General features: G+C 61.8%; 94 protein-coding genes and 2 pseudogenes (2 of these 96 cut by a window edge). 35 read left to right on the top strand and 61 right to left on the bottom strand.

The genetic code is table 11. From position 1 onward, the window contains the following. The 4 genes and pseudogenes from AD662_RS12680 to AD662_RS12695 form a co-directional block, all read right to left on the bottom strand. On the bottom strand, positions 1–196 hold the beginning of the coding sequence (locus AD662_RS12680; RefSeq protein WP_053187639.1) for a lysylphosphatidylglycerol synthase domain-containing protein. 806 nt of this gene lie to the left of the window's left edge; the window shows 196 of its 1,002 coding nt (coding positions 1–196); its start codon is at positions 194–196; its stop codon lies beyond the left edge, outside the window. Next, entirely contained in the window at positions 183–1,481 is a 1,299-nt protein-coding gene (clsB, locus tag AD662_RS12685; protein ID WP_053187643.1) for a cardiolipin synthase ClsB, read from the bottom strand. Before clsB ends, AD662_RS12680 begins: the two co-directional genes overlap by 14 nt. Continuing rightward, positions 1,478–2,287, bottom strand: a complete 810-nt coding sequence (locus AD662_RS12690; RefSeq protein WP_053187646.1) for an endonuclease/exonuclease/phosphatase family protein — start codon at positions 2,285–2,287, stop codon at positions 1,478–1,480. Before AD662_RS12690 ends, clsB begins: the two co-directional genes overlap by 4 nt. 26 nt (positions 2,288–2,313) lie before the next feature. Continuing rightward, positions 2,314–2,511, bottom strand: a pseudogene (locus AD662_RS12695) (DUF72 domain-containing protein); the annotation flags it as partial. 300 nt (positions 2,512–2,811) lie between these two features. Here AD662_RS12695 and AD662_RS12700 point away from each other — a divergent pair. Next, the gene (locus tag AD662_RS12700; RefSeq protein WP_053187652.1) at positions 2,812–4,899 is read left to right on the top strand and encodes a mechanosensitive ion channel family protein; all 2,088 of its coding nucleotides are present in this window, start codon (positions 2,812–2,814) and stop codon (positions 4,897–4,899) included. Positions 4,900–5,021: 122 nt separating this feature from the next. Here AD662_RS12700 and AD662_RS12705 read toward each other — a convergent pair whose 3' ends face one another. Then, positions 5,022–9,335 (bottom strand): DEAD/DEAH box helicase, encoded by a 4,314-nt coding sequence (locus tag AD662_RS12705; protein ID WP_053187655.1) that lies wholly within the window; start codon positions 9,333–9,335, stop codon positions 5,022–5,024. Positions 9,336–9,620: 285 nt separating this feature from the next. Between AD662_RS12705 and AD662_RS12710 the strand changes: the two genes are divergently transcribed. Next, the gene (locus tag AD662_RS12710) at positions 9,621–10,505 is read left to right on the top strand and encodes a sugar nucleotide-binding protein (RefSeq protein ID WP_053187658.1); all 885 of its coding nucleotides are present in this window, start codon (positions 9,621–9,623) and stop codon (positions 10,503–10,505) included. Beyond that, a complete protein-coding gene (locus AD662_RS12715; RefSeq protein ID WP_053182441.1) occupies positions 10,498–11,427 on the top strand; it encodes an NAD-dependent epimerase/dehydratase family protein in 930 nt (309 codons plus the stop codon). Before AD662_RS12710 ends, AD662_RS12715 begins: the two co-directional genes overlap by 8 nt. A gap of 138 nt (positions 11,428–11,565) precedes the next feature. Here the strand turns inward: AD662_RS12715 and AD662_RS12720 are convergent, their stop codons facing one another. The 5 genes from AD662_RS12720 to AD662_RS12740 all read right to left on the bottom strand — a co-directional run bounded on the left by AD662_RS12720 (position 11,566) and on the right by AD662_RS12740 (position 15,778). After that, positions 11,566–12,264 carry an OmpW/AlkL family protein gene (locus AD662_RS12720; protein WP_053187661.1) on the bottom strand — a complete coding sequence of 233 codons (699 nt, stop codon included), beginning with the start codon at positions 12,262–12,264 and terminating at the stop codon, positions 11,566–11,568. A 258-nt stretch (positions 12,265–12,522) separates the two neighbouring features. Further along, positions 12,523–13,041, bottom strand: coding sequence for a DUF3299 domain-containing protein (locus tag AD662_RS12725; protein ID WP_053187664.1), 519 nt, complete (start codon positions 13,039–13,041; stop codon positions 12,523–12,525). An 11-nt stretch (positions 13,042–13,052) separates the two neighbouring features. Beyond that, a complete protein-coding gene (locus AD662_RS12730; protein ID WP_053182436.1) occupies positions 13,053–14,318 on the bottom strand; it encodes an ABC transporter permease in 1,266 nt (421 codons plus the stop codon). Position 14,319: 1 nt separating this feature from the next. Continuing rightward, positions 14,320–15,030 carry an ABC transporter ATP-binding protein gene (locus AD662_RS12735; protein ID WP_053187667.1) on the bottom strand — a complete coding sequence of 237 codons (711 nt, stop codon included), beginning with the start codon at positions 15,028–15,030 and terminating at the stop codon, positions 14,320–14,322. 160 nt (positions 15,031–15,190) lie between these two features. Then, complete coding sequence (locus AD662_RS12740) at positions 15,191–15,778, bottom strand: DUF2796 domain-containing protein (protein WP_053187670.1); 588 nt, start codon at positions 15,776–15,778, stop codon at positions 15,191–15,193. Between the two features lie 120 nt (positions 15,779–15,898). Here AD662_RS12740 and AD662_RS12745 point away from each other — a divergent pair, with 120 nt between their 5' ends. Further along, positions 15,899–16,261 (top strand): hypothetical protein, encoded by a 363-nt coding sequence (locus AD662_RS12745; RefSeq protein ID WP_053187673.1) that lies wholly within the window; start codon positions 15,899–15,901, stop codon positions 16,259–16,261. Positions 16,262–16,388: 127 nt separating this feature from the next. Here AD662_RS12745 and trxA read toward each other — a convergent pair whose 3' ends face one another. From trxA to AD662_RS12760, 3 genes are all read right to left on the bottom strand, one after another. Next, positions 16,389–17,261, bottom strand: coding sequence for a thioredoxin (gene trxA / locus AD662_RS12750; protein WP_024617594.1), 873 nt, complete (start codon positions 17,259–17,261; stop codon positions 16,389–16,391). A 202-nt stretch (positions 17,262–17,463) separates the two neighbouring features. After that, positions 17,464–18,120 carry a class I SAM-dependent methyltransferase gene (locus tag AD662_RS12755; RefSeq protein ID WP_053187676.1) on the bottom strand — a complete coding sequence of 219 codons (657 nt, stop codon included), beginning with the start codon at positions 18,118–18,120 and terminating at the stop codon, positions 17,464–17,466. Beyond that, positions 18,117–18,581 (bottom strand): YbaY family lipoprotein, encoded by a 465-nt coding sequence (locus tag AD662_RS12760; RefSeq protein WP_053182422.1) that lies wholly within the window; start codon positions 18,579–18,581, stop codon positions 18,117–18,119. Before AD662_RS12760 ends, AD662_RS12755 begins: the two co-directional genes overlap by 4 nt. Before the next feature lie 127 nt (positions 18,582–18,708). Here AD662_RS12760 and nrdR point away from each other — a divergent pair, with 127 nt between their 5' ends. The 12 genes from nrdR to AD662_RS12820 all read left to right on the top strand — a co-directional run bounded on the left by nrdR (position 18,709) and on the right by AD662_RS12820 (position 27,553). Further along, entirely contained in the window at positions 18,709–19,173 is a 465-nt protein-coding gene (nrdR, locus tag AD662_RS12765; protein ID WP_013694316.1) for a transcriptional regulator NrdR, read from the top strand. Beyond that, positions 19,170–20,303 (top strand): bifunctional diaminohydroxyphosphoribosylaminopyrimidine deaminase/5-amino-6-(5-phosphoribosylamino)uracil reductase RibD, encoded by a 1,134-nt coding sequence (gene ribD / locus AD662_RS12770; protein ID WP_053187679.1) that lies wholly within the window; start codon positions 19,170–19,172, stop codon positions 20,301–20,303. The genes nrdR and ribD overlap by 4 nt, the downstream gene beginning before the upstream one ends. Positions 20,304–20,349: 46 nt before the next feature. Beyond that, a complete protein-coding gene (locus AD662_RS12775) occupies positions 20,350–21,024 on the top strand; it encodes a riboflavin synthase (RefSeq protein WP_018600195.1) in 675 nt (224 codons plus the stop codon). Positions 21,025–21,040: 16 nt separating this feature from the next. Continuing rightward, positions 21,041–22,132 (top strand): bifunctional 3,4-dihydroxy-2-butanone-4-phosphate synthase/GTP cyclohydrolase II, encoded by a 1,092-nt coding sequence (gene ribBA, locus AD662_RS12780; RefSeq protein WP_003206026.1) that lies wholly within the window; start codon positions 21,041–21,043, stop codon positions 22,130–22,132. A 262-nt stretch (positions 22,133–22,394) separates the two neighbouring features. Beyond that, positions 22,395–22,871: a 6,7-dimethyl-8-ribityllumazine synthase gene (ribH, locus tag AD662_RS12785; RefSeq protein WP_003206025.1), complete on the top strand. Its 477-nt coding sequence runs from the start codon at positions 22,395–22,397 to the stop codon at positions 22,869–22,871. Further along, positions 22,868–23,368 carry a transcription antitermination factor NusB gene (gene nusB, locus AD662_RS12790; protein WP_003185935.1) on the top strand — a complete coding sequence of 167 codons (501 nt, stop codon included), beginning with the start codon at positions 22,868–22,870 and terminating at the stop codon, positions 23,366–23,368. Before ribH ends, nusB begins: the two co-directional genes overlap by 4 nt. A gap of 21 nt (positions 23,369–23,389) precedes the next feature. Continuing rightward, the gene (thiL, locus tag AD662_RS12795; RefSeq protein WP_053182416.1) at positions 23,390–24,355 is read left to right on the top strand and encodes a thiamine-phosphate kinase; all 966 of its coding nucleotides are present in this window, start codon (positions 23,390–23,392) and stop codon (positions 24,353–24,355) included. Beyond that, positions 24,352–24,855: a phosphatidylglycerophosphatase A family protein gene (locus AD662_RS12800; protein WP_003206020.1), complete on the top strand. Its 504-nt coding sequence runs from the start codon at positions 24,352–24,354 to the stop codon at positions 24,853–24,855. The genes thiL and AD662_RS12800 overlap by 4 nt, the downstream gene beginning before the upstream one ends. 11 nt (positions 24,856–24,866) lie before the next feature. Continuing rightward, positions 24,867–25,625, top strand: a complete 759-nt coding sequence (locus tag AD662_RS12805) for a substrate-binding periplasmic protein (protein ID WP_024617561.1) — start codon at positions 24,867–24,869, stop codon at positions 25,623–25,625. A 109-nt stretch (positions 25,626–25,734) separates the two neighbouring features. After that, positions 25,735–26,352 carry a GTP cyclohydrolase II gene (gene ribA, locus AD662_RS12810; RefSeq protein WP_014340439.1) on the top strand — a complete coding sequence of 206 codons (618 nt, stop codon included), beginning with the start codon at positions 25,735–25,737 and terminating at the stop codon, positions 26,350–26,352. Further along, positions 26,349–26,768, top strand: a complete 420-nt coding sequence (locus AD662_RS12815; protein WP_053187682.1) for a hypothetical protein — start codon at positions 26,349–26,351, stop codon at positions 26,766–26,768. The genes ribA and AD662_RS12815 overlap by 4 nt, the downstream gene beginning before the upstream one ends. Next, entirely contained in the window at positions 26,768–27,553 is a 786-nt protein-coding gene (locus tag AD662_RS12820) for a cobalamin-binding protein (protein WP_053187685.1), read from the top strand. The genes AD662_RS12815 and AD662_RS12820 overlap by 1 nt, the downstream gene beginning before the upstream one ends. A gap of 136 nt (positions 27,554–27,689) precedes the next feature. On the opposite strand, the gene AD662_RS12825 is transcribed toward AD662_RS12820, so the two are convergent. The 5 genes from AD662_RS12825 to AD662_RS12845 form a co-directional block, all read right to left on the bottom strand. Next, positions 27,690–29,570, bottom strand: a complete 1,881-nt coding sequence (locus AD662_RS12825) for a TonB-dependent receptor domain-containing protein (protein ID WP_053187687.1) — start codon at positions 29,568–29,570, stop codon at positions 27,690–27,692. Positions 29,571–29,718: 148 nt separating this feature from the next. Beyond that, on the bottom strand, positions 29,719–31,617 hold the full coding sequence (dxs, locus tag AD662_RS12830) for a 1-deoxy-D-xylulose-5-phosphate synthase (protein ID WP_053182410.1): 1,899 nt from the start codon (positions 31,615–31,617) through the stop codon (positions 29,719–29,721). Between the two features lie 115 nt (positions 31,618–31,732). Continuing rightward, positions 31,733–32,620: a polyprenyl synthetase family protein gene (locus AD662_RS12835; protein ID WP_053187690.1), complete on the bottom strand. Its 888-nt coding sequence runs from the start codon at positions 32,618–32,620 to the stop codon at positions 31,733–31,735. After that, entirely contained in the window at positions 32,617–32,859 is a 243-nt protein-coding gene (locus AD662_RS12840) for an exodeoxyribonuclease VII small subunit (protein WP_003185917.1), read from the bottom strand. The genes AD662_RS12835 and AD662_RS12840 overlap by 4 nt, the downstream gene beginning before the upstream one ends. A gap of 248 nt (positions 32,860–33,107) precedes the next feature. After that, positions 33,108–34,244 carry a Fic family protein gene (locus tag AD662_RS12845; RefSeq protein WP_053187693.1) on the bottom strand — a complete coding sequence of 379 codons (1,137 nt, stop codon included), beginning with the start codon at positions 34,242–34,244 and terminating at the stop codon, positions 33,108–33,110. A 268-nt stretch (positions 34,245–34,512) separates the two neighbouring features. Here AD662_RS12845 and AD662_RS12850 point away from each other — a divergent pair, with 268 nt between their 5' ends. The 7 genes from AD662_RS12850 (at position 34,513) to AD662_RS12880 (ending at position 46,131) form a co-directional block, all read left to right on the top strand. Then, a complete protein-coding gene (locus AD662_RS12850; protein ID WP_053187696.1) occupies positions 34,513–35,301 on the top strand; it encodes a YfaP family protein in 789 nt (262 codons plus the stop codon). Between the two features lie 35 nt (positions 35,302–35,336). Beyond that, positions 35,337–37,046: a DUF2138 domain-containing protein gene (locus AD662_RS12855; RefSeq protein ID WP_053187699.1), complete on the top strand. Its 1,710-nt coding sequence runs from the start codon at positions 35,337–35,339 to the stop codon at positions 37,044–37,046. Then, entirely contained in the window at positions 37,031–37,690 is a 660-nt protein-coding gene (locus AD662_RS12860) for a DUF1175 domain-containing protein (protein ID WP_029866828.1), read from the top strand. Before AD662_RS12855 ends, AD662_RS12860 begins: the two co-directional genes overlap by 16 nt. Further along, positions 37,687–42,255 carry an alpha-2-macroglobulin family protein gene (locus AD662_RS12865; RefSeq protein ID WP_074849495.1) on the top strand — a complete coding sequence of 1,523 codons (4,569 nt, stop codon included), beginning with the start codon at positions 37,687–37,689 and terminating at the stop codon, positions 42,253–42,255. The genes AD662_RS12860 and AD662_RS12865 overlap by 4 nt, the downstream gene beginning before the upstream one ends. Position 42,256: 1 nt before the next feature. Continuing rightward, positions 42,257–43,876 (top strand): DUF2300 domain-containing protein, encoded by a 1,620-nt coding sequence (locus tag AD662_RS12870; protein ID WP_053187705.1) that lies wholly within the window; start codon positions 42,257–42,259, stop codon positions 43,874–43,876. Between the two features lie 3 nt (positions 43,877–43,879). Continuing rightward, positions 43,880–44,713, top strand: coding sequence for a YfaP family protein (locus AD662_RS12875; protein WP_053182390.1), 834 nt, complete (start codon positions 43,880–43,882; stop codon positions 44,711–44,713). Between the two features lie 470 nt (positions 44,714–45,183). Next, positions 45,184–46,131, top strand: a complete 948-nt coding sequence (locus AD662_RS12880) for an IS110 family RNA-guided transposase (RefSeq protein WP_053177781.1) — start codon at positions 45,184–45,186, stop codon at positions 46,129–46,131. 222 nt (positions 46,132–46,353) lie between these two features. Here the strand turns inward: AD662_RS12880 and yghU are convergent, their stop codons facing one another. From yghU to AD662_RS12905, 5 genes are all read right to left on the bottom strand, one after another. Next, positions 46,354–47,193, bottom strand: a complete 840-nt coding sequence (yghU, locus tag AD662_RS12885; RefSeq protein ID WP_053187708.1) for a glutathione-dependent disulfide-bond oxidoreductase — start codon at positions 47,191–47,193, stop codon at positions 46,354–46,356. A gap of 43 nt (positions 47,194–47,236) precedes the next feature. Next, on the bottom strand, positions 47,237–47,971 hold the full coding sequence (locus AD662_RS12890; RefSeq protein ID WP_053179165.1) for a substrate-binding periplasmic protein: 735 nt from the start codon (positions 47,969–47,971) through the stop codon (positions 47,237–47,239). A 26-nt stretch (positions 47,972–47,997) separates the two neighbouring features. Further along, a complete protein-coding gene (locus AD662_RS12895; protein ID WP_053187712.1) occupies positions 47,998–49,341 on the bottom strand; it encodes a diguanylate cyclase in 1,344 nt (447 codons plus the stop codon). A gap of 1 nt (position 49,342) precedes the next feature. Beyond that, a complete protein-coding gene (locus AD662_RS12900; protein ID WP_053179167.1) occupies positions 49,343–50,101 on the bottom strand; it encodes a substrate-binding periplasmic protein in 759 nt (252 codons plus the stop codon). A 123-nt stretch (positions 50,102–50,224) separates the two neighbouring features. After that, complete coding sequence (locus AD662_RS12905; protein WP_018600658.1) at positions 50,225–51,220, bottom strand: aldo/keto reductase; 996 nt, start codon at positions 51,218–51,220, stop codon at positions 50,225–50,227. Positions 51,221–51,333: 113 nt separating this feature from the next. Here AD662_RS12905 and AD662_RS12910 point away from each other — a divergent pair, with 113 nt between their 5' ends. After that, entirely contained in the window at positions 51,334–52,257 is a 924-nt protein-coding gene (locus AD662_RS12910; protein ID WP_053187714.1) for a LysR family transcriptional regulator, read from the top strand. A gap of 1,009 nt (positions 52,258–53,266) precedes the next feature. Here the strand turns inward: AD662_RS12910 and phnE (AD662_RS12915) are convergent. From phnE (AD662_RS12915) to AD662_RS12935, 5 genes are all read right to left on the bottom strand, one after another. Beyond that, complete coding sequence (gene phnE, locus AD662_RS12915) at positions 53,267–54,034, bottom strand: phosphonate ABC transporter, permease protein PhnE (RefSeq protein ID WP_053187717.1); 768 nt, start codon at positions 54,032–54,034, stop codon at positions 53,267–53,269. After that, positions 54,031–54,858 carry a phosphonate ABC transporter, permease protein PhnE gene (gene phnE / locus AD662_RS12920; RefSeq protein WP_018603816.1) on the bottom strand — a complete coding sequence of 276 codons (828 nt, stop codon included), beginning with the start codon at positions 54,856–54,858 and terminating at the stop codon, positions 54,031–54,033. The genes phnE (AD662_RS12915) and phnE (AD662_RS12920) overlap by 4 nt, the downstream gene beginning before the upstream one ends. Then, a complete protein-coding gene (locus tag AD662_RS12925; protein ID WP_053187720.1) occupies positions 54,852–55,649 on the bottom strand; it encodes a phosphonate ABC transporter ATP-binding protein in 798 nt (265 codons plus the stop codon). Before AD662_RS12925 ends, phnE (AD662_RS12920) begins: the two co-directional genes overlap by 7 nt. Next, entirely contained in the window at positions 55,646–56,497 is an 852-nt protein-coding gene (locus AD662_RS12930) for a putative selenate ABC transporter substrate-binding protein (protein ID WP_014339226.1), read from the bottom strand. The genes AD662_RS12925 and AD662_RS12930 overlap by 4 nt, the downstream gene beginning before the upstream one ends. 346 nt (positions 56,498–56,843) lie before the next feature. Then, positions 56,844–58,463, bottom strand: a complete 1,620-nt coding sequence (locus AD662_RS12935; RefSeq protein ID WP_053187723.1) for an inorganic phosphate transporter — start codon at positions 58,461–58,463, stop codon at positions 56,844–56,846. Positions 58,464–58,823: 360 nt separating this feature from the next. Between AD662_RS12935 and AD662_RS12940 the strand changes: the two genes are divergently transcribed. The 4 genes from AD662_RS12940 to AD662_RS12955 all read left to right on the top strand — a co-directional run bounded on the left by AD662_RS12940 (position 58,824) and on the right by AD662_RS12955 (position 63,366). Further along, entirely contained in the window at positions 58,824–59,759 is a 936-nt protein-coding gene (locus AD662_RS12940; protein ID WP_053187726.1) for a Ppx/GppA phosphatase family protein, read from the top strand. A gap of 254 nt (positions 59,760–60,013) precedes the next feature. Next, positions 60,014–61,111, top strand: coding sequence for a carboxynorspermidine decarboxylase (locus AD662_RS12945; protein ID WP_018603824.1), 1,098 nt, complete (start codon positions 60,014–60,016; stop codon positions 61,109–61,111). Positions 61,112–61,136: 25 nt separating this feature from the next. Then, a complete protein-coding gene (locus AD662_RS12950; protein ID WP_018603827.1) occupies positions 61,137–62,381 on the top strand; it encodes a saccharopine dehydrogenase family protein in 1,245 nt (414 codons plus the stop codon). Between the two features lie 451 nt (positions 62,382–62,832). Further along, positions 62,833–63,366, top strand: a complete 534-nt coding sequence (locus tag AD662_RS12955; RefSeq protein ID WP_235862405.1) for a GNAT family N-acetyltransferase — start codon at positions 62,833–62,835, stop codon at positions 63,364–63,366. A 39-nt stretch (positions 63,367–63,405) separates the two neighbouring features. Here the strand turns inward: AD662_RS12955 and AD662_RS12960 are convergent, their stop codons facing one another. The 5 genes and pseudogenes from AD662_RS12960 to AD662_RS12980 form a co-directional block, all read right to left on the bottom strand. Continuing rightward, the gene (locus AD662_RS12960; protein WP_053187729.1) at positions 63,406–64,194 is read right to left on the bottom strand and encodes a nucleotidyltransferase domain-containing protein; all 789 of its coding nucleotides are present in this window, start codon (positions 64,192–64,194) and stop codon (positions 63,406–63,408) included. A 97-nt stretch (positions 64,195–64,291) separates the two neighbouring features. Then, positions 64,292–64,981: a DUF3829 domain-containing protein gene (locus AD662_RS29520; RefSeq protein ID WP_053187731.1), complete on the bottom strand. Its 690-nt coding sequence runs from the start codon at positions 64,979–64,981 to the stop codon at positions 64,292–64,294. A 3-nt stretch (positions 64,982–64,984) separates the two neighbouring features. Next, a complete protein-coding gene (locus AD662_RS12970; RefSeq protein ID WP_053187734.1) occupies positions 64,985–66,640 on the bottom strand; it encodes a J domain-containing protein in 1,656 nt (551 codons plus the stop codon). Continuing rightward, positions 66,637–68,343 (bottom strand): molecular chaperone HscC, encoded by a 1,707-nt coding sequence (locus AD662_RS12975; RefSeq protein WP_053187737.1) that lies wholly within the window; start codon positions 68,341–68,343, stop codon positions 66,637–66,639. The genes AD662_RS12970 and AD662_RS12975 overlap by 4 nt, the downstream gene beginning before the upstream one ends. A 125-nt stretch (positions 68,344–68,468) precedes the next feature. Continuing rightward, positions 68,469–68,882, bottom strand: a pseudogene (locus AD662_RS12980) (SIR2 family NAD-dependent protein deacylase); the annotation flags it as partial. Positions 68,883–69,076: 194 nt separating this feature from the next. On the opposite strand from AD662_RS12980, the gene AD662_RS12985 reads away from it, so the two are divergent. Continuing rightward, positions 69,077–69,433, top strand: a complete 357-nt coding sequence (locus tag AD662_RS12985) for a hypothetical protein (protein WP_328587302.1) — start codon at positions 69,077–69,079, stop codon at positions 69,431–69,433. An 89-nt stretch (positions 69,434–69,522) separates the two neighbouring features. Here AD662_RS12985 and AD662_RS12990 read toward each other — a convergent pair whose 3' ends face one another. The 13 genes from AD662_RS12990 to AD662_RS13050 all read right to left on the bottom strand — a co-directional run bounded on the left by AD662_RS12990 (position 69,523) and on the right by AD662_RS13050 (position 84,778). Continuing rightward, entirely contained in the window at positions 69,523–70,119 is a 597-nt protein-coding gene (locus AD662_RS12990; RefSeq protein WP_053187740.1) for a cytochrome c3 family protein, read from the bottom strand. Positions 70,120–70,128: 9 nt separating this feature from the next. Beyond that, a complete protein-coding gene (locus tag AD662_RS12995; protein ID WP_053187743.1) occupies positions 70,129–70,614 on the bottom strand; it encodes a nitrate reductase cytochrome c-type subunit in 486 nt (161 codons plus the stop codon). A gap of 11 nt (positions 70,615–70,625) precedes the next feature. Continuing rightward, complete coding sequence (gene napA, locus AD662_RS13000) at positions 70,626–73,130, bottom strand: nitrate reductase catalytic subunit NapA (RefSeq protein WP_053187746.1); 2,505 nt, start codon at positions 73,128–73,130, stop codon at positions 70,626–70,628. After that, complete coding sequence (locus AD662_RS13005; protein ID WP_014338487.1) at positions 73,127–73,387, bottom strand: chaperone NapD; 261 nt, start codon at positions 73,385–73,387, stop codon at positions 73,127–73,129. Before AD662_RS13005 ends, napA begins: the two co-directional genes overlap by 4 nt. Positions 73,388–73,424: 37 nt before the next feature. Further along, positions 73,425–73,592, bottom strand: coding sequence for a periplasmic nitrate reductase, NapE protein (gene napE, locus AD662_RS13010; protein WP_014338488.1), 168 nt, complete (start codon positions 73,590–73,592; stop codon positions 73,425–73,427). Between the two features lie 173 nt (positions 73,593–73,765). Continuing rightward, positions 73,766–74,464 (bottom strand): outer membrane protein, encoded by a 699-nt coding sequence (locus tag AD662_RS13015; protein ID WP_018603830.1) that lies wholly within the window; start codon positions 74,462–74,464, stop codon positions 73,766–73,768. A gap of 85 nt (positions 74,465–74,549) precedes the next feature. Then, on the bottom strand, positions 74,550–75,020 hold the full coding sequence (locus AD662_RS13020) for an SRPBCC family protein (protein ID WP_053187749.1): 471 nt from the start codon (positions 75,018–75,020) through the stop codon (positions 74,550–74,552). 57 nt (positions 75,021–75,077) lie between these two features. Continuing rightward, positions 75,078–78,497 carry a polyketide synthase family protein gene (locus tag AD662_RS13025; protein WP_053187752.1) on the bottom strand — a complete coding sequence of 1,140 codons (3,420 nt, stop codon included), beginning with the start codon at positions 78,495–78,497 and terminating at the stop codon, positions 75,078–75,080. A 78-nt stretch (positions 78,498–78,575) separates the two neighbouring features. After that, positions 78,576–79,676: a phosphopantetheine-binding protein gene (locus AD662_RS13030; RefSeq protein WP_053187755.1), complete on the bottom strand. Its 1,101-nt coding sequence runs from the start codon at positions 79,674–79,676 to the stop codon at positions 78,576–78,578. Between the two features lie 118 nt (positions 79,677–79,794). Then, on the bottom strand, positions 79,795–81,558 hold the full coding sequence (locus AD662_RS13035) for an FAD-dependent monooxygenase (RefSeq protein WP_053187758.1): 1,764 nt from the start codon (positions 81,556–81,558) through the stop codon (positions 79,795–79,797). A gap of 3 nt (positions 81,559–81,561) precedes the next feature. Further along, positions 81,562–82,173, bottom strand: a complete 612-nt coding sequence (locus AD662_RS13040) for an HAD-IB family hydrolase (protein ID WP_053187761.1) — start codon at positions 82,171–82,173, stop codon at positions 81,562–81,564. After that, positions 82,163–83,683, bottom strand: a complete 1,521-nt coding sequence (locus tag AD662_RS13045) for a class I adenylate-forming enzyme family protein (RefSeq protein ID WP_018603842.1) — start codon at positions 83,681–83,683, stop codon at positions 82,163–82,165. Before AD662_RS13045 ends, AD662_RS13040 begins: the two co-directional genes overlap by 11 nt. An 81-nt stretch (positions 83,684–83,764) precedes the next feature. Then, positions 83,765–84,778 (bottom strand): SDR family oxidoreductase, encoded by a 1,014-nt coding sequence (locus tag AD662_RS13050; RefSeq protein WP_014338495.1) that lies wholly within the window; start codon positions 84,776–84,778, stop codon positions 83,765–83,767. Between the two features lie 511 nt (positions 84,779–85,289). Here AD662_RS13050 and AD662_RS13055 point away from each other — a divergent pair. The 5 genes from AD662_RS13055 (at position 85,290) to AD662_RS13075 (ending at position 92,015) form a co-directional block, all read left to right on the top strand. Next, the gene (locus AD662_RS13055) at positions 85,290–85,886 is read left to right on the top strand and encodes a TetR/AcrR family transcriptional regulator (RefSeq protein WP_024619328.1); all 597 of its coding nucleotides are present in this window, start codon (positions 85,290–85,292) and stop codon (positions 85,884–85,886) included. 509 nt (positions 85,887–86,395) lie between these two features. Beyond that, a complete protein-coding gene (locus tag AD662_RS13060) occupies positions 86,396–88,180 on the top strand; it encodes a type I secretion system permease/ATPase (RefSeq protein WP_053187764.1) in 1,785 nt (594 codons plus the stop codon). Beyond that, entirely contained in the window at positions 88,149–89,474 is a 1,326-nt protein-coding gene (locus AD662_RS13065; protein ID WP_174553535.1) for an HlyD family type I secretion periplasmic adaptor subunit, read from the top strand. Before AD662_RS13060 ends, AD662_RS13065 begins: the two co-directional genes overlap by 32 nt. A gap of 2 nt (positions 89,475–89,476) precedes the next feature. Continuing rightward, a complete protein-coding gene (locus AD662_RS13070) occupies positions 89,477–90,850 on the top strand; it encodes a TolC family outer membrane protein (protein WP_053187766.1) in 1,374 nt (457 codons plus the stop codon). Between the two features lie 445 nt (positions 90,851–91,295). Further along, complete coding sequence (locus AD662_RS13075) at positions 91,296–92,015, top strand: response regulator transcription factor (RefSeq protein ID WP_053187769.1); 720 nt, start codon at positions 91,296–91,298, stop codon at positions 92,013–92,015. 725 nt (positions 92,016–92,740) lie between these two features. On the opposite strand, the gene AD662_RS13080 is transcribed toward AD662_RS13075, so the two are convergent. The 15 genes from AD662_RS13080 to AD662_RS13150 form a co-directional block, all read right to left on the bottom strand. Next, a complete protein-coding gene (locus tag AD662_RS13080) occupies positions 92,741–93,100 on the bottom strand; it encodes a DUF6124 family protein (protein WP_053187773.1) in 360 nt (119 codons plus the stop codon). A 634-nt stretch (positions 93,101–93,734) separates the two neighbouring features. After that, positions 93,735–97,913 (bottom strand): DUF5801 repeats-in-toxin domain-containing protein, encoded by a 4,179-nt coding sequence (locus AD662_RS13085; RefSeq protein ID WP_053187776.1) that lies wholly within the window; start codon positions 97,911–97,913, stop codon positions 93,735–93,737. 278 nt (positions 97,914–98,191) lie between these two features. Further along, complete coding sequence (locus AD662_RS13090) at positions 98,192–99,247, bottom strand: hypothetical protein (protein ID WP_053187779.1); 1,056 nt, start codon at positions 99,245–99,247, stop codon at positions 98,192–98,194. 32 nt (positions 99,248–99,279) lie between these two features. Next, positions 99,280–101,088, bottom strand: a complete 1,809-nt coding sequence (locus AD662_RS13095) for a hypothetical protein (protein WP_053187782.1) — start codon at positions 101,086–101,088, stop codon at positions 99,280–99,282. Between the two features lie 3 nt (positions 101,089–101,091). Next, a complete protein-coding gene (locus AD662_RS13100; protein ID WP_053187785.1) occupies positions 101,092–102,396 on the bottom strand; it encodes a hypothetical protein in 1,305 nt (434 codons plus the stop codon). 19 nt (positions 102,397–102,415) lie between these two features. After that, on the bottom strand, positions 102,416–103,336 hold the full coding sequence (locus AD662_RS13105; protein ID WP_053187788.1) for a hypothetical protein: 921 nt from the start codon (positions 103,334–103,336) through the stop codon (positions 102,416–102,418). Between the two features lie 138 nt (positions 103,337–103,474). After that, entirely contained in the window at positions 103,475–105,862 is a 2,388-nt protein-coding gene (locus AD662_RS13110; RefSeq protein ID WP_053187791.1) for a hypothetical protein, read from the bottom strand. Positions 105,863–105,872: 10 nt separating this feature from the next. Beyond that, entirely contained in the window at positions 105,873–107,015 is a 1,143-nt protein-coding gene (locus AD662_RS13115; RefSeq protein ID WP_053187794.1) for a hypothetical protein, read from the bottom strand. Continuing rightward, positions 106,994–108,439, bottom strand: a complete 1,446-nt coding sequence (locus AD662_RS13120; RefSeq protein ID WP_053187796.1) for an alkaline phosphatase family protein — start codon at positions 108,437–108,439, stop codon at positions 106,994–106,996. Before AD662_RS13120 ends, AD662_RS13115 begins: the two co-directional genes overlap by 22 nt. Continuing rightward, entirely contained in the window at positions 108,429–109,658 is a 1,230-nt protein-coding gene (gene eboE / locus AD662_RS13125; RefSeq protein ID WP_053187799.1) for a metabolite traffic protein EboE, read from the bottom strand. The genes AD662_RS13120 and eboE overlap by 11 nt, the downstream gene beginning before the upstream one ends. Continuing rightward, positions 109,655–110,539 (bottom strand): TatD family hydrolase, encoded by an 885-nt coding sequence (locus tag AD662_RS13130; RefSeq protein WP_024616373.1) that lies wholly within the window; start codon positions 110,537–110,539, stop codon positions 109,655–109,657. The genes eboE and AD662_RS13130 overlap by 4 nt, the downstream gene beginning before the upstream one ends. 39 nt (positions 110,540–110,578) lie before the next feature. Then, positions 110,579–111,352, bottom strand: coding sequence for an EboA domain-containing protein (locus AD662_RS13135; RefSeq protein ID WP_053187803.1), 774 nt, complete (start codon positions 111,350–111,352; stop codon positions 110,579–110,581). Next, positions 111,349–112,239, bottom strand: a complete 891-nt coding sequence (locus AD662_RS13140) for a UbiA family prenyltransferase (RefSeq protein ID WP_053187806.1) — start codon at positions 112,237–112,239, stop codon at positions 111,349–111,351. The genes AD662_RS13135 and AD662_RS13140 overlap by 4 nt, the downstream gene beginning before the upstream one ends. Beyond that, positions 112,236–114,110, bottom strand: a complete 1,875-nt coding sequence (locus AD662_RS13145; protein ID WP_053187809.1) for a 3-dehydroquinate synthase — start codon at positions 114,108–114,110, stop codon at positions 112,236–112,238. Before AD662_RS13145 ends, AD662_RS13140 begins: the two co-directional genes overlap by 4 nt. A 244-nt stretch (positions 114,111–114,354) precedes the next feature. Then, the gene (locus AD662_RS13150) at positions 114,355–115,170 is read right to left on the bottom strand and encodes a helix-turn-helix transcriptional regulator (RefSeq protein ID WP_053187813.1); all 816 of its coding nucleotides are present in this window, start codon (positions 115,168–115,170) and stop codon (positions 114,355–114,357) included. A 92-nt stretch (positions 115,171–115,262) separates the two neighbouring features. On the opposite strand from AD662_RS13150, the gene AD662_RS13155 reads away from it, so the two are divergent. Continuing rightward, positions 115,263–115,343: the 5' portion of a threonine dehydratase gene (locus AD662_RS13155; RefSeq protein WP_053187816.1), read on the top strand. It continues 876 nt past the right edge of the window; only the first 81 of its 957 coding nucleotides appear in the window; the start codon lies at positions 115,263–115,265; its stop codon lies beyond the right edge, outside the window.

A 115,343-nucleotide genomic window follows, 5' to 3' on the forward strand; every position in this document is an offset into this window, starting at 1 on the left:
GCGCCTTGAAGTCGGCCAAGGTGGCTAACACCTCGGACCAATCGATGCGTCGGGCCAGGGTGGTGAACAGCACGATCAACAGCAGGAAAAACGCCAGGGTCAGCGGTCTTTTCCAGCGGCTCCAGCGAGATTTTGGCGTGGCCTGCTCCGGCGCATGGGCATCTGTCGGCGCGGTGTGCGCTTCAGAGGGGTTCATGGGGTTCGCTCCGGACCGCCGTCGGCGGCGAAAAAGGTTTCAGGCGCGGTTTATGGGCCGGCAGCCAGCCGGCCCAGGCCGGGAAATGGCGCAAACAGTGGAACACCATGAAACCGATGGTCATGCGCCACAACAGCCCCCGGGGGGCGTGGTCCTTGGGCATCGCGGTGCAATGGTTGCGGCTCAGGTAGTCGAGGCGCTCGAACAACTCCCGGTTGAACCCCCGGTCGCGGATCAGCACATTGGCTTCCAGGTTCAGCGACAGGCTCAGCGGGTCGAGGTTGCTCGAACCCACCGTGCTCCAGTCCTCATCCACCAGGGCGACCTTGCCGTGCAGCGGCCGCTCGCAGTATTCGTAGATCACCACGCCGGCCTTGAGCAGGTAGCTGTAGAGCATGCGCGCGGCGAGCTTGGCGATCATCATGTCCGGCTGGCCCTGCAGGATCAGCCGTACTTCCACGCCGCGCCGTGCCGCGTTGCGGATCTCGCGCAGCAACCGGTAGCCAGGGAAGAAATAGGCGTTGGCGATCACCACCCGCCGCTGGGCACTGCGCAGCACTTGCAGGTAGACCTCTTCGATGTCGGTCTGGTGTTCGTGGTTATCCCGGTAGACCAGGCGCACCTGGCCGTCATGGTCGTTGAACGCCAGCGCGTGGCGGCGGCTGCGGCGGCGTTGCCACCAGTATTTGGCCCGGGCGGGCCGGCCACTCTGCAACAGCGCGAAGTGGTGGATATCCACCACCGCCGGGCCTTTGACCTCCACGGAATAGTCCTGCTTGGCCTCGGCGCCGAAATCCCCCAAGTGGTCGGCGGAAAAATTGATCCCGCCGATAAACGCAATCACCCCGTCCACCACCACGATCTTGCGGTGCAGGCGGCGGAACCAGTTGGTGCGGATCCCCAGACGCCGGGGCGCCGGGTCGAACATCTGCAAGCGCACCCCGGCGTCGCTCAATGAGGCCAGGAAATCGGTGGTCAACTCACCGCAGCCGAAGCCATCGAGGCTGACAGTGATCCGCACCCCACGCTCGGCGGCTTCGACCAACAGATCCCGCAGTTCAATGCCGACCTTATCCTCGAACAGGATGAAGGTCTCAATAAGGATTTCTGTCTCGGCCCGGCGAATGGCCTCGAAGACCCTGGGGAAAAACTCCTCGCCGTTCTCCAGCAGCTTGACGCGATTGTTGCCGTGCCAGCCGTATTCGATATCCGTCAGCGCCGGGTTGCGCTCGGTGGGTGGCGCCTCGACCTGCTCAACCGTCGCCTTGTTCATCGTCGCGCTCATAATTCGATCTCCACCGACAGCGGTGCGTGGTCGGAGAGGTGCGACCAGGGTCGTACGCTCAACACCTTGGGATGACGGGCCTTGAGGTTGCGCACGTAGATGCGGTCCAGGCGCAGGATCGGCAGGCGTGCCGGAAAGCTGCGGGCCGGTTTGCCCCACTGTTCGGCGAACACTTCCCGCAGGCCGCAGGGTTCGAGCAGTTCACTGGCCTTGCCGCGCCAGTCGTTGAAGTCGCCCGCGACGATCACGGGCGCGTCGGGCGGCAGTTCGCTCAAACGCTGGCAAAGCAGCTTGAGTTGCTCGACACGATGCCCCTCCCGCAACCCCAGGTGGACGCATATGGCATGCAGATCCTGTCCATCGCTCGGCAGGCGCAGCACGCTGTGGAGCATGCCGCGGTTTTCATGGCCGCTGATGGACATGTCCAGGTTGTCGTGGCGAATGATCTGGAATTTCGACAGCAACGCATTGCCATGGTCGCCCGCCGGGTACACCGCGTTGCGCCCGTAGGCGAACTGCGGCCAGAGGCTGTCGGCCAGGAACTCGTATTGCGGCATGCTCGGCCAGTTGCTGTAGCGCTGGGGGTGGTGTTCGTGGGTGCCGTGGACTTCCTGCAAGAACACCACATCGGCAGACACACTGCGCACCGCTTCGCGCAGCTCCGGCAGGATGAAGCGCCGGTTCAGGGCAGTGAAGCCCTTGTGGGTGTTGACCGTCAGCACGGTGAAGTGGCTGACCCGGTCGAGATCCTGGGCCTGTTGCCGGGTCGGCTCGTGGGTCGCTTCGGTGGTTTCTGGAGGGTTCATGGCAACACCCCTTCGGCCGGGCGCTCGCCGGGCAGGGTCTCGGCATACCACTGGGCATACCGTTCGGGGCGTTGCAGGGCGTAGAACGATCCATTGATTTCGATGCTATTGACCGCTCGCGAGGCGAATTGCAATTCCCGTTTCTGGGTCAGCCCCTTGGGGTAGAAATCCCCCCGCCAAGGCGTGTAGCGCCAGCCGCAAATGCCAATGTGGATCGCCGTCATGTATCCCTCCCGTGCCAATGACCTCGTACTGCCTGTGTCTTGTGATGACTGTTGCGCGGTCCGGAAAGTTTCGATGGTCTTACCGACGGTGAAGCACTGTGGCGAGCGGATTTATGTGGGAGCAAGGCTTGCCCGCGAACAGGCGCCTCGATTTCTGAAAGACCGCGGCGCCTCCATCGCGGGCAAGCCTTGCTCCCACATAAATCCCTGCCACAAGGGGGTGTATTGACCTTCTGAGCGAACTTGCCGGCTCGTTATTGATCAGTTCCTTACCGATCCCGTGTGAAGGAGCCTCGCGTTTTGTCTCGATTGAGCACTGTATTGCTGCTGTTCCTGCTGGCGATGACCGGCACCAGCGCCTACGGGACCGCCGCTGTCCCTGGCACTGCCAAGCCCGATGAACCGCCCGCCGAACCCGCGCCGCTGGTGCAGGGCGGGTTGTTGGGGGCCATCAGTTCGAGCATCGACGACGTCCAGGACAAGCTCGACCTCAACCAGAGCCTGGTGGATGCCTGGCGCCTGCGGGCGGACCGGGCGGTGGATGAGGTGGACCGGCTGGTGGACCAGACGTCCCGTTCGTCCTGGCGCGTGGCGGGGGATTTCCTGTTGTTGTCGAGCGTCTGGATCGGCGCTTTCGCACTGATCTGGTTGGGCGCGCGGCTGCTGCTGCGCCATCTGGGCCGGCGCCGCTGGTTGCGCAGCCGCCAGCGCCTGCGCGACCTGCTCGGTTATCTGCTGCCGTACACCGCTGCGGCGTTGGTCTGCCTGCCGCTGACCCTGTACGTCAGCCACTTCCTGCAGGTGTCGGTCGGTCGCGCCCTGGCGCTGTGTTTCGCCTACGCCACCAGCAGCGGCATTTTCTCCACTTCGGTGTTGCTGTGCGTGATCGTCATGTTCAACGCTGGCCACAAACGCCGGGCGGTGGCGATGATCCGGCGCTTCAGCCCCCGGCCATTGTTCATGATCGGTTTTCTCGCCGCCCTCAGCGATGCCCTGACCAGCCCGCAGATCGCCCGGCAACTGGGCGGCAACATCACCAGCAGCATCGCAGTGTTCACCGGCCTGTTCGCCTCGGTGATCTTTGGCTGGCTGGTGATTCGCATGCGCCGGCCCGTGGCGCACCTGATCCGCAACCGCCCGCTGGCCCAGCGCTTGAAGCAACCGGCTTTGCAGGAGTCGCTGCGGATTTTCTCCGGGCTCTGGTATTGGCCGATCCTGTTGATGGTGCTGGTGTCGGCGGTGAGCCTGATCGGTGTCGGCGAGGACAACCAGAAAGCCCTGCGTTGTGCGCTGTTCACCACCATCCTGCTGATCGCCACGGTGTTCCTCAGCACCGTGTTCCAACACGTCTTCAAGTCGCCCAAGGCCGAGGCCATCCAGCGCAACAGCGCCTACAAGGGGCGTCTGTTGAGCCTGCTGCACGCGTTGCTGCGCATCGTCATGGCGGTGGTATTCATTGAGGTCCTCGGGCGGATCTGGGGCATTTCCCTGTTCGAGTTCGCCTCGCGCAATGCCATCGGCCGGGCGATCAGCGATTCCCTGAGCCGCATCGGCCTGATCTTCCTGATGACCTGGCTCACATGGGTGGTGCTCGACACGGCGATCCAGGAAGCCCTGAAACCGCCGCTGAACAAGCGCGGGGCGCGCCAACCCAGCACCCGGGTCAAAACCATCCTGCCGCTGTTGCGCAACGCGGCGAAAATCATCCTGGTGGTGATTTGCGCAATCACCACCATGGCCAACCTGGGCATCAACGTCGCGCCGTTGCTGGCCGGTGCCGGTGTGGTGGGGCTGGCGATCGGTTTCGGTTCCCAGCAACTGGTGCAGGACGTGATCACCGGGCTGTTCATCATCATCGAAGACACGCTGTCCATCGGCGACTGGGTGGTGCTCAGCTCCGGCCACGCCGGCACCGTCGAAGGCCTGACCATCCGCACCCTGCGCCTGCGCGACGGCAAGGGCTTCGTGCATTCGGTGCCGTTCGGCCAGATCAAGGCCGTGACCAACCAGTCCCGGCAATTTGCCTTTGCGTTCTTCTCTGTGCAGTTCACCTATGACACCGACGTGGACCAGGCCATCGAACTGATTCGCGAGGCCGGGCGTTCGATTGCCGAAGACCCATTCCTGAAATTCAACCTGCAAGGACCGCTGGATGTGTTTGGCGTGGACAAGATGGACCTCAACGGCGTGGTACTCACGGCGCAGTTTCGCACCGTATCCGGTGGGCAATATGCGGTGAGCCGGGCGTTCAACCAGCAGTTGAAGAAGCTTGTGGATAACCACCCGGCGGTGCATTTTGCGCAGACTTATCCACAGCAGGTGGTGTTGCCCAAGCGGTTGGTCGAGGAGCAAAAAGCGGGGGATGAGCTGCCCGATCAAGCTCAATGATTGATCGTTCCCACGCTCTGCGTGGGAATGCCTCTACGGACGCTCCGCGTTCGGTTTCTTGGGGACGCGGAGCGTCCCTGGCTGCATTCCCACGCAGAGCGTGGGAACGATCATGTGTCTGGCTAAAGGTGTTGAATCAGCTTGGTGCGAATTTCTGCCATCCCTTGAGCATCCAACTCCACCCAAAGATGCTGCTTGCCGGCAATCTGCGCCGCCACCGGCAACCCATCGCGATACACCAGCCGATTACTCGCCAGTGCCGGCACTTTCGCCCCCGGCAGCAAGGTGCCGGCCAGGTTCAGCGGGTCGACGCCGCACACCGCCACCAGGCTGCCATCGGTGGGGCGGCGGCGGGTTTCGCGCAGCAGCGGGATGGCTTCGGGCAGGGCGAATTGTTCGCCCGCCAGGCCGCTGACAAAACGCCCGCCGCGAATCTCGCCCCGCGCCTCCAGGCGATGAAAGGTGCGCAGCAGCTCGCGCCAACTCGGTAGCCAATCCGCCTCCCGCTCCAGCAAGCGCCAGAACACCACGCCGTAACGGCGCAGCAGGGTCATGGCGATGTGTTCCAGGGTGTCGGGCGGTGTGGGCGCGGGACGATTGCCTTCCGCAGGCGCGGGCTGGCTGCGGCGCAACAAGGCCCAGCGCCCGGCGTCGTCCATGCCGCCGACAAACGCCCCGCGCCCGCGCCGGCTGCTGCGGGCCTGGCGTTTACTGGCGGGGGTGATCAGCGCGCGCAAGCCGGCGAAGCTGTCGGCATTCACCCACCCGGCGCCCACCAGTTCCTGCAAGGCGATTTCCAGTTCGCTGCGCAGCAGATGGGCCTCGTGGGCCAGTTCGTCGAAAAACAGCGCGCCGTGTTCGCTGAGGGCCTGATGGACTTTTTGCGTCTTGGGCGACAACTCATCCAGCGCCGTTTGCCCGGCCAGGCTGCTCCACAACGCCACCTGACTGCGCGGCAGCAACACCACCGGCGTGCTGCGCAGGGCGCTGGCGGAAGGTTTCTGGCGCGCGCTCAGGCGCGTCCATACCCACTTGCCACTGCGGCACAACTCATCGAGCCAACTGGGCGAATAGTCCTTGATCCGCGCCGACAGCAGGTCGCTGTCCCAGGCTGACGCAGCGGCCGGGAAGCCTTCGAACTGGCCGAGGACCGACGGCAGCACGGCATTGCCCCGACCTTGGCTGGACGATGACAGGTGTTGCCAGTCGAACAGGAAGCGCATGAAGTCCTGCAACATCACCGGCTCGATTTCCCGGCGCAGGCGCTTGACCGTGTAACGATGGATCCGCGCCAGCAGATGTCGCTCGCACCATTCCTCCTGGCCGGTGCCCGGCGTGAACCGCCCGCGCAGCACATAGCCTTGTTGCTCAAGCTGCGCCAGGGCCTGGGTGACCTGCGGGGTTGACAGCCCCAGCGGGTAGGCGATGGCCTTCAACGGCAGCGGGCCAAAGGCACTGAGCCGGGCGCGGAGCACTTCCACCAGGGCGTCGTCGCGGTCCCAGGCTTCATCAAAACCGGCCAAGGGCGTCAGCGCCGGTTGCCAGCGGGCCTGTGGATAAAGGGCTTGCAGGCAGGTCAGGCGCTCCAGCGGCACCCACAGACCACGCTCGGCACTGATCTGCAGGTGACTGGCGCGACCACTGGCGGCCAATGCCGGCAACCAATCCAGCCACGGCGCGTGGGCGTCGGCTTCGCTGTCGGCGATGCAGGCCAGGCTCATCAAGGCTTCGTGCATTTCATCGAGATTGGCCGGTGTCGGCCAGGCCTCATCGCGGACCGACTGGATGGCTTCGGCGTCCAGCGCGCCAAGGTCGTCGGTGGCCTGTGGATCGCTCCAGCGTCGGTTGATCACCGCTTGGGTGCGCCGTTCTTCCAGCGGCGCGTCGTCGAGAAAGGTGTAGGGGCGGGCGCTGAGGATTTCTGCCGCCAGCGGCGAGGGCGCTGGCAGGTCGCGGCTGATCAGGCGAATCTCGCCCGCCTCCATGCGCCGCAACAGCGTCAGCCAGCCCTCGCTGTCCATGGCTTCGTGCAGGCAATCGTCGAGGGTTTGTTCCACCAGCGGGTGGTCGGGGATCTCACGCTCACCGGCGAGGTTTTCCAGGCAGGCGATCTGGTCCGGAAATACGCTGGCGATCAGGTCTTCGCTTTTCATGCGCTGGATCTGCGGGGCGACTTTGCGCCCGCCGATGTAGCGCGGCAAAGCCAGGGCCACGCCAGCGTTCCAGCGCCAGCGCACGCCGAACAGCGGCGCATCCAGTACCGCCTGGACCAGGATCTGCTCGGCGCTGTGGCTATTGAGGTAGCGCCACACCTCGTCCAGTTCGAAGCTGTGGCTGGTGGACAGCGAGAGCACGATGGCGTCTTCACTGGCGGCGGCCTGCAATTCGAAGTTGAAGGTGCGGCAGAAGCGCTTGCGCAAGGCCAGGCCCCAGGCGCGGTTGATACGGCTGCCGAAGGGCGTGTGGATGATCAGTTGCGTGCCGCCGGACTCGTCGAAAAACCGCTCCATCAGCAGCGTGTCCTGGGACGGTAGGGCGCCGAAGGCCATGCGCGCCGGGGCCAGGTAATCCACCAGTTGTTCGGCGCTGGCCAGGTTCAGTTGCAAGGTGCCGGTGAGCCAATCGAGGGCCGGTTGCAGGTGGCCCGGCGTGGCGGCCAGCAGTTGGTCGAGCTGGGCTTGCAGGCGCGCCACGGCGAAAGACAATTCGGCGCTGCGCCCCGGGGCTTCGCCGAGCCAGAACGGGATGGTCGGCGGCTGGCCTTGGGCATCTTCGACCCGCACGCGGCCGGTCTCGACGCGAATGATGCGATACGACGTATTGCCCAACTGGAACACATCGCCGGCAATGCTCTCCACCGCGAAGTCTTCGTTGACGCTGCCGATGTTCAGCCCTTGGGGTTCGAGCAGCACGCTGTAGTCGGCATTGTCCGGGATGGTGCCGCCGCTGGTCACGGCCGTGAGCTTGCTGCCCCGGCGCCCGCGCAAGGTCCGGGTCACGGCATCGCGGTGCAGGTAGGCACTGCGCACGCCTTGGCGGCCATTGAAGCCTTCGGCGAGCATCTGCAACAAGGCCTGATAGTGGTGGTCGTCCAGGTCTGTGTAGGGCGCCGCGCGGCGGAAACTCTCCAGCAGCGCCTGCTCCTGCCATTCCTGGCAACTGACCTCGGCGACGATCTGCTGGGCCAGCACATCCAACGGCGCCTTGGGGATGTGCAGGATGTCGAGTTCGCCACGGCGTACGCAGTCGAGCAGGGCGGCGCATTCGATCAAGTCGTCACGGGTGGTGGCGAACAGGCGTCCCTTGGGTGTGCCACCGACCTGGTGGCCGGACCGACCGACCCGTTGCAGGAAGGCCGAGATCGAGCGGGGCGAGGCGATCTGGCACACCAGGTCGACATCGCCGATATCTATGCCCAGCTCCAGGGACGCAGTGGCGATCAGCACCTTCAGTTCGCCGCGTTTGAGGCGTTGTTCGGCGTCGAGGCGAAACTCCTTCGCCAGGCTGCCATGGTGAGCGGCCACGGCGTCTTTGCCCAGGCGCTCGCTCAGATGACGGCTCAGGCGTTCGGCCAGACGCCGGGTATTGACGAACACCAGGGTGGTGCGATGTTCCCGGGCCAGCTCGGCGAGGCGGTTGTAGACCAGTTCCCACACGTCATTGGCCATCACCGCCGACAGCGGCACCGGCGGCACCTCGATGTCCAGATCGCGGGGGCGGGCGTGGCCGATGTCGACGATTTCACAGGTGCGCCCCTCACCGACGAGAAAACGTGACACCGCTTCGATGGGCTTTTGCGTGGCGGACAGGCCGATGCGCATCAGCGGTTCGGCGCACAGGGCTTGCAGGCGTTCCAGGCTCAAGGCCAGGTGGCTGCCGCGCTTGCTGGCGGCGATGGCGTGGATTTCGTCGACGATCACCGTGCGGGTGCTGGCGAGCATCTGCCGGCCGGAATCGGAGCCGAGCAGCACGTAGAGCGATTCGGGCGTGGTGACCAGGATGTGCGGCGCGGTCTTGCGCATCGCCGAGCGGTCTTTCTGCGGCGTGTCGCCGGTACGCACGGCGGTGGTGATAGACAAGGGCGGCAAGCCCATTTGTTGCAACTGCTCGGTGATGCCGGCCAGCGGATTCTGCAGGTTGATCTGGATATCGTTGCTCAAGGCCTTGAGCGGCGAAACGTAGACCACCAGCGTCTGGTCCGGCAGGCCGCCCTGTTCCAGGCCGCGATGCACCAGGTCATCAAGCACGGCGAGAAAAGCCGTCAGGGTCTTGCCCGAACCGGTAGGCGCCGCCACCAGGGTCGAACGACGCTGGCCGATCAACGGCCACGCCCGGGCCTGGGCGGCCGTGACCGCCGGGAATGTCTGGCTGAACCAGGCGCGAACGGCGGGGTGGAAGCCGGGCATGGCGTGGTTGGCTGCAAGGGGCAGATTCATGGGGGCAGTTTAGGCGGGTGGGGTGGGGAAGATGCAAGTACCGTCCGAGATCTCTGTCGTCTGTTCCGGCCCCTTCGCGAGCAAGCCCGCTCCCACAGGGGAATGCATTCCAAATGTGGGAGCGGGCTTGCTCGCGAAGGGGCCCCTAAAGAACAGTACAAATCGAGGATCTGCACATTGCGGATGACGGTTGCGCACTAAACCCGCAAAATGCAACGATTCCGACAACGCCCGCGGGCGTTATCGACCAAATTCTTGTGCCAATAGACTGGGCCTGCTGACTTTATGCGAATGCGCCTTATGTTACTGGGCGGCGGAAATGCCCTTGGGCAGGCGCTGATTCGCCTCGGTGCAGAAGAAGACATCGGTTTTCTTGCCCCCCGCCCGCCCGAAGACGGTTGGGATGCCGCGAGCCTGACGCAACTGCTCGACGACACCCGCCCGGACGCCTTGATCAACCTGGCGTACTACTTCGACTGGTTCCAGGCCGAGGCCGTCAGCGAGCAGCGCCTGGCCAGTCAGGAGCGCGCTGTCGAGCGCCTGGCCGGGCTGTGCCAGCATCACAACATCGTCTTGCTGCAACCGTCGAGCTATCGGGTGTTCGACGGCTCCCGCGCCACGGCCTACAGCGAGAAGGACGAACCCGTGCCCCTGGGCATGCGTGGCCAGGCGCTGTGGCGGATCGAACAAAGCGTGCGCGCCACCTGTCCGCAACACGTGTTGCTGCGGTTTGGCTGGCTGCTGGACGACAGCGCCGATGGCATCCTCGGGCGTTTCCTGGCCCGGGCCGAACAGCCCGACGAGCTGTTGCTGGCCGACGACCGCCGCGGTAATCCGACGCCGGTGGACGATGCCGCGCGCGTGATCATCTCGGTGCTCAAGCAACTCGATTGCGCGGCGCCGCTGTGGGGCACCTATCATTACGCCGGCCACGAGGCGACTACGCCGCTGGCGCTGGGCCAGGCGATCCTCACCGAAGCCCGCGCCCTGCATCCGCTGGCCATCGAGTCGCCCACCCCCCAGGCCCACGCCGCACGGCCGGACGCCGCGGAAGAACCGCAGCACGCGGTGCTGGCCTGCAAGAAAATTCTACACACTTTCGGGATCAAGCCCCGCGCCTGGCGCGCGGCACTCCCGGGCTTACTGGATAGGTTTTATCGCCATGGCTGAAGGCCCTGTTTTAATTACCGGCGGCGCGGGTTTCATTGGTTCGCACCTGACCGACGCCTTGCTCGCCAAGGGACATTCGGTGCGCATCCTCGATGACCTGTCCACCGGCAAGCGCAGCAATCTGCCGCTGGACAACCCGGCGCTCGAACTGATCGAAGGCGACGTCGCCGATGCCGCCCTGGTGGCCCGGGCCATGGCCGGTTGCAGCGCCGTGGCGCACCTGGCGGCGGTGGCCTCGGTGCAAGCTTCGGTGGACGACCCCGTACGCACCCACCAGAGCAATTTCATCGGCACCCTGAATGTCTGCGAAGCCATGCGCCAGAGCGGTGTGAAACGGGTGCTGTTCGCCTCCAGCGCAGCGGTCTACGGCAACAACGGCGAAGGCGAGTCCATCGACGAAGAAACCCCGAAGGCCCCACTCACGCCGTATGCCTCGGACAAGCTGGCCAGCGAGTTCTACTTCGACTTCTATCGCCGCCAGCACGACCTGGAACCGGTGGTGTTCCGTTTCTTCAACATCTATGGCCCGCGCCAGGATCCATCCTCGCCGTATTCCGGGGTCATCAGCATTTTCAGCGAACGGGCGCAGAAAGGCCTGCCGATCACCGTGTTCGGCGACGGCGAGCAGACTCGGGATTTTGTCTACGTCGAAGATTTGGTGGATTTGCTGGTGCAGGCCATCGAAAAGCCTGAGGTGGAAGTGGGTGCGGTGAACGTCGGCTGGAACCAGGCCACGACCCTCAAACAGATGCTCCAGGCCCTGGCCGCCGTGGTGGGCGATCTGCCGCCGATCAGCTACGGCCCGGCGCGCTCCGGCGACATCCGCCATTCCCGGGCTGACAACCATCGGCTGTTGCAGCGCTTCAGCTTTCCACCGCAAACCCCGATGAGCGTGGGGTTGGCGCGGTTGTTGGGGCGCTGATTTTCCCGCTACCCAAAAGAACTGTGGGAGCGAGCTTGCTCGCGATGACGGTGAGTCAGCCAGCAATCATGTTGACTGACCCACCGTCATCGCGAGCAAGCTCGCTCCCACAGGGATTTTCGTATCTTCAGGTTCGGCTTAGAACTTGTAGCCCAACCCCACCATGTAGATCCATGGGTCCACATCGACATTCACTTTGGCCCGGGTGCCGCTGGCCACGGCGTTGTTGTCCACATACGCGGTGGTGTCGATGTCGATGTAGCGGATCTGGCCGTTGATCATGACGTTGTCGGTCAACATGTAGTCAGCGCCCACTTGCCACGCCATGCCCCAACTGTTGCTCGCGCGGAAATTGCTGAAGCCGTTGGCGCTGGCTTCGCTGCCGACGTGTTCGTCGTAGATCCAGGTGTAGTTGATGCCGGCGCCGACATAAGGCTGGAACGTCGACTTGGCGTCGAGCGGGTAGTAGACCAGGCTCAGGGTCGGCGGCAGGTGCTTGAGGGTGCCGAGCTTGTTGTTGGCCGCGCCCAGGGCGGTGCCTTTGATTTTCACGTCGTGCTCGAACGGCGAGGCCGCCAGCAGTTCGATCCCCAGGTTGTTGGTGATCATGTAGGCGAAGTTCAAGCCCAGCTGCGTGTCGCTGCTCATGGTCGCCTTGCCGCCCAGGTCGGCACCGGCCAGCGGGCCACGGTCGACCTTGACGCTGGAGCTGTCGGCATCCGGGTTGACGGTGATAGCACCGGCGCGAACGATGATGTCGCCGGCTGTGTGGGCTTGGGCGAGTGGGGCAGCGAGCGCGAGGGCAACGAGGGAAGCGCTGAGCAAGGACTTGTGCATGGGGGCTCCAGAGGGCATCGAAATTAGATGTCCCATGGTACGAAACCGTCTAGCCCGGTCTTTTGACACAGCTCAATGAGTCGGGGGGTGTTTAATTGACTCAGCTCAATGAAATGATGATGAGTCAATTTTGAGGGCCCTTTCGCGAGCAAGCCCGCTCCCACAGTTTGACCGCATTCCTTCTGAAGAAACGCGGTCTAATGTGGGAGCGGGCTTGCTCGCGAAAGCTATCTAACAGGCAACAAATAATAGCCAGGTTCACTCCGGCAGCTCATACACATAAATCTTCTGCGCCTCCATCTGATACCCGGCATCGGCCAGTTCACTGGTGGACGGCTTGACCTGCATCGGCCCTTCGACCCAGTACGGTTGGTACAACTCGTCGAGCTTGACCCCGACTTCACTTTTCACATGCACGATCTGGTTCGATGGCGGTGGCGGCACGTGGATGCAGGCGCCGAAATACGGCACCAGCAAGAAGTCCGTGGTGCGGCCTTCCTCGCTGACTTCCAGCGGTACGATGTAGCCCGGCAGGCGAATCTGCTGGCCGTCGAGGGTCTTGACCACCGGGGCGTTGGGCAGGTCCTGCTTGGCCGCTGGCGCGGACTCGGCGGCCAGGGCATCGCTCATCTTCGACAGGTCGTGCAGCGGCGTCATGTTTGGCACTTCTGACGGCGCGTCCGGCGGGATCATTTCCGACCAGGCCAGGTCCCTCGGCTCGGCCGCCCATAGCGGCAGGGCGACCATCATCAACAGCGCAAGCAGGGCGCGGGGCATCTTCAAGGTCCTCATAGACGAATCGACAGGCCGTCGGCCAACGATTGGCGATAGGCGCGCCAGGCCGGCACGCTGCCCATCAGCAGGGCGGCAACCAGAATGCCAGCCAGCAGCGTCCATTCATATTCGCTCGGCCAGCCCAGCGGCAGGTACAAGCCGTAGGCCGACTGCACGTAACCCTGGGCGGCGGCGATGCCGATGTACAGTAGCGCCAGCCCGGCGGTGACCCCGGCCAGCGCCAGGGCAAAGGCTTCGAGCACCAGCAGCGTTGCGATGTGCCACGGCCGCGCGCCCACCGAACGCAGGATCGCCATTTCCCGGCGGCGTTCGTTGAGGCTGGTGAGGATCGCCGTGAGCATGCCGATCAATCCGGTCAGGACCACGAACAGCGAGATCACGAACAAGGCTTTTTCCGCCGTGCCCATCAGGCTCCACAGTTCCTGTAGCGCCACGCCGGGCAGGATCGCCAGCAGCGGTTCGCCACGGAACTCGTTGATCTCGCGCTGCAAGGCAAAGGTTGAAATCTTGCTGTTGAGGCCGAGCATGAAGGCGGTAATTGCTTGGGGCGTGAGGTCCATGTTGCGGGCCTGGTCGGCGCTGATGCGCCCATTGCCCTGGGCCGGCACGCCGTTCTTCCAGTCAATGTGGATCGCCTCCATGCCGCCTAGGCTGATGTGCAGCGTGCGGTCCACCGGGGTGCCGGTGCGCTTGAGAATCCCGACCACGGTGAAGGGCTTGTCGTCATGCTTGACCAGGCTGACCACTGCCACACCGTGGGCCAACACCAGTTTGTCGCCGAGTTTGTAGTGCAGCGCCTCGGCCACTTCGGCACCGAGCACCACTTCGAACGGATCGCTGGCGAAGGCCCGGCCATCGCCCAGCGCCAGGTGTTGCTGGCGGCCGTACTGGTAATGCTCGAAGTAGGCCTCGGTGGTGCCCATTACCCGATAACCGCGGTGGGAATCGCCGAGGGACATGGGGATCGCCCACTTCACTTTCGGGTTGCTGGCGAAGTGTTCGAAGCTGTCCCAGCGGATGTTGTTGGTGGCGTTGCCGATGCGAAACACCGAGTACAGCAGCAGGTTCACAGAACCTGAGCGGGCGCCGACGATCAGGTCGGTGCCGCTGATGGTGCTGGCGAAACTGGCCCGCGCCTCGGTACGCACCCGCTCCACTGCCAGCAACAAACAAACAGAAAGGGCGATGGCAAACGCGGTGAGGATCGCGGTGAAGCGGCGGTTCGCCAGGCTGGCCATGGCTAGACGGAACAAATACATCTCAAACCTCGAGTGGCGTGGCGGCGCGATTGAGATCGGCCAGCGACAGGTTGCGGTCGAACAGCGGCGCCAGGCTCTGGTCGTGGCTGACGAACAACAGGCTCGACCCGGCTTCGCGGCATTCGGCGAACAACAGCCGCAGGAAATTTTCCCGGGCGTCGTAGTCCAGGGCCGAAGTCGGTTCGTCGGCGATCACCAGTTCCGGTTGGCCGATCAGCGCCCGGGCGGCGGCGACCCGTTGTTGCTGGCCGATGGACAACGAGTCGGCGCGCCGTTCCAGCAGGTTCGGGTCGGTCAAGCCCAGGTGGGCCAGCAGGGTGGCGGCGGCTTGATCGACGCTGCCGTGGCGCTGAATGGCCCGTTGCGCGCGCAGCTTGGAAAAGTGACAGGGCAGTTCGACGTTCTCGCGCACCGAGAGAAACGGCAGCAGGTTGAATTGCTGGAAGATGTAGCCGGTGTGGTCGACGCGAAAGCGATCGCGGCTGCCGGCGCCCAGTTCGGTGAGTTCCTGGCCGAGCAGGCGGATGCTGCCGCGATCCGGTGTCTGCACACCGCCGAGCAGCCCCAGCAAGGTGGTCTTGCCACTGCCGCTCGGGCCCTTGAGAAACAGCGTCTCACCGGCCTCCAGGCGAAACGCCGGGATATCCAGCAACGGCGGATGCCCGGGCCAACTGAAGCCCAGGTCGGAGAGTTCGATGAGTGCTTGGGTCATGTTTGCCGCTTCAAATAGTGGAACCTGTGGAACACCTGTGGGAGCTGAGCTTGCTCGCGATGAGGTCATTACATTCAACTTGGATGTTGACTGTCGGACCGCTATCGCGAGCAAGCTTTGCTCCCACCAGGCTTGCTCCCACATTGGGTGTTGCGGTGGATTAGAATTTCAGGGCTGGCGCTTTTGCCGTCACTTCCACACCTTGCTGGCCGCTCGGGCTGATCAGTTGTACCTGAATTTTCTGGGTGGCCGGGAAGGTTTTGAACAGGGTCGCCAGGTCCAGGTTCTTCAGTGCACCCGGGGCGGCGCAGGTGAACTGGTAGTGGGCATGGATCTCACTGTGCTCGTCGTGGTGCTCGTCGCCATCTGCGTCTTCGTCATGGTCGTGATCGTGGTCCGGTTCATCACCAAACAACGGGCTTTCCAGTTCCTGCTGGGCCACGGTGCACTTGGCGGCGGCCGGCAGGTTGAACAACGCCAGCGGCTTGTCCAACTGCGCGCGTACGGCGGCGACCTTGGCCTTGTCGGCATCGCTGGTGGCGGCGTGTTCGAAGCCCACCAGGTTCATCGCCGGGCTTTCCAGTTCCAGCTCCAGGGTCTGGCCGTCCAAGGCGGCGTTCAATCGACCGACGCCGTGTTCATGGGCGCCGAGGCTGCCATGCTCGTGGTCATGATCATGCTCGACCGCCGCGTGAGCGACAGCCAATGGCAGCAGGGCGAACGGCAAAGCGAGAAGCAGACGACGCATGACGAGTCTCCGAAAAGGTTATGTAATCTTATAACGAAAGTGCGGAGAGTTTGACCGTCTGCTTGGCGTCGCGCAAGGGCCATGGGAGCATGCGTACATGAAATATTCGGGAGCACGGTGATGTTGCGGATACGCGGAACCGTCGGCGATTGGCCGGTGGACTTGTCGATCGAAATGGATGAGGGCGACTGGGCGCAGCTCGGCGCGCAGTTGCAAGTGGCCAAGTCCGAGAGCGCAGTGGCGCCTGCGGCCAAACCGGCGGCCAATCCAGTGAGTCAGGACGATGCCCAGTGGCAGATCGCCAAGGAACTGCTGCGCAAGGCCGGGCAGTTGAGCGGCCCGGACCTGCTGGAACAGCTCGAAGGCTTGACCGGCAGCGCCTCGACGGGCAAGCGCCTGTTGGTGCGCTTGCGCCATAGCCCGGATGTAAAAGTGATCAGCGGCGGTGACACACCGCTCTACAGCTGGCACGAAACCGCGTAGGAGCGTGTAGGAACGTGTAGGAGCTGACGAGCGAAGCGAGGCTGCGATCTTTTGATCTTTCGCTTGAGATTCAAGCGTCTGGGTAAAGATCGCAGCCTCGCTTCGCTCGACAGCTCCTACAGGGGAATCAATACAACGCGGCGAACAGCTTGCGACGATAAGTCGTCACCAGCGGATGATCGTTGCCCAGCAGTTCGAACACCTGAAGCAAGGTCTTGTGGGGCAGGCCTTCGCTGTAGCTGCGGTTACGCATGAACAGCTTGAGCAGTGCATCGAGGGCTGCTTCGTACTGCTGGCGCGCCAGTTGCTGGATCGCCAGTTGGTACAGCGCTTCATCGTCCTGCGGGTCTTTCGCCAGGCGCGCCTTGAGGTCGGCGGCGTCCGGCAGGTGCTTGGCCAGGCCGAGGAACTGGATCTGCGCCTTGGCGCCGGCGAGGGCGGCCTTGTGTTCGTCGCTTTTCACCGCATTGAGCACGGTCTGCGCTTCGTCCAGTTCGCCGCGTTCGGTCAGGCAGCGGGCGTATAGGATCAGCGCCTTGGCGTTGGTGTTGTCTTCACCCAGCAACACCGTGAGCACGGCTTCGGCGTCGGCGAAACGACCGTCGTCGAACAGCGCCTGAGCCTGTTCGAACGGATCGGCCGCGGCCGGCGGCGGCATCTGCACATGGGGTTCGAGCAGGGTTCGCACGGCCGATTCCGGCTGGGCACCGGCAAAGCCGTCGACGGGTTGGCCGTCCTTGAACAACACCACCGTTGGCAGGCTGCGAATGCCGAAACGGGCGACAATGTCCTGCTCGATGTCGCAGTTGACCTTGGCCAGCAGCAGTTCGCCTTGATAGCTCTCGGCAATGGTTTGCAGCATCGGCATCAGGGCTTTGCACGGCGCACACCACTCGGCCCAGAAATCCACCAGCACCGGTTTGTGGAAAGAGTTCGCGATCACCGACTGGTCGAAATCGGCGGTGGTGGCGTCGAAGATGTAGGGCGTTTCCTGAGTCATGGGCAATCTCGTAGAGCGCTTGAATGGGGCAACTATACGGCTTGGTGGGGGTGGCTGAAAGCCGGGAGGTCTTTCGTCTTGTGGTGTCTGGTAGGACGCCTTCGCGAGCAAGCCCGCTCCCACATTGGATTCGCGGTGTACACGAATTTTGTATCCACAGGAGATCGACTGTGGGAGCGGGCTTGCTCGCGAAGCTTTTATCCTAGCCGCGCCGCGCGTGGTACAGGCTCACATGCCGAAACTCTTCAGGCTCGGCCAGGTCCGGCAAGGTCATGGCCTGGAGCATGTCGATGCGCCGGTACAGTGGATGCTGGAAATCCCGCACCCGGGAGTCGGCCACCAACGCCTCGCGGCCACGACTGAGGAATTGATCGAGCAGCGGCAGATTGGCCCGGTCGTAGAGCACATCGGCGACCAGGATCAGGTCGAAACGATCAGCCTCGGCGAAGAAATTCGTCGAATAACCCAGCTCCACGCCATTGAGCGCGGCATTGGCCTGGCACGCGGCAATCGCCAGTGGGTCGAGGTCGCAGGCCACCACTTCCAGCGCCCCGGCGTTGACCGCCGCGATGCCGGCGACACCCGAGCCGGCGCCGAAATCCAGCACCCGTTTGCCCTCGACCCATTGTGGCTGTTCGGCCAGGTAGCGGGCCATCGCCAGGCCGCTGGCCCAACAGAAGCTCCAGTAGGGCGGCTCGTGGAGAATGCGCCGGGTTTCTTCCGGGCTGAAGGCGCGGTCCATGTTGTCGCCGTCGATCAGCCACAACGTCAAGTCGGTGCCGGGTAGCGGACAAGCGACCAGGCGCGCGTCTCCAAGCAACTCGCTCAATGCCCGTTGCAGGTCCTGCGGTGCACTCATGGCGCTTTGACGAATTGCAGGGCGCCCAGTGCCTGGGTGGTCGGTTGGCTGATGCGTTGCTCCGGCAGGTGCAGGATCAACTGGCCGGACTGGCTGGCGCGGCCACGCAGCTCGACGCGGGCGCCGACCGGGAAGGCATCGGGGTTGAAACGCAGGCGGAAGGGCAGGGCCTGGTTGGTGCCGATCAGGCTGGAGCTGGCGAGCAATTGCTGTGGGCGGTCCTTGTCATCGATCACCAACAGCGCCAGTTCCACTTCGGCGCCGGCCGGCACGCCCTGCAAGGTGCCACTCAACTCGCGCTGATGCGCTGGCAGCGGCCCCAGCTCGGCCGCCTGGCGGGCTTTTTCCTGGGCCTGTTTCGGCGCGGGGGCCGGGGCGGGAGCGGCGGGCTTGGGGGCATCGCTGCTGCACGCCATCAGCAGGCTGAAAAAACTGAGCAGAACGAGCGATCGTAGCGGCATGTGTGGCTCCAGCAAGGTGAATTCCATGGATCTGACGGTAAGCCCGTCTGTATACCGTAAACCCTATGGCTTGTCTTGCCAGTGGGATGCGCTACCATGGCCCTCCCTTTTTTTGTTGCCTGCCACCATGCACTGTCCATTCTGCGGTGCCAACGACACCAAGGTCATCGACTCGCGACTGGTCGCCGAGGGCGAACAAGTCCGCCGCCGCCGCGAATGCCTGGCTTGCGGCGAACGTTTCACGACGTTCGAGACCGCTGAACTGGTGTTACCGCGCCTGATCAAAACCGACGGCAGCCGCCAGCCGTTCGACGAAGAAAAACTGCGCGCCGGCATGCAGCGCGCCCTGGAAAAACGCCCGGTGAGCGTCGAGCGCCTGGAAGCGGCGCTGGTGCACATCAAGCACAAGCTGCGGGCGACCGGCGAACGCGAGGTCAAATCCCTGGTGGTCGGTGAACTGGTGATGGCCGAGCTGCAGAAGCTCGATGAGGTCGCCTACATCCGTTTCGCCTCGGTGTACCGGCGCTTCCAGGATTTGAACGAATTCCGCGAAGAAATCGACCGCCTGGCCCGCGAACCGGTGAAAGAATGACCGCCTCGGCGCAGCAGGCCGTCCTCGACGCCCACTACATGGCCCGAGCCCTGGAGTTGGCGCGGCGCGGTCACTACACCACCCACCCCAATCCCCGGGTCGGTTGCGTGATCGTGCGTGACGGGCAGATTGTCGGCGAAGGTTGGCACATCCGCGCCGGTGAGCCCCATGCCGAAGTCCATGCCCTGCGCGCCGCTGGCGAACAGGCCCGCGGCGCCACGGCCTACGTGACCCTCGAGCCGTGCAGCCATCACGGGCGTACGCCGCCGTGTGCCGATGCGCTGGTCAACGCCGGCGTGGCGCGGGTGGTGGCGGCGATGCAGGACCCCAACCCGGAAGTCGCCGGGCGTGGCCTGCAACGGTTGGCCCAGGCCGGCATCGCCACCGAAAGTGGCGTGCTGGAAGGCGAAGCGCGCAAGCTCAATGAAGGTTTTCTCAAGCGCATGGAGCAGGGCCTGCCGTTCGTGCGGGTCAAGCTCGCCATGAGCCTCGATGGCCGCACCGCCATGGAAAGCGGCGAAAGCCAGTGGATCACCGGTGCCGCCGCACGCTCGGCGGTCCAACGCCTGCGCGCCCAGGCCAGTGTGGTGCTGACCGGCGCCGACACGGTGCTGGCGGACAACGCCCGGCTGACCGTGCGCGCCGATGAGCTGGGGCTCGATGCCGAGCAGACGGCGTTGGTCATGAGCCGTCCGCCGCTGCGGGTGCTGGTGGACGGTCGTCTGCGGGTGCCGTTGGATGCAGCGTTTTTCAAGGCCGGCCCGGCGCTGGTCGCTACCTGCATGGCGGTAGAAGAACAATACGCCAACGGCCCCGAATGCATGATCGTGGCGGGCGATGACGGTCAGGTCGATCTGCATCGCCTGCTGGTGGAGCTGGCGGGTCGTGGCGTCAACGAGGTGCTGGTGGAAGCCGGTCCGCGCCTGGCGGGGGCTTTCGCCCAGCAAGGGTTGGTCGATGAATTCCAGATTTTCATCGCCGGCAAGTTCCTCGGTTCTTCGGCGCGACCGCTGTTGGACTGGCCGCTGGCGCAGATGAAGGACGCCCCGCTGCTGAAAATCACCGAAATCCGCGCCGTGGGCGATGACTGGCGAGTCATCGCCGTTCCCGTTGCGCAGGCGAGCGTATAATTCCCGGCTTTCGCGCAAGCGGCGGTCCGTTCTCGAGGAGGACTCCATGTTTACCGGCATCATCGAATCCATCGGCAGCATCCGTGCACTCACCCCCAAGGGCGGCGATGTGCGGGTCTACGTCGAAACCGGCAAGCTCGACCTGAGCGACGTCAAGTTGGGCGACAGCATTGCGGTCAACGGCGTGTGCCTGACGGCCGTCGAATTGCCAGGCAACGGTTTCCTGGCGGACGTCAGCCGCGAAACCCTCGACTGCACGGCCATGAACGACCTCAAGAGCGGCAGCCCGGTCAACCTGGAAAAAGCCCTGACCCCCACCACTCGCTTGGGCGGGCACCTGGTCAGCGGCCACGTGGACGGCGTTGGCGAAGTGGTCTCGCGCACGGATAACGCCCGGGCCGTGGAGTTTCGCATTCGCGCGCCGAAGGAGTTGGCCAAGTACATCGCCCACAAAGGCTCGATCACCGTCGACGGCACCAGCCTGACGGTCAACGCGGTGGATGGCGCCGAATTCCTGCTGACAATCATTCCCCACACCCTGAGCGAAACCATCATGGCCTCGTACCGGCCAGGTCGCCGGGTCAACCTGGAAGTCGACTTGCTGGCCCGTTACCTGGAGCGCCTGTTGTTGGGCGACAAGGCCGCAGAGCCGGGCTCCCCACAAAAGCCGGGTAACATCACTGAAAGTTTTCTGGCCGCCAACGGCTACCTCAAATCCTGACCCAAGGGGGTGCCGCGTGGCGCTCAATAGCATCGAAGAACTGGTTGAAGACATCCGCCAAGGCAAGATGGTCATCCTCATGGATGACGAAGACCGCGAGAACGAAGGCGACCTGATCATGGCCGCTGAATGCTGCAAGGCCGAGCACATCAACTTCATGGCCAAGCATGCCCGTGGGCTGATCTGCATGCCGATGACCCGCGAGCGCTGCGAGCTGCTGAAGCTGCCGCTGATGGCGCCGCGCAACGGCTCGGGCTTCGGCACCAAGTTCACCGTGTCCATCGAGGCCGCCGAGGGCGTGACCACCGGTATCTCCGCCGCTGACCGCGCGCGCACCGTGCAGGCCGCTGCCGCCCGGGACGCCAAGGCCGAAGACATCGTCAGCCCCGGCCACATCTTCCCGCTGATGGCCCAGGCCGGCGGCACCCTGGCTCGCGCCGGCCACACCGAAGCGGCCTGCGACCTGGCGCGCATGGCGGGCTTTGAACCCAGCGGCGTGATCTGCGAAGTGATGAACGACGACGGCACCATGTCCCGTCGCGCGGAACTGGAAACCTTCGCCGCCGAACACAACATCAAGATCGGCACCATCGCCGACCTGATCCACTACCGGATGATCCACGAACGTACCGTTCAGCGGATTGCCGAGCAGCCGCTGGACAGCGAATTGGGCCAGTTCAACCTGGTGACCTACCGCGACTCGGTGGAAGGCGACGTGCACATGGCGCTGACCCTGGGCACCGTGTGCGCCGAAGAGCCGACCCTGGTGCGTGTGCACAACATGGACCCGTTGCGCGACCTGCTGATGGTCAAGCAACCCGGCCGCTGGAGCCTGCGGGCCGCCATGGCTGCGGTGGCCGAGGCCGGCAGCGGCGTGGTGCTGCTGCTCGGCCACCCGCTCGATGGCGACGTGCTGTTGGCGCACATCCGTGAAACCGGTGACCAGGCGGCGGTGAAAAAACCGACCACCTACAGCATCGTCGGTGCCGGTTCGCAGATCCTTCGTGACCTGGGCGTGCGAAAAATGCGCCTGATGAGCGCACCAATGAAATTTAATGCGATATCCGGTTTCGATCTGGAAGTTGTAGAATACGTGCCCTCCGAATAATGGCCCGCGGATTCCGGCATTATTGTTCCTGAGGCTGGTTAGATCATTGTGGCGAGGGGATTTATCCCCGCTGGACTGCGAAGCAGTCCCAAAAAGAGGGGCCGCTGCGCAGCCCAGCGGGGCGGTGCGACGTTTCGCTAAATCCCCTCGCCACAGATGTACGAGCCAATGGTAGTCCGGGATCCACAGCGCTGTATTCGTGGCTAATATCACTGAGGAGCGCGTTATAGAACGCGCTCCGGCTCTTTAAGAGATCTGACGAATGACCCTGAAGACCATCGAAGGTACCTTCATCGCCCCCAAAGGCCGCTACGCTCTGGTAGTGGGCCGTTTCAACAGTTTCGTGGTCGAGAGCCTGGTTGGCGGTGCGGTCGATGCCCTGGTTCGCCATGGCGTGAGCGAAAGCGACATCACCATCATCCGCGCCCCTGGCGCCTTCGAAATTCCGCTGGTTGCGCAGAAAGTCGCCCAAAAGGGCGAGTATGCGGCGATCATCGCCCTGGGCGCGGTCATTCGTGGCGGTACTCCGCACTTCGAATACGTGGCCGGCGAATGCACCAAGGGCCTGGCCCAGGTGTCCATGGAATTCGGCGTGCCAGTCGCTTTCGGCGTACTGACTGTTGATTCCATCGAGCAAGCCATCGAACGTTCCGGCACCAAGGCCGGTAACAAAGGTGCCGAAGCGGCCCTGTCCGCCCTGGAAATGGTCAGCCTGCTGGCGCAGTTGGAGGCCAAGTGATTAGCGACGAAAGCGATCGTTTCAACCCGCGCGATCCAAAGCCTGCGGATGCCGGCAAGCCGTCGAAAAGCGTCAAGCGTCGCGAAGCCCGTCAGCTCGCGACCCAGGCGCTGTATCAATGGCACATGGCCAAGCAATCGCTGAACGAGATCGAAGCGCAGTTTCGGGTCGACAACGATTTCAGTGATGTCGACGGTGCTTACTTCCGCGAGATCCTGCACGGGGTCCCGCAGTTCAAGACCGAAATCGACACCGCGCTCACGCCTTGCCTGGACCTGACCATCGAAGAGCTGGACCCGGTTGAACTGGCGGTGCTGCGCCTGTCCACCTGGGAACTGCTCAAGCGCGTCGACGTACCGTATCGGGTAGTGATCAACGAAGGGATCGAGTTGGCGAAAGTCTTCGGTTCCACCGATGGCCACAAGTTCGTCAACGGTGTGCTCGACAAACTCGCCCCGCGTCTGCGTGAAGCTGAAGTGAAGGCGTTCAAGCGCTGATTGGCGCTTGAACGACACTTAATGGGTGAGTTCGAGCTGATCCGTAACTACTTCGCCGCCGCGCCTTGCGCGCAGGGCGGCGAGGGCGTTGCGCTGGGAATTGGCGACGACTGCGCCTTGCTGGCCGTTCCTCCCGGGGAACAGCTGGCGGTGTCCACCGACACGCTCGTGGCCGGTGTGCATTTTCCAGACCCGTGCGACCCGTTCCTGCTCGGCCAGCGCTCGCTGGCCGTGGCGGTCAGCGATCTGGCCGCCATGGGCGCCAAGCCTTTCGCCTTTACCCTTGCCCTGACCTTGCCGACGGTGACCGCCGATTGGCTGCAAGCCTATGCCCGCGGTTTGAACCAGATGGCCCAGGCCTGTGGCGTGGCGCTGGTGGGAGGGGATACCACGCGTGGGCCCCTGAGCCTGACCATGACGGTGTTTGGCCGCGTGCCGTCCGGCCAGGCCCTGACCCGTAGCGGCGCGCAGCCCGGCGACCTGCTGTGTGTCGGCGGCGAGTTGGGCAATGCTGCCGGCGCATTGCCGCTGGTGCTCGGCCAGCGCAGCGCCGAACCTGCGATTGTTGAGCCGCTGCTGGCCCATTATTGGTCGCCACGTCCGCAGATCGACCTGGGCCTGGCGCTGCGGGGCAAGGCCCGCGCGGCGATGGATATTTCCGATGGCCTGTTGGCCGATTGCGGGCATATCGCCGTGGCGTCCGGGGTGGCTTTACAGGTTGAACGGGACCGATTGCCGCTGTCCAACGCTTTGCTAGCGTTTCTTGGCCGGGCGGACGCCGAGCAGGTCGCCCTGAGCGGCGGTGACGATTACGTGCTGCTGTTCGCTGTGCCACCGAGCCGATTGTCGGCGTTGCAGGCCGAAGGCTGGCCGATCCATGTGATCGGCAGCGTGCTGGCCGGGCAAGGTGTCACGCTGGTCGACAGCGACGGGCACGACATCACTCCGCGAGTGCGGGGCTATCAACATTTTCGGGAGACACCGTGACAGATCATCCCAACCAGGTCCCGGCAGAGTTCGTTCCGCCTTCGGTCTGGCGCAATCCCTGGCATTTCCTGGCATTTGGCTTCGGTTCGGGTACTTTACCCAAGGCCCCGGGTACTTGGGGCTCGCTGGTTGCGCTACCCTTCATACCGTTATGGCAGATGTTGCCGGACTGGGGTTATTGGCTGATGCTGGGCATCACCATGCTGTTTGGCTTCTGGCTGTGTGGCAAAGTGGCGGACGACCTGCGGGTGCACGATCATGAAGGCATCGTCTGGGACGAAATGGTCGGCATGTGGATCACCTTGTGGTTGGTACCGGAAGGCTGGTATTGGTTGCTGGCGGGTTTCCTGGTGTTCCGTTTCTTCGATATCCTCAAGCCGTGGCCAATCCGCTGGATCGACCGGCATGTGCACGGAGGCGTCGGAATCATGCTCGATGATGTCTTGGCCGGGGTTTTCGCCTGGCTGGCAATGCAAGGATTGGTGTGGTGTTTCACCTGAGGGAGTCAGGCATGGGCGTAAGCCGCGCACTACTGCTGTTGCTGTGTTTGGGAGCCTGTATAGGGACGAGGGTGGCCGAGTCGACGCCGCTGCCTGGCAAGGTCCGCGCGGCCAGCGAGGAGTGGGCCGATTACACCCAGGCCGACGGTCAGGGCATGGGCTGGGACATCCTGCGTGCGGTGTTCGAACCTGAAGGCGTCAAGCTGGAGATCCGCAGCGTGCCCTACACCCGCTCGATCGGGTTGGTGCAGCGCGGCGAGGTCGATGTGCAGGTCGGCGCCTATCGGGATGAGTCCGAAGGCGTGCTTTACCCGAAGTGGCATTACGACGTCGATCACATCTATGCCCTGGGGCTGGCGTCCAAGCCGACGCCCACCCTGGCGACGATTGGCAGCTATCGGCTGGTATGGATGCGCGGGTACGAATACAACAACTACCTGCCCAACATCCGGCGTTTCAATGAGATCCACCGGGCGGTGGGTATCTTGCCGATGCTGATTCATGAGCGAGCGGATTTCTACATCGATGCATCGATGGAAATCGAGGAAGTGCTCGCCAAGGCCGACGATCCCAAGCAATTCAAGCTCTCGCCGCTGATCAACTTGCCGCTGTACCTGGGCTTCGCCAACAACGAAAACGGCCGTACGTTGCGTGCGCTGTTCGACCGACGCATGGAAGTGCTGGTGAAGAGCGGTGAGCTGAAGCCGATTTTCGAACGCTGGAAGCAACCCTATCCTTTCGACGAGCACGGCAAACCACCGAAGCCTTGATCAAACTTTTCGATGCTAATAGGCGATAATTCAGCCTAAGCGTCTGTCGGATCGTGCTGTTACAATGCCCGCCTCTGCGAATCTCCAGTACTAGATCAGGAGCACACCGGTGCCTGTCGTTTTTGTTGCCGCTTCCAAGCTGCCAACGCCCTTTGCGCAATTCACCATGCATGGTTTTCTCGATGAAGCCACCGGCCGCGAGCACGTCGTGCTGAGCCTGGGTGATTTCGCCGACGGTTCTCCGGTGCTGGGCCGCCTGCATTCCGAATGCCTGACCGGCGACGCCCTGTTCAGCCAGCGTTGCGATTGCGGTTCGCAACTCGAGGCCGCGCTGCAGGCCATCGCCCGCGAAGGCCGTGGCGTGCTGCTGTACCTGCGCCAGGAAGGCCGTGGCATTGGTCTGTTGAACAAGATCCGCGCCTATGAACTGCAAGACGGCGGCGCCGATACCGTGGAAGCCAACGAACGCCTCGGTTTTGCCGCCGACCTGCGTGACTACAGCATCTGCCTGCCGATGCTGGAGCATCTGGGCGTGAAGTCGTTGCGCTTGATGACCAACAACCCACGCAAGGTCAAGGCGTTGACCGACATGGGCATCGTGGTGGCCGAGCGTGTGCCGCTGCACACCGGCCACAACCCTCACAACAAACTCTACCTGGCGACCAAGGCCAGCAAGCTCGACCACATGATGGGCAACGAGCACCAAGGCGAGGTTGACCGGGCGTGACGCGCGGTCAGGTTCGGCGGCGGCTGTCGGTCAGTTGGTGGAAATACCTGGCGCTGGCCTTGTTGCCACTGTTTGTGATCAACGCGGTGTTCGGCGAGGGCGAAGCGATTCTTCCAGTGCTGGCGATGCCGCTGTTCATTGCCGGCGTGGCGTCGATGTTTGTCAGCCTGCGATTCTTCGGGCCTTATAAACAGGCCTTGATCGCCACCCAGAAAGCCCTCGACACGCCCGACGAACCCCAGGCCTGGATTGACCTGGCGGCTCGTCGCCGCGCGGCCTTCCTGGTGGCCGGGCTACCGGCCTGGGTCGGCGCCCTTGCGGTGTTCGTGGGCCTGGAAGCGGTGCCGTTGATGCTGTTGGCCTTGTCGACCACCGTGTTGTTCTACCTGTACCGCATCCCGCGCCAACTCGGCTGATGAACCGCTGGCTGGCGGTCTTGCTGCTGGCCGTCAGCGCCTCGACGATGGCGGCGACGCGGGTCGTCAGCCTTGCGCCGTCGTTGTCGGAAATCGTCGTTGAACTGGGCTCCGCCGACCTCTTGGTGGGCGTGCTGGATGGCGGTGAGCGTCCGCCAATCCTTAAAGACCTGCCTTCCGTAGGGCGTTACGGCCAACTGGACATGGAGCGGTTGCTCAGCCTCCAGCCCGACCTGCTCCTGCTCTGGCCCGGCAGTGTCGGCCCGGCCCAGCGCGAGCAGCTTAAAACGCTGGGCATTCCAATCTACGTCGCCGAGCCCCGCAGTCTCGACCAACTCATCACGCAAATTGAAGACATTGCCCTGCAACTCGGCCGCCCGGAGCGGGGCGTGCAACGGGCGGCGCAATTGCGTGTGCGTCTTGAAGCCTTACGCCAGCGCTATCGACGGGCCCCACCGTTGCCGGTGTTCTACCAGGTCTGGGACCGGCCGCTGTACACCGTCGGGGGCGGGCAGATCATCAGTGATGCGCTGGCGGTATGCGGGGCGCGCAACGTCTTCGCCGACCTGAGCCTGCCGGCCCCGCAGGTGAGTGTGGAAGCGGTGCTGCAGCGCAATCCGCAGATCATCCTGGCCACGGAGCAGGCGCAACTCGACGCCTGGAAAACCTGGCCGGTGGCGCGGGGGCGGTTGTTGCTGGTCAATGACAAGGGGCTGGAGCGGCCCAGTGGGCAGATGATCGAGGCGACGGTGCGGTTGTGCGAATTGATTGCGCCAGACAGATAGACCGCGGCGCCTGATTCGCGAGCAAGCCCGCTCCCACAGGGGATTTGCGGCGAACGCTGATTTTGTATCCACCACAGATCCCTGTGGGAGCGGGCTTGCTCGCGAAGAGGCCCGCTCAAACGCTACAAATCACGGATCAGAGGGAGGGAGTCCAAGTCACCCCAAACAACCACGCCCGACCTTCCTCCCGATACCCATACTGGCCTCCATCATGGCTATACAGCGCCCGGCTGTACCCCTTGTCCAGCAGGTTATCCACCTTCATCTCCAGCTTAACCTCCCGGGTCAATTCCCAACTGCCGCGCAACCCGAGCAGGGCATAGCCGCCCAGGGCATTGCGGTTGTTTTCATCGTCGTAGCTGCCACTCACCGCTTGCCAGGTGGCGCCCAGGCCGAGGCGGTCGAATTGGCGGTCCAGGTCCAGGCTCAAGGTCCGTCGGGCGCGGCGGGCCAGGGTGTGGCCGCTGTCGCGGTCGCGTGGGTCGATGATGGTCAGGCCCAGGTTGCCCTGCCAGCCGAACACATCCTGCAGGTAGGCCATCTCAAAACCGTTGATCCGCGCCGAGGCGACGTTCTGCGGGCGTGAGTTGCTGCCAAAGATGATCGCGTCTTCCAGGTCCGTGCGGTACAGCGAGGTCTCCAGGCGGGCGCTGTCGCTCAGCTGGCTGCGCCATTGCAGCTCGTAGCTTTTCGCCGTTTCGGGTTTCAGGTCGGGGTTGCTGAAGTCCGGGTAGTACAGGTCGTTGAAGGTCGGCGCGCGGAAGCTTTCGCTGTAGGTCAGCAATACGTCGTTGTCCGGATTGATCGGCAGGGTGAGCGTGCCGCTCCAACTGTTCTGGCCGCCAAACTGCTGATTCTGGTCGCGCCGCAGACCCAGTTCGGTGGAGAAGGTTTCGGCCTGGAAGCGGTGCTGGATGAACGCGGCACGGTTCCAGCGGCTGTCTTCGTCGAACGGCGTGCTGCTGTTGACCCGGTCCTGATACCAGTCACCGCCGACGATCAGGCTGTTGCGCGCGTCCAGCGTCACGTCGTTCTGCCAGGTCACGGAATCGCGGTAGGTGTTGAACACTTCGCGGACATCGCTGAGCTTGTCGAAGGTTTTTTCACGGTTCTCGCTGTGGCCCAGTTCCAGGCGTGATTTCCAGACGTCGTTGATTCGCCCGTCCACATAGGTGCTGAAGCTGCTCACCGCAAACTCACTGTAGGGTTGCTGGGGCAGGGATTCGAAAGTGGTCGGGTCGAAGCGGCCGAACGGGTTGTCGTATTCGCTTTTGCCGCGGTTATCCAGCAGGTTCAGGCCGACTTCCAGGTCATCGCTGGCCGCATGGCTCAGGCTCAGGCTGAAGGACTGGTTGCGGTTGGCGTCGTCGTCGCGGTCGCTGGCGTAGGACTCGCGGGTCCGATTGCTTGCGGCGCTCTCGTCGAGGCTGGCGCCGAGGTTGAAGCGGGTCTGCTCGTCGCCGCCGGACAGGCCCAGGCTGCGTTCCCAGGTCTGGTGGCTGCCGACACCCATATGCAGGCGCGGTTGCAGGCCTTGCTCGTTGCTGCGGCGGGTGAAAATCTGAATCACCCCACCCACCGCATCGGCACCGTAGATCACCGAGCGCGAACCGCGCAGTACTTCCACGCGCTCGATCTGGTTGATGTTCAGGCGTTGCAGGTTGCTGTCGCCGGAGGTGGCGTTGCCGATGCGCTGACCGTCCACCAGCACCAGGCTCTGGGCCGATTTGGTGCCGCGAATGTAAATCCCCGGCAGGCTGCCGCGCCCACCCAGCGGCGCCACTTGCACGCCTGGCACACGGCTGAGCAAGTCAGTGACACTGGCCGGTTGCAAGCGATCGATGTCGTCGCGGGTGAGCACGGTATTGGCGGCGCTGCTGTCGTTGCGGGCTTCGACCTGGCGGTTGGCGCTGATCACGATGTCGGGCAGCTTCAGGGCCTGGTCGCGCTCGAAGGTGTCGGCCAGCAGGTCGGGGGTGGGGAGCAGGGAGAGGGTGAGGGCGAGGCGGAGTTTCATGGGGTTCCGTGATGACTGGGTCCACACAAAACCAATGTGGGAGCGGGCTTGCTCGCGAAGGCGGTGTATCAGTCAACGTTGATATTGACTGATACACCGCCTTCGCGAGCAAGCCCGCTCCCACAAGGGTTCTGCGGTGTTTGAAAAATCAGTGGCCCAACAACTGCAACCGCTGGCGCACCGCCGCTTCGATCCCTGCCTCATCCAGCCCGCACTCGGCCAGCATCTGCGCCGGCTTGGCGTGTTCGACATAGAGGTCCGGCAAGCCCAGGTGCAGCACGGACTTGAGGATGTTTTCCCGGGCCAGGAATTCGCTGACCGCCGCGCCGGCGCCGCCCATGATGGCGTTTTCCTCGACGGTCACCAGCAGCTCATGGCTGTCGGCCATCTCGCGCACCAGGGCTTCGTCCAGGGGTTTGACGAAGCGCATGTCCACCACGGTGGCGTCCAGGGTCTCGGCGACTTTCAGGGCTTCGGCCAGTTGCACGCCGAACACCAGCAGGGCGGTTTGCTTGCCCTGGCGGCGGATCACACCCTTGCCGATCTCGATGGGCTCGAGGTCGGTCGAGATCGGCGCGTTCGGGCCGGTGCCACGTGGGTAACGCACTGCCGCCGGGCCATTGAACAGGTGGCCGGTGGTAAGCATTTTGCGCAGCTCGTTTTCATCGCTCGGGGTCATCACCAGCATGCCGGGGATGCAGCGCAGGAACGACAGGTCGAAGCTGCCGGCGTGGGTCGGGCCGTCTTCGCCCACCAGGCCGGCGCGGTCGATGGCGAACAGCACGTCGAGGTTCTGTACGGCGACGTCATGAATCAGTTGGTCGTAGGCCCGTTGCAGGAACGTCGAATAGATCGCCACCACCGGCTTGGCGCCTTCACAGGCCATGCCGGCAGCGAGGGTCACGGCGTGCTGCTCGGCAATCGCCACGTCGAAATAGCGCTGCGGGTAGCGTTCGCTGAAGGCCACCAGGTCCGAGCCTTCCTTCATCGCCGGGGTGATGCCCACCAGGCGCGGGTCGGCGGCGGCCATGTCGCACAGCCATTGGCCGAAGACGCCGGAGTACTTCGGTCCGCCGGCCTTTTTCGGCGTGGCCGCCGGAGCGTCCAGGGGTTCGAGCTTGGTGATGGCGTGGTAGCCGATCGGGTCGACTTCCGCCGGGGCGAAGCCTTTGCCTTTCTTGGTGACCACGTGCAGGAACTGCGGGCCCTTGAGGTCGCGCATGTTGCGCAGGGTGGCGATCAGCGTGGGCAGGTCATGGCCGTCGATGGGGCCGATGTAGTTCCAGCCCAGTTCCTCGAACAGTGTGCCGGGGACCAGCATGCCCTTGGCGTATTCTTCGGTACGGCGGGCGATTTCCCAGGCGCCGGGCAGGCGCGACAGCACTTTCTTGCTGCCTTCGCGCATGCTGGCGTAGGTGCGGCTGGAAAGGATCTTCGCCAGGTAGTTGGACAAACCGCCAACGTTGCGCGAAATCGACATGTCGTTGTCGTTGAGAATCACCAGCATGTTGGCGTCGACTTCCGGCGCGTGGTTCAGCGCCTCGAAGGCCATGCCCGCCGTCAGTGCGCCGTCGCCGATCACGGCAATGGCCTTGCGCTCGCTGTTTTGCAGGCGGGCGGCAATCGCCATGCCCAGGGCGGCGCTGATAGAGGTGCTGGAGTGACCGACGCCAAAGGTGTCGTATTCGCTCTCGGCGCGGCGCGGGAAGGCGGCGATACCGTCCTTCTGACGCAGCGTGCCCATGCGCTCGCGACGACCGGTGAGGATCTTGTGCGGGTAGGCCTGGTGCCCGACGTCCCACACCAGCCGGTCGTCCGGGGTGTCGAACACGTAATGCAACGCGATCGTCAGCTCGATGACGCCCAGGCCCGCGCCGAAGTGCCCACCGGTCTGGCCGACCGTGTAGAGCAGCTCCAGGCGCAACTCATCGGCCAGGGTTTCCAGCTCGGCTTCACCCAGACGACGCAGGCCGTCCGGCGTGTTGGCGCGGTCCAGCAGGGGCGTGGTCGGGCGCTTGCGGGGAATCTCTTGAAACGTCGTGGGCATCAGGCGAATCGTTATAGGTATAGAAAGAGGCGGCAGTTTACCTTATGCATCGCAAGCTGCCCACGCGTAGGCCGGAACTTGGCCGATACGCACTTATGAATGGGTTGACCCTGTATCAGCTGCGTCGTTCGACGATATAACGCGCCAAGTCGCGCAACGGCTCGGCCGCCGCGTCAAAGGGTCGCAGCGCGGCCAGGGCCTGGTCGCGCAACTCCAGGGCATAGGCCTTGGCGGCGTCGAGGCCGAGCAGGGCCGGGTAGGTCGGCTTGTCGCGAGCGATGTCGGCGCCCTGGCGTTTGCCCAGGGTCTGGGTATCGCTTTCGACGTCGAGGATGTCGTCCTGCACCTGGAACGCCAGGCCGATGGCCCGGGCGTAGGTCTGCAAGGCTTGCAACTGGGCAGGCGTGGCCCGGCCGCTGGCCAGGGCGCCGAGCTGGACGCTGGCTTCGATCAAGGCGCCGGTCTTGTGTCGGTGCATGTATTCCAGGGCGCTCTGGTCCAGCTTCAGGCCCACTGAGCCCAAGTCGATGGCCTGGCCGCCGACCATGCCGGCTGGGCCTGCCGCCAGCGCCAGGGCACTGACCATGTCCAGGCGAACCTGCGCCGGGCAATCGCTCAGGGCCGGGTCCAGCAGGGCGCTGAAGGCCAGGCTCTGCAAACCGTCGCCGGCCAGGATCGCGCAGGCTTCGTCGAATTGCTTGTGGGTGGTGGGCTGGCCGCGACGCAGGTCGTCGTCGTCCATGGCCGGCAAATCGTCGTGCACCAGCGAATACGCGTGGATCAACTCCACCGCACAGGCCGCGCCGTTGGCCTGTTCGGCCGCGCCGCCCAAGGCTTCGCACGCGGCGTAGGCCAATAACGGCCGCACACGCTTGCCGCCGTTCATCACGCTGTAGCGCATGGCTTCGTACAGGCGCGCCAGTTCCGGGCTTGGGGCGCGGAACAAGCTATCCAATGCAGCATTGACCCGGGCCTGGCTGCTGGCCTGATAAGCGCCGATCATTCAGGCTGTTCCGCGTCGAAAGGTTCTTCGGTCAGCTCACCGTCACGCTCGAGCAGCAATTGCACCTTCTGCTCGGCCTGGGCCAGCGCCGCCTGGCAGTCGCGAGTCAAGCCGATACCCTGCTCGAAGGCGGTCAGCGAGTCTTCCAGCGACAATTCGCCGTTCTCCAGTCGTTCGACCAGCGTTTGCAGGTCGGCCAGAGATTGTTCGAAATCCAGTGCAGCTTTTTTGCGGGCCATGGCGGCTATTCCGGTTGACTGTTAAACCGGCGCGACACTAGCAGACATGGGGGGTTCGGGCAAATCAGGACCGCCGGGCGTCACCCCGATCAGCAAGGATGTCGGAACCTGTGGCGAGGGGATTTATCCCCGCTGGGTTGCGAAGCAGCCCTAAAAGCTGACACCTCGGAGTGTCAGCTGGATTGAGTCCTCAGCTTTGGGGTCGCTTCGCAACCCAGCGGGGATAAATCCCCTCGCCACAAATGATCTCAGTCGGCTGGATAGTTGATTCGGTAACGGGTGCTGCGCCCGCCGCCGGGCATCCGCTCCAGGCAACCTTTCTCCAGCAGTTCCGCCAGGTGTCGCGTTGCTGTCGCCTTGGAGACCTTGGCCACGGCTTGATATTGAGCGGCGCTGATCCCCTGCCCGAAGCCTTTTTCGCCGCCATCGAGCAACCGGTTCAGCACTTTGGACTGTTCAGGCGTGAGTGTCGAAGCGCGATGGGCCTGCCAGAACCGGGTCTTGCCCAGCACGCTTTCGATCTGTGCCATCGCTTTATGCAGGCTGCGCAACAGTGTCTGCAGGAACCAAGTCAGCCAGCCGGTGATATCCAGCGTGGCTTTCTGGCTGTTTTCCAGGATTCGGTAATAACCGGCGCGGTCGTCCAGGATGCTCACGGACATGGCGTAGAAACGGATCGCCTGCGCCTCACCCTGGGCCAATGCCAAATCGGTCAAGGTGCGGGTCAGGCGACCATTGCCATCGTCGAATGGATGCAGGGTAACAAACCAGAAATGAGCAATTCCGGCACGCAGTAGCGGATCGAGGCTGGCCTGATGGCGACTGGCTTCGAACCAGTCGACGAACGTTTTCAATTGCTGTTCAAGGCCCTGGCGAGGCGGCGCCTCGAAGTGAACGATAGGTCGGTCCAGCCTGCCCGAAACCACTTGCATCGGTTCGTCCCCGCGCAGCGCGCCTACGCGGATCTGTCGATAGGCAAGGTCGCTTGTTTGATCAGGAAACAACCACTCGTGCCATTCCAGCAAGCGTTCGACCGTCAGGGGCTGGTTGAAGTGCCGGGTCGCGTCCAGCAACAGGTTCGCCAAGCCTTCGCTGCGTTGGCTGACCGGCGTGTCGTCGACGTGCTCGAGGCCCAGGCGGCGAGCGAGGGACGAGCGCACCGAGCCGACATTCAATTGTTCTCCTTCGATAGCCGAAGAGGTCACGATGTTTTGCAGCAAGGCATCCAGTTCGTTCTGGGCGCTGAGCGAAGCCGTGACCGCGCCCGTCATGCCGAGCAATTGACCTTGTGTCTGCACGCATTCGCGTAGCAGGGGTGCCAATGCTTCAGCTTGCCAGCGGAAGTCGGGCCAGTCGGGCTGTTGCCAGATCCAATGGGGTGTCATGCGCCTGTCCAAAGATGAATGAGCCGAATAATAGCGCTATTCGGCTCATCTTGTGAGCCGAATAAGCCCTCTATTCGGCTCACGCCCCCCTCAGTACGTGATTTCCCACACAGAATCGCGCGTTCCCCGATTGTGAAAAAACCGTCAAATCGATACTCTTCGCGCCATCTACGGCCCCCTTGCGACGGGGCCTTCAGACGAAACCTGAATAATGACAAGCGCGCTGAGGATTAGCGCCGGGTTGCGTCGTGCATGGCAGGAGGCATACGTGCGTTTTCTTTCTTTATTGATCGTGTTGCTCGGCGCGCCGTTGGCGTGGGCGCAGCCTTCTGCCGAGATGTCGGAGCCGGTGGGCGGTTGGCGCTACAGCGGCTTGCTCGATCGCACCGAAAATCCGCAAGTCGCCTATCCCACACCGCCCATCGACCGGGGCGTGCAGCGCAATCGCACGATGATCGAGGGCCGGCTCAAGGCCATGGGCACGGCTCGCCAGCCCCACAGCCTGGCGGTCAACGGCAATCCACTGAATCTCTATACCGACGACGAGGGGCGTTTCGCCCGGCCGTATGCGTTCGGCGCCGGCTCCAACAGCGTCGAGGTGCGCAGCTCCGAAGGCCAGTCCCTCAAGCGCGTGCAATTTTATGAAGCCAACAACCTGCGCACCCCGGCGCAGATCCGCGTGGTGCTGGGCTGGGACGATCCGAAGGCCGAACTCGATCTGCATATCGTCACACCCGACGGCCAACATGCGTTCTTCGGCCAACCGGCGCTGAGCAACGGCGGTGGTCTCGACCCGGATGGCGTCGATGGCCCCGGCCCTGAAATGTTCACCATGACCGCGCCGATGCACGGCACCTACCTGGTCTACGTGAACTATTGGGGCAACTACGGCAGCGGCGGCTACAACTTCGATGAGACCAGTAACGAGAACGAGGTGATCACCTCGCAGATCAACCTGGTGCTCAACGAAAACACCGTCGATGAAAAACGCGAGACCTTTGTCGTGCCTCTGCGCGCCATTGGCGATCTGTTGCTGGTCAAGACTTTCAACTACTAAGTATCCGCTCCACGGATGAACAGGCCCTTGTGAATATGAGCGACAACACTGCTTCCCCGACCACGCCGACACCTGTCGCCAAACCTGTGCGCCGCTGGCCGGCGATACTGATCGGGCTGTGCCTGGTCGCCGGTGTGGCCGCCGGGCTGGGCTGGTTCATCAACAAGCCCAAGGCGCCGCCCATGGAGTTGGCGTTGGAAAAGCTCGGCGTGAGCCGTCCCGACGGCTTGCTCGAGGCCCATTCCCTGAGCCAGTTGCCCAAGGACCTGTTGGCGGTGCCGTTCCTCAAGGCCACGCTCACCGAGGACTTCGTCTTCTATTACGAGGCCCATGCCGACCGTCTCGGGCTGATCGGCAGCCTGCGCCGGATCATCTACGAGCATGACCTCAAGCTGCAGGACAGCCTGATCGAAACGCTTTTCGACCAGCCGGCCGACGTCGCGCTGTGGCGCGGTGCGGACGGTCGCCTCAAGGACTTCCTGTTGGTGATGGACCGCGGTGGCCTGGCCAAGGTGCTGGAGCCGTTGGCGAAAGTCGCCCTGGACGACACTCAGTTGAGCAAGCTCAGCGACCTGAAGGTCGGCGGTGACGACGTTGCGCTCTACCAGCTCAGCTACAACGCCAGCAAATCCCTGGTCTTCGCCTCCCATGGCGACAAGCTGGTGGTGCTGTCCAACCCGACCAAGCTCTACGACAAAGGCAATGGTCCTACCGATGAACCCGGCATGGTCTCGACCCAGGCTCTCGAAGCACTGCTGGCCGGTGAAAAACTGTTCCCGGAAGCCTTCGGCCTGCAGCCCAAGGCGGCTGAGGTCAAGCAACGCATCTCGGTCAACGCCAGCGTGCTCGCCATGGGCTACCAGCGTTTCATCCCGAACTTCGCCGGCTTGCGTTTCGACATGGACGACAAGGGCTGGCACAGCTTCCTGGCGATGGACGAGCTGGAAAACCAGCCGGACTTCGACTTCAAGCCGATCTGGCAAGCCATGCCCATGGGTGCCAGTGCCTGCGTGGCCTTGCCGCTGGCCGCCGAGCAACAGAAACCGTTGCTGGTAAAACTCGGCGCCGACGAAAAAGCCGCCCAGGCCATGGTCGACCATGTGGCCGGCGCGGCGGGCCTGTGCTGGTACGCCGATTCGCGCCTGTACACGCCGCTGTTGGTGGCGAGCCTGAATGAAGACGACGGCAAGCTTGATGCCGACCTGGGCAACCTGTTCGGTTCGATGGTCGGCGCCTATGAAAACAACGTTGCCGAGCATGCATTCCCGGTGGTCGAGAAGCAGCAAGGCTCGACGCACCAGTGGCTGCGTCAGGTCAGCTCCAATTTCGGCCCTTACCTGGCCAAGGACGCAGAGCAACCCGACGCGATTACCGGCAAGGCGTTCCTGCGGGTCAGCCTGGCGCGCCACGGTTCGACCTTGCTGTTCTCCCTCGATGACAAGTTGGTGGAGAAGGCCCTGGGCACCCTCGACAAACGCTTCCCACCCATGGCCGACGTGGTGCCCAAGGACCTGTTGATGCCGGTCTACTTCGGCCCGGACTCCATGGCGCAACTGATGCAGCGCGAAACCCTCGACAGCTTGCCCCAGGACATGGAGCCGGTGTTCTACAACGCCGCGCAAACCTACCTGATCCCGAAACTGCGCACCCTAGGCGGCTACGGCAAGTACGCCCTGACCTTGCCTGAAGGCAGCGAGCCGGACGGCCACTGGCAGTGGCTGCCGCTGGAATGGAAAGCGCTGTGACAGCACTGATCCGCAACCCCGCGTTGACGCTGCTGCTGGCATTGCTCCTCGGCGGGCCTGCGCTTGCCGTCGAGGCGCCTTCGCTGGATGCGCAGCAATCCCAGGTCTTTCGCGCCTGGTTCGTGCGCATCGCCCAGGAACAGCTGACCAAAGGCCCGAGCCCGCGCTGGTATCAGCAGGATTGCGCCGGTCTGGTGCGCTTCGCCGCCAACGAAGCGCTCAAGGTCCACGATGAAAAATGGCTGCGCAGCAATGGCCTATCCAATCGCTACCTGCCGCCGGAACTGCCACTGAGCGATGCGCAACGGCGCCTCGCCCAGCAGTGGCAACAGGGCGGCGGCAAGGTCGGGCCTTACGTCAACGCCATCAAGCTGATTCAGTTCAACAGTCGCCTGGTGGGCCGGGATGTCACCCAGGCCCGCCCCGGCGACCTGATGTTCTTCGATCAGGGCGACGACCAGCACCTGATGATCTGGATGGGCCGCTACATCGCCTATCACACCGGCACCACAACCCCTACCGACAACGGCATGCGCTCCGCAAGCCTGCAACAACTCATGAACTGGAAGGACACCCGATGGATACCCGACGCAGCCAACCCCAACTTCATCGGCGTCTATCGACTCAACTTTCTCTCCCAATGACCGGTGCCCGCATGCTGCGCTTGTGTTCAAAATTGCCCCTGCTGTTTGCCCTGTTGCTGGCACCTGTCGTGAATGCCGAAGACACGGTGGAGCCCAGCGGTTACACGCCGGTGTCCGGTGAAAGCTTCTTCCTGCTGGCCGACAGCAGCTTTGCCAGCGACGAGCAGGCCATGGTCCGCCTCGAAGCGCCGGGCCGCGACTACCGTCGGTTTCGCATGGAGCCCTACGGCGGCGCCGATATCCGCGTCTATCGCATCGACAAACCGCTGGACTTCCTCAAGCGCCAGAAGAACCTGCACCGCGTGGTCAGCGACGGCCAGTTCAAGGGCGAAGGCCTGTCGAACACCCTCGCGTACCTGTGGGACAACTGGTACCGCAAGTCCCGTCGAGTGATGCAGCGGGCGTTCTCCTACGAGTCGCGCCAGCAAGTCACTGAAGAAGTGCCGGAACTGAAGATCGGCAACGCCCTGGTCGCGCCGACACCGTACGACGCTCCAGCGCAATTCGCCTTGATCCCGGGCTTGCCGGTGGTCAGTCAGTTCCGTTATCCGCTGTGGCAGGCCAAGCCGATCCAGCCGCCTGCGGGCGTCAACCTGGCCGGCTCGTCCAGCCAGTTTGTCAACGTCGCGCCGGGCAACGTCTATGTACCGCTGGGCCAGTTGAAGCCCGGCCTGTACCTGGTGGAAGCGCTGATCGGCAAATACCGCGCAACCACCATGGTCTTCGTCTCCAACACCGTGGCCGTGAGCAAGATTGCCGGCGATGAACTGCTGGTCTGGGCCGCACGCAAGCATGAAGGGCGTTCGGTGCCCAAGGTCAACGTACTGTGGACCGACGGCCTGGGCGTGATGAGCAGCGGTGCCACCGATGAAGACGGCCTGCTGCGCCTCAAGCACGTCAGCCCGGAGCGTTCGTTCGTCATCGGTGAAGACGAGGAGGGCGGGGTATTCGTCTCGGAAAACTTCTACTACGACAGCGAAATCTACGACACCAAGCTCTATGCCTTCACCGACCGGCCGCTGTACCGGCCAGGGGATTGGGTCTCGCTGAAAATCGTTGGTCGTGAGTTCAAGAACGCCCGTGATTCGGTGCAACCGACTGCCGCCGACGTCAATGTCAGCGTGCTGGACGCCACCGGTACCGAGCTGCAAACCCTGGCCTTGAAGCTCGATTCCAAGGCCGGCACCCAAGGCCGTTTCCAGTTGCCGGAAAACGCCGTCGCCGGTGGCTATGAACTGCGCCTCAGCTACAAGGATCAGCTCTACAACAGCGCCTTTCGCGTGGCCGAATACATCAAGCCGCACTTCGAGATCGCCCTGAACCTGGCCAAGCAGGACTACCGCACCGGCGAGCCGGTCAAGGGCAACCTCGTGCTGCTGTACCCGGATGGCAAACCTGTGGTGAATGCCACGGTGAGCCTGAGCCTGCGCGCCCAGCAATTGTCGATGGTCGATAACGAGCTGCAATACCTGGGGCAATTCCCGGTCGAGCTGACCAGCAGCGAAGTGACCACCGATGCCAAGGGCAACGCGACCCTCGACTTGCCGGCCGCCGACAAGCCGAGCCGCTACACGCTCACCGTGTTCGCCAGCGATGGCGCGGCGTATCGGGTCAAGACCACCAAGGAAATCCTCATCGACCGTGGCGCGGCGAATTTCCGCCTGAGCGCTCCCCAGCGGTTCAGCGCCGCCGGCCAGAAGGTGTCGTTCAGCTACGCCAACGAAGGCGGCAACGAGCAAGCCAAAGCCGTGACGCCGGGCAGCTATGCCTGGGTGCGCCTGGAAGACCAGAGCATCGGCGAAGGCAAGCTGGCGGCCAAGGACAAGGGCTTCAGCCTGACCTTCGAGCGCCCTGGCACCTACAACCTGACGCTCAAGGACGACCATGGCCGGGTCATTGGCGCCGCCTCCCACGCGGTAACCGGTGAAGGCATCAAAGCCGTGCCGGGTACTGTCGAGATCGTCTTCGACAAGCCTGAATACAAGACCGGTGACGAAGCACTGGCGCTGATCACCTTCCCGGAACCGGTCAGCGATGCGCTGCTGTCGCTTGAGCGGGACAAAGTCGAGGCCACGGCGCTGCTGTCCAAGGGCGGCGACTGGCTGAAGATGGAAAAACTCAGCGACACCCAATACCGCGCGCGCATTGCCGTGAAGGATAGCTTTGCGCCCAACCTGACCTTCTCGGTGCTGTACACCAAGGGCGGCCAGTACAGCTTCCAGAACGCTGGCATCAAAGTGGTCACGCCGCAGATCGACGTTGCTGTCGTCACGGATAAAGCCACCTACCGCCCGGGCGATACGGTGACCGTGGACCTGAGTACCCAGTTCGCCGGCAAGGCGATCCCGGCGCACCTGACGGTCAGCGTGGTGGACGAAATGGTCTATGCCCTGCAACCGGAAGTGGCGCCGACCATCGATCAGTTCTTCTATCACCCGCGTCGCAACAACGTGCGCACCAGTGCCAGCCTGTCATTCATCAGCTACGACGTGGCGCTGCCAGGCAGTCCTGGCGCGCCGGGCAAGGCCAACCGCAGCGAACGCGGGGTCAAGGTGTTGGAGCGGCCGCGTCGTGAAGACGTCGACACCGCTGCGTGGCAACCGGAGCTGGTCACCGACGCCAACGGCAAGGCCCGTTTCACCTTCAAGATGCCGGACTCGCTGACCCGCTGGCGCATCACCGCCAAGGCGATTGCCGACGACGGCCAAGTGGGCCAGAAGAAGCAGTTCATCGCCTCGGAAAAACCGCTGTACCTGAAGTGGAGCGGCCCGACCCGCTTCCGCATGGGCGACAAGCCGCAACTGGGCCTGTTCGCCTTCAGCCAATCGGAAAAACCACTGAAGGCCGAGCTGCTGATCCGTTACGCCGGTGCTGAACAGCGCGTGGTGGCGGAGCTGAAAAACGGCATCAACTACGTGGCGCTGCCGGTCCTGGAACTGAGCAGTGGCGACTTGACCGTGCAGTTGCAATTGAATGGCGAAACCCAGGACGCTCTGGCCATGCACTTGAACGCCAGCGGCAACGGTTGGCAAGTCACCCAGAGCCAACGCCTGGATGTGGCGAGCGGCGACACCCCGCTGACCCTGCCGGCCGACGCCAGCGATATTCGCCTGCGTCTGGACGACAGCCCGCAAGCGTTGTTCCGTTCGGCTCTGGATGACCTGCTGAGCTATCCGTACGGTGGCGTCGAGCAGACCGCCAGCCGTCTGTTGCCGTTGAGCATTGCCTATCCGACCCTGGCGTCGAACCCGCAGATCCGCGACCGCTTGCGGTTGATCATGCAAAACAGCCGCTTGCGCCTAGTGCAGATGGCCGGACCGTCGGCGAGCTTCACCTGGTGGGGCCAGGACGGTGAGCCGGATGCCTTCCTCACCGCCTATGCCTATTACGCCGACTGGCACGCCAGCAAGGCCCTGGACCTGAGCCTGCCGCCGGAACACTGGCAGCGGGTGCTGGAGGTCTACGCCAAGCAGGCCGGTAATACGCCGCTGCTGCAACGAGCGCTGATCCTGTCGTTCGCCAAGCAGATGCAACTGCCGGTGAACACCTTGCTCAGCGGCCTGATGGATGACCTGGCCAAAGCCAGTGAAGACAGTACCGAGAGCGTGCTGGACAGTGGCGAAGACAGCCTGGTCATGAGCGCCCCGGATTCGGCCCTTGGCTTGGCCAGCGCCCGTGTCCTGACCGCGTCCCTGGCGAAACAGGCGAAGGTGCCGTTGCCGGCGGCCTTCAGCCGTCAAGCCGATGCGGCGCAACAGCAACTGGAACTCAGCTCGCAACCGTTCGTCGAGGCCCTGGTGCTGTCGTTGCAGAGCTTCGATCAGGCCCGCGCCACTGCATTGCTGGAGCGCGTGTTGCCGCAGCAGTCCACCTTGGAACGGGCCCTGGCCCTGACCTGGTTGCAAGGCAGCATCGAACAGGCGGCGCCGGCCGTGGCCCTGGCACCGGGCGAAGGCTGGGCAGCCAAGCAGGGCGCAACCGGTGAAACCTATTGGCAGTGGCAGGGCGCGCAGCTTCCCACCATGCTGACCCTGACCGGTGCCCAGGAGCGTCCACTGCAAGCGGCATTGAGCTTCCAGAGCCAGCAACCGCCGGTAGCGCCGATGGCCGTGTCCATCACCCGTCGCCTGTCGCGTCTGGTGCCGGGCGACGAGGCCTTCACCTTCAAGCTTGAAGCCGTGGGCAACAAACCGCTGTCCAGCGACAGCCTCTACCTGGATGAAGTGATCATCAACAGCAAGGCCCCGACGCCACTGCGCTACGGCATGCTCGAAGTGCCGCTGCCGCCGGGCGCCGATGTGGAGCGCACCACCTGGGGTATCCAGTTGATGGGTAAGGCCGACAGCGAACTGACGTCCCTGGAAAAAGCCCGCTTCGAGCCCGGCCAGATGGCGTATGCGGTGCCGGTGGATGCCCTCAGTGGCGAGCTGCGCCTGCGGCACTTGGTGCGCTTCTCCCAGAAGGGCCAGTTCAGCTTGCCGCCGGTGCGCTTCACTCAGGTCTACGCGCCGCAACATCAGGCGCGGGAACAGAAACCGGCGCTCGGTCAGGTCACGGTCAACTGACATGTGCAGGCCGTGGGTTGGGTGGTTGTTGTGCTTGATTCCTGCGCTGGCAACAGCGCAGGACGAGCCGTTGCGCCTGGCCTTCGACGGTCAATTGCTGCAAGTGAGCCAGACCCAGGTGCTGGATCGCCAACCATTGCCCGACACTTTGCAGGCGCCACTGGGCAGTCTGTGGAAACTGTTTGTCTACGCCTGGCTGGTGGACACCGACGCTCGTGAACCGGTCTATGAGTGCCGCGGCGAGTCGAAGGAAGAGGTCTATTGCTGCAATCCCGGGCAGAGCATCGGTCGCGACCAGGCGCTGGTGAAGTCCTGCGGCTTGTATTTCGAGCCGCAGCGGCTCGGGCTGTCGGCCTCGAACTGGCGTGAGTACTGGCAGGCCCGTCAAGCGCCGGCCTGGTTGTTGGATCTGCCGACCTTGCAACCGCAGACGCAAGTGCCGGTCGCGCAGTTGCTCAAGGCCCTGGCGACGTTGCCGGCCCAGGAGCAGGCCCGACGGGTGCTGCTGGATGTGGCACTCAGCGCGGCCGACGGGCGACTGGTCGGCGAATTGGGCAGTCGCCTGCGGGTCAAGACCTGGAGCTGGCTAGGTGATCAGGGGCCTTCATCGCGACAGGGCGGTTTCGCCGGTTGGCTGGTCGATGGCACCCCGGTGTGGGCCGGTGGCCGCGGCACCAGCCAGCAGGTCTTGAAGGTCTACGGCGAAGGTTTGGCGGCGGCATTGCCATCGCGCTGGCCGGCGGAAACCGGGCGTTGCGTGGAAGTCGGTCTGTTTGCGCGCTATCCGTTGCAACGGGTGATGGCCGGTGACCGGCCTGCCACGCCGGGGCAACTGCGCGGCGACTACCGCGTCGAATTCACCAACGGCAATCAATTGGACATCCACAGCGATGGCGAGCTGTTCCTGATGCCCGGCAAGCTGGTGGCGCGTCTGGACCGGGAGGAATACGTCGCCCGGGTCTTGCAGCGCGAAGCCAAGGCCGAGCCTGCCGAAGCCGCCAAGGCACTGGCCGTGGCGATCCGCACCTATTTGCTGCAGAACGCCCAACGCAACGGTGATTGCCTGAGCATCGACGACAGCAGCCATCGCCAGCGTGTCGCGCCACGCCCGGCGGCGCCGCAAACCCGCGCCATTGCCGCCTGGACCAGCGACCTGGTCCTGGCCGGCACCGATGTCACCTACCACTCCGACCAGCCTGGCCCGGACAAACTGTCCTGGGCACAAGCGGTGGAGCAAGCCAACGCCGGCCAACGCTACGACGCCATCCTGCTGCACGCCTACCCACGTGCCAGCCTCAGCCGCTGGGACAACCCGGTGGCATCCTGCGAAGCGCTGCCTGCCGCCCAGGACTGGCTGCTGAAACAGCGCCGAGGCTGGCGTGAGCGGCTGGAAAGTGAAGTGGGCTACAACGAAATCAGCGCTTTCGCCGTCTGCCGCGTCGCTTTCGGCCGGCCTTATGTCGACCGCGAGCGCCAGCGCATCTATGTGCGCGGCGTGCTGTCGCTGCAGGATCGTCTCGACCTGACGCATGAATATCTGCACCTGGCCTTCGAAGCTCATCCCAACGGCCAGGACGAAACCTATATCGAAGGGCTTGCCCGTCACCTCTTGCTGGAATAGACCATGACACTCCGTTATCCACAGGTCTTGCTGTTGCTCTGCGCCCTGACCGCGTTGCCCTCGGCCATGGCCGCCGACACTGTCAAGCTCGACACTCCGATCGGCGGCTGGCGCAGCGGTGCGCCGGGCGGTGAAGGCGAAAGCTTCAGCCAAACCGTCAACTACCCGGCCTCGTCGGTCAACACGCCCCCGGGCCAGGCCAACACCGCCCGTATCACCGGCCAGATCAAAGGCGCCCCCAAGGACAGCAACGCGCCGGGCCAACTGATCGTCAACGGCGTCAGCCTGCCGCTGAAGCTGGATGAGGAAGGTCGCTTCGACCGGCCGTTCTCGTTCCCCAATGGCAGCAACAGCGTCGAAGTGCGCAGCGCCGATGGCCAGCAGCGCCACCGCACGCAATTTCTCAACACCAGCGGCGGCGCGACTCCGGCCAAGCTGCGGGTGTTGCTGACCTGGGACAGCGACGGCACCGACCTGGACCTGCACCTGGTTACGCCCGACGGTGCCCACATCTGGTACGGCGACCGTGCCGTCGCCAACGGCGGCGCCCTCGACGTCGACGTCACCACCGGCTACGGCCCGGAAATCTTCGCCATGCCCGCGCCGATCAAAGGCCAGTACCTGGTGTATGTGAACTACTACGGCGGCGGTTATCGCTATCAGGACGACGGCGAGGAAGGTGAGGGCGGTGGAGAGCAAGCGCAACAAGCCCTGACCACCGCACAAGTCACCGTGATCACCGAAGAAGGCACGCCGAACGAGAAGATGGAAACCTTCGTCGTGCCGATGCGGGCGGTGGGCGAGCTGACGTTGGTCAAAAGCTTTAGCTATCCGTAAGGCATCGTCGCAGCCACAACTGTTATTACAGCCTGTGGAGATCCCCTGTGGGAGCTGAGCTTGCTCGCGATGACGGTCTTGCACCCAACATCAATGCAAGCTGACCCACCGCCATCGCGAGCAAGCTCAGCTCCCACAGAGGATCGATGGTGGACGCCTGATCTGTGAACGCTCAAAAAACCTGTGGGAGCCGAGCTTGCTCGCGATGACGGCGGCACATTCGGCATCGAGCTGTCTAGTAGATCGCTATCGCGAGCAAGCTCGCTTGTATGGTAGGACTTGAAGGGAGGAGGAGGGACAAAGCTCGATTCTGACTGTTAGCCGCAGTACAGACCGTGGGAGATTTCACCCCTCCTCCTTTCACCCAAGCGCCGATAAAGAATGCATCTGGCCTAGACCGACGATAGGAACAAGCCTGCGCCTCTGGGTGAACCCTTCAAGTGTTCAAACCTTAGCCCGGAGGATTTTCAATGGCAATGCCGGTTTCTGTCGCAAAGCCGATCGTGGGTGTTGATGTCGCCAAAGATGAGTTAGTGATTTATCACGCAGAAACAGATCGACTGGAAGCGATCCCCAACACCAAAGCTGCGATCAAGAAGTGGCTCAAGGAGCTGCCCGCGCCAGTGGATGTCGCCATCGAAGCCACCAATATCTATCACCAGGAATTCGCCGACCTGGCTTATGCGCAAGGCTGTGTGATCTACATGATCGGCGGCTACGAGCTCAGCCATTACCGCAAAGGTGTGAAAGTTCGCGCTAAAACCGATGCGCTGGATGCTCGGTTGTTGGCTCGCTACTTGAACAACGAAGGCCACCAGTTGCACCCGTGGACTCCGCCTTCGCCCCTGTATTGCCGTCTTATAAGCCTTTTCCGGCGCCGGGCAGCCTTGGTCCAGGCGCGTGTCAGCCTCAAGCAAAGTTGGTCCAACGAACCGTTGCTCAAAACGGCGTTTGAGCACCAGATAAAGGCCATGCAACGACTGGAAATCTTGCTCGAGAAAACAATCCAGACGCAGTTGGAAGCAGCTGGCTTGGGCGCTCAGCTCAAGCGTTGCATGAAAGTCGAAGGCATTGGCCTATTGAGCGGTGCCCGTTTGCTCACGTCGTTTCAGCGTGGAGATTTCAGAAATGCCGATGCCTTCATCGCTTTTCTGGGCCTAGACCTGCGTATATCGGATTCTGGGAAAAAGAAGGGACGCCGCTGCTTGTCTAAGCGAGGTGACCCAGAGGCACGTCGATTGATGCATAACGCCGCGATGTCGGCGAGGCGCACAGCGGCATGGAAGGGTTTTTATGAGGCACTGAGGGCCCGGGGACTCAGCACAACCGAAGCATTAGTGGCACTGGCCCGCAAGCTTGCCCGAGTGGTATTCGCCCTGCTGAAGAACCAGAGCGAATACTTACCGAAAGGCATTTAAGGGGTAGCCCCGTACCATAGAATCTCCCACAGGGGGACTGTGCAAGTCGAAAAGCCGAGGTTCACCCCCGATCCAGTGTGGGAGCGGGCTTGCTCGCGAAGACGTCGGCACATTCAGCATCGATGCAAGCTGATCCACCGCTATCGCGAGCAGGCTCGCTCCCACAGGGGGGCTGTGCCAGTCGGGAAACCGGGGTTTAGCGATCCGGTATGGGACCTGATCTCAGCCCAAGTCCCCAGCCTCATGCCGCTCCGGCACTTGGCTCGCCTCATCTCCCCACGTGCGGTTGACCCGCTGTCCGCGCTGGGCGGCGGGGCGCTTGGCAATGTCTTCGGCCCAGCGCTGCACATGGGTGTATTCGTGGGCACTCAGGAATTCGGCGGCGCCGTACACGTTGTTGCGCACCAGTTGCCCATACCAGGGCCAGACCGCGATGTCGGCGATGGTGTAGTCATCGCCTGCCAGGTATTGGCTTTCGCCGAGGCGGCGATCCAGGACGTCGAGTTGACGCTTGGCTTCCATGGTGAAGCGATTGATCGGGTATTCGAGTTTCTCCGGCGCATAGGCGTAGAAATGCCCGAAGCCACCGCCCAGGTACGGGGCGGAGCCCATCTGCCAGAACAGCCAATTCAGTGTTTCGGTGCGACTTGCCAGGTCGGTGGGCAGGAAGGCGCCGAATTTTTCCGCCAGGTACAGCAGGATCGAGCCGGACTCGAAGACCCGGATGCCGGGCTCCACGCTGCGATCCAGCAGGGCCGGGATCTTGGAGTTGGGGTTGATCTCGACAAAACCGCTGGAGAACTGGTCGCCTTCGCTGATGCGGATCAGCCAGGCGTCGTATTCCGCGCCCGTATGACCCTGCGCCAGCAGTTCCTCCAGCAGGATGGTCACCTTCACACCATTGGGCGTGGCCAGGGAGTAGAGCTGCAGCGGCTGTTTACCAATCGGCAAGATTTTTTCATGGGTCGGCCCGGCGATAGGGCGGTTGATGCTGGCGAACTGGCCGCCAGACGGGGCGTCGTTTTTCCAGACCTGGGGCGGAACGTAGGACGCTTTACTCATCGGGACATACCTCATCGTTGCTTGTGGTGTGATCCCCCAGAGTCTACCGCTGTTCGTTCATGATCCGCGCCACTTCACCGGAAGCCTTGAGCTGCTCGAAAGCGCGCTGGGCCTTGGCGACGACTTCATCCGGCGTACTCAGGCTGAACGCCAGGTGGACCTTGTGGGGTTGTTCGTCGAGGATGTAGACCTCTTCCAGCGAAGTGAAATCCATTTGGGCATCTTGGCTCATCAGGCGCGCGGTGTTCTCCGGCATCGGCAGCAACTGGATCTGGCGATTCAGCAGTTTTTGAAAGTTGTCGTGGTTGTTGGCCGAGATGACCAGCCGGGTAAACCCACGCTGTTGCAGGTAAATCTGCTTGGCGTCGTTTCGCACCACGCCGATGCTGTACTGCTTGGCCTCCTCGAGGTTGTTGACGGCTATGTCTTTATTGTCGCGCAGCTTATAGAGCCGGCTCGCCACCCGATGTATTTCACCCACCCATTTGAACAGTTGCTCGCGGGCTGGGGTGCGGTCCAACGGGAAGATCAGCACGTTAGGTTCGTGCAGGGCTTTTTCATAGGCCCGGGCCCACGGGTACAGCGACAGGCTGTAGTCGGTGAGCTGCGCGCTTTTCAGCGTTTCTTCGGCGATGCGACTGCCCGGCCCGACGACCTTGTCATCACGCTGGTAGGCGTAGAGGGAGTCTTCGGTCACGACTTCGATCGCCTCGGCGTGGCTTTGCAGACTGATCGAGGTGAGGAGCAAGCACGAGCAGAGTATCAGGCGATAGTGCATATACAGACCTCATGGCACGCGATGGTTTACAGGGCGACGCAGTCGCGCCCCTGGTGTTTGGCCCGGTACAGCGCCTGGTCGGCGCGTTGCAGCAGTTGATCGAAATGGTCCATGGTCTCCGGGTCCAACTCGGCGACGCCGATGCTCACGGTGACAAACGGCGATACCTTGGAACCGCTGTGGGGCAGTTCACGTTCTGCCAGGCTTGCACGGAAACGTTGGGCGGCCTCGCAGGCCAGGGCGGCGTCGACGTTGGGCAGGACCACGACGAACTCTTCGCCGCCGACGCGCGCAGTCAGTTCGCCAGAGCGGCCGAACACGCTGCGCAAGGTCTCGGCGATCTCTTTCAAGCACAAGTCGCCTTGCATGTGGCCGTAGGTGTCGTTGTAGATCTTGAAGAAATCGACATCGCACATGAGCACGGCCAGCGGGGTCTTGTGGCGGATCGCCCGGCGAAACTCGATGTCCTTCAACTCGTCGAAATAGCGACGGTTGGCCAGCCCCGTCAAATCGTCGTGACGTGACAGTGCTTCGAGGGCCTGGTTGGCCGCCTTCAATTCTGCGGTGCGGGCCTCGACCAGTTCGGCCATTTGGTCGCGGCTGGCGGCAAGGGCCAGTTCGTCCGAATGCTGGCGCTCCAGATGGGCGCGCAGATTGTCCTGGAGTGTATTGACCTGGAATTCGAGCAGGCTCAGTTCGTCCTGGCGCTGCACCGCCCGTTGCAGCTTGAGGTGACGCATGAGGGTTTGCGGCGCCAGTTCGCCCAGGTGCCGGGCGATGTGCACCACATGCACGGTCACCAGGCGATTGAACACGGTCATGACCAACCCGGCCAGCAGCAAGGACTGGATGAGCTGGGTGATGACGATGCTGCGTGCTTCGCCCCAGAGGCGTTCCCAAAGCAGGTTGTTGTCGCCTTCGATGGTCAGCTCGCCGACTTTTTCATGGGCCCCGGCGTAGGGATGCGCGATAAGCTCTCGACGCAGCACCGGCACCACGCCCGATTGATCGGCGGCGTATCGATTGATTTCGATGACTTCAGGGGCTTGCCCGGGGCGCAGGATGTTCAACGCCACGCGACCCACGGGGGCTGCCGTGGCGACGCTGCTGATTTGCTGGTCGAGGGATTCACGGTCCAGTTCCCATATGGCATGGGCCAGGGTGTTCTGGAACACCTGATCGATCAGGGCCAGCTCCGAATTCATTTCCGCCAGGTTGTTTTCCCAGGCCAGCCAGGTACGCCAGGTGACCATCGCCAGGGTAAAGAGCAGGCAGAACAGCAGCGTTGCCAGCACCAGGCGGCGCCCTAGGGAGCTGAACGCCTTGGTCTGTGGTTGCAGGGAGGACGCAGTACGAAAATTGGCATCCATGTCATAACCATTTGCGCAGGATGGCATCGTAGACGCCATTGCGCCGGACGGTCTCCAGGCCCACACGGAATTTCGCCACCGTATCGGCCGGCGTATTGCGGCTGAATGCCATGCTCAAGCCATCGGCGCTGCTTAGCTCGGGCAGCGCCAGCGAGCGAATCAGCAACTTGTCCGGGTCTTCGCCATTCTGGCGCGTCAGGTACAGCGCGTTGAGCTCATTGGAAATCCACAGCTCCACGTGATCGACCTTGAGCTTGCGGTAGTTGTGTTCGTACTTGGTGCTCGACTGCAGTTCTTCGCCGATGCGAAAGCCCTTCGAGACCAGGTATTGCTCACCTACGTCCTGATTGACCGTGGCGATCTGGTGCCCATGGGCATCGGCCAGCGAGTCGAGTTTCACCGGCCGGTCCGCCAGCGAGTAGATGTACCACTGCGTCGGGCCGATGCTGCCGACCCACTGGAAAAGCGATTCGCGTGCAGGCGTGCGGACGATCGAGTAGATCAATACGTTGCTTTCATTGAGCGCCAGTTCGTAGGCCCGGGCCCACGGCATGGAATGGATAGGCGCGTCCATGCCGACTTCCTTGAGCACGGCCTGGACCACCTCGGTGCTCATGCCGGTCATTCGGCCGTTCTGCGTCATGTTGTAGGGCGGTAGCTCCTCGGTCACGATGCGCAGCGGCGCCTCTGCCGCACAAGCGCTTGCAGCGAGGAACATCAGGACGCCCCACATCAGCAGGCGATTCAGCGGCCAATCCATTGATCATTACCCTATGCAACTGGCAGAACCCGGAGGTCTGGGAGCTATTATTGTATAGGGTTATCGGCTGGGCTGGCGCCTGCTTGAATCCGGCCTGTCGAAACTGCCAGCCCAGCCGCAGGATCAACCGTTCAACAACGTCATCGTGTGCGCCTGGTATCGGTCGCCCGCCACGGCGCCTTCGCCTGCGAAAATCCCGTCCAGCTGGGCCAATTCACCAGCGCTCAACACCACTGAAGAAGCTGCCACGTTGCTCTCCAGGTACTTGCGCTGCTTGGTGCCCGGGATCGGGATGACGTGGTCGCCCTGGGCCAATACCCAGGCCAAGGCCAATTGCGCGGCGCTGATGCCCTTGTCCAAGGCCAATGCCTTGACCCGCTCTACCAGCGCCAGGTTGTGATTGAAGTTGTCGGCCTGGAAGCGCGGGTTGAAGCGGCGATAGTCATCGGCGGCGAAGTCCTCCGGTGATTTCAGCTCGCCAGTCAGAAAGCCCCGGCCCAAGGGACTGTAGGCGACGAATGCAATGCCCAGGCGCCGGCAAGTAGCGAGCACGCCATTGTGTTCGGGCTCACGGGACCACAGCGAGTATTCGCTTTGCACCGCTGCCAGGGGATGCACGGCGTGGGCTCGCTGGATGGTCTCGGCGCTGGCTTCCGAGATCCCGATGTGGCGGACCTTGCCGGCCTTGACCAACTCGGCCATGGCGCCGATGGTTTCTTCGACGGGTACGTCAGGATCGATGCGGTGCTGGTAGTAGAGGTCGAGGTAATCGGTATCGAGGCGCTTGAGGCTGCCGTCGACAGATTGCCGGACGTAGTCGGGGCGACCATTGACGCCGCGGGCATGGGGATCGCTGCTGCGCACCAGGCCGAACTTGCTCGCCAGGTACAGGCCGTCACGCTTGCCACGCAGGGCCCGTCCGAGCAGTTCTTCGTTGGTATGCGGCCCGTACATGTCGGCGGTGTCGAACAGCGTCACGCCCAGTTCCACGGCGCGGTGCAGCGTGGCAATCGCTTCGCGTTCGTCCACGCCCGTGGTGTAGAAGTCCGACATGCCCATGCAGCCCAGGCCGATGGAGGAAACGTGAGGGCCGTGATGGCCGAGTTGGCGAGTCTTCATGCTGATAGCTCCTGGAAATGAACGACCTGTGCAGTCTCTATCAAGCGGTTTTCTGGATAAATCCACGATTATTGGTTTAACTATTCGTGATATCTAAATAGTGAGGCGCGAGATTGGACCGATTACAGGCCATGCAGGTGTTCCGGCGCATCGTTGAACTGGGCGGTTTTGGCAAGGCGGCCGATGACCTTGGGCTGCCCCGGGCCACCGTCAGCCTGCTGATCCAACAGTTGGAAGCCCATCTGGGCGTGCAACTGTTGCAACGCACCACCCGGCAGGTGCGCGCAACGCTCGATGGGCAAGCGTATTACCAGCGCAGCGGCCAGTTGCTGGACGACCTCGACGACCTGGAAAGTTCGTTATCGGCGCAACGCAGCCAGCCGCGCGGCACCTTGAAAGTGGACATGCCCATCGCCTTTGGTTGCACCTGGATCTTGCCGCGCCTGCCGGATTTCTATCGCCGCTACCCGGCGTTGCAACTGGACATCGGCTTCCATGACCGCCAGGTCCATCTGCAGCGCGAGGGCGTGGATTGCGCAATCCGCGCCGGCAATGTCGTCGACCAGGCGCTGGTGGCGCGCCCCATCGTGCGCCTGCATCAACTGACGTGCGCCAGCCCTGCCTATCTGGCCCGCGTCGGCACGCCCGGGCGGTTGGAGGATTTGACGGCGCACCGGGCCATAGGGTTTGCGTCTGGCAATGGACGGTTCTTCCCGTTCGAATTCGAGGTGGCGGGGCGGGTGCGCGAAATGCAATTGCCCAGTGACTTGAACGTCAACAATGCCGACGCCTATGTGACGGCCTGTGAAGCGGGGTTCGGCTTGATCCAGGTGCCGCGTTATCACGTGCAACAGCAGTTGGCCGAGGGCAGGTTGGTTCAGGTACTTGAAAACTACAGCGTGCCGACGTGGCCGATCTCAGCGGTGTACCCGCCCCATCGACAGTTGTCGCCCAGGGTGCGGGTGTTTATCGACTGGGTAATCGAGCTGTTGCAGGGAGAGGCGGATGCCCAGCAGACGTTGATGGAGAGGGTGTAGATGGTGCTTGTTTCAGGAATGGAAAGCGCCGTTTTTTGAGCCGGTATCTACTTGCTTTGGTGTGTATATCCGTTTCTTCGGTAACGGCCACTGACGGTTCCGCTCTTACAGCGGCTCACTTTTGAGAAGCCCGGAAGCTGGCCCAGTCAAAAGTAAGCCAAACGCTTCTGCCCCACCACTCGGTGCCTCGCTTAGGCTCGGCATGCCTGCGTTCGGCCATCGTGGTTAACGGGGCGCCCGAGATCCACGTCCACGCCGAGGCGGCCTAGTAGCCGACCTGGCTCTCCCGGTCGTACACCCATCAGATCTGTGGGAGCAAAGCTTGCTCGCGAGGCGGCCTGATAGCCGGCCTGGTTCTCCCGGTCGTACTCCAATCCAATTAATGTGGGAGTGAGCCTGCTCGCGAAGGTGCCACAATCAGCATTGATGCAAGCAGATCCACCGCCATCGCGAGCAAGCTCGGCTCCCACAGGGATCGGCGGTGGACACTGATCTTATAAACGACCAAGAACCTGTGTGGGAGCCGAGCTTGCTCGCGATGGCGGTGGTTCAGTCACATGGATGTTGGGTTTACTGGCCCAATCGCGAGCAGGCTCGCTCCCACAGGAAAAACGCGGTCCCCATCAAGAACCAGGTCGGCTATCAGGCCGCCTCGTGGCGGATGTTGATCTCGGGCGCCCCGTTAACCACGCTGGCCGAACGCAGGTATTGCGCAGTGGGCCCACGGAGCAATGCCTTCGTTCGGGCATGCCGAGCCTAGGCGAGGCACCGAGTGGTGGGGCAGGAGCGTTTTGCTTACTTTTGACTGGGCCGGCTTCCGGGCTTCTCAAAAGTGAGCCGCTGTAAGAGCGGAACCATAAGTAGCCGTTACAAAGAAAACGGATATCCACACCAAAAAAACTATGCCTCTCGGAACGGAAGACCAGAATCTCGGGAAGGCTTAAGTGAACAGCATTACGCTCCCACAGGTTGCGTGGTTTCATCGAACGTGTTGGTTTTGCCCAAGACCTCAAGCCTTGACCCAGCGTTGACGACTCCAACTGCTCAGCGTATCGACTGCAAAAACCAGCAACAGCATCGCCAGGATCACCGTGCTGCCTTGGGCTTCCTGGAACAGGCTGAGGCTGACGTAGAGCATTTGCCCCAGGCCCCCGGCGCCAACGAAGCCGAGCACGCTGGCCATGCGGATATTGTTTTCCCAGCGGTACAGGACATAGGCCAGTAGCTGCGGCAGGAGGTTGGGCAGCGTGCCGTAACAGAACGCCAATACCGCATTGCCACCTTGCAGGCGAATGGCGTCGGCCGGTTCGGAGGGGGTATTTTCCAGCGCTTCGGCGAACAGCCGGCCGAGCACGCCGGTGGTGTGCAGGGCCAAGGCCAGGGTGCCGGCATTGGGGCCGAGCCCGGCGGCCAGGACCATCAGCGCCGCCCACACCAGTTCTGGAACCGCGCGCAAGGCGTTGAGCACCAGCCGCGAAGCGCTCTGCAGGGGCCAGCCGAAGCGCCCGGCCGCAGGCAAGGCCAATAGCAGGCCGAATACCGCCGCGAGCAGGGTGCCAAGGGCCGACATGGCCAGGGTTTCCAGGGCGCCGTGGCCGATCGCCTTCAGGTGGCCCAGGCTTAGGTCCGGGCTGAGAAAACGCTGCGCATAAGCGCCCACCTGGTGCAGATTGCCGCTGTCGCCGAGCTCGCCCAGGTCGATGCCCAGGTAGACGAACGAGGCGACGACCGCCGCGCCGATGCACAGGACCATGACCACGTTGAACAGGCGGTTCATACCAGCCTCCAGCGCAGCAGGCGGCTGAGTTGATCGGCGAGCAGCACCAGCACCAGGAACGTCAGCAGCAGGCTGGCCACTTCACCGCCGGCGAACATGCGCAGCGACAGGTCCATCTGCTGGCCCAGGCCCCCGGCACCGACGAAACCCATCACCACCGAGGCGCGAATGGCGCATTCCCAGCGATACACCGTGTACGACAACAGTTCCGCCGCGACATTGGGCAGGATCCCGTAGCAGAAAGCCGCGAGTCGGCTGCTGCCGGATTGCAAGAGCGCATGGGCCGGACGCTGGTCGACCGACTCGTAGATTTCCGCGTAGACCTTGCCCAACATGCCGCTGTAGGTAATGGCGATCGCCAGTACGCCGGCCGTGGGGCCGAGGCCGACGGCACGGACGAAGAGCAACGCCCAGACGATTTCCGGGACGCTGCGCAGGAAGATCAGCAGGCCGCGCACCGGCCAGCGCAGCAGTTGGCCCCAATAGCCCGGGTGCCCGGCACGGGAGGCCGCCGACAGCGACAGGGCGCGGCTGGCCAGCAGGCTCGCGGGCACCGCCAACAGCAACGCCAGGGCCATGCCGGCCGTGGCGATCGCCAGCGTCTGCAAGGTGGCTTGCCACAGCAGCTCGACAAATTCGTCGCCATGGGCTGGAGGCCAGAAGGCGGCTACAAACCGGCCCATTTCGCTCTGGCTGTCGCTCGCCACCAGCACGCTGAGGTCCAGTTCGCTGAACTGGATGCCCGGCCACAGCAGGACGAGGGCCAGCAGAGTGAGCAGCAGGCGCGGGCGGGTAGCGGGGTCTCGGGTATCGCGTGTCAGCATCGGGGGATCTGCACGCTCAAGGAAGAGGGGGGTGTTGGCGCAGACTGTAGCTGTTCGTTGGCGTAGAGCGTGTCGAGCAACTGACGGTCCACGGCTTCGGTTGGCAGGTCGAACAGGATCTGCCCATCACGCAGGCCAATGACCCGGGAAAAGTGCGCCAAGGCCAGTTCCACCGCGTGCAGGCTGGCGACCAGGGTCACGTCGTGCTCCCGGGCATGGCGGCACAGCACCGAAAGCGTGTGCTGGGCCAATACCGGGTCCATGGCCGAAACCGGCTCGTCGGCCAGCAGCACCTCTGGCGCCTGGTACAACACCCGGGCAATGCCTACGCGTTGCAGCTGTCCGCCGGACAGCTGCTGGCATTGCGCGAACAATTTGTCGCCCAGGTCCAGCCGGGCCAACGCCGCCCTGGCGCCTGGAATATCCAGCGGATGCAGCAGGTTCAACAGGCTTTTGCCGATGCCCCACTGGCCGAGCTTTCCGGCCAGGACCGCCGTGACGACGCGTTGGCGTGGCGGCAGCGGCGGCGATTGATGGATCAGGCCGATGCGCGCGCGCAGGCGCTGACGCTGGCGGGCAGACAGCTGCCAGGCGCGTTCACCGAGCAACTGCAGCTCGCCGCTACCCGGGCGCAGGGCGGTGGCCAGCAGGTTGAGCAGGCTCGACTTGCCCGCGCCAGACGGGCCGATGATGGCGACCTGTTCGCCGACGCCGATGTACAGGTCGATGCCCCGCAGCGCCTGGACGCCGTTGGCATGGGTAACACTGACCTGGGCCAGTTGCAGGGTCATTTGAGCAGTTCGGCGGCGCGTGCGGCTTCCTCGATGCCCTTGTAGTTCTCAGGCTTGGTTTCGATGAAGCGACTGGCGGCCTGCAGATCGAGGATTTCCTTGTCCTTCGGGTTGGCCGGGTCGAGAGCGAGGAAGGCTGCCTTAATCTTGGCCGCCAGCGCTGGATCGAGGGTGCCGCGCACCGTCCAGTTGTAGTCGAAATAGGCTGGGGTGGTGGCGAAGACCTTGACCTTGGTCGTGTCGACCTTGCCGGCAGCAACCAGTTTTTCCCAGACGCTGGCGTTCAGCACCCCGGCGTCGACCTTGCCGGCCTGGACCCAGGCGACGGTGGCGTCATGGGCGCCCGAGTAGCCCACGCGACTGAAGTAGCTTTCCGGCTTGATGCCGTCCTTGAGCATGAAATAGCGCGGCATGAGGCTGCCGGACGTCGACGACACGGAACCGAAGGCAAAGGTCTTGCCCTTGAGGTCAGCGAGGGATTTGACGGCCGGGTCGGCGGTGATGAATTTACTGGTGAACTGGGCGTCCTGTTCGCGTTGGACCAGGGGGATGGCGTTGCCGGTTTTCAGGCGTGCCTGCACGAAGGTGAAGCCGCCCAGCCAGGCCATGTCGATCCGGTCGGTGGCCAGCGCTTCGACCACGGCGGGGTAGTCGCTGACGGGGACGAACTCGACTTTCATGCCGGTTTGCTGTTCCAGATAGGCACCCAGCGGTTTGAACTTGCGCAGCAGCTCGGTCGGGGCCTCATCGGGAATCGCACTGACTTTCAAGGTGTCGGCGGCCTGGGTCAGCAGGCTGCTAAAAGACAGGGCAACGCCGACGGCCAATGCCAGGGAACGCTTGAGCATGGAGGATCTCCGGTACATGAAGGCAAGGAATGGTGAAGCATCACGCCCACGAGGGCGGTACGCCGCTCTGTGAGGGTAGACGAAGGAGCGCGATATTAACCGTTTCTGGCCTTGAACTCACTCATTCCCCCGTGGCGAGGGAGCTTGCTCCCGCTGGCCTCTGTAGGAGCTGCCGAAGGCTGCGATCTTTGATCTTTCGCTTGATACTCAACCGGCTCTGGAAAGATCGCAGCCTCGCTTCGCTCGGCAGCTCCTACAGCGCAGCCGAGCGGGAGCAAGCTCCCTCGCCACAGGTTCTGGGTTGTCTGGGTTGACGCCATCGCGAGCAAGCTCGCTCCCACATTGGTCAGAACAGCTTGGTGAACAACCAGTAGAGGCTGCCGGAAAGGAGGATGGCAGCAGGCAGCGTCAGTACCCAGGCCATCACCAGGTTGCGGATGGTGCGCATCTGCAAGCCAGAGCCGTTGGCGACCATGGTGCCGGCCACACCGGAGGACAACACATGGGTCGTGGACACCGGCAAACCGAACAGATCGGCGGCGCCGATGGTCAGCATGGCGACGGTTTCGGCCGAGGCACCTTGGGCGTAGGTCAGGTGGGACTTGCCGATTTTCTCACCCACCGTCACCACGATGCGCTTCCAGCCGACCATGGTGCCCAGGCCGAGGGCGATGGCCACGGCGATTTTCACCCACAGCGGAATGAACCGTGTGGAGTTGTCGATCTGCTGCTTGAACAATTGCAGCTGGGCGCTGGTGTCGGCGTCGAAGTTGCCGACCTTGTTCTTGTCCATCAGGCGAATGGTTTCGCTGGTCAGGTACATGTCGTTGCGCACGTTGCCCACGGCTTCGGCGGGGACCTTGGCCAGCGAACCGTAGCCCTTGACCTCGGCGCCAATGCTGCCGGTCATGGCGGCCAGGGCCGGAACCAACTGCGGCGTCGCTTCCTTGCTGCCCACGTAGGCGGAAAGGATCGCTCGCGGATTTGCCGGGGCCGGCAGCGACGAGTGCTTGACCAGGGCTTGCTGGGTGACTTGCGCCACGGCGGCGAATTGCAGCGCCTGGTCGGCCGGCATGGTGCGGTTCAGCGCATACGCCATCGGCAGGGTGCCGACCAGGATCAGCATGATCAGGCCCATGCCTTTCTGGCCGTCGTTGGAGCCGTGGGCGAATGACACGCCGGTGCAGGTCAGGATCAGCATGCCGCGAATCCACCAGGGCGGCGGCGTATTGCCTTCGGGGGCCTTGTACAGCGAACGGTTCTTGACGAAGGCCCGCAGCGCCAGCAGCAGCAACGCAGCGCAACCGAAACCCACCAGCGGTGACAACAGCAACGCATAGCCGATCTTGGTCGCCTGGGCCCAGTCCACACCGCTGGTGCCGTCACGCCCGTGCATCAGGGCATTGGCGACGCCCACGCCGATGATCGAGCCGATCAGCGTGTGGGACGACGACGCTGGTAAGCCCAGCCACCAGGTGCCCAGGTTCCACAGGATGGCGGCGATCAGCAGGGCGAAGATCATGGCGAAGCCGGCGGAGGAGCCGACTTGCAGGATCAGTTCCACCGGTAGCAGGGCGATGATGCCGAAGGCCACGGCGCCGCTGGAGAGCAGCACCCCGAGGAAGTTGAAGAAGCCCGACCAGGCCACGGCGAAGTTCGGCGCCATGGAGTTGGTATAAATGACCGTGGCGACGGCGTTGGCGGTGTCGTGGAAACCGTTGACGAATTCGAAGCCAAGGGCAATCAGCAGCGCCACGCCCAGCAGCAGGAACGGCGTCCAGGTGGTCACCACGGTGCCGAGTTCGCTCATGTCGTGCATCAGGCTGTAGGCGGTAAACAGCAGGCCGCTGCCCAGTACGGCGAAAAACACCACCAGGGTGATCACGCTCGGTTTGCGGTTGAGCTGCGGTCTTGAACTGGGGGCGATGGCACTCGATGAGTCCATGACCAGGGTCTGGTTTGTCATGATCAAATCCGATTCGGTGAGCGGTGGAAGTGAGAGGCTGAGCTTCCATTGCTTGAGCAGGTCATGGATGCCACGCTAGTTGCATTTTGTTACATGGCCGTGAACGTCATCTGTGCTTCACGCGCTTTCCCCTGGCTAAAACGTTTATCTGTGGAGGATGCCCGCACGATCAGGTTTTATCGATTACGCTCGAAGGCGCGGGGCTCGCCCGAAATTTCGCCGGCACGCGTCTGTTTTTCATGGCCGAGCGCCAGGGGTGTCATCCAGGTGTCATCGAAGCCGTGGCAGGATCCTCGCAAACCATCGTGGGAAGTCCGGCAGCGCTTGTGCCTGCTGGCTGATGAATCAAGGAACACCGCTATGAAAGGCGACGCCCCCCTGTTCGCGGCCATTGACCTGGGCTCTAACGCCTTCCGCCTGATGATTGGCCAGTCGGTCAAGCGCAATCGACAGTTGGTGATCCAGGAAGTGAAGACCCTGCGTGAGCCGGTCCGATTGGCCGAGGGCCTGCAGGCCGGGGCTTTGGACGAGCTGGCGCTGGATCGGGGTTGGCAGGCTCTCGCTCGATTCGGCAAGAAACTGCGTGGCTTTGAAGCCGGACGGGTGCGGGCGGTGGCGACCAGTGCCGTGCGCGAAGCGGCGAATGCCCAGCTGTTCCTGGCCAGTGCCGAGCGGCACCTGGGGTTTCGGATCGACGTGCTGTCCGGGCATGAAGAAGCCCGGCTGGTGTACGCCGGTGTTGCCCATACGGTGCCCGGTGTCGAGCACACGCGGCTGGTGGTGGACATCGGCGGTGGCTCGACCGAATTGATTCTGGGGCAGGGCGCTCAACCGTTGCTGACGGAAAGCATCGCCATCGGCAGTGGCACCTTTGGTGCGCGTTACTTTCGGGGCGGATGCATCACCGCCCAGGCGCTGTTGGAGGCGGAGCGAGTGGCTGTCCTGCAGTTTGAAAGAGTCGCGGCGGGTTATCGCGCCCAGGGCTGGCAGCAGGCAATCGGTTCTTCCGGTACGGCGCGGATGTTGGCCAAAGTGCTCAAGGCCAATGGTTTCAACGATGGTGGGCAAGGCGGCATTACCTACGGTGGATTGTTGCGTCTGTCGCTGCGGTTGCTGGAAGTGGGCCATGTCGACCAGCTCAGGCTGGCCGGCTTGCAAAGCCATCGCCTGGGCATCCTGCCCGGTGGCCTGGCGATCATGCTGGCGGCATTCAAGGTCTTCGGTATCTCGCAGATGATTGCTTCCGAGCCGGGCCTGAGGTTCGGCGTTCTGCATGGCCTGATGCATCAGCACTGATCACGGACGGTTGTTGCCCATTGCCGTCTATCAGCGATGGCTCGATTTCGAGCATCGACGCCTCTTCGGCGACCCCTTCTTTACCCGATCATCCAGCATTTCATCGCCTGGGCAGTCGGTATGTCCGGTTATCGCAAAGCGTGGGCCTGGATCAGGGTGATTGCGTGAACGGGGCTTTTCGCTCTTTCGATCTGCAGTCAGTGAAGGCACAATGCGCATCCTTTTTTGGCTCGCCTTGCCCGGAGGCCTCGAAAATGATCAAAACCCCGTACTACCTTATCGACAAACAAAAGCTGCTGGCGAACATGCAGAAGATCGCCTACGTGCGTGAGCAGTCCGGGGCCAAGGCCTTGTTGGCGCTCAAGTGCTTCGCCACCTGGTCGGTGTTCGACCTGATGCAGCAGTACATGGACGGCACCACGTCGTCGTCGCTCTATGAGCTCAAGCTCGGCCGGCAGAAGTTCGCTGGCGAAACCCACGCCTACAGCGTGGCCTGGGCTGACGATGAAATCGAAGAGATGCTCGCCAACTGCGACAAGATCATCTTCAACTCCATCGGCCAGTTGCAGCGCTACACCGAGGCGGCGGCCGGCAAGGTCCGTGGCCTGCGGGTCAATCCGCAAGTGAGCAGCTCCGATTACCTGCTGGCCGACCCGGCGCGCCCCTTCAGCCGCCTGGGCGAATGGGATCCAGTGAAAATCGAGCAAGTCATCGAGCATATCTCCGGTTTCATGTTCCACAACAACTGCGAGAACGGCGATTTCGGTTTGTTCGACCAGATGCTGGGCACTATCGAAGAGCGCTTTGGTCACTTGCTGCATAAGGTCGAGTGGGTCAGCCTCGGTGGCGGCATTCACTTCACCGGCGAGGGCTACGCCCTGGACGCCTTCTGCGCACGGCTCAAGGCCTTCTCGCAAAAATATGGCGTGCAGGTCTACCTGGAGCCGGGCGAGGCCGCGATCACCCAGAGTGCATCGCTGGAAGTCACCGTGCTCGACACGCTCTACAACGGCAAGCACCTGGCCGTGGTGGACAGTTCCATCGAGGCACACATGCTCGATCTGCTGATCTATCGCCTGGACGCCAAGCTGGCACCGAGCGAGGGCGAACACACCTACATGGTGTGCGGCAAATCCTGCCTGGCCGGAGACATTTTCGGCGAGTACCAATTCGATCGTCCGCTGTCCATCGGCGATCGGCTGTCGTTCATCGACGCAGCGGGCTACACCATGGTCAAGAAAAACTGGTTCAACGGCCTGAAAATGCCGTCCATCGTAGTGAAGCAACTCGACGGCAGCGTCGAGGTGGTTCGCGAGTTTGTTTACGACGACTATCTGTCCAGCCTGTCTTGAGCTGGCGGAAGGAGAAATGAAGAAATTGAAGAAGAACGTACTTATCATTGGTGCAGGAGGTGTCGCCAAGGTGGTGGCCCACAAGTGCGCGCAGCACAACGACGAACTCGGTCGTATTGCTATCGCGTCGCGCAACATCTCCAAATGCCAGGCCATCATCGACAGCGTCAAGGCCAAGGGTAGCCTCAAGCAACCCGCCGACATCAAGGCCTTTGCACTGAACGCTCTGGATGTCGAAGCGACCAAGTCGCTGATTCGCGAAACCGAGTCGCAGATCGTCATCAACGTCGGCTCTGCCTTTCTCAACATGTCGGTGCTGCGTGCCTGCATCGATACCGGCGTGGCCTACCTGGACACCGCCATCCACGAAGAACCGGGCAAGGTCTGCGAGACGCCGCCCTGGTACGGCAACTACGAGTGGAACCACCTCCAGGAGTGCCAGGAAAAGAACATCACCGCCATTCTCGGCGTGGGCTTCGACCCGGGTGTGGTCAATGCCTATGCGGCACTGGCGCAGCAACAACATTTCGACCGCATTGATTCGATCGATATTCTCGACGTCAATGCCGGCTCCCATGGCAAATATTTCGCCACTAATTTCGACCCGGAAATCAATTTCCGTGAGTTCACCGGACAGGTGTGGAGCTGGCAGGACAGCCAGTGGACCAGCAACACCATGTTCGAGGTCAAGCGCACCGACGACCTGCCGGTCGTAGGCTCGCAGAACCTGTACCTGACCGGCCACGACGAAGTGCACTCTCTGTCGAAGAACCTCGACGTGCCCAACGTGCGTTTCTGGATGAGCTTCGGCGAGCACTACATCAACGTGTTCACCGTACTGAAGAACCTCGGCCTGCTCTCCGAGCAACCGGTCAAGACCGCCGAAGGCCTGGAAGTGGTGCCGCTGAAAGTGGTCAAGGCCGTGCTGCCTGATCCGAGTTCTCTGGCGCCGGGCTACACCGGCAAGACCTGCATCGGTGACCTGGTCAAGGGCGTCAAGGATGGCCAGCCGCGCGAGATGTTCATCTACAACGTGGCCGACCACGAGGACGCTTACGCCGAAACCGACAGCCAGGGTATTTCCTATACCGCAGGCGTGCCACCCGTGGCCGCAGCCTTGCTGGTAGCCCGTGGCGAGTGGGACGTGCAGCGCATGGTCAACGTCGAGGAGCTGCCCGCCGAGGCGTTCCTCGAGGCATTGGATGTGATGGGCTTGCCGACGCGCATCAAGGACGAGCATGGAGACCGTCCCTGGAACCAAAACGCCTGAAGGACGCCAGGCAGGTTCCGTTCCGACTCCCCGATAGGAACTGCAGAATTCCTCTGAATTCTGCAGGCGATTGAACCAGAAGACTCACCGTCGCGTGAATACCTGGCAATCCGTGGAAGTCTTGAAGAAATGCTCCGTATCGAAAGGTACGGAGCATTTTTCGTTTATGCCCGCGTCAAATGAATAACCTTGTGGCGAGGGGATTTATCCCCGCTGGGCTGCGCAGCAGCCCTGAACCCTGACACTGTGGTGTTTCAGGCCGACCGCATTCAGCCTTTTTGGGGCTGCGGCGCAGCCCAGCGGGAGCAAGCTCCCTCGCCACGGAGTTGTGTTTGGCTTGGGGGAGGCGTGAGTCATCTACCTGCATAGACACACACTGTGGCGAGGGGATTTAGCGAAACGTCGCACCGCCCCGCTGGGGCGCGAAGCGGCCCTGAAGTCAGGCCCTGTGATGTTTCAGGCAGACCGCATTCAGCCTTTTGGGGCTGCTGCGCAGCCCAGCGGGGATAAATCCCCTCGCCACAAAAGCCCCTCGGCTGTTCCGTCGATCTATCCCAACGGAAGCACCGGCGCCGCTTCTGTGGCGAGGGAGCTTGCTCCCGCTGGGCTGCGCAGCAACCCCCCCTTTGTGATCGAAGATTCCAGCGGGAGAATCGTCGGGCGAGCGAACCTGAAAAGCATCCACTCACCACACGGTTGCGCCGAAGTGGGCTATCGCATTGATCAACGCGTTTGCGGGCAAGGGCTGGCAACGCAGGCCCTGAAACACCTGATCGAGGCGGCACGGATGCGTTGGGAGCTTACGCAACTGGTGGCTTATGTCTATGAGAGCAACGTCGGCTCAAGGAAGGTCCTTGAACGGTGCGGGTTTGTGCCTGACGCGCTGTTGGGTAGCGAGGAAATCGAGGGTGGAGGCCGCTTTGTGCTTTCGATCTGGAAATTTGATTCACGCAGGACAGTGTTAGGGGGCGCTTGTACGTTTTAAATCCGTCCAAGCGACTTTCGATGAAGCCAATGACTTGGGTTATCTCCACGTTTCCTTCAGTACCGAGCGAAACAGTTCCGACAGTAACGGCTCTACTTCCTTACGCTCGCTACGGGTCGGCTTGATCTCCTCAAGTCTATTCAGTTCCCGCTCAATGAATTTCTGAATAGGCATGATCTGAGGCGAAAGCCCCATTTCTGGTGAGGCGCGCTTGATTGCAAGCAAGTCATCGATGGCAAGGTGCAACTCGGGCTCGCCGTCGATGACTTCGCGCAGCTTGTCAAACTCGATGGGGGCGGGTTGATCGAAGCGCTCCAGCCACCGTACCGATAGCAACGGCCGCAGTACGTAGAAATATTTTTTTAGTGGTACTTCAGCGGCCTGCAAGTACCCCCGGTAATTGGTTTTTGCCATGCTGCGATAATGGTAGATACCGCTTTCAACCGAGTACACCTGCGGCAGCAACGCCTTGGCACGCTCGTGGAAGGAGCCGGAATGTTCGTAGATGATGGTGGACTGCACCCACTCGACAAACCCCGGATTTGACTTCCAGAAAAGCCTCAAGGCCTTGCGCAGATCCCAGCCATTGATGTCCATGTCATCAACAATCGGGTATTCAATGACATCACGTTGTTCCTCAAGGCCGACCGAGAGGTACCACTCAGGTTTATTGACGTAGATGAAGCGTGCGTCATAGTCGCTATTAGGGGACGCGAATCCCCAGGCGCGGCTGCCTGATTCTACGGCGAGCAGGACCTTCACCTCATGTTCATTCTCAGCACGGCGGAGACGGTCTCGAACTTCTTCCCGAACAGCGATGGAAACCATAAGCTCACTCTAATCAGGTGGATTTTGCATGCGCTAACACCATTTGTGACGGTGCGATTCTAAAGCAGGGGGCCCTTCGAATAACAATCCCGACGACTCAATACTGATGCTCCACCGCAGCGTTATAGCGCGACAGCAACTCGTCATAACCGGCCCGTGCTGCAGCGAGGTCCTGGTTCAGTTCAGCGGCGTCGGCCCCTGATGCCCAGTGCTGCTGCAGACGCTCCAGGGCGGTGATCCAATCCCTGGCGGCCAAGTTGATCTGGGTCCACACGGGGCGGCTGTCGTTGGCTGAGCGTAGACGGGGCAGGGCCAGCACGAAGGTATCGGCGTCTGTCCAGACGGTTGCCAGCATTTGATGCATGACAAGCAGTTGTTGCGGGGTCAGCGGGGCGCCTTCGGTCATTGCGTCGAGGGCGTTGATGGTCTGGCGTGCCAGGATCATGAAGCGCAGCGTGTGCCAATGCTGGTCATGTCCCAGGCGTTTTTCGATGGATGCCAACTGTTGCTCGCGTATTAGCAATTGTGGTCGCTCTAACGCTTCGTGCGAGGGTGCGGCCTGACTACTCCCCGCTTGCAAGCGTAGGTCTTGGTCGAGCTGTTCCACGAGAAGCGGGTTCGGCTGATGTTCCAACTCCCAGTTCAACGCTTGAGCTGGCGGACGCAAGTGGTCGTAAGCCTTGACGTAGCTGTTGCGTGAATCTGTTCGGTCGGCCCAACGCTGGGCTTGCCAGGTCAAGGTCACCAAAACGAGGACCACAAAAATGAAGGATCGGGTATTGATCACGGTTCACTGACCTGTGTTTTTAAGCGTATGCCACTGAGCTGCGGACAGTTGGGTTGGGCAGGGCGAATCAGTTTGCTTGGGAGCGGCACATGTTCGTTGCGGCCAAGCCTGGAGGCCTTCGTTTGCGGCGAGGGGCTTGTTTTTGGCGAAGGCGGCGCCCAGCAAGATCACAGGAATGATCATCCCTAGGCGTAATGCGATAAGGACACCTCGAGGTACCCGCTCAGAGAATCGAGAAAAGAAAGGAATGTGATGTTTAGACGTGGCCCACCGGCTCAAGCCCGCCAACGCGCCGAGAATGCCGAAATACGCTCCCGCCGCAAGAGTGCCACCAACCATGTAGACGAGCATGCCTAGCAAGCCGACCCAGAGGCTCTCGCGGATCGGCAGCGGGGTGGGGCGTCGCAAGCTCAACCAGTGGCCGTAGCGTGCATTGATCGATTGGTCGAGGCGCCAGGCACCGCGGCTCAGTGTTTTGCAGAATGCCTTGAGCCCCCAGGCGATAACGCCGAACAGCAGGGCGCGGAGGAACATGTTGATCACACTGCTGTAGAACGCGCCGCCAAGCTGATACTCCAAGGCCCAGCTCATGTAGGCCGAAGCGCCGAGCAGGGCTAGCGGCACGGCCAGGATCGGCGGTTGGCGACGTAGCGGGCGCCAAAGTTCCGGGGCCAACTGAGGCATTTCGTCCAGTAGGCGGGGGTAGCGAAGCTGGACGTTGCGATACAGCGTTTCGCCAGCTGCCCAATCTTCGGCGCTGAAGCTCATGCTCAAGTGCATCCGGGCATTTTCATCGGCCGATCCAAACAGCATGCGTGCAGCCTGGGATTCGCTGCTGTCGGAACCCTGGGCGAGGCGAGCCTGCTGCTGAAGGAACGTAGCGCAGTGGCTGCGGGCAAGCAGTTGACTCCACCAGGGTTCCGGACACGGACTATGGTGGCCGGTCTGCTTCCAGCCCTGTTGCGCGCAGATAGCGTCGAACAACTGTTCCGACCAAGTCGGTGCCTGCAGGAGGGCCATGGCCAGGCAGCGGTTCAGCCATTGCCGAGCGTCCAGGCTCTGTAGCCAAGGACTGGCGTCGAGCAGGCGGGCGAGATCGAGAAAGCGTTGGCTATCATGCCAGGCCCCGGTCAGGCGAGACCATGCCAGATCCATGAGCCTGCCGCGCAGTTGCTCGGTGGCGGCGCTGGGCAGATCCTCGCGTTGCCAAGGGGTCAGCCAGTGCAACTGGGTAATGGCCGCTTCGGCCAGGTCGTAGGTATCTTCCTGCGCCAGGCAAAACTCCAGCAGGCCGTGTTCGAATTCACGCTCGCAGGCATAAAGACGCGCCTGCGTCAGGCGGCTGGCGAGGTTGGTCGCGTCTATCGCCTCCAGGCATTGCGCCGCCAGACGCTGGCTGGGGGAAGGCCCTATCGGTGCCTGCCTCGGGGTTGGCAGTTCCATGAGGGGTAGCTCGATGGGGGCGGGCTGTTCTTCGTCGACGGCCACTTCCTGCTGCCAATCAGCCCACGCCAAAGCCTGCTCGTAGGCCTCTCGCAGGCGCTGGAACCCTTCGGGATCTTCGTCTGGACGATGCTGTTTGAGCAGGCTTGCATACTGGCGCTTGATGCTGCGCTTATCGGCGTCCTCCAGTAGCCCGAGTACCACCCAACAGGTCATCGCCAGACACCTTCTTCCAGGCTGTCGAGCTGGGCGCTGATCTGCAGCCGGAGCGCGCGGATGTCGTGCAGTTCCTGGGTCTCGAGCATCTGGGCGAAACGGGTAGCCAGCTCATCGATCTGTTGGCGCAGATCACCGCGGCTTTCCTGATAAAGGCGTTCCAGCCGGGCGATCAGCAAGGTATTGGGTTGTTCGTCCCGTGGATGGATCTTCAGCGCTTCCAGGGCCTTGAGGCGCTGGCTGATCTCTTCGCTATCCAGCACGCCGGCGTTATTGGCGATCACCAGGTTGCGTCGTTCTCCCGTCTGGACGATCTGCGCATCGGCTTCCAGGAGGCCGTTGGTATCGTAAGTGAAACGTACGTCGATCCCCACTTCCCCGGCAGGCATAAGCGGCACCGGAATTTCCAGTTCGCCCAGGAGAATGTTTTCACTGATCCGACGGCTTTCGCCCTGATAGACCTTCAGCAGTACGACCTTTTGCTGGTCCTGGAGTGTGAACACGCGCTTGACCTTGCTCACGGGCACCACGCAGTTGCGTTCGATGATCGGCAGGTAATGGCCGTTTTCGAGCTTGCCGCCATACTCGACCGTAATTTCGATGCCCATGGAATAAGGACAGACGTCGGTGAGCACGACTTCTTCAAGTGCCGCGTCGCGGCTTTTCAGCCCTGCCTGCACGGCGGCGCCCAATGCCACGGCTTCATCGGGGTTGAGCTGGATCGAGGGAAAACGTCCGAACAGGCTGGCGGCCAATTTACGCACCAGGGGCATGCGGGTGGTGCCGCCCACCAGCAACACTTCGTCCAGTTCACTGGCGCGGATACGGGCATCGCGCAAAGCGGTTTCGATAGGGGCTCGAAGGCGGCTGAACAGGGGTGCATACAGATCGGACAGACCGGCCTGGGTGTATTCGCGACACCATTCGCGCTCGCCCTGGCGTACTGCAAACGTTGCGCTTGATTCCTGGCCCAGGGATTTGCGCACGCGTTCGGCTTCACGGCGCAGCCGACCGTAGAGCTGCGCGTCTTCAAGGGCCAGTGGCCCCTCGGTGTTGCCCGTCTGTGCGGCAACGAAATCCTGGAGTAGCAGCGTGTCGAAATCTTCCCCGCCCAGGTAGTTGTCGCCGGCGCTGGCGCGCACTTCCATGATGCCTTCAAACAGCTCCAGGATGGACACGTCGAAAGTCCCGCCGCCGAGGTCGAAAACCAGGAAGGTGCTGGCGTTATCGCGCTGGTGCAAGCCATAGGCGAGTGCGGCTGCGGTGGGTTCATTGATCAGTCGCTCGACCTTGAAGCCCGCCAGCTCACCGGCAATTCGCGTGGCCTTGCGCTGGGCATCGCTGAAGTAGGCGGGGACGCTGATGACGGCTTCTTCCACGGGTTCGCCGAAATGCCGCTCGGCATCCTCGCGCAAGCTGCGTAATACCATGGCCGAGAGTTCCTCGGCCCGGAACTGTTGATGACCAAGCGTGGTGAGGCGGGCGCTGCCCATATAGCGCTTGAAAAGCGAGGCGGTGACCTGGGGATGGGTCTGTAGGCGCTCCAGCGCCGCGCGGCCGACCATGACGCGGCCTTCGTCGTCCAGGCCCACCACGCTCGGTGTCAGCCACTCGCCCAATGCGTTGGGCACCAGTTGCGCCGCGCCGTCGCGCCATGCTGCGATCAGGCTATGGGTGGTGCCCAGGTCAATGCCGACAATCATGTCCGTTGGATCTCCTTAATCGATGCGTCGCAAGGGGCTATCTGCGAGCCGGTCAGTTTATCAGGCATGTATCGGCGTATTCGTGGAAATCTTTGAGGGGGCATGGGCGAGTCTTGCATGGAGCATCAGTCCAACGCGTCGACCAGCCTCGGCAACCAGTGGGTCGCATCGCCCACCAGCGTTTTATCGGAAGCGGTCCCCATGGGTTCGATATTGATATGCACCATCCAGGCACCAAGCTCGGTTGCCAAGGTCGGAATCCGTGCCGCCGAGTAGACGTTTCCAGAGGTGCCAATGGAGAGCATGACGTCGCAGTCGCGGGCAGCGCTGAAGGCCTGGGCCAGTTCCTGTTCCGGCATCCCCTCGCCGAACCAGACCACATTGGGGCGGATCAGGCCGTTGCAGTGCGGGCAACGCGGGGGTTCCAGGTTGTCGCATTCGGGCCCGACATCCATGGACAATGCGCCCAGGTAGGGACGGTTGCACTGGAAGCAACGGGCGCTGGCCAGATCGCCGTGAAGGTGAATCACCTCCCTGGATCCGGCTCGCCGTCAGGATGACCACCTGGCGAACAACCAGGTACATCGACAGCAGGGCCACCAAGGCCACGGCCACCTGTACCACCAACGTCCATGTTTCGTAATTAGACATTTTGTCTCTCTTGCTCCTTAAGTAATTCCAGTGTTCTTGAGTCGACACTCACCCCATCCTTCAACGCCTGGACATACACGGAATGCTCGCCCGCGGCCGCCGCAAAAAGCGTCAGGCAGGACGCGAATTCGTCAGCTACATAAACAAAACCGTGAGCGCCGGGGCAACCATCGAGTTCGATGTCGTGGAGAAGCTGACTTATAACGGGCGTGAAACGATCAAGACGGCCCTCGGTACGTTTGATACCTGCAAGTTCACCAATGAAATCTCTACGGACTCGGCTTCCGCCACGCAGCCGAAAAACGTGGTCGTTGTGCAGAATTGGTTTCCCGCGGAGGGGCCTTACCGTGGCCAGTCGATCCGATCAGTCACGCCGCCGGCCAATGGCGTTGCGCAGCGAATCACTGAAGTCGTCAAGATGCAGTATGAGGCGCGATGAACGACGCGTTCGGGTCAGAGGATTTGCCGGATTATCGTGGCAGACGCACGTCTGCTGTTCCCGCAGCTTGCGCAGCTTATGGCAACCGCCTACCAACCCTTCACACCACTCATGTCAGGCAACTTGTGAGCGATGCCTTTGTGGCAGTCGATACAGGTGGCTTCGCCGTTGGCCAATGACGTCGAGTGCATGGACGCGGCACGCTTGCCCTGGCGGGTGAAATCCATGAATTCGAAGTTGTGGCAGTTGCGGCATTCGCGAGAGTCGTTGGCCTTGAGCCGGGCCCACTCGTGTTCGGCCAGTTCGCGGCGCAGGGCGAGGAATTTGTCGCGTGTATCGATGGTGCCGAAAATCTTGCCCCAGACCTCCTTTGACGCCTGCATCTTGCGCGCGATTTTATGGGTCCATTCGTGCGGCACGTGGCAGTCCGGGCAGCTGGCGCGTACGCCGGAGCGGTTGGTGTAGTGAATCGTGTCCTTGAGCTCGACGAAAACGTTGTCGCGCATTTCATGGCAGGAGACGCAGAACGTCTCGGTGTTGGTGGCCTCCAGCGCGGTGTTGAAGCCGCCCCAGAAAACGATCCCGGCGATAAAACCGCCAAGCGTCAGGAAACCCAGGCTGTAGTACATGCTCGGACGACGCAGGACACCCCAATAGTCCTTGAGCAGGGCGAACAGTGCTTTCATGTTGCCTCCTCAAGGCTTTTGCGCGGCGTTTGCGTCGTCTTGCAGGATTTTGTCGATGGTCTGGAAGTTGTTTTCCACCAGTGGTTTTACGTCGGCCTGCGGCACGTGGCACTGGTTGCAGAAGTACCGACGCGGTGCCACGGCTGCCAGTGCCTGGCCGTCACGGTCCATGTAGTGGGTGATGCTGATCATCGTCGCCTGGGTCCGCGCGCTGTTGGCGCGGCTGTGGCAGGACAGGCATTTGTTGCCGTTCTTGTCGATCTGATAGCCGCGGATGGTGTGCGGAATGGTTGGCGGCTGGTCCGGGTAGTTGCGCTCGCGCTTGAGGTCCTTGTTTTCCTCTTCGGCAATGGGTGGGGCAGGCATGCTTTGGGTCAGAGTGCCGCCGGGACGGCGCCCGTCCGGCGCTGGCGCATCGAGCGGGTAGTCGATTTCAGCGGCGATCGTCACACCGATCACAGCGAGCAGGAGCAACGGCAGGATTCGAAAAAACATCACGGTTCTCCTCAGGCCACGCTGACCAGCTCGATGCGTATCGCGCATTTTTTATAGTCGGTCTGCTTGGAGATCGGGTCGGTGGCATCGAGCGTGACCTTGTTGATCAGCTTGTTGGCATCGAAGAACGGTACGAAGACCAACCCCTGAGGTGGCTTGTTGCGCCCGCGAGTCTCAATGCGCGCACGGATTTCACCGCGTCGGCTGATCAGCTTCACCTCGCTGCCGCGCCGCGCCTTCAAGGCCTTGGCATCATCGGGGTGCATGTAGACCAGCGCGTCTGGCACGGCTTTGTACAGCTCTTCGACGCGCTGGGTCATGGTGCCCGTGTGCCAATGTTCGAGGACGCGGCCGGTGGACAGCCAGAATGGGTATTCGGCGTCCGGGGATTCGGCGGGTGGCTCGTAGGGGAGGGCGAAGATGATCGCCTTCTTGTCCGGATAACCGTAGAACTGCACCTCGCTGCCTTTCTCCACGTACGGGTCCAGTCCCTCGCGGTAACGCCAACGGGTTTCCTTGCCCTCGACCACCGGCCAGCGCAGGCCGCGTTCGCTGTGGTAACGGTCGAACGTGGCAAGGTCATGCCCGTGGCCGCGACCAAACTGGGCGTACTCTTCGAACAGACCTTTTTGCGGATAGAAACCAAAGGCCTTGGCTTCATCGTTCTTGTAGCCGGCTTCCATCTGGTCGACGGGGAACTGGTCGACCTGACCATTCTTGAACAGCACCTCGAAGAGAGTCTTGCCCTTGAGCTCAGGGGCCTTGGCCAGTAACTCGGCGGGCCAGGTTTCATCGGTGGTGAAGCGTTTGGAAAACTCCATCAACTGCCACAGGTCTGACTTGGCGTCTCCCGGTGCACTCACCAACTGGTGCCAGAATTGCGTCCGGCGTTCGGCGTTGCCAAAGGCGCCTTCCTTTTCCACCCACATGGCGCTGGGCAGGATCAGGTCGGCGGCCTGGGCGGAAACGGTCGGATAGACATCGGAGACGATCATGAAGTTGTTCGGATTGCGCCAACCCGGCAGGACTTCCTGCATGATGTTCGGCCCGGCCTGCATGTTGTTGCTGGCCTGGGTCCAGCAGACGTTGAGCACGCCGTCCTTGAGCATGCGGCTCTGTTCGACCGCATGGAAGCCGGGCTTTTCCTGGATGGTGCCGGCGGGCAGCTTCCAGATTTTTTCGGCGGTGGCGCGGTGCTTGGGATTGGTCACCACCAGGTCGGCCGGCAGCCGATGGGAGAAGGTCCCGACTTCCCGCGCGGTACCACAGGCCGATGGCTGGCCGGTCAACGAGAAGGGACTGTTGCCCGGTTCGCTGATCTTGCCGGTGAGCAGGTGGATGTTGTAGATCAGGTTGTTGGCCCAGACGCCACGGGTGTGCTGGTTGAAGCCCATGGTCCAGAACGAGACGATCTTGCGTTTGGGATCGGCGTACAGCTCGGCGAGGCTTTTCAGCCGTTCAGCGGGCACCCCGGTCTCCTTGGCGGTTCGCTCCAGTGTGTAGGTTTTGACGAACGCGGCGTACTGTTCAAAAGAGATGTCCGTCCAGGTGTTGGCCTTGGTGGCATTGGCGGCTTTCTTCTCCCGTGGATCCTCCGGGCGCAGGCCGTATCCGATGTCGTCGGCCCCCTTGGCGAACCGGGTATGCTTGCTGATGAAGTCCTGGTTGACCGCGCCGCTTTCGATGATGTGGTTGGCGATGTAGTTGAGGATCATCAGGTCGGTTTGCGGCTTGAACACCATGGGGATGTCGGCAAGCTCGAAGCTGCGATGTTCGAAGGTAGACAGCACCGCCACTTTCACATGGGACTGGCTCAAGCGGCGGTCGGTGACGCGGCTCCAGAGCACCGGGTGCATCTCGGCCATGTTCGAACCCCAGAGCACGAAGGCATCGGTGGCTTCGATGTCGTCATAGCAGCCCATTGGCTCATCCATGCCAAATGTGCGCATGAAGCCCATCACCGCCGACGCCATGCAATGGCGGGCGTTGGGGTCGATGTTGTTGGTGCGAAAACCGGCCTTCATCAGTTTGTTGGCGGCGTAGCCTTCCCAGACCGTCCATTGCCCGGAACCGAACATGCCCACTGACTGGGGCCCTTTATCCTTCAAGGCCTGCTTGAACTTCAGCTCCATGATGTCGAAGGCTTGTTCCCAACTGACTGGCTGGAATTCCCCTTGCTTGTCGTACTGGCCGTTCTTCATGCGCAACAGCGGTTGGGTCAGGCGGTCGACGCCATACATGATCTTGGAAAGAAAATAGCCTTTGACGCAGTTCAGCCCTCGATTGACCTCGGCCTTGACGTCGCCATGGGTGGCGACCACGCGGTTGTCCCGGGTCGCGACCATCACACTGCAACCGGTGCCGCAGAAGCGACACGGGGCCTTGTTCCAATCCAGGGTGACCATGTCGGCTTCGGTCACCAGGTTGCTGGCGGATGTCACGATCGGAAGGCCGGCAGCGGCGGCCGCAATGGCAGCGGCCTGTGCCTTGACGAATGCTCGGCGGGTCAGGCTCATTCGGTCTCTCCATCGGGTTCGAGGAGTTCGTGGTAGATCAACGCGGCATTGAGTACGCCCGGCAGTTGGTTGATCTGTTCGATGCGTTGAAGGATCTGGTCTTCGTGTCGGGCTTCGAGCACCACCACGAGTTTTCCGGCGGCGCTTTCATGATGCAGTTCCAGGCCATCCAACAGCCGCAGGTTGGCCTTGACCGCGTCGAACAACTCCGGTCGGGCAAGTACGATGAGACTGGCAATATGCAGGGCTTCGTCCATGAGCGGGCTCCAATAGCCTTCAAGAAAACGCCATCCGCTAGTTGGGAGGACCGGGTGGGCCGTACAGCATTTGGAAAAACCAGACGAGGAAACCGTAGCCGCCGACGATGGCGACCGACAGTAACGGAAAGAGGCAGATGACAAGGAAAAGGAACAGCCGGGTTTCCTTGCGGCGTTCAGGTTTGCGTTCTTCAGCCAACGACATTGGGAATCCCCCGCCGAACCTGAGTTGATACTAGACCACGAAGTTTGTAGGGCTTCTTCGATGGGGGACATCCCGACCAGCGGTTATTTCGAACAGCAGGCCTATGTCCCCGTTCGCTGCGCCACCTTGCAGATCGGCGCCTGCCCAAGGCCAGGCGCCGATCCGTCCAGCGCTTACATCCAGTACCGCAAACCGACCATCAAGGACTGGGCATTGTATTCGGTTTCCACATCAGCCGGGGGCAGGCCCTGGATCTTGCCGAAGTTCGCTTCGCCGGTCTTGAAGTAGCGATAATCCAGGGACATGGACCAATGCTCGTTCAGCTCGTAAGCGACGCCGGCGCCGAGTTGCCAGGCCGTGACGGTGTCGCGATGGGTGCCGCCGAACTCGACGCCGCCCGCTTCCAGGCCTGTGATGGTCATCACGGCGTAGCCCAGGCCACCGCCGACATAAGGTGTGAAGCGGCTCAAGGGGGCCGGCAGGTTCGAGATGTCATACCAGAGGTTGGCCATGAGGCTGGTGGCTTCCTGTTCGCCTTTGCCCTCAATGCTGGTGCCGCCCTCGTAGATCCGGTTATTGAACTGGTCCATGGTGTTGCGGCGGTAGCTCAGCTCGACCTCGGGCCGCAGCCCGACCGGGAACCGCCAGCCCAGTGCCAGCCCGGTGGCGTAGCCCGAGTGCAGCGGTTGATTGTATTCCATCTCGACGAATTCGTTGTTGTTCTGGGTCAGGTCCTGATTAGAGACCCAGTTCACGCCACCCATGGCACTGACATAGGGGCCGAGGTTGTCGGCGAAACTCGATGCTGGGGCAATAGCCCCCAGGCCAACGATTGCCATGAGCAGATACTGGGTGTTTTTCTGTACGTTCATGCTAGATCCGAAATGTGCTGTTATCGATAAGTAAGCAAAGCGAGTCCGGGAAGGCGCGTTCTGCACGCGTGCTTCCGGGAGGCATTCACACGAGGTGCAAAGGCGTCGCGGTTTTCTCGTGTCCTGGGGCGCCGATGGCCCGTTGTTCAGCCAGCGTGCACAGGTTGTCCAGTGCCGTGGTCATCGCTGCGGTCAACGCTTTGCGCAGCAGTCCGCGATACAGAAAACTCAACGGCCCGGAAATCTTCGCGCTATGGATGACATGGGTTTCATCGGGAGAAATCCTGCGCATCTGGTGATCGAATTCGAGGTCGATCCACAGCAGCCGTGCGCTGTTGCGATAGCTTTCGTGCAGGCTCACGGCTTCCAGTTTCAGTGGCATGTTCAAGCCATTCTTGAGCACACATTTGCCGCGCGTCCCCACCTGGAACGGGCCGTCGAGTTGACACTTGCGGACGTCGGTATCCCATAACGGCGCTTCTGCAAAATTGCTCCAGATCTTCCAGATTTCAGAAGGAGGCGATTTGACTATGACTTGCACTTTGACATCGTTCACGGCGACACCTTGGTTGTGGGGGACACGGTCATGCTGGAGGGCAGATCCATTCAATGCTCAGGCCGCCGGTGCGGATTGACTCAGCACCTGAGCGGTAATGCTCGCTTGACCGATTTTTTCGCCCCGGTTGAACAGGTCGATATAGATGCGGTTGGTCTTGAATGCCTGGAGCGCCGCATCAAAGCCGGCTTGCGGCGCCAATGACAGCGGGCTGTTCCTGGGGATGGGGCGATCCAGGGTGAAGCTCAAGGCCAGCAGATTCATCGGGGTATTGAGTGGAATCCGCAGATGGCTGTGGGCGATCTGCATGTAGCACTGGCGAGCGACTTCGAGGAAATACACCATCGAATAGTGCTCGGGATCACCTGCGTGGAAGAAGTGTTCCGGCGGCAGTTTCAACGTGTCCACGCTCAGGCCCTGGGCGACGCTGCTCATCTCACTGACGATGACGTTCTCCTCCCTGGCCTTGTGCAACAGGGCCTTGTTACGGCAGGGCGTGGCGGTGAATTCGCTGGCTGGCAATGTCTCGAACGCCGAGCTGTAGCCCATCCCCAAGACGCAGGTGCACATCACTTTTCCATCTTGCATGACCTTGGCATTGAACACCTGGGGATCCTGGCCTTGCTCGACATGCAGATCGATCACGCCCTGCTTCTGCACGTATTGCTGGAACTTGATCGTCAGGCTCTTGATGTAGGCGACTCGTCCGCTCAGAGGCGGCATGGCCAGTTCGATCAGTTGCAGCACACCCTCGAGCAGCAAAATGCCCGGGACGTGATCCAGGGGATGATCGAAGAAGTACGGGTGCGCTTCATCCACCACCAGCTGGGCGTGCAGCGACTGTGGGCTGCGCTGGGCGTTGGCGATCACGATATGTTTCGCGCTGCGCTGCCAGTGCGTCGGACGCTGGGTTGTGTCGCCACGGTGCAGGGCGAACAGGCCTTCCATGGCGCGAACCCGCACCCGCAGCCCGGAGAGCAGGGTACTGGTGAGCAAGTCGCTGAGTTGCTGCACGTCGACGCCATCGTTCTGCGGTTCGCGGACCAGGCTGACAGGTCGGGCAGGCGTGATGACCTGCTGCAGTTCGTGGGATGACGAATGGGCAAAGCGCAACATGAAGGGATGCTTGATGGGCGAGCTGGCCTCGGCCGCCGTCGGGCTCCATTGGCGAAGCTTTTCGGTAAACAGCCACATCACCGTCTTGCCGGCGTCGCGTACCTCGATCACGGAATGGGTCGCGCCCTTCAACATCACCGCCAACAGGGTCTCGATGCCACTGGCTTCAGCCAGGAAACCGGTCATCTCCTGCAGTGATCCACTGGCAGGTGTCGCAGCAGGCTGCAACTGACAGACCTCAACGTCTGCATAGTCGCTCGGCGCTTTGCCCAGCCGTTGGCAAGCCTCTTCCAACGAGTCGGCAGCGTGGGCGAGGACCGCCGCGCGGATCACCAGCAAGGGTTTGTCTGCGGCATCCGGTTGATAGCGACGCAGCGCGATCAGCCCCAGTCCTTCACCTTGCGTGATCGTGCTGCTCCGGGCGCGCTCGACCTCGATTTCACCGCTGACAAAACGCCCTGCGCCGAGCAGCAGCGTGGTGATGCCGTCGTTGAACCATTGCGGCGAGGCCAGCAAGGTTTGCCAGAACAGTCCCGCCGTGCCGACCAGGGTCTGATGGAAACCCTTGAAGTCAAAAATCTGCGCCGGGTAGCCGGACAACATGTTCGGCAGCATGGTTGCCACGTCCGTCACCTCGACGCCCGGTGCCGCACCTTGCGCCCGGGAGTAGAAGGTGTGGGCGCTGCTGTAGGCATTGCTGAAGCGCTCGCCACCCATGTTGCAGCACATGACCATCGCTGTGCCGGGCGAACCGGCCACGCCTGGCAAACGTCGCAGCAGATGATTGACGCGATCGGTGATCAACAGCTTGAACGGGTCGACATGAGCCAATGGCTTGGGACCCATGCCAAAGCCATCGATATCGATGACGTGGTCTTGCGCGAGGAATTTGCCCAGCAACGGTTGACCGGGCGCCGGGGTGTAATCAACGAAGCGCCCATAGGGGAACATGACCGAGGGCGCGGCGGGTTGATCGAGTTGCTGCTGGAATGACTGCAAGGAACGGTGGCTGCCCAGCGCTGCTTCGGCCTCGACAATGGCAAGGTCGAGCATTACCACGCCACTGGCGCTCGCCGGGGGCGTGGCAGGGCGGTCGGCGGGAATGTATTCGTCCACCACCAGGTGCGCGTTGGCGCCGCCGAAACCAAAGCTGGAGATGCCAATGCGGATTGCAGACTGACGCTCCTCCAGCGGGTGTAACTGTTGGGTGGCGAGTCGCAGGCAGGTCTCGTCGACCTTCGTGCTGGGGCGGTAACCGGGCTGCGGTGGAATGCCTTTATGGCGCAGTATCATCAACGCCTTGGCGAGCGAAGCACCGCCGGCAGCGGCCAGGGGATGACCGATGACCGACTTGATCGAACCGATGGTGATTTTCTTGCCGTCCGGACGATGGGGGGCAAAGAAGCTGTTCAGCGAGGCCAGCTCCGTTGCGTCCCCCAACGGTGTACCGGTGCCGTGGGTCTCGATGTAGTCCACGTCCCGTGGATCAAGGCCGCGATAGGCACGTTGGTAGGCTGAGTACTGGGCCTGTTTGCCCGGCGCAAACACCGAGCCTTCGGCGCCGTCGGCGGACATGCCCAAGGCGCGCAGCACGCCCAGGGGACGGCGCTGCGCCGTCAGGGCCTGGGCCACCGGTTCGACCAGAAAGGCCACCGCACATTCGCCTGGCACAATGCCGTCGGCGTCCTGGCCGAACGCTTCCATCCGCGCGCGGGCGGAAAAGGCCGTCAATTGCGAGAAACCCAGGAACAGCGCGGGTGGCAGCACGGTGTTGAGGGCCATGACAATCGCGTTGTCCGCCTGGCCACTGTTGACCAGCGCCTGGGCCATATCCAGGGCATAGGGGAACGAGCTGCACGCGGTGTCTACCGATAACGCCGGCCCGCCCAAGGCAAAGGCCGCCGCCAGTTCCGCGACTTGTTCGCCCGGTGTAAAGCCCGCCGGTGCGTCGGTTTTTCCGGACATGCCGGTGACGAAATAGCTCTCGTCACTCCAGGAGGTCGCGACCACCAGCGCGGTGCGCTCCCTGTTCAGCGCCGAGCCTTGTCCAGCGAGTTGGGTGAGCAGCGCCTGGAGCACTTTCTTGCCGATGGCGACCTGTCGCCCTTCGTGCCGTGATGGGGTCGAGGCGTCGTCGGTCAGGCAAAAAGCGCTGTCCAGGTAGATGCGATCCTTTTCCCCGGTCGTGCTTGAATAGATCGACGCCTTGTCCAGTTCCCAGCGTGCCGGCATGGATTCGATCGGTGCGATCTGCCCTTGCGAGAGCAACTGCCAAAGCGCATCCGTGGACGACGCCCCCGGAAACTCGCCCGCCATCGCGCTGAAGCAAAAATCGCCCGTTGTTGTTACTGCGCCACTCATACCCTGTCTCCCTGATCGCCAAAAAAGCTGGGTGACCTGTTCGATCACCCGGATTCCATTCCTTTCGCTCGTTACCGGTCAGCTCAGCCTGGCGAGCAACGACAGGGCATCTTGCGGCGTGCGACGGGACATCAGCGCTTCACCGGCAAACTCGCTGGCAGAGCACTGTTGCGCCATGGATTGGCAGAGCGCTTCTCGGGCAAAGCCGTTGAGACCCAGTTGGGCGAACGGCGTCTGGATGTCGATCGACTGCGCGGTGTCCGGGATCAACGGAGACAGGGCGTTGAGCAGCAGGTTTTCTTCCTGCCCTTGAGTGTTCGTTGTGGCCGGTGAAGGCTCGTCGCCAGGCACCGCCTGCGGCTGGGGATCGGCCAGGGCGGCTTGAATCAGGGCGATGGTTGCCTGCGGGAACTTGGCGTTGGCCAGTTCGGAACTGTGGGCCTTGAGCTGAGGCCACATGGCGACTACCGACTCCAGGAAGTCCAGTTGCACCAGCGAATCCAGGCCCAGGCTTTCATAGCTTTGTGTCGGGTCGATCTGCTCGACCGTAAAGCCGGTGATGGTCGCCAATTGCTCGAATACCCACGCTTGGACGTCCACCGCTGGCGCCTGCGGATCGGCTTCAAGCCGCGCCAGCAAAGCGGTTGGGGTAGGGGCGTCGAAGAGCTGCGAGGTCAGGTCTTTCTTTTCCGGGAAGTGCTGGGCCAGGGATTCGAAAATATCCACCAGCCCCAGCGAATCGATCCCCAGGCTCTCGAAGCTCTGATCGAAGTCGATCTGTTGTGCCTGGAAGCCGGTGACCGTGCTGATTTCCGCACGCAACCATTGCCCGTAGCTGAGTGCATTTGTCTCTTCGACGGCTGCGGCGGCTTCGACGACAGGCGTCGGCGCCAGTATGGTCGGGTTCGAATGAACCGGCTCCAGCACGGGAACACTCTTGTTGACGGCAGCTTCGGTCCCATTGGCATAAACGCCTTCAAGGACTTGTTGATGAGCATTGAAATAATGCGCAGTGACCGTTTCGGCCTGTTCCAATAGACGCAGTAATATCGATTCTTTGGCGATATTGGATTCGCACAGTGAATCAATGATCTTTTCGGAAAGAGAGAAATAGCTATGGGCTATTTTCCCATTGGACACGATGAATTCCTGCACAACATCGTTAAGTTGCAAGCGCATAAGATTCTCCTAACCAAGTCGGTCGATATTTCTTTAAGTAAGAAAGATCAAAAATCATGGCCCAGGGCGGGGCCTTGTTTATATCAATTAATCAAACTGGCAGTAGCCATGGAGCGACTTAAAGTTGGAGTTCCACTGCTTCGGTCTCGCAAGATATTGTTGTTCTGGCGCCTTTGAGCAACCCGGACCTTACGTTCAGGTATGTCATCAGCGTTATTGCATCGGCGCCGAGGAAAGCGATATAGCCGTCAGGACGAATCAGCATCATCGTGCCTTCCTTGGCGTGGTAGCGCTTATGCAGCCGCCAATCGGGGTCCAGCAACGTCGAGTGCCAAGCTGGCAGGCCGGCGCCGCTCAGGGCGTCGATCACGCAGTAGGCCTTGATGCCTGGGTAGTCCTTTTCCACCGACTTGGCCAGCGTGTAGTAGCCTGGCAACAACGGCGAAAACTGATCGGCCGCGCTGAAAATCAACAGCGTGAATGTCCCGTGGAACAAGTCGATCAAGCGTTTTGTTGGCATCCCTTGCAGTTGCCACAGTTCGACATCGGGCGCCAGTTGCCCGGCGCGAGGCGGTGCGGTCTGGAACTCGGGTTTTTTCCCTTTCTTGCTCCAGTTCTTGCGCTGCTTCTTCGTCAGCGATTCTTGAATGTAGTCACTTTTCTCATAGTGATATTGATGACCGGAAATCATCGACGGCAGTTTGCGCTGGGCCTTTTTACGGTTGCTCAACAGCGGCAGGACGTTGTCGCGCAGCCACACCAGGGCGCGACGCTGGACTGTAATCAGCCCCGTCAGCCGGTGGGCGGTGTTCTCGACTTCCAGGGCAACCGGGTAGCGCTCTTCGTTGTAGCTGTCGAGCAAGGACGGATTCGCCAGGCCCTGATCGACATAGGCCATTTTCCAGGCCAGGTTGTAGGCCTCGGAAACCCCCAGGTTCATCCATTGCCCACCGATGGGGCTGCCGATATGCGCCGCGTCCCCTAGCAGAAACACGGAGCCTTGCTGCATCGATTGCACGCGGCGATGCTGGAAAGAGGCGATGGTGGTCGATGAAATGTTGGACAGCGTCATCTTTTGCCCACGCCCTTCGCACAAGCGCTGGAAGTTCTCCAGGCTCAAGGATGGGCGCTCGCCTTCTGGCGGCAGGTTGTAGGGCATTTCGATGAACAGCCGATAACGCGATTGAGCACTGATCGGTGCAACGGCCACATAACCGTCCTGCGCACCCAGGAAGAACGCGCCCTCATCCTTGCTTCCGGACCACTCGATATCGGCATCGGCGAGCATGAAGAAGCGGTCGTAGGACGAGCCTTCGAAGGTCATGTCCAGGCGTTTTCTGATGTTGCTGCGAGCACCGTCGCACGCGGCCACCCAACGACTGGTGAAGTGTTCGTCGGTGCCGTCGGCATGCTTGAGCGTCATGCTCACCGAACCCGGCAGGTTTTCGATGTCCACCAGTTCGGTGTTCCACTCCACCTCGGCACCCAGCGCCTTGAGCCGCTCCAGGAGAATTTTCTCCGTTTGCGGCTGTGGCAGGCTCAGGAGCAGGGGATAGGGCGCATCCAGGTAGGAGAAGTTGTAGTTCAGTACCCGCTTGGCATTGGACTGCACCGAAAACTGGTTGATCGTGAAGCCGTCGCTGATGGCTTGCTCGGCAACGCCCAGGTCCCGAAAGATTTCCAGGGTCCGGGAATGGATGGCCATCGCCTTGGTCGCCGTCGAGGGGCCGGCGTTCCTTTCAATGATGCGGAACGACACGCCCCATTTCTTCAACAGGATTGCCAGGGACAGGCCAACAGGACCGGCACCGACGATCATCACGGTCGGGGCGCTGCCAGGTCGCTTGAAATGCTTGGGGGCCAACGTGCTCAGAGTGTTCATCGATCAGTACCAGTTTCTGTAGAAGGGAGAGTTGGCAATGCCGAGCAGGGCATCGTCGCCTGATGAATCGCCGTAGGCATAAATGTAAAAATCATCAAGGTTGCTCAAGCAGCCCTTGAGCCGCGTGACTTTCTCTCGCTCTACACAGTTGGTACCGGATATTCCGCCGGTCAGCTTGTTCTTTGCCGTGGCCAGGCGGGTGCCGCACACATAGTCAAAACCCGCCGCCTGGCCCCAGGGGATCAGGTAGTTTTCCGGCGAATTGCTCACCAGCGCGGTGACGTGCCCCATGGACTGATGCCATTGCAGCCGCCGCATCGCCTCGGGCCTGAGCCAGAGCGGCAGCAGCTCGCTGATGAAATACTTGGCATGCTCGCGCTCTTGCTCCACCGACAGGCCGCCCAGGTAACAGGCAATGAAGGCCAGCCGTGCTTGCATCAGCGGGGTGATGCCGACGATCACGCTGAGCATCTTGGGCAGCAGGGGAATGATCCGCAGCCAGAACGAGCGGGTGCCCACGATATAGCGCATGTAGCGCCAGAACGTGTGCCGGTCGGTCAATGTGCCGTCGAAGTCGAAAACGGCCAGGACCGGTTGTGTGCTGTTAGCGTGCATGTGCCTCTTCCTTGAGAGAAATAATCTCGATGGTCTTGGGCAGCTTGAAGCCCGATAGGTCGCGCGAAAGCAGGGTGGACAGCGCGTTCTGGGTCAGCTCGCCGGTCCCTTCGACGCACAGGTGCAGCACGTTGACTTCCTTGTGGTCCGGGACGATATAGGCCTTGGCACGCAGCACGTCAGGGTGCTTGAGCGCGACGGATTCGATTTCCACCAGGTCGACCATCTGCGCCTTGATCTTCGAGATTCGCAGGCGTTGGCAATAGAAAAACACATGCCCGTCGTCGTCCCGCCAGACCAGGTCACCGCTATGGAACCAGCCATCGCGGAAGAACCGCGCATTGGTGTCCTCGGCATCGTTATAGCCGTCGATCACCATCGAGCCGCGTATCAGCAATTCGCCGATGCGCCCAGGCGCCACGTCCTGGCCCTGGGCATCGACGACTCGCAGCTCCACACCGCTGATCGGTTGGCCCATGGCGCCACGGTGGACCGTGCCAATCGAGCTCTGGACGATCACCGGCATGCTTTCGGTCAACCCATAGCCTTGCAGCACCGGATTGCACCCCAGCAGTTTCCCCAGCTTCTCGGCTTCATCGGCCGGCAGGTGGCTGCCGCCCGAGTAAATCATCAGCTGCGGGTGCAGCGGCAACAGCGCGCCTTTGCGCTTGGCCAGGCGTGTATTGAAGTAGCGAATGACGTCGGGCACCAGGCAGGCGAAGGTGACCTGATGCTCGGACAGCACTTCGGCGAGGTCTCGATTGAGCAGGGTGTTGGTCATCAGCAGGGTGGCGCCAATGCTCAAAGGAAACACCATCATCACGGAGAGGCCGAAGATGGCATACAACGGCAGCGTCACCAGATGAACGGATCCGACGCCTTGCAGATGAAAGTGCTCATGCAGCCCGTCGCTCGATTGCGTCAGGTCCAGATAACGGTGAGAAACCGCCAGGGGTCTACCGATGCCACGATAGGTGAATTGTACCGAGACGATCGGATTGCCCTCGGGCAACAACAAGGGTTCGATCTGGCAAGGCAGTTGAGAGAGGGCCGTTGCGTTGGCGGGCAGGGGCGATGACGGTTCGCTCCCACCGTCCAGCACCAGGGAGTGCCTGACACCGTTGTCAGCCTGGAATACCTCACTGTGTTGCACCCATAGCGCTTCGGTCGTGACCACGAGCGTCGGCCTGGCGAGGCTGACGACATTGGCCATTTCGAAGGGGGTCAACTTGTAGTTGAGGATGACCGGAATGGCGCCTCGCCCGATGATCGCCAAGTAGTAAGCGATGAATGCCACCCCATTGGGCAGCACCAGCGCTACTTTGTCGCCAGGCAATACACCAAGCGCTGTAAGAGCGCCATTGCATTGTTCAGCCTTGATGTGCAACTCTCGGTAAGTAACGGTATCTTCTTCCGTGTCCAGATGCCGAATAGCAACTTGCTCGGGGAACGATTCCGAAAAACCGACAAAGCGATGCAGAAAACCTTCTTTATATGAAAGGCTTTTCATTTACCAACCTCTCTCAATCCTTGGGTGTATGGCTAGTCAAAAAAAGTACTACAGAGGTAGGCTATATATGAATTGTTTCAATTAAGCATCTGTGTAGTTGTTATTCCGATACCAATCCAGGGTATCGGTCAGGGTTTCAGCAACAGGGCGGAACTTGCACTCCAACTCCCGTGAGCTTTTGTTATGGCTGAAATGAGTACGGCCTTGTTCTTGCTCCATGAGCTTGACCGTGGAGGTACTGATGAGCACCGGTTTTTTGGTGATCCGGTAGTAACCTTCATAGATAAGCGCGATGATTCGCAGCATGAACAGAGGCACTTTTCGCTCTGGGGCTTTTATGCCACTGACGCTGGACAGCGCCTGGAAAATGCTCTTCATGTCCATGTGATTGCCGGCGGCCAGGTAACGTTCTCCGGACCTGCCGCGACTGATGGCCGCGATTTGATGCTCGGCGACGTCCCGGGCATCGACAACGGAAAAGCTTCCGGGGAGTACGCCGGGCAATTTTTGTCCGACAAAGTCGAGCAGGAACTGTCCTGACGAAGTAGGGCCGATATCGCCGGGGCCGAACATCCACCCTGGCAGGACCATGGCGATAAACATGTCCGGGTGCTGCGCCAGGAATTGCTGGACCTTCTGTTCGGACAATATTTTGCTCAAGTAGTAATCGTCAGCCTCCAACTCACTGCGAGACATGGTTTCATCGATCACTTGATCCCGATTGCCCTTCAACACGGCAATGGAAGAGGTGTGGACTGCACGACGGATACCGGCGTCATAAGCGGCTTGCAACAAGCGCTCGGTGCCGGTCACATTGGTGTCATACAGTTTTTGCCAATGTTTCCCGCCTTTGTAACTGTCGCGGAAATAGGCGGCCGTATGAAACAGGGCATCACACCCTTGCAGGGCATGGGCGAAAGCATCGACATTGAGCATGTCGCCTTCGACCAACTCCACGGGCAGGTTGCCGAACTGTTTTCGGGCTTTCTCTACAGAACGAACCAGCGCTTTTACTTTGATGTTTCGTTTTAGTAGCGCACGAACGACATTATTCCCGAGCAGGCCAGTAGCGCCTGTAACGAAGGCATATTCCATTAAAATCCTGCTCCTGTGAGGTGACCTGCCATCGCATCGAGACCCGTGTCACTGACTCGATGCCCTGATCAGGCGTTGGGCTCCACCAACGGCGCAAGTAAAAACCATCCGGTATCTGAAAATCAAGTGGTATTTCGTCGGATTGATGAGCTGATCGCTCTGAACCGGGCTTCATGCCCGTTTTTTCACGTTCCAGCGTGGGGTGTCGGACAGAAAAATATCCGGTTTGAGTCGCCCGACACCACGTCAGGGACTTATCGAGTGGGGGCAAACGAAAATTTCAATTCGCCTGTACACCGGCAAAAACTGTGGCCACCGGCTCATCTAGCGTGCCCTGCCGGTTGCTCCAACTACATGGCACATACATGGCGGTTTTTGAAAGTTAAAATGTAAATGATTGAACAAGGCGCGTATAAGATATGATGGCGAGAACGGGTTCCGTACAGTGAGGCGTCGATTCGTTGCATCCAGTTACACGTAGATATTTTGTTTGGCCAAAGGAGCCGAGGGCGTGATTAAAAAGAGACTAGGTCGAGAAGAGAGCCAGCAAGTAACAAGAGACAGATTGTTCGACACAGCCACTGAGCTGATGATCCGAAGAGGCTTTCATGCCGCCAGCGTCAACGTTATTGCCGAGGAGGCCGGCTTTTCCAAAGGCGCCTTTTTTTCAAATTTTTCAAGTAAATCGGACTTGCTGCTGCAATTGACTCAACGCTTCAAGCGAGTTGAGATCGACCGATTGAGTACGACCCTGGCATCGGGATACTCGGCGGAGCAGTTGAGCCACGGCTTGAATACCTATATCGATACGCTGAAGAACAATACCCGCTGTGCGATCCTCGATGCCGAGTTGCAATTGATCGCCCTGCGCGATGAAGAGTTCTCACCGCATTACTACGACTTGCATGAGGAAAACAGCGAGGCCTTGGGCAAGTTGATTACCATCATATTCAATCATGCTGGCAAGAAGCCGCCCCTGGCCTACGCCGCGCTTGCCAAGACCTTCACCGCCCTGGCGGAAGGCCTGATATTGCAAGGGCATAAAGACCCGGCTGTTGAAATCAAGCTGGTGTTGAACTCGCTCATCCAGACTGCAGAACCCCTGTAGTCCTCCGCTCTCCTTGCTGATAGGCCCGCGACGGGTGTCCAGCATCTGGTTCGCTAATACCGCTGCCTGGATCGACGGTCCGATGAATCGATATTGACCGTACAACCGTCATCGCGAGCAAGCTCGCTCCCACAATGGTCCAGCGCTGAATGCAACGTTCATAAACACCCCAGATCCCCTGTGGGAGCGAGCCTGCTCGCGATTGCGGTGGTCCAGCCGGCAGCGATGTTGGGTTAGGACCAAGCCTGATTTTTTAACTGCTCGGATTCGATTTGAAAACCCTACTGAGGACGATAGAACTTGCCCGGTTGGGTTTTGAGCCAGGTCGTGAACACCCGTTGTTCATCTGCGCCCGCCAGCGGGATCAATCCCGGGGCTGGACCTAGGTACTGTTTCTTACCCTGTAGGCGTCTGTGCCGCCTGACAGAAAACAATCTGGCCAATTGCTACACGCCGTTGTCCGGCATGATCTAAGCTCCAGAGGAGGGTCACCCGAGCAGGGGGGTTCAATGCGAAGCGCACCTGAAAACAGCTTGAAAAAAGCACTGAAAGCCTGCCGGGACAGCTTCATTTCTGTCGGTTTTTTCAGCTTTTTCATTAATGCGCTGATGCTCGTCCCCACGTTTTACATGCTCCAGGTCTATGGGCGAGTGATCACCAGCGGAAGTCTCACGACCCTGACCATGCTGACGCTGATCACGACCGCATTGCTGGTGACCCTCGGCTCGCTGGAATGGATCCGTTCGCGCGTCATGGTTCGGGTCAGTACCCGGCTGGATGTGCTGCTCAGTCGCCAGGTCTACCGGGCCAGCTTCAAACGGGCCCTGGAAAGTGGCGGCATGGATGCTTCGGCCCAGTCGCTCAATGACTTGACGGGCTTGCGGCAGTTTCTCTCCGGCAACGGCTTGTTCGCGTTTTTCGACGCGCCCTGGTTGCCGATCTATATCGCCGTGATGTTCCTGTTCCATCCCTGGTTTGGTTGGGTGGCGACGGCCAGCGCGCTGTTGTTGCTCGCGCTCGCCTTCGTCAACGAACGACTCACGGGGCCGGCGCTGGCTGAGGCCAACAAAGAGCACATCGGTGCGACGCTCTACACCACCAAGAACCTGCGCAACGCCGAAGTCATCGAGTCCATGGGCATGCTGGAAACCCTGATGGATCGTTGGGGCCGGCGGCAACGCAACGTGCTGTTGCTGCAATCGGCGGCGAGTGACAGCGGGGCGATCATCAGCACGCTGTCGCGCACGTTCCGTATCCTTGTGCAATCGCTGGTGCTGGGTTTAGGGGCCTATCTGGCCGTGGACAATCAGGTCGGGGCCGGCCTGGTGTTCGCCGGGTCCATATTGCTGGGACGTGCGCTGGCGCCCATCGACCTGATCATTGGTAGCTGGAAGGGGTTTATCGCCGCTCGCTCTCAATACAACCGCTTGAACGACATCCTCGATAAGCAGCAAGCGCAACCCGAGCGCATGTCTTTGCCGGCGCCCCAAGGGCATGTGCAGGTCGAGAACTTGATTGTCGCGGCCCCCGGTTCCAGGACCCCGATCCTCAAGAACATCAGCTTCAGCGCACCTGCCGGCTGCATGGTGGGCATCATCGGTCCCAGCGCGGCGGGAAAGTCGACATTGGCCAGGGCGTTGCTGGGCGTCTGGGTCCCGCAGCACGGGGTGGTTCGGCTTGATGGCGCCGACATCAGCGCTTGGGACAAGCACGAGCTTGGGCCTTACATCGGTTATTTGCCCCAGGACATTGAATTGTTCGAAGGCACCATCGGTGAAAACATCGCTCGCTTCGCCGAGGTCGATTCGGTGAAGGTGATCCAGGCGGCCAGGACCGCTGGGGTTCACGAGATGATCCTGCAGTTGCCCGATGGCTACGACACCGTCATCGGCGGCGAGGGCTTCATGCTTTCGGCAGGGCAGCGCCAGCGCATCGGACTGGCCCGGGCCCTGTATGGCAGCCCACGCTTGATCGTTCTCGACGAGCCCAATTCCAATCTTGACGACGTCGGTGACCGCGCCCTCGCGGCAGCGCTCCAGCAGTTGAGGCAGACCGGCGCGACGCTGTTTGTCATTACTCATCGGACCAACATCGTGTCGCAGCTTGACCGGCTCATGGTGATGAACGCTGGGGCTATCAGTCTCTACGGGCCACGGGAGCATGTCCTGGCCGAACTTAACGCGCAGCGACAGCAGGCACAGACGCCAGCCGTGCCCGCAAGCACCGGCACGGCTTCGGTCGTTGCCGGCAAGGGTGATCCTGATGAACCCTATGGTGCCCAGTCGTCAAATTGAGAGCTTCGCCGACCTGCCAACATCCGATCGCAAAATTCGTCGCCTGGGCGTTGTCATCATCGCAGTGATCTTCGGCCTGTTCGGCACCTGGGCGGCCGTCGCCCCCCTCGACGGTGCCGCTTATGCCCCAGGCGTGGTCACCGTGCAGGCTTATCGGAAAACCGTCCAGCACCTTGAAGGCGGCATCGTCAAAGCGCTGCTTGCCCATGATGGCGACATCGTCAAGCGTGATGATCCGCTGATCATTCTGGATGACGCCCAACTGCGCTCTGAATACGAGATGGCTCGAGGCCAACTGATTGCGGCCAGGGCCATGGAGGCGAGACTTGTGGCCGAGCGCGACAGTTTGCCGATGATCGGTTTTGGAGACATTGCCGAGCCCGACAGTGTGCGGGGTGTGGAGGCGCGCCAGGGCGAGACCCGGGTATTCAGCGCTCGACAAGGTTCACGACTGGGCCAGATCGCGGTGCTGCGCGAGCGTATTGGCCAGTTCCGCCAGCAGATCAAGGGACTGGAATCGATGGTCGGTTCCAAGGTCCATCTGGAGAAATCCTACAGTGGCGAAATCGGTGAGTTGGCCGACCTCCTCAAGCAAGGGTTCGTTGACAAGCAGCGTCTGCTCGAACAGGAGCGCAAGTTGGGACTGCTGCGTTCAGAAGTTGTCGATCACCGCTCCGCGATTGACCGGACTCGCCTGCAGATCAACGAAACACAGCTGCAGATCCTGCAAGTCGACAAGGACTTCAATGCTGACGTCGCCAAGCAACTGGCCGAGGTCCAGACCCGGATCTACGACTTGCAGGAGAAAACCTCGGCGCTGGAAGACCGGCTCGCTCGTGTCGTCATCCGGGCGCCCGACGCGGGCATGGTGATCGACATGACGGTGCACACCATTGGCGGGATCGTGCGCCCGGCGACGCCATTGCTCGATATCGTGCCCTCGGTGTCCGACCTGATCATCGAGGCGCAGGTGGCGCCGGTGGACATCGATCGCATCGCCATCGGCAAGCGTGCCGATATCCGCTTCGGCGCATTCAATAGCGACACCACGCCAGTGATTGAAGGCCAGGTCAGCAGCGTGTCTGCCGACCGGATGACCAACGAAAAGACTGGGACGGCCTATTACCTGGCGCGGGTGCGGGTGACAGACGCGGGGGCACGCACCTTGGGTGAGCGCAAATTGTTGCCGGGCATGCCGGCGGACGTTTTGATTATCACCGGGCAACGCACGCTGCTGCAGTATCTGATGCAACCGGCTCGCAATGCGCTTTCTCAATCGATGATCGAGGAATGACCATGGTCGCGTCGACAGCTTTACTCGGCAGTGTCTTGATACTTGCAGCGGGTGCCGCCCTGGCGCAGGCCGAGGCTGAAGCGCCCACCGGAATCAATGCCTCGACGTTCTCCACCGACCTCATGCAGTTGTATCGCGAGGCACGGCTGGAGGACCCGCAGATACTGGCGTCCTATGCGCAAGCGCAGGCAGGTCAGGAGCATGAGCGCGAGGCCATGGGCGCGCTCTTGCCGCAATTATCGTTCAACGCCGGGTCTAACCGGATTCACCAGGAAAGCGACCTGGTGCAGCGCAGTTTCGACAGCGAAAGCTATGGCCTGGTGCTGCGTCAGTACCTCTACAACAAAGCTGCGTGGGAGAACTATCAGAAGTTCAAGAGCCTGGCCCGGCAGTCCGAATCCCAGGCCCTGGAAACCCAGGCCGAAGCCTCGGTGGAACTGGCCCTGCGTTACTTCACGGCACTGGCGGCCGAGGATGAGCTGCAGTTGGTGCGGGCGGAGCGTCGTACCACCCAGAGGAGTCTGGACCGGATCAATGCGTTGTATGAAAAACAGTTGGCATTGATCACCGATCAGCTCGATCTCAAGGCCCGGGTAGACCTGCTTTCGGCCCAGGAGCTGGGTGCCCGCAATCAGGCCAGCCTCAGTCGTGAGGCGCTGGCTGAGATCGTCGGGCGGCCGGTCAAGGAACGACTCAACCGGATTCGTGACGACCTTGAGCTGCACGTCTCGGCACACAGTCTCGAGACCTGGGTTCGCGATGGCATGGCATTCAACCCGGCGCTCAAGGCCAACGAGAGCGCCGTCGAGGCGGCGGGCGCGGCATTGCGCAGCGGCAAGGGCGGGCACTATCCGACCCTGAGCCTGAACCTGAGTGCACAACAGACCAATGAGGGCTACAACAACTCCCTGGCCCCCCGCACCGACAGTTATGTCGCTGGGATAGGCGTCCAGGTACCGCTGTACAGCGGCGGCTCGACCTCGGCACGGGTCCGTGGGCTCTACCAGGATCAAGTGGTCGCCGAGCAGCAGTTCGAAGCAACCCGGCGCCGGGTGGTCAAGGAGATCACCAACGCCTACCTGACCGCCAATTCCAATGGCGAAAAAATCGGCGCGAACCGGCTGGCGCTGGAGTCGGCACAGTTATCCAGGGTGGCCGCCGAGAAAGCGTTGAGCTACGGGATGGTCAATTCTGTCGATGTCCTGGCCAGCGTACGCAATGAATACCGCGCTCGACGTGACCTGCTTAAAACCCAATACGACTTTCTCAGCAACGTGCTGATTCTGAACCGCTGGGCGGGGAAACCACCGGCCGAGGGTATCGAGAATTTAAATAGCTGGTTAAGTTCCGGCAGCGTTGGCCAGGACTTTCGCTGATCGGAATAGGCCCATGCGACATTCCGTTGGCTGATTCGGGGCAGATTTTTGACGATATATTGACTTCATATTTATTAAGAGCTGTAAGTGCATGCCGCTCGTCGATTAATTGACGATTTTCCCTCGGCCTCATACAGGCTGCCAATTCCTCGCTCTTGGCTTAACGAGCTGATTTAGCGAGTTTTTTTCACCTTTCGGAAAGGTTGGGCAGACGGTTCGGTGCCAAGCCTCGGTCGACGGCTGGCTGATGGGCCGCCAGTGACGCGCCGGGCTGGCCTAGACTCAGCCTACGAGCTCGAAAGGGGCACATTATCATGTGTAAGATGTTGATAATTATTCCTATTCAGGTTGTCTCGATGGTTTCTCCCGGCTTCTTGAAATGCACGCTACCCCCACCAGAACATCCAGTGGACATCCTGGTTTGCCTTGCGAGGGGGTTAGCGATATGAGACCGGATCATAGAGCACCAATCCGCGTGATGTTGATCGATTGTCGCCCCCTCGTTCTCCGGGGGCTTCATGACTTGATCAACGCCAGAAAGCCGCAGATGGAAGTGAGTGGTCAGGCTTCGACCTATACCCATGCACTGGACCTTGCCGATCAGTTGCGGCCCAACGTGATTTTTTTCAGTTTCTTTCCCGATGCGTTGAACCCGCTGGAAGTTGTCGCCGGGCTGACCCGCAGCACGCAGATGAAAGTGCTGGTGCTCAAGGGGTTGTATGAGGCCGTTCCTGTTGCCCAGGCGATCGAGGCGGGTGCACGCGGTATCGTATTGGCCGAAGACCCGACGGAGTCGATCATCCAGGCCATCGTCAAGGTGCATCATCGCGATATTGGGCTGGACAGGGCCTGGGCCGGTGGGCTTTCCGGCTATGCTGCCATCGGTCACACAACCACCCAGTGCAATCTGGAGCAGGCGAAACAGGCTCGGTTGACGTTGCGCGAGAAGGAACTGATTCGTGCCATCGTGGGGGATCCGTCTGCCAAATACATCAGCATTGCTGAGCGCCTGGGTATCAGCGAGCACACGGTGCACAACCATCTGAGTAATATTTATCAGAAGCTTGATCTCATCAACCGTATCGATTTGTTGATGTATGCGCTCAAGCATGGGCTTACCAACAGTGAAGAGCCGCCGGAGTCTACTTGGGTGGAGTTGGATTGACCTTGTTGGAACTGGCTAGGATTTTGTTGATTGAGTACATATCCATTGCTGCGGTAACGGCTGCTTAGGGTTCCGCCCTGACGGCGGCTCACTTTTGAGAAGCGCAAAAGTAAGCAAAACGCATTGCCCCACCACTCGGCACCTCGCCTAGGCTCGGTGTGCCCTCACTCCGGCATTGCTCCGTGGGCCCGCCGCGAAGGGCCATCCATGGCCCAGCGCGGCTAACCCGGCATCCATGCCGGGTTGCCCACTGCGCAATACCTGCGTTCGGCCAGCGTGGTTAACGGGGCGCCGAGATCAACGTCCACCGCGAGGCGGCCTAGTAGCCGACCTGGCTCTCCCGGTCGTACACCCCTCAGATCTGTGGGAGCAAAGCTTGCCCGCGAGGCGGCCTAGTAGCCGACCTGGTTCTTCTGGTCGTACACCCGTCAGATCTGTGGGAGCAAAGCTTGCTCGCGAGGCGGCCTGATAGCCGACCTAGCTCTCCAGTCATACTCCGATCCAATTGTGGGAGCGGGCTTGCCCGCGAAGACGGCTGCACATGCACCATTGATGCAAACTGACCCACCGCTTTCGCGAGCAAGCCCGCTCCCACACTGGATCTTCAGAGGGTAAAAAACTTGTGTTCGGCACAGCTCCGGGTCAGTTTGCATGGGGCGAGCTGGCGGCCTTGTAGTCGAGGCATTTACAAGTGCCAGCCAGCCCTTTCGGTTTGGGGCGAGTTGTTAACGTGGATCGGCGATATCCAGCGCCCGATTCGCCAGCAGCTCACTCACCTCAATCACTTGCAGGATACCCATCGCAACATGCCGGCGAGAACCCTCGAGGTCGAACGCCAAGTCGCTGATCATGGCGTTGGCCGAGGCCAGGTTTTCGCTGAGGTTGGCGAGCAGGCTTTCAGTGTCGATGTCATCGACGACAGTGAAGAGCTGAGCCGCTGGCCGGTCTTTCTTGGGTTTGGCCTGTTCCGGCTTCAAGTAATAATCGAGCGCCCGCTCGGTGGCTTCGTGGAATTTTTCCGGATCGAGGCTGGAGTAGGAAGAGGTGGGGTCTGATTCCGGTGGATTGGGTGTGGCTTTGAACATAGTGATGCTCCTATGGGGAATGGGAGCCGCCAAGACCTGTCGCTAAACAGAATGGTGGCGACTGCACGCAGGTTAGCGAACCGGACATAGGCACCCGGTAGACCCGAAGGTCTCCTACATACAGCCGCCATAACGTAATTGCGGTTAGATCCCGCAATGAAGCATGGTTGCTTATGTGCCTATGGTTCGGGTCGCTAAACCCGACCGCTGATTCGTCAGCGACCAGGTAACGATAGAGTCCGCCCCCAAAGCGCACAAGCGGGCGGATTCTGGCTTAGTTGTAGGCAAAGGCGCAAGACGACGTAGCCTCAGGACTAGCACTCCTTGTTGCTGGGTATTTGTCTGTAAGGCTCGATGCCTGCTGTTAAAGGGAGCGGGGTGTTAACACCCGTGTCGTGGACCCAACCTGTGGGAGCAAAGCTTGCTCGCGATGACCGCGGCAGATCCAGCGGTGATGCCAACTGATCCACCGCTATCGCGAACAAGCTCGCTCCCACAGGAAAGAACATGGAGTTCGCATCCAACCCAAAAACCAATGAGGGTGAGCTGGATTTCGTCGTGATCAGGGAAGGCATAAAAAGCGATGCGAGGATGGTTTCCAGGCCATCCTCGCATCTTTCCCGCACGCGATGCTTCAGGCGTTGCCAAAGACCACGTCGCTACTCAGCAGATCGACACCCACCAGCGTGATGGTGGTGATTTGCCCGCCCGTCTCGGCGACCGTCACGATGCTGTCTGCGCCGGCGTTATCGATCGATTGGACAACGGCGCCCTGGTCACCATTGAGCACCAGGGTGTCCCGCAGGTTTTGGCTCACATCAAAGCCCGTGACCTGGTACTGGTTCTCGGTGAATGTCAGGTCGATGTTGAAGGCATCTCGCTCGCCGTCCGTGCCCAACAGCGTGTAGTCGAACAGCGCGTCGGCTGTGTTGTTGGCGAACAGGTTGGCGTCGAATGCACTCGTCGCGCTGTCTCCGTCCTTGTCTGTCAGCGTTGCGTTGAACGACAGTTTCACATCGCTGGCCAGGTTCTCGGTTTCCTGGATGAACTGGATGACCGGAATCTTGATCGCGCCACGGCCCATCGTGAGCTGAACGGCATCGATCATCGCCGTGCCCTCGCGCTCGACCTCGAAGGACACTTGGCCCCCAGCCTCGGGCGTCAGGGTGTTGACCTCGGTGAGGTTGGAGAACGTGCCGTCTTCGTAGTAGATCCGGAAGTACAGGTCTTCGGTCGCGGTGTTGTAGCCGGCCACCGAGTTGTCGATGAAGATTTTCATGCCCGTCACCAGGCTTTCCGGGTTGATGACGAAGCTTTCATCGGCAGCGCCGATTGCCGCCAGGTTGTCCCCTTGCAGCAGGTTGTTGCCGACCCCGATACCGGACGTGCTGACGTTCATGGCTGTTGGATCGATGTAGGACGGCAGGGGCGTGGTTTGCAGCGTGGCCTCGGTAGGGTCGGGGGCGCCGAGTCCGATGCCGGCGAGGATATCCGTGGTTGAGGCGAGTGCCTTCGCGGAGAAGAACACGATTTCTTCGGACGCCGAAGGGATGGCCGGATTGTTGGTCTCAGGGATCAACAAGGTACGCACCGGATCAGGGCCGCCGGCATCGAGGGAACCGTCGGCACTGCTGCGCACGATGGTCGAACTGAAGCCTTGCACCAGGTCCAGGGCATAGCTGCCATTGGCGTAGGCGGTCAGCGTGTAGTCGACGCTGGTATTGGCGGTGGCGGCGTTGTTGTCGAAGTCGCCGGTCAGTGTCCCGGCAAAATGATACGCACCGTCGCCGTCCGGCGAGGGCGCCTGTTCGGTGAGCGTACCGGTCCCGGTCGTGGTCGTGTCGTCGGGCCTGACCAGGGTGAACTGGCCATTGACCAACGAGATATCCAGGCCGGTCGCACCCAGCCCATCGGCTCCGACCGATTTATCCCAGAATCCATATTGCGCCAGGACGCTGCCGGTACCGATCAGGTTGCCGAACGCGACGGCAGGGCCGTCATCCTCGAACACCAGGTTCTGGCCGATGTTGAGCGTCGCCTGGAGGCTGTCGCCGTCCTTGTCGGTCTTGGTCGCGATCAGCGTGATCAGGTTGTCCGCCAGGCTCTTGGCATCATCGGGATTGGTAGCGTCGGGATGCACCAGCGCCCGGATCTGGTCGAGGGTGACATCGCCATTGGTGGCGACGCTGACGGTGAACACCAGCAGATTGGTGGTGGCCGTGCGACCTTCTACCGTTGTGCCGTTGGACGAGAGGTTGACGGCCTCGCCGGTGGCCGTGTCGATGAGCCCGGACGCGCCGCCCACCACGCCGAGGCTGTAGGTCAGCGTGCCGGCATCATCGGAGCCGTAGGCGGAGACGAAGTTGGCGGCGAAGTTTTGCATGGCGTTGGTCGCCAATACCGTTTCGTCCACCGTCAGCGTTGGCTCGGTGCCGGTGGTGCTGATGCTCGGCCCGTCATCCTCGAAGACCAGGTTCTGGCCGATGTTGAGGGTGGCCTGGAGGCTGTCGCCGTCCTTGTCGGTCTTGGTCGCGGTCAGCGTGACCAGGTTGTCCAAGGTCAGGCTCTTGGCGTCGTCAGGATTGGTGGTGTTGGGGTGCACCACGGCGCGGATCTGGTCGAGGGTGACATCGCCATTGGTGGCGACGCTGACGGTGAACACCAAGAAGTTGGTGGTGGCCGTGCGACCTTCTACCGTGGTGCCGCTGAGCGAGAGGTTGACCAGCTCACCCGTGGCCGTGTCGGTCAACCCGGAAGCGCCGGCCACCGTGTCGAGGGCATAGGTCAGTGTGCCGGCACCGTCGGCGCCATAGGCGGAGGTGAAGTTGGCGGCGAAGTTCTGCGTGGCGTTGGTGCCCAGTAGCGTTTCGTCCACTGTCAGCGTGGGCTCGGTGCCGGTGGTGCTAATGCTCGGCCCATCATCCTCGAAGACCAGGTTCTGGCCGATGTTGAGTGTCGCCTGGACGCTGTCGCCGTCCCTGTCGGTCTTGGTCGCGGTCAGCGTGACCAGATTGTCCGAAGTCAGGCCCTGGGCGTCGTCGGGATTGGTGGTGTCGGGGTGCACCACGGCGCGGACCTGGTCGAGGGTGACATCGCCATTCGTGGCGACGCTGACCGTGAATACCAACAGATCGGTGGTAGCTGTGCGGCCTTCTACCGTTGTGCCGTTGAGCGAGAGGTTGACCACCTCGCCCGTGGCCGTGTCGGTCAGCCCGGAAGCACCGGCCACCACGCCGAGGGTGTAGATCAACGTGCCGGCACCGTCGGCGCCGTACGCGGAGACGAAGTTGGCGGCGAAGTTCTGCGTGGCGTTGGTGCCCAGTAGCGTCTCGTCCACGGTCAGGGTTGGCTCGGTGCCGGTGGTGCTGATGCTCGGCCCATCGTCTTCGAAGACCATCTGGGAGCCGATCTCGGTCTTGGCAACGGATGCCTGGACCAGCGTGAAGCCGCCGATGTCAAAGTCGGCATGCTCATTGCCCTTAGCGTCGACAGCCGCTCCGTTCTGGACGAGCACGCGGTTGTGATCCACCGTTGTGGTGTATTCAATCTGGTAGCCGGCTTTAACGCCAGTGACGGTTGCAACCCCGGCAGCAGTAAAACTGATTGTAATGGCCGGATCATTTATTGAACCGTCTGAATTTTCGATCACCAAACCGGTGCTGATGTTGAATACGCGAACATGGGTGATGGCAATCGGCGTATCGCCCGCATAGCCGTTGATGAAGTTCACGCCAGGTTCAGCGCCAGTGCTGAATGCGCTGATTGTTACGACGGCACTCTTGCCGCCTTGCAGTTGCACGACGTCGAAACTGGCCATCTTCGCATTGAAGACGTCGGTAAAGTCGATGTTGGCTTCAACATCTGCTTCGTTCGGATCCAGATTGGGAATGGTCACATCCAGCCGGGCTCCCGTGACGAACGAAAAGCGGATGCCCTCCTGTTCCGTAATCATTTGGTTGTTGGTGCCGAAAGTGGTCGGGTTAGCCGCCTGGCTGGTGATGATTGTGTCGCCAGTGTTTATATTGGCGCCGCTTGACTGGTCTGCGGGGTCCTTACCGGTGGCGATGATGGTGGGATCGGTGACCCGCACGACACCATTGACCGTTTCAGTTGTCGGGTTCGCCCTCGTGAACATCATGAAAAGGTTTTGACCTGAGGGTACGCCGGCCAGGCTGAACTCCAGGTCCTGGCTCGCGCCGATGAAGACTTTGTCCAGCAGGTTGACGGCATCGTCGGGGTTGGTATTGAGGGGTTGCTGGAGCGGTTCGTAGAGCACGGTCCAGATCTTGCCGCCGGTGGCGGTTGCTTCAATGTAGGCGGCAAAAACGATTGCACCGGCAGGCCCGCCGGCCCGACCGAGGACGATATTGTCGTTGGTGTCCGTGTACAGAAGGATGCTGGTGCCATTGAGCGTATCCAGCCCGCTGTCGACACCGTCGAGCGGCGCACCGGTGCTGCCGACGAAGCTGATATTGGTAATGCTTGCCCCAGGCGCGGCATTGACCGTGAACGCATCGCTGCCGGTGTTGCCCACGGCACCGGTATAGCCGCTCAAGGCCGCTCCCGTTGCGGTCCCGGTGCCAAGGGCGGTCAGGCGACTGGCGAAGGCCGTGGGGAGGGACGCGACCAGAATGTCGTTGTCATCCGCGTCTGTCCCAGGGCTCGGCGTGGCGGTGCCGTTCTGCAAATTGGCGGTTTCATCCAGCGTTACGTTGACGCCGGTTGCCACGACCCCCAGGCCGGTGCTGGCGGTTGCAGTGAATAGCGAGGCCGGATCGCTCAGCAGCGCTGAGTCTTGCTCGCGAATAGTCATGACTTTCTCCAGAGCATGCGGTCATCGAGGCCTGACCGTTGACCTTATGAGCGCAACTATGGGGAAGCCTGGAGTGATTGCGTATCGGCTGATACTCCCAGGCGGGGTGGGAGTTTCGGCCTATGCCGTGTACCGGCAACGGGAGTGAGCCGGCGAATGTCTCGTCTGCCCGCTCACGCAGTAGAACGATCATGACCGATATCCCACACAGCATTCCCCACGAAGTCAGGACGACCCGTGGGTAACCGGCCGGGCTATGCTCCCTGCCGGTGTTGCTGTCAGAGTTGCACCCGACGAAGTCTGCCACTTAACGGCACCACGCCTTCATCTGCCGTGGGCAGTGGCCGCCCGACCAGCCCCATGCCTTCGCTGACCAGTACCGCGTCCGGTAACAGGCACAGGTTGGAAGGGGTATCCAGGTCGCGGGCGAGCACCGTGACCTGGGCGGTTTGCAAGTCGCAGCTCAGCAGTCGCCCACTGAACCGGGTAAAGCCGCCATGCAGGGGTTCGCCGTTCCAGTCGGGGAGTAGCGGTTGTTGCAGGCGCTCGCAGAGTTCCAGCACCAGCAGTTGGCCGTTGGGGCGCAGCGCCAGCCCGGTGGGCAGTTGCAGGCCGCAAATCAGGATGTCGATCCTGGCACTGGCGGGCCAGACCCGGATCACCTGGCCGGCCTTCTCGGCAAAGTCGATGCCCTTGCGGTTCGGGTCGCCGTGCAGTTCGCCCGAGAACAGGCTGATCAGCACGGCGTCTGTCGCCGGTTCGTACACCAGGGTCACGGGAACGGCTTCCTGGCCTTGATCCAGTTCGGGCAGTTGGGCCAGCACGCGCTCTTCCTGGCCTGTGACGAACTCCACCAACTGATTAGTATCGGGTTTGACGGCCAGCCAACTGCCGCGGGTCGGGTGGTAGCACAGCGCATTCAGGTTGCCACGGCTATGAAAGACCGGTTCGGGCGGTGTGAATTGCAGGTCCAGCAGTTTGGAACCGGCGACATAATCGGTCTGGCTGACCAGGCAGCGTCCGTCACCGCAGGCGATGTCCGACACCCCCATGATTTCATCACGCAGCATGCGCGCCTGCATGTTCATGGCGCGAAACCCTTGCGCCAGGGTTTCGCGGGGCAGGTAGGCACCGGGCCGCTGCGGATCCGGTCGCAGTCGACTGATACGGCCGCTGAAGGGTTGGTCGGGCAACCCCGAGCCTGCTTCGGTGAGCAGCAGGCTGCCGTCGGCTTGCAGGCAGAGGCCGCGAGGGTTCAGCAGGTCCTCGGCGACCAGGGTGCTGGGGCGCAGGCTTTCCCCGGGGTGTGCGGGGATCTGAAGGGGAACGGGCATAGGCTCTCTCCGTGAATGAGCAGGGGATACGGTCATTGCGGCGGTTGCCACGGTTCACCGGTGAGATAGGCCCGCAGCAATGCCCGTTGGCAGGGCGACATCGAGCGCACCACCGGCATGAACAGCGTGGTGCCTTTGTAGGCATCCGAGGTGCGGGCGAGGATGGGGTTCTTGGCACCCTTGATTGCATCGGGCTGATTCAGCGGGATATAGCGCGACATGGCGGGGAACGCCAGGTAGTGAAAGCGCAGCACGTTGGGGTACATCAGCGGCCAGGTGATGGTGGTGCCCTGGGGAATGCCGAAGTCGGTCTGGGCGTACTTGCGAAAGTTGGTGAAGTAAGCGCTGCTGTCGAGGCCGTTGGCCGTGCAGGTCAGGGCGACGAAACCGGCCTGGGCGGCGCTGCCCGGCTTGACGGTGACGGGAAAGCTGACAGACAGCTCGCCACTGCCGACGGTCAACGAATCCGGGAAGTCGAGGAAGTCCCAGTATTGTGGTTGATCGTAGACAGCGGGAGCCGCCGCTTGCAGGCCGATTTCGGTCGTACTGGGGACCGCTCCGCCCAGGTACCTGACCTGCAAGGTGATCGACAGGCCGTTGGGGTAGTCCTCCAGGTAGACGTTGCGCTGGTCGGCATAGATCCGATAGGTCGACTCGGTGGCCTGCAACGTGGTCCCGGCGACCTTGCCCGGTGCGTTGATCGCCAAGGCAGAGGTGCGTACTGCCTGCAGCTGGTCGGCGGTCAGGGGCAGGTCGACGATGCCGCCATACACGTAGTAGTCGAATAAAAAGCGGCTGGTCGGCTCCAGGGTCGTCAGGATGGTGGCGCCGGCGCTGATGGTCACGGTCCCGTAATCGGCGTTGGGGCCGATCGGGCTGGTGATGTCGTCCCTGGCGGCCCGGAAGGTTTCCTTCGGAATGACGTTCACCATGTCGATGCTCAGGTAACCGGTGTCGCCCAGGTCGGCATAGCCGGCATTACCGGTACTCTGGTTGACCAGTTGCCGGCCCGGCTGGCAGTTCAGCGGCTCGTCGGCGAAGGCCGGGGCCAGTGTGCCGATGACCCGGCCGATGCTCGGGTTGGGCGTGTACTTGCCGGCGGCGTAGTCGGCGTCCAGTTGTTCGGTGGTCATCGTCGGGCACATTTCGAACATGACGAAACGCAGGACGATGCCCGTCGCCCCCGGTGCCTGGATGATCGAGCGCAGGCCGCTGCTGTTCTGGTTCCAACTGACAATGCTGCTCAAGGGAAAGGTCAGTTGAAAGGTGCCGCTGGCGTGGAAAGAGCCCGGCGCGTCCATTTTTTTCGGCAGCAGCACACGTCCCGCCACGTCGAAACTGCTGCACACGGTGTTGCTGCGGATCAGCAGTTGGATGTTGTCGTTGCCACCGATCTGCAGGCCACCGACGAAGATTTGGGTGGTCGTCGAGGCGGTGGGGTCCAGGTCCACCATCATCGGGCCGGAAACGGGCCCCTGGCCGGTCACCGGGTCCACCGAACCGAGCAAATAGACGGCCTGGCCCACCAGGTCGCCGGTGGTGTTGATGCTGCCGGGGATGCCCTGGGAGCTGATCAGGGCGTTCTGCATGTCGACGACATGTTGCCCGTAGTGATTCCAGCCACCGGCGGTGTAGTAGTCGCCGGTGGGAGCATTGATCATGTTGTTCAACTGGTCATCGGAGTAGGACTCGGCGCCCGGTGCCAGGGTCGAGGTGGTCAGGTCGAAGAGCGGCCAGTCATCGTTGCCATCGTAAGGAATGGTCGGGGAGTTGTTCGGCAGGCTGACGTCGGTGCGGATGCCGCCCCAGAAGTTCAGCCGTGGTCCGTTCAGGATGCTCATGAGTTATTCCTCGTCCTTGATGGTGTTGCCGACAGGCGCATTGGCGAATTTGAACAGGTAGGAGTAATCGGATTTGTAGGGACTCTTGACCGGTGTCGCCATGGAGTGGCAGTTCATGCAACTGCTGTTGGGCTGGATGTAGCTTTCCATGGTCACGTTGGCCGAAAGGGCGGGGGTCGGCTGGCCCAGCGGGTTGCTGGGGTTGTCCGGCATCAGCGGGCGTTGGGTGGTGATGAGTTGGTAGTACTTCAATACGCTGCGTTGCAGGTCCGGGTCGCTGCGGTAACGGGCGTTGACCTCGTTGGTGATCTCGGCGATCGGCGTGAAGCGGTTCAACGGGTTCGGGGTCTGGAAGGTGGTGCCGGGTTTGGGCACGCAGACCAGGTGTGTGCCCTGGGTCTGCCAGTCGCAGGGCGACTGGTTGAGGGTGGCTGCCGGGGCGCTGGGGTTGAAGTAGGAATAGGCCGTGCCGGCTGCCGGCTGGTCGACCCATACACCGTTCACCATTGTTTTGGGCGCAACGTTGTCGATCTGCTCGAAGGTCGACCAGATCCACTGCGCATAGCCGTTCACCTTGGTGATGACGTGCAGGCCCACCAGGCCCAGGTAGGCCTCGGTGACGCCGGTGCGCTGGCCTTGGTCGTCGAACGTGGCCACGCGCGCGAGCATGGTCAGGTAGCGGCTGGCGTTGTCATTCGTGGTGAGGATGCGCCAGCTCGATTTGACCTCGATGACCCCATAGGGAAAGTTGATGTTGTTGGCTCTGGAAACCACATCGGCGTTATAGAACTGGTTGGCGACGATGTAGTTGTAGGAGGTCTCGTTGGCCGAGATGTCGTAGTAGGTCGGGTTACCGGCCTGGTCGATCAGCCAACCGCCGACGGCCTGGTCGACGGCATTCACCTGGGAGCTGTTCTTCAGCGCGGCGATGTTGATGATGCCCAGGCTCTTGGCAAGCTGTGGGGTGTTCCAGGGGCCTGGATCGGCCCCCAGTGGCAGGAAGGTTTCTTCCACGGTCTTGTAGGTCTGCCAGACGGTGTAGCCGGGGTCCCCCGGCTGTTTGCTGCAGTCGGGATCACCGCGTTGGCCCGCCTGGGCGGGCCAGTTCATGGCGATGAACAACTGCCAGCTGTATTGATCGAACAGATCCTGGCTGGCGTTGGCCGCCGGCGCGGTGCTGGGGGGTTGGCAATTCAGGTTGGTGGCCTGCGCCTGTCGCAAGGCGTGTTCCTGGGATTGCTCCAAGGCCAGGGCCGGAAGATTGGCCAAACCCAGTAGTACCAGGGTGAAACGGAGTGGAGTGTTCATGGCGATCCTTCGTCATTGGTCAGGGTTTGCGCTGCATGAGCTTGTTCCACTGCGCCTTTTGCCCGTTGCCCTGTGAAGCCGGTGGCTCGAACAGTTGGCACGGCGGTGGATTCGCCGGGCACATCGCGGCCACCTGCGCCCAGGTCTGGGCCGGGTCCGGTTTGGCGATGCGGAAGTTGGTGTAGTTCTGGCTGACGATAGGGGCATTGGCGACGCTGGTGTCACCGGAGAAAAAGAACGACTGGGGCGGCCGGTAGGGCGGTTGTCCCGACATCTTTTTGTAGAAGGCATAGCCGAACAGGATCGGCCCCTGCGGCGATTGTAGGTCCAGCGCGTAGGCCTGCACGCTGGCATCGAGGTTTTGGCTGCGCTCGGCGCTGTAGGGCAGGTGCTGGATGAAGTCTTGCCGCGGCGGATGATTCATCGGCGAAAACATGCAGCAGGCCGGCATGTCCTTGGGGCGATCCTGTGGGTAGGTCAGGAAGTAGGCCTTGTTGCCCAGGGACACGAAGGAGCAGGTGTAGTTGTTGTTCTTGATCGGGAAGATCGGCAGGCAGTACTTCTCATAGTGCTCCATCATCGCACCGAAACCGTCGCCATCGGCCGGGATATAGGCCGTGTCGTAGTAGCTGGTTCCTCGGGAGACGGTGTAGTCCGCCGGGGTCAGGGTGGAGGGCGGATTGCTGTAGGGCGGCGGGTTTTTTTCGTAGTTGTGCATCACCCGGTACATGGTCCAATCGCTGATCCAGAACGCCGGGAAAAACGGATCGGAAGGCTCGCCTGGGAGGCGTTTGGCGATGCAGTTGCCGTTCTGTTCGTTGCAGCCCTCGGTGTTGTGCACGCCCATGGTGAAGTACACGGCACCGCTGTCCTGGGCGAACAGAGGCGGGCTGAACAGCAGGATCAACAGCAATAACCGGTTCAAGATACTGGTTTTCATAGGTCATTCCTTTGAAAAGTACCGAGTGACACTGGGTGCGAGCCTGTGGGAGCAAAGCTTGCTCGCGATGAACGATAACGCGGTCATTCGAAAGACCGAGGTGCCTTCATCGCGAGCAAGCTCAGGTCCAACACAAGCTCAGAGGTTGTCGTAATCGCTCATCTTGAGTTGTTGTGGCGGATAGTTGCGCTTCACCAGTTTCTTGGCCCACAGCTCCAATACCGCGCGGCGGCTCTGGGACATGTCACGGGTGATAGGCATCGAGAGCGTGCTTTCCTCCTGGTAGGGCTTGCTGATCAGCACAATCAACTGGTCGATGGCGCCTTCGACGCGCGCCTGGGAGTTGAGCGGCATGTACTTGTTCATGATGGGGTACAGGTAATAGAAGGTCTGCAGGATGCGTGGGTAGAGGAAACCCTCCCACAGCTGCGTCGCGGCGTTCTGATCCTTGTAGACGGTGTTCCAGTAGTTGATGAAGTCCTGTTGCAGCTGCAGGTCCAAGGGCAGGACACGGAGCGGCGTGAGGAAGTCGATGTAGGCCTGGGGCAGGGGAAAGCTGAAGGGAATGACCGGATCGCTGTCGCCGTCCTTGACGAAAAAACGCAAGGTCGGGAAGCCCGGGGCGACAGCCCTGAAGCTCACCTGGGCGATGCCGTTGGCGTCGGTAGTGGTGGTGACATAAGAGTAATCCACCGGAGTGGCGTGGACGTCGTCGATCAGGGTTCCGGTGGCGTAGACGCCGGCATCGAATGCCAGGCAAGGGTGCAAGTCGATCGTGACCGGTTTGCCGTCGCCCTGCAGGAATTGCTGATAACCGATCGGGTCTCCACTGGGCAGATCCGTATTCTGCAGCGCGGTCAGTCGGCGGCCGCTGCCTTTGGCCAGATAGTTTTGTACGGGCGGTGCGTTATTGAAATTCGGCAGATTGGCCTTGTTCTGGTTGGGGTCGTCTGGGTGGTCGAAGAACAGCGTGAAATTGGCCGCGTTGCTGGAGGCCAGGTAGTAGTCGCTGGTGGTCACCATGTAGGGGTTGCCATATTCCGCCACCCACAGCGTGGTATTGGCCGCCGGCTGACCATTTTTCTGCACCATGATGGTCAGTGTCTTATGGTCACCCACGTCAATGAAACTGCCGCTCTCCACCACTTCGGCGGTCCAGGTTTGCTGGGTGGCGGCGATCACCGGTGTCGGGGCGGCCGTGGCCTTGAGTCGCAGCTCCAATGGATGACCGGACTGTAGTTTCGTCAGGTCGTCGCCGCTGAGGGGGAAGTCCTGCAGGCCGGAGCGTTTGTCGAAGGCTGCCTGGTTATACCGGTCGAAACCGAAGTCCACGACCGGCGTGAATTGATCACCCTCGCGTACACCCAGTTGATAGTCGCCGGCCTGGAACTTTTCGGCGGTCAGGATGGGAGCATTGGGCTCTACCGGATAGAACGGGAACGTGTTGGCCAGATCCAGCGACAGGGTGTTGCCGGTAATCTGCACCGAAGTCACGCCCAGTGTGGCGTTTTGGGGAGTCCCACTTGGTTGAACAACAGATACGGCCTGCGCGGGCACCAGGCGCCGGCCGGCAGGGGCGGTGGGGTATTCATCGGCGAACCAGAGGCCCAGGGTCGCGGCGGTGCGGCTGTAGGCGGGGTTGAAGAAAATGCCGGAGACGTTGTCCAGACCCTTCTGATACATCGCTTGCAGACGAGCCGTATCCGAGGGGGCATTGGAACGGGTGTTGACGTACGGGAAGTCGTTGAAAACACCGTTCCTGTCGTAGCAGGTCAGGTAGGTGGATAACCTGAACATCAGGCCTTTTGCCCCTTGCAGCTTCATCTGCTGCTGGAGGTTACTCAGCAGCGCCGAATCGCCGATGACCCATTCCAGGTTCTCCTGGGGAAAGCAGGACTGCCAGGTGGTGGTGACATACACCAGGCCATGGAAGGTGCTGGCCCAATTGAAATTCAGGAATCGATCCATCATCCGATGCTGGCGATTGAGGGTCAGGCCACACGTGGCATCCCCCAGCATCAGCTTGTCGAAATACAACGCGGTGAAGGTGTTCTGCCACGGACTGACGTCCACGAAACGCGCGGCGGTCGGGGCGTTGCTGCCAAAGGGATTGCCGAGCAATTGGTAGTCCCGGCCAACCAGCGCATCCTCGGTGATGTAGGTGTCGGCCTGCAGCTCGCCGCCAATGATCGTTGAACGAGTACCTTTGTAGCTCACCGTGCCGCAGGCATTGTCGCCAAACAGATCCCATTCGGCGGGCATGTACGGGTAGGTATCCGGGTTGGCATTGGTCGGTACCTGCAGCATATAGGCCGGCAGCTCTGCCATTGTCAGGGGCTTGATGGCCCAGGGCATCAACTGGGTGGGGGCGTTCGTGGCGTTGATGTCGAAGTGGCTCATGAACGGCCAGTTGATGTCCGCATTGACCGCGTCATACAGCGGATACACGTCGTTGTTGTTGGCCGTTGGTGGGTTCCAGAACATATGGCCGTTGAGGTAGATACGGGGGAAATTCAATACGCTCATGTCATGCTCCTTAGCGTTGCCACTGGGCGCGTTTCAGCGACCAGACAAAGTCCAGTTTTTTGTAGCCATCGAAGTCTGAGGCTGGCAGCGGGGCTGTCGGGTAAACAATGCCGCCCCCTTGGTTCAGGGCGAAATTGAAATAGCCGTCGTCGTTCGAGTAAGCGGCAGTGCTGTGGCAGGCCAGGCAGGACGAGGTGTTCTGGAACGCCGACTCCAGTTGCGAGTTGGCCAGTACCTGGGTGATGGGTTGGAACTCGACCCCGATCAATTCGTACTTCGACAGGTTCCGGTTATTGGCCTGGAAGCTGGCATTCACCGGCTTGGCGGCCGGAGTCGGCCCCGTGGTGTTGGTCATCGGCGCAGGCGGGGCAGCATTGGTGACGGTGTATTTACTGTTGTTGATGTTTTCGAAGGTGGTCCAGACCCAGTCGGCGTTCAGTTTGTTGACGACATGCAGACCGCTCAAAGCCACATAGCCGACCTGGTAAGTACCGTCGTCCTGCTGGTAGTAGGCCTGGGCAATGTAGTAGCCGTCGTTCACCAGGGTTTGTCGGTAGGTCGTGTCTGTGCCGATCCACAGCCATGCGGCTTTCAACTCCCAGGCGGTGGGGGGGAAGTTCAGGTCGTTGGCCAGGGCGGCCTGGCCATTCACGTTGTAGACCTGCTTCTGCACGATGTAATCGAACGTGTCCTTGCCCATCAGTAGCTGAAAGCGTACGGGGTTGCCCTGTTGGGTGTCGGGCACGGCACCGCCCATTTGCAGGATCAGGCCATCGACCTGCTGGGTGGCATTGATGTTATGGAAGGATCGGGCCAGGTCCATGCCTTGTGCCTTGGCTTGCGTCACCACCGCGGCCGGGAGCGGCGCGGAGCTGTCATAGGCGCCCGGTGGAGCGCCGTTGGGCAGGTAGACCTGGTCCGAGGGCTTCATCATCTCCCACACCAGATTGCTGCTTTGCGCGGTGCTGGGTTGGTTCAAGCAGACGAACCAGTTCCAGGCCATGGTCTCGGGACTCTGGGCAAACGCGGTCCGAGTCTGGTTGATGTCGGCTCCAAACTGCAGGAAGTTGCTGCAGTCGAAGTTGTTGGTGTTCTGTGCCTGGGCCAAACCGGCCAGGGCACTGAGAACGGTTATGGAAATGGCTCGCCGCATGGAAGCTCCTTGGCATTCGCCGTATCGGCATGAGGGCGCCCCTGGAAGTGTTCCAGGAGCAGTTGCTTCACCGCCGTGGCCGCAAGGTGCTGTGGCAACGACAGATCACAATTGGTGATGAGCAGCGGGCCGGTCTTCTCGCTCGCGGGCAGCCGGCCATGGCTGCCGCGGATCAGGCGGGTGTCCAGCGGAATCAGGTCCATGTAGTAGCGAAAGCCGAGCTTTTTCTGGAGCAGGCGGCGCGCCACTTTCAATTTCGGGAAGCGAATGGCCGGGTCGATGAACAGCTCGAGTGGGTCGTAGCCTGGCTTGCGATGGATGTCCACGGTGCGGGCAAAGTCGGGAGCCTTGCGCTCGTCGAACCAGTAGTAGTAATCGAACCAGTAACCGGCGGCGGCCACGGCCACCAGCTCGCCGCTGCGGGGATGATCCAGTTGCCAGGCCTGTTGTTCGGTTTTATCCAGCACCTGCTCGATGCCGGCCTGGCGTTGCAACAGCGCCTTGACGCGTGGGATGTCGCGCGCTTGCTTCACGTAGATGTGCGCGACCTGATGATCGGCCACGGCAAACGCTGCACTGGCACCGGGATCAAGCAATTCCCAGGTCAGCGATTGGCGTACCTGCAACAAGCCCTCGGCACGTAACAACCGGTTGATGGAAACGGATTGGGTGACGGCTTCGATCCCGTATTCGGACAGCAGCATCACCGCCGCGCCTTGCGCTTGGGCAAAGTCCAGCAGACGCCCGACTTCACTGTCGATGGCCCGTACCTCGTCGGCAATCGACGGGTGATCGGGGCCCAGGCGTTGCAGGCTGTAGTCGAGGTGGGGCAGGTAGATCAATTGCAGGTCGGGGCGGTTGAGCTGGAATTCGGCGATGGCACAATCGACGATCCAGCGGCTCGAGGCGATGCCGGCCGCCGGCCCCCAGAAACCTGGAAAGGGAAATTCGCCGATCTGTTGCTCGATACGCTCATGCAACGAGGCCGGCGTCGAATACAGGCCGAACATTTTCCGGCCATCAGCCGGATAATGCGGCCGTGGGGTAATGGCGGCGTCCACGTCGGCATACATGTTGTACCACCAGAACAACTGGCTGCAGCGAAACCCGGGGTACTGACGCTTGAGGGTCTGCCAGACCTTTTCCCCCTGGATCAGTGCGTTGGGTTGCAGCCAGAAACGCACTTCGGCCTGATCGCGAAAATACCAGCCGTTGCCGACGATGCCGTGTTCCGACGGTGGCTGTCCGGTAAGGATCGAAGCCTGTACGGTTGAGGTGACCGCCGGGAACACCGGTTGCAGCGTGGCCATCTTGGCCGTTTTCAACAGGGCATTGATGCAGGGCGTCGCGGCACCCAACAGCGCGGGCGTCAGGCCGACCACGTTGATCAGCAGCAGCGGCTGGCGCGCAGGATCAGAGCGCATGGGCATGGGCCTCCAGCGCTTGAGGTTGCAGCAAGCGGCGCTGCTGCAACTGATCCTCGACCCAATGCAACTCCGCCGCGATGCCCTGGAGCTGGGCGTGCTCGGTCGTGGGCCGCAACTGGCTGGGCAGGACGCCCCAGCTGTAGGTTTCCACTTCCAGCACGGGGCGGAAATCCCCATGGTCGGCCAAAAAGTCGAACGTCTGCGACAGGGCAAGCTGGCTGCCGCTGAGTTCGGGCAGCAGCAGGTGCTCGCTGAACAGCGGAATGTGGAAGTGAATCCTCAGTTCGGGATGAGAGGCGCGGTTCTGCTCACAATCATCCAGGGCCGCGGGGAGATCGGCCCAGGCCGATAACCGCTCCTGTCCATCGCGGGCTTTCACTTGATGCAAGTAGGTGGGCTCGGCAAAACCGCTCAATGTCTTGAGCACCTGTTCGCGCCGATGCTCGTTCTCAGGCAGGCGACAAATCAGCGCATTGGATAACTGGATCTTGCCGATGGGGACCTGGGCCTGACGCAATCGGTCCAGTGATTGATAGCAGTCTTCGAACATCACGGCCTGGTGGCAAACGTCAAAGCACAGCGCCAGGTGTTCATGGTGCGGGTCCGTGGCTTGCCAGTGGCGGAAGAAGGCGATGGCCTGGTCGGTGTTTTCCAGCACGCAATCGGGCTCCATCTCCAGGCAGACCACGATCTTCTTGCCCGTCTCCCGTTGCAGCCGGGCCAGCCCGGCGGTGAGCTCGCGCAGTTGCTGCTCGGCACGTTGTTGTAGCGTCGGGCTCCAGTGGGCGGCATAGCCCAGCGGCAGGCTGGAGATCACCCCCTGGGCACAGTCCGCTGGCAGGGCCTGGGCGAGAAATCGAGCCAGGTCCAGGCTGTACGCCAGCCGCTGCGGATCGGCCCAGCTGGGCAGGTAGACGTCGGCTTTCACCGCGCCCTGGTGAAATTGGCCGTAGGGAAACCCATTGAGTGAGGTCAGGCGTAGTCCGCTGCGTTGCAGCAGGTCGAGGAAATCCGCACGGGTCGGCGCTTGTTGGAGTTCGGTGGCGGCGAGGGCGCTGATCCACAATCCACTGTCCTGCGTGTCGAGCCCGCGCAGTGTGCGTACGGTCTGGAAATGCCGTTCGATGGACGCGCGCAGCCCGCCCAGGTCATGGGTCGGGTGCACGTTGCTGCAATAGCCGATCTGCGTGGCCGTCCAACCCGTGCGGGCACTCATTTGATCACCGGTTCCTGGCCGCGCAGGGCGGAGTTGTCCTGCCACTGCCGTCGCTGATCGATGGGCAGGGGCGTGCTGACCAGGGCTTTGTCCAACTGGCCGCTCTGGGCAAAAAAGTCCACCGGATTGTGGAACAGCACTTGTTCGACCTGGGCTTCACTGAAACCTGCGGCCAACATTGCCTGACCGGTCTTGGGCACCTTGAGCGGGTCGCTGATGCCCCAGTCGGCGGCGCTGTTGACCACCATTTTTTCCGTGCCGTACTGCTGGAGCAGCGCGACCATGCGCTGTTCCGACATCTTGGTGTTGGGGTAGATGGAGTGGCCGCGCCAGCAGTCGCTGTCCAGCACCAGGGGCAGGGTCAGTTCGTTGAGGTGGTCAATGATCACCATATGTTCGGCGATGCCAACCTCGCGGATGACGGCGAGCGTGCGTTTGGTGCCACCAATCTTGTCGCGGTGCGGGGTGTGCACCAGCACCGGCAGATTGAATTGCTTGGCCAGCTCCAATTGCGCGGCGAGAAAGCGATCCTCTTCCGGGGTGATGTCGTCGTAGCCGATTTCACCCACCGCCACCACGCCGTCTTTCACCAGGTAGCGCGGCAGAATCTCCAGCACCTCGTTGGCCACCGACAGATCATTGGCCTCCTTGGGGTTCAGGCCAATGGTGCAGAAGTGATGGATGCCAAACATGCTGGCGCGAAAACGCTCCCAGCCCAACAACGTGTCGAAGTAGTCGATGAAGCTGCCAACGCTGGTCCTGGCCTGGCCCTGCCAGAAGGCCGGCTCGATCACCCCGGTGATGCCGGCGGCCGCCATGTTCTGGTAATCGTCAGTGGTGCGGCTGACCATGTGGATATGCGGGTCAAAGTACTTGAGCATGGTGAATCCTCGTCAAAAAAAGCGGGGGACGGTGGCGCATCAGTTCGGCGAAACGCCGCCCAGGTGCTCGTGCCATTGCGCCGGCAAGCGTCGTTGCTGGCCCAGGCCGGCCAGGCGCTGACGTTGCGCCGGGCTCAGCAAGGCGAAGGCAATGACGTGGGGCAGTCCGGCGGACACCGTTCGTTCGGCGGCGAGTTGTTCGTCCAGCAGGTCGAGGGCCAACTGGTTGAGGGTGACGCTGTGTCGTTGCGTCAGGCCGATCAGGCGTCGTACATCGAGGCCCATGCCCAGCGCTTTCAACACCAGTTGGTTGAAGGCCTGTTCGTTGTAGTGATGCGACGGGTAGGCGGTGTCCAGGGCGAGGGCGGCGAACACCTGGCTGTTGCTGGTGCGCCCGGCCTGGCGTGCAAGCTCCACGCACGCCCCGCGGCTATCGAGCCAATCGAGGGCCTTCAAGGTGGCGACCTTTTCCTGGTCGTCGCCCCACAGGAACAATTGGTGCAGCAGCGGGACTTGCTCGACGGCGGGATGTTGTTCCAGCACCTGGGCCAGCAGCAACGCTCGCGCCATTTGGACGTTACTCCAGCCGATGATATCGGGCAGTGCTCGCTCCTTGAGGTGGCGCTTGCACTGGCTGCTCAAGAGCGCCGAGGTATTGGCGTCCGGGTGTTGGGCAAGGTGCTCCTGTGCCTGACGCCACCATTGCCGCTCGGTTTCTTCGAGCTGACGAATGAAATTTTGCCGTTGTTCGTTCAGGCAGTCGTGGCGCATGTCGAGGGCCGCCGATGCCGGTGCAGTAACGTCCGTGTTCATGTGGGCTTGATCCAGCGTTGGAAATGAGGAAGCAGGAAAAACACCAGGACACATAACAGGCTGCCCAAGGGCTGGTTAGCCACGGCCAGCACCAGGGCATCGAACAGCGGCAGGGCTGCCAGGCCAGCGCCGATAAAGGCGCGGACCTGCCGTTGCCGAGGGTTGGCCAGGTTGTGCCAGTAATGCCAGCCCAGCCAGCCAAGCCATAACAGCAGCACCGGCCAAAACCAGGCGCTGCCTGCATAGATCGCCAAGGCCAGTGGGCTCAGCATCAGGAGCAGGGGGAGGCGGCTGATCAGTTGGTTGCGGTGTTCCTGGCGGGCCAGGTAGGTCAGGCCGCTGATGTAGACACCGAGCAAAATGGCGCAGAGCCAGATCGGTCCCGGTGGCAGCGCCAGACTGGCCGCTGCGGTGAGGTAGAGCGCCGAGCGGCAGGCCCCCATCAGCCAGACGCTGTGGGCGTATTTCTTGTGCAGCAGGTTGTAACCGAGAATGCAGCCCACCAACAGGGTGGCGCTGCCCAGCAGCCAGTGCGGCTGCTCGATCAACTGGCTCAGGCCCAGCAGCGAGGCCGCGGCCAGCACCAGCAACAACGTAGTGGCCAGCCGCACGTGCTGGCGGCTGACCAGGCCCAGGGTGATGGGGCGGGGGTTGTGGTGTTGTTGGTCCCAGTCGGCGTCCAACAGGTCGTTCAACAACATGCCGGCCAGGTACAGCAGCGACAGTGCCGCCAGCAGCAGGAGCCACACCAGGGAAGACGGCGGCGCCAGGGCCCCGGCGCTGCTGGCGAGCAGGGCGGCGGCCAAGGTGTTGGTCCACACCGTGGGCAGGTTGGACACACGGCCGAGGGTCAGCCAGGTCTTGAGGTTCGGCGCCGTCTGGTTCATTGCGCACAGCGCTCGTTCAGGGTCAGCGCAAGCTCGACCTGGGTGGACAGCCGCTGCAACGCCTGCTCCATTCGCGCGGTATCGATTTCATGCAAGTCCACCGACTCGCCGATCCGGCTGAGCATGGGGATGGAGAGTTGCCCACCCAGATGCTGGCGGAACTCCTCCAGCCCCAGCAAAACCTGCGAGCGCCCCAATGGATCTTTCAAGGTCAGTTCTGGCGGGTTCAGGCAGAAGCCGAGCTTGAGCAGCAGGTTCAGCACCCGTTCGGTGTCACTGTCGCTCAACAACCCCAGGGCATTGGCATAAAGCCCATCCAGGGCCATGCCCACCGCGACGGCTTCACCATGGCGCAGTCGGTGCTGACTGAGATTTTCCAGTTTGTGAGCGGCCCAGTGGCCGTAGTCCAAGGGCCGCCCGTTACCGCGTTCGAACGGGTCGCCGGCACCGGTGATGTGCGCCAGGTGCAATTCGGCGCAGCGGCGGATCGCATAGCGGCTGGCCCCATGTTCGAAATGGGCGAGGGCGTCGGCCTGTTGCTCCATCCACTGGAAGAACGCCTGGTCCTTGATCAGCGCGACCTTGACCGCCTCGGCCAGCCCGGCGATCTGGTCGCGTCGGGTCAGGCTGGTCAGCAATTGAAAGTCATTGATGACTGCGGTGGCGGGATAGAAGGCGCCGAGCAGGTTCTTCTGGCCGAAGGCGTTGATGCCGTTTTTCACACCGATGCCGGCGTCGTTCTGGGCGAGCACGGTGCTGGGGATGCGAATCAGGCGAATGCCGCGGTGGAAGGTGGCGCAGGCGTAGCCCACCGCATCCAGCACCGCGCCGCCACCGATGGCCAGCACATGGCAATGCCGGTCCAGGCCATGTTTCAGCATGTCGGTGTACAGCCGCTGCAACACCTGCGAATCCTTGCTCGACTCGCCGGCCGGGACCGCGATCGGCGGCGCCTGCAGGTGCAGGTCTGGAAAATGGCTGGCGAAGTAGGCGTTGATCTGTTCCAGCAGGTGCGGGGCGCTGTGCAGCAGTTGTTCATCGGCAAATATCAACACCGTGACCGGGCCCCTGTGGCCGGCCATGAGCTGGCGGTGCAGGCAGGGATTGAGCGGATCGAATACATGATCGGTGAACACCACCGGGTAGTCGTAGCTGACCTTGAAGCGCCCGTGCAACGGTTGCTCCGCGTCGCTGCGGCGAAGGCTTTTGAACAGGCTGTAACCGGCAATGAACAGCCCGGGCAATACCATGCTGGCGAGCAGGGTCACCAACAGCGCGTTCTGCTCGACGAGAAAGGTGCCGATGGCGCTGTAGGCCAATGCCAGGCCAGCATTGGCCAGGGTGGTGACCAGGATGAAGGCGCGCAGTGGGTAGCGTTGCATCCCGGCGGCGACGACCGAGGTTTCCGCCAATACCGGGACCCCGCGCAGGCAGATCAACGACAGTGTGCCCAACCGGTACGCCAGTTGCCCCGGCTGGCGCTGATGCAGGCCGAGGCGGCCGGACAATAAGCGCAAATAGCCGGCTCCCAGGGCATAGCCCAGCCCGGCGCCCAGGCACAGGCCCACGAAAATCGCCAGGTAACCCCCCACGCTGCCGAGCATGGCCACGGCCAGCAGCGCGACCATGCTCGATGGCACCGGCAGCGCCACGTCCAGCGCCAGCAGGGCGATCAGCAACAACGCCAGGTAGAGTTTCTGCGCGGGCGTCGAGGGCTGGTACAGGTTGAGATGGGTCAGGAAGTCCTGGATCTGTTGTTCGAACAACAGGAAGCTGGCGATCACCAGGGCTGAAAAGCAAACCAATGACAGCCAGAAATGTCCGGCTGCTCCTTTTTGCGAGAGCAAACGATACCCACGGCCATGCTTCATCAAGCATCCCTCTTGTGGTTATTGACTGATTCCGTGTCAGTAATTGAAAGCAACGCCAAGTGTGTGTTTTAGGCCAATAGACGCTCTCGCCCGAGGGGCTGTTATGGGTGGTGTGTGATGTGGTCGGAGACAGGTTTGAATCTAGACGGCCAGTGTGTTTTTGCAAGGCGATCTGATGGCAATTTGATTTTGGGGCGCCACTTCGGACCTCAGATGACTCGCATCTGCCGCTTGTCCCGTTCGTTCAGGGCCTCGAATACCCACGCAACTGCGCCGGGCTGACGCCAAGGCGTTGCTTGAACAGCGTGGTCATGTGCGCCTGGGAGTTGAAGCCGCAGGTGTGCGCGATGTCGGTCAGGCGGGCGGTTGAATCACACATCAGCGCCCGTGCCTTGGCCAGGCGCCGATCGATCAGGTAGCTGTGTGGGCTTTTGCCGGTCGCCTGTTTGAATGCCCGCATGAAATACCCTTCGGACAAGCCAAGCAGGCCGGCCATTTCCTTGACCCCCAGCGGACCGTCGAGACCGGCGTCGATGAACTCGTCGAGCAGGCGCATTCGTCCGCCGGTGATGGACCCTTGTACGGAGGCCGAAAACGTCTTGTGCGCCTTCACCCGTTCAGCCAATCCGAGCGTCCAGGCTTCCCAGTCATCGTCTGCGGTGGCACGCAGCAATGCGCTGCGCATCCTCAGGGCGAGGGGGGTGGCCTGCGGATCCATCCGGTTGTTGAACGCCTGTTCCCCCGGCAACGCCATACCGTCGGTGCGCACGACCCGCAGGTATTCACCGCCCCTGGGGGATTCGGAGAACACGTCGCATTCGGCGGGGACGAAAGCCAGGCCGTTGGGGATCGCTTCGAAGGGTTGCACGCGGTCGCTGCCGATGGCGTGCAGGCCGCGCTGGCTGTCGAAGGCGAAGCCGATCGCCGACTGGGTCGCGACATAGCGGGTGGCGTAGGCGCAGCCGGGCAGCAATTCGATCGCCCAAGGCCCTGCCTCGATGCGACGGACCGGTTCGGACTGGGGCGGCTGTTGGCGGTTTCGAGGGTTCATGAACAGCATAGTAGTGAAGAGAGGGTCAGAAAGTCAGGTCAGTTTTCTGAAAGCCCGCCGGTGGAGCCCTGATTAGACTGGGCAAAACCCGGAGGCCCATCATGCACACACTGACACGCGACGATATTGAACAAGCTGCCCGCCACTTATACGAAGTCATGCCCGCCACCGCCCAGTACGCC

Source organism: Pseudomonas kilonensis (assembly GCF_001269885.1).
GTDB classification, from domain to species: domain Bacteria; phylum Pseudomonadota; class Gammaproteobacteria; order Pseudomonadales; family Pseudomonadaceae; genus Aquipseudomonas; species Aquipseudomonas kilonensis.

What these genes read in the sequence shown, in the direction of transcription:
- AD662_RS13135 (WP_053187803.1), bottom strand. Translation starts at nt 111,352, where the DNA reads ATGAACACGGACGTTACTGCACCGGCATCGGCGGCCCTCGACATGCGC.
- AD662_RS12855 (WP_053187699.1), top strand. Translation starts at nt 35,337, where the DNA reads ATGAGCGACAACACTGCTTCCCCGACCACGCCGACACCTGTCGCCAAA.
- AD662_RS13025 (WP_053187752.1), bottom strand. Translation starts at nt 78,497, where the DNA reads ATGAGTGGCGCAGTAACAACAACGGGCGATTTTTGCTTCAGCGCGATG.
- AD662_RS12880 (WP_053177781.1), top strand. Translation starts at nt 45,184, where the DNA reads ATGGCAATGCCGGTTTCTGTCGCAAAGCCGATCGTGGGTGTTGATGTC.
- AD662_RS12720 (WP_053187661.1), bottom strand. Translation starts at nt 12,264, where the DNA reads ATGCACAAGTCCTTGCTCAGCGCTTCCCTCGTTGCCCTCGCGCTCGCT.
- AD662_RS13075 (WP_053187769.1), top strand. Translation starts at nt 91,296, where the DNA reads ATGAGACCGGATCATAGAGCACCAATCCGCGTGATGTTGATCGATTGT.
- clsB (WP_053187643.1), bottom strand. Translation starts at nt 1,481, where the DNA reads ATGAGCGCGACGATGAACAAGGCGACGGTTGAGCAGGTCGAGGCGCCA.
- AD662_RS13100 (WP_053187785.1), bottom strand. Translation starts at nt 102,396, where the DNA reads ATGAACACTCCACTCCGTTTCACCCTGGTACTACTGGGTTTGGCCAAT.
- AD662_RS12705 (WP_053187655.1), bottom strand. Translation starts at nt 9,335, where the DNA reads ATGAATCTGCCCCTTGCAGCCAACCACGCCATGCCCGGCTTCCACCCC.
- AD662_RS12925 (WP_053187720.1), bottom strand. Translation starts at nt 55,649, where the DNA reads ATGACCCTGCAACTGGCCCAGGTCAGTGTTACCCATGCCAACGGCGTC.
- AD662_RS13035 (WP_053187758.1), bottom strand. Translation starts at nt 81,558, where the DNA reads ATGAACACTCTGAGCACGTTGGCCCCCAAGCATTTCAAGCGACCTGGC.
- AD662_RS12725 (WP_053187664.1), bottom strand. Translation starts at nt 13,041, where the DNA reads ATGCCCCGCGCCCTGCTTGCGCTGTTGATGATGGTCGCCCTGCCGCTA.
- ribH (WP_003206025.1), top strand. Translation starts at nt 22,395, where the DNA reads ATGACCCTGAAGACCATCGAAGGTACCTTCATCGCCCCCAAAGGCCGC.
- AD662_RS13050 (WP_014338495.1), bottom strand. Translation starts at nt 84,778, where the DNA reads ATGGAATATGCCTTCGTTACAGGCGCTACTGGCCTGCTCGGGAATAAT.
- AD662_RS13090 (WP_053187779.1), bottom strand. Translation starts at nt 99,247, where the DNA reads ATGCCCGTTCCCCTTCAGATCCCCGCACACCCCGGGGAAAGCCTGCGC.
- AD662_RS13115 (WP_053187794.1), bottom strand. Translation starts at nt 107,015, where the DNA reads ATGCGGCGAGCCATTTCCATAACCGTTCTCAGTGCCCTGGCCGGTTTG.
- AD662_RS12875 (WP_053182390.1), top strand. Translation starts at nt 43,880, where the DNA reads ATGACACTCCGTTATCCACAGGTCTTGCTGTTGCTCTGCGCCCTGACC.
- AD662_RS12835 (WP_053187690.1), bottom strand. Translation starts at nt 32,620, where the DNA reads ATGATCGGCGCTTATCAGGCCAGCAGCCAGGCCCGGGTCAATGCTGCA.
- AD662_RS12825 (WP_053187687.1), bottom strand. Translation starts at nt 29,570, where the DNA reads ATGAAACTCCGCCTCGCCCTCACCCTCTCCCTGCTCCCCACCCCCGAC.
- AD662_RS12895 (WP_053187712.1), bottom strand. Translation starts at nt 49,341, where the DNA reads ATGGATGCCAATTTTCGTACTGCGTCCTCCCTGCAACCACAGACCAAG.
- AD662_RS13110 (WP_053187791.1), bottom strand. Translation starts at nt 105,862, where the DNA reads ATGAGCGTATTGAATTTCCCCCGTATCTACCTCAACGGCCATATGTTC.
- phnE (WP_018603816.1), bottom strand. Translation starts at nt 54,858, where the DNA reads ATGCTGACACGCGATACCCGAGACCCCGCTACCCGCCCGCGCCTGCTG.
- AD662_RS13015 (WP_018603830.1), bottom strand. Translation starts at nt 74,464, where the DNA reads ATGAACGTACAGAAAAACACCCAGTATCTGCTCATGGCAATCGTTGGC.
- phnE (WP_053187717.1), bottom strand. Translation starts at nt 54,034, where the DNA reads ATGAACCGCCTGTTCAACGTGGTCATGGTCCTGTGCATCGGCGCGGCG.
- trxA (WP_024617594.1), bottom strand. Translation starts at nt 17,261, where the DNA reads ATGACTCAGGAAACGCCCTACATCTTCGACGCCACCACCGCCGATTTC.
- AD662_RS12900 (WP_053179167.1), bottom strand. Translation starts at nt 50,101, where the DNA reads ATGGATTGGCCGCTGAATCGCCTGCTGATGTGGGGCGTCCTGATGTTC.
- nrdR (WP_013694316.1), top strand. Translation starts at nt 18,709, where the DNA reads ATGCACTGTCCATTCTGCGGTGCCAACGACACCAAGGTCATCGACTCG.
- AD662_RS12715 (WP_053182441.1), top strand. Translation starts at nt 10,498, where the DNA reads ATGGCTGAAGGCCCTGTTTTAATTACCGGCGGCGCGGGTTTCATTGGT.
- AD662_RS12740 (WP_053187670.1), bottom strand. Translation starts at nt 15,778, where the DNA reads ATGCGTCGTCTGCTTCTCGCTTTGCCGTTCGCCCTGCTGCCATTGGCT.
- AD662_RS13140 (WP_053187806.1), bottom strand. Translation starts at nt 112,239, where the DNA reads ATGAACCAGACGGCGCCGAACCTCAAGACCTGGCTGACCCTCGGCCGT.
- ribD (WP_053187679.1), top strand. Translation starts at nt 19,170, where the DNA reads ATGACCGCCTCGGCGCAGCAGGCCGTCCTCGACGCCCACTACATGGCC.
- AD662_RS12970 (WP_053187734.1), bottom strand. Translation starts at nt 66,640, where the DNA reads ATGACCTGTTGGGTGGTACTCGGGCTACTGGAGGACGCCGATAAGCGC.
- AD662_RS13045 (WP_018603842.1), bottom strand. Translation starts at nt 83,683, where the DNA reads ATGAAAAGCCTTTCATATAAAGAAGGTTTTCTGCATCGCTTTGTCGGT.
- AD662_RS13145 (WP_053187809.1), bottom strand. Translation starts at nt 114,110, where the DNA reads ATGAAGCATGGCCGTGGGTATCGTTTGCTCTCGCAAAAAGGAGCAGCC.
- AD662_RS13085 (WP_053187776.1), bottom strand. Translation starts at nt 97,913, where the DNA reads ATGACTATTCGCGAGCAAGACTCAGCGCTGCTGAGCGATCCGGCCTCG.
- AD662_RS13095 (WP_053187782.1), bottom strand. Translation starts at nt 101,088, where the DNA reads ATGAGCATCCTGAACGGACCACGGCTGAACTTCTGGGGCGGCATCCGC.
- thiL (WP_053182416.1), top strand. Translation starts at nt 23,390, where the DNA reads ATGGGTGAGTTCGAGCTGATCCGTAACTACTTCGCCGCCGCGCCTTGC.
- AD662_RS12860 (WP_029866828.1), top strand. Translation starts at nt 37,031, where the DNA reads ATGGAAAGCGCTGTGACAGCACTGATCCGCAACCCCGCGTTGACGCTG.
- AD662_RS13120 (WP_053187796.1), bottom strand. Translation starts at nt 108,439, where the DNA reads ATGCGCTCTGATCCTGCGCGCCAGCCGCTGCTGCTGATCAACGTGGTC.
- AD662_RS12710 (WP_053187658.1), top strand. Translation starts at nt 9,621, where the DNA reads ATGCGAATGCGCCTTATGTTACTGGGCGGCGGAAATGCCCTTGGGCAG.
- AD662_RS12975 (WP_053187737.1), bottom strand. Translation starts at nt 68,343, where the DNA reads ATGATTGTCGGCATTGACCTGGGCACCACCCATAGCCTGATCGCAGCA.
- AD662_RS13105 (WP_053187788.1), bottom strand. Translation starts at nt 103,336, where the DNA reads ATGAAAACCAGTATCTTGAACCGGTTATTGCTGTTGATCCTGCTGTTC.
- AD662_RS12805 (WP_024617561.1), top strand. Translation starts at nt 24,867, where the DNA reads ATGGGCGTAAGCCGCGCACTACTGCTGTTGCTGTGTTTGGGAGCCTGT.
- AD662_RS13030 (WP_053187755.1), bottom strand. Translation starts at nt 79,676, where the DNA reads ATGCGCTTGCAACTTAACGATGTTGTGCAGGAATTCATCGTGTCCAAT.
- AD662_RS12690 (WP_053187646.1), bottom strand. Translation starts at nt 2,287, where the DNA reads ATGAACCCTCCAGAAACCACCGAAGCGACCCACGAGCCGACCCGGCAA.
- AD662_RS12760 (WP_053182422.1), bottom strand. Translation starts at nt 18,581, where the DNA reads ATGCCGCTACGATCGCTCGTTCTGCTCAGTTTTTTCAGCCTGCTGATG.
- AD662_RS12730 (WP_053182436.1), bottom strand. Translation starts at nt 14,318, where the DNA reads ATGTATTTGTTCCGTCTAGCCATGGCCAGCCTGGCGAACCGCCGCTTC.
- AD662_RS12890 (WP_053179165.1), bottom strand. Translation starts at nt 47,971, where the DNA reads ATGCACTATCGCCTGATACTCTGCTCGTGCTTGCTCCTCACCTCGATC.
- AD662_RS12930 (WP_014339226.1), bottom strand. Translation starts at nt 56,497, where the DNA reads ATGCTCAAGCGTTCCCTGGCATTGGCCGTCGGCGTTGCCCTGTCTTTT.
- AD662_RS12945 (WP_018603824.1), top strand. Translation starts at nt 60,014, where the DNA reads ATGATCAAAACCCCGTACTACCTTATCGACAAACAAAAGCTGCTGGCG.
- dxs (WP_053182410.1), bottom strand. Translation starts at nt 31,617, where the DNA reads ATGCCCACGACGTTTCAAGAGATTCCCCGCAAGCGCCCGACCACGCCC.
- AD662_RS12870 (WP_053187705.1), top strand. Translation starts at nt 42,257, where the DNA reads ATGTGCAGGCCGTGGGTTGGGTGGTTGTTGTGCTTGATTCCTGCGCTG.
- AD662_RS12905 (WP_018600658.1), bottom strand. Translation starts at nt 51,220, where the DNA reads ATGAAGACTCGCCAACTCGGCCATCACGGCCCTCACGTTTCCTCCATC.
- AD662_RS12865 (WP_074849495.1), top strand. Translation starts at nt 37,687, where the DNA reads ATGACCGGTGCCCGCATGCTGCGCTTGTGTTCAAAATTGCCCCTGCTG.
- AD662_RS13080 (WP_053187773.1), bottom strand. Translation starts at nt 93,100, where the DNA reads ATGTTCAAAGCCACACCCAATCCACCGGAATCAGACCCCACCTCTTCC.
- AD662_RS12955 (WP_235862405.1), top strand. Translation starts at nt 62,833, where the DNA reads ATGTTTCAGGCAGACCGCATTCAGCCTTTTGGGGCTGCTGCGCAGCCC.
- AD662_RS13065 (WP_174553535.1), top strand. Translation starts at nt 88,149, where the DNA reads ATGAACCCTATGGTGCCCAGTCGTCAAATTGAGAGCTTCGCCGACCTG.
- yghU (WP_053187708.1), bottom strand. Translation starts at nt 47,193, where the DNA reads ATGAGTAAAGCGTCCTACGTTCCGCCCCAGGTCTGGAAAAACGACGCC.
- AD662_RS12840 (WP_003185917.1), bottom strand. Translation starts at nt 32,859, where the DNA reads ATGGCCCGCAAAAAAGCTGCACTGGATTTCGAACAATCTCTGGCCGAC.
- AD662_RS12745 (WP_053187673.1), top strand. Translation starts at nt 15,899, where the DNA reads ATGTTGCGGATACGCGGAACCGTCGGCGATTGGCCGGTGGACTTGTCG.
- napE (WP_014338488.1), bottom strand. Translation starts at nt 73,592, where the DNA reads ATGTCGTTGGCTGAAGAACGCAAACCTGAACGCCGCAAGGAAACCCGG.
- AD662_RS12985 (WP_328587302.1), top strand. Translation starts at nt 69,077, where the DNA reads ATGCTCGCCCGCGGCCGCCGCAAAAAGCGTCAGGCAGGACGCGAATTC.
- AD662_RS13005 (WP_014338487.1), bottom strand. Translation starts at nt 73,387, where the DNA reads ATGGACGAAGCCCTGCATATTGCCAGTCTCATCGTACTTGCCCGACCG.
- AD662_RS12775 (WP_018600195.1), top strand. Translation starts at nt 20,350, where the DNA reads ATGTTTACCGGCATCATCGAATCCATCGGCAGCATCCGTGCACTCACC.
- AD662_RS13040 (WP_053187761.1), bottom strand. Translation starts at nt 82,173, where the DNA reads ATGCACGCTAACAGCACACAACCGGTCCTGGCCGTTTTCGACTTCGAC.
- AD662_RS12845 (WP_053187693.1), bottom strand. Translation starts at nt 34,244, where the DNA reads ATGACACCCCATTGGATCTGGCAACAGCCCGACTGGCCCGACTTCCGC.
- AD662_RS12820 (WP_053187685.1), top strand. Translation starts at nt 26,768, where the DNA reads ATGAACCGCTGGCTGGCGGTCTTGCTGCTGGCCGTCAGCGCCTCGACG.
- AD662_RS12935 (WP_053187723.1), bottom strand. Translation starts at nt 58,463, where the DNA reads ATGACAAACCAGACCCTGGTCATGGACTCATCGAGTGCCATCGCCCCC.
- AD662_RS12940 (WP_053187726.1), top strand. Translation starts at nt 58,824, where the DNA reads ATGAAAGGCGACGCCCCCCTGTTCGCGGCCATTGACCTGGGCTCTAAC.
- AD662_RS13060 (WP_053187764.1), top strand. Translation starts at nt 86,396, where the DNA reads ATGCGAAGCGCACCTGAAAACAGCTTGAAAAAAGCACTGAAAGCCTGC.
- AD662_RS12735 (WP_053187667.1), bottom strand. Translation starts at nt 15,030, where the DNA reads ATGACCCAAGCACTCATCGAACTCTCCGACCTGGGCTTCAGTTGGCCC.
- AD662_RS13070 (WP_053187766.1), top strand. Translation starts at nt 89,477, where the DNA reads ATGGTCGCGTCGACAGCTTTACTCGGCAGTGTCTTGATACTTGCAGCG.
- AD662_RS13130 (WP_024616373.1), bottom strand. Translation starts at nt 110,539, where the DNA reads ATGCTCAAGTACTTTGACCCGCATATCCACATGGTCAGCCGCACCACT.
- AD662_RS12990 (WP_053187740.1), bottom strand. Translation starts at nt 70,119, where the DNA reads ATGAAAGCACTGTTCGCCCTGCTCAAGGACTATTGGGGTGTCCTGCGT.
- eboE (WP_053187799.1), bottom strand. Translation starts at nt 109,658, where the DNA reads ATGAGTGCCCGCACGGGTTGGACGGCCACGCAGATCGGCTATTGCAGC.
- AD662_RS12960 (WP_053187729.1), bottom strand. Translation starts at nt 64,194, where the DNA reads ATGGTTTCCATCGCTGTTCGGGAAGAAGTTCGAGACCGTCTCCGCCGT.
- AD662_RS12755 (WP_053187676.1), bottom strand. Translation starts at nt 18,120, where the DNA reads ATGAGTGCACCGCAGGACCTGCAACGGGCATTGAGCGAGTTGCTTGGA.
- AD662_RS13150 (WP_053187813.1), bottom strand. Translation starts at nt 115,170, where the DNA reads ATGCTGTTCATGAACCCTCGAAACCGCCAACAGCCGCCCCAGTCCGAA.
- napA (WP_053187746.1), bottom strand. Translation starts at nt 73,130, where the DNA reads ATGAGCCTGACCCGCCGAGCATTCGTCAAGGCACAGGCCGCTGCCATT.
- AD662_RS12995 (WP_053187743.1), bottom strand. Translation starts at nt 70,614, where the DNA reads ATGTTTTTTCGAATCCTGCCGTTGCTCCTGCTCGCTGTGATCGGTGTG.